Below are 115,343 nucleotides of genomic sequence, written 5' to 3'. Positions count from 1 at the left end.
GACGACGCCCTGCAAATCAGCCTGGGACTGGTCGAATTTTAGAAACGCTCTTTTTAAAGGGCGTTTTTTCATGCTACTGGCTCATTGCCGGCTAATAAGGAGCAGCTTATACTTTTTCGGATTTTTTCAAGCTTCAGGCCGGGTGTTGCAGTTTTTTCATCGAGAATTTTACCCTCTTGGAATTTCACGCCTTTCGTCCGGCCTGAAATTCAAACGTAAAAAATCACATATTTTTTCACGCGTCGGGACTGAAATAATGAAACCTGCTTTCAAAAAATACAGGAAAAGGGGTTTAAATCTGTCTTATAGCGGGTATATGATAACGCTATAAGACGAACGAAAGAAATTTTCCGGAAAAATGCCTTTTGCCCGATTTCTGTGCCATTTACATAAAAAATATTTTCCGGTTGCTGGCAAAAACAGATATAATAACATATAAATCAAATAGATTTCCCTGTTTTTTTCAACAAACCGGTTTAGAAAATCCGCCGGGGCTAAAGGCAGCAGCTCATTTGTCTTTTTGCAAGCCTTCCGGAAAAGCCCGGCATGTCTGCCGCCGGCTGCCAAAGACGGGCGCTTCAAACTGTTCGGAGGAAAGAGGGTTGACCATGCAATCATATTTAGCGGAATTTATACCGGAACATAAAGATGAAATACTGGACAAATGGATGAAAAGCATGAAGGAAAAAGGTGGTGCCCCATTTCATTTCGATGAAGGTGTGGTGTTTGAAAAAACAAGCCGGGATTTTGTCGAAGTGATTCTTGCGCGGCTGACGAAAAGCAATCACGAATATGAGAAACAGCTCGGCGAGTTTTCCGAAAGAATCGTGACGCTGGGCTGGCCGCTCACTTTTGCAACGACCGGCATTCAAATTCTCGGGGATATTGTTTACAACCTGATGATGAACCACAACCCGGATGCGGTGTTTGAAAAGTACCGGGAATTCTGGGAAATCTTTCGGGAATGGACCAATGCCGTCCAAAATGAATTTGTCAATGCCTACACCACCATTTGGGAAAAGACCATTTCGCTTCAGCAAAGTGCGTTAAAGGAATTGTCCGCCCCCTTGATTCCGGTGTTTGACAAAATTGCCGTCCTTCCATTAGTCGGCATCATTGACTCGGAAAGGGCAAGACAGATTATGGAAAACCTGCTGTACGGCATTGTGAAAAACAAGTCGGAGGTGGTGCTGATCGACATTACGGGCGTGCCGGTTGTCGATACGGTTGTTGCCCATCATCTCATTCAGGCGGCAAATGCTGTCCGGCTTGTCGGCTCCCGCTGCATGCTTGTTGGCATCCGCGCTGAAATTGCACATACGTTAACAAATTTGGGGATCAAATTAAACCATATTACAACAACGAGTACACTGCAAAGAGGAATTGAACAGGCTCTTGAAATGACAGGGAGGAAAATTGTGGAATGGGAGGGTTGATTGATGCGCATACCCATTTTAAAGCTGGGAAACTGCCTGCTGGTCTCGATCCAATGGGAGCTTGATGACCAGACAGCTTTGGAGTTTCAGGAAGATTTGCTTCAAAAAATATACGAAACGAATGCAAGCGGTGTTGTCATCGACATCACCTCTATTGATTTTATTGACTCATTCATCGCAAAAGTGCTGGGCGATGTGGTCAATATGTCCAAAATGCTGGGCGCAAAAGTGGTCATCACCGGAATCCAGCCTGCAGTCGCCATTACCCTGATCGAGTTGGGGATTACGATGGAGGGCGTCATGACGGCACTGGATTTGGAAAGCGGCCTTGAGAAATTAAAACAGGAATTGGGGGACTAGCTGTATGGATAACCATTCCTGTGTAAAAATTTTGAATGAGTGGGATATTGTGGCCGCCCGCCAGCTTGGGAGAAACATTGCAAGAGAGCTCCATTTCGGTGCTGTCGACCAGGCAAGAATCACAACGGCCATCAGCGAACTCGCCCGCAATATTTTTATATACGCAGGACAAGGGGAAATCCGGATTGAGAAAGTTCTGCAAAACGGGAAAAAGGGGCTGAAAGTGATCGCTACAGATAAAGGGCCGGGGATTGAAAACATCCGGAAAGTGATGGAAGACGGCTACTCCACATCCGGAGGGCTTGGGGCAGGCCTGCCGGGCGTAAGGCGCCTGATGGATGAATTTGATATCGTTTCGGCGCCGAATGAGGGAACAACCGTTACCGCAATCAAATGGATACGATGATAGGAGGGAAAAAGATGGATTTCCGCGATGCCATGGAGCAGGAGTATAAAGAAATTCTTAGCCATTTTCTACAGCATCCGGATGAACAGGCGCTGTACCAGTGCGAGAAGTTCAGCCGCAAACTGATTGAAAACCGGATCTCTCCTGAAGACATGATTATGTGCCATCGCTCTGTTTTGCAGCAAATCGAACCCGGGCTTTCCAAAACGGTGCAGCAGTCCTTTGATGTCCTGCTGGAAGTCATGCTTGCCTACGGGCTCGTTTACAGGGAACAGCAAAGCCTCCGGACAAAACAAAAAGAACTGAAGAGTGAAATCGAGATTGCTGCGGGCATGCAGCAAACCCTGCTTAAGGCGGATGTCCCGGAGCAGGACGGCATCGATATTGGCGTGATCAGCATGCCGGCCAAACAAATGAGCGGCGATTATTATCATTTTATTGAAGATGAGAACCGCTGCATCGGCATCGCGATCGCGGATGTGATCGGGAAAGGGATCCCGGCGGCGCTCTGCATGTCGATGATCAAATATGCGATGGACAGTTTGCAGGAATACAGCCACCAGCCCCATATTATTTTGGAAAATCTGAACCGCGTCGTTGAACAGAATGTCGACCCGAGTATGTTTATTACGATGTTTTACGGTATGTATGACCCGGTAGTACATAAGTTCTCCTACGCATCCGCCGGGCACGAGCCCGGTTTTTTCTATCATGCGGAAACGGATGAATTTGAGGATTTAATCGCAAAAGGGCTCCTTTTAGGCATAGAAAAAAAATCGAAGTACCATGAATATATAAAAGATGTGCAGCTTGGCGATATGACTGTGCTGTTGTCAGACGGCGTAACGGAATGCCGAACAAAGGAAGGATTTGTCAGCCGGGAAATGATTACCAGCTTGATCCGGAAAAATATCCGCAAGAGCGCACAGGAAATCGTGGAAAATGTGTACAGGGAGCTGGAAAGATGGCAGGAATTTGAACTGCGGGATGATTTTACCTTGCTGATTTTAAAAAGAACTGCCTAAAAGGAGGTTTGTCATCAGCCCGGAAAGGGTAGAAGCACTTAGTGATGAATGTTAAAGAGGTGAAAGAATTGGACTTTGAAGTAGATGTAAAGGAAAAACAGAATGCCTTAAACGTAACCATTTCGGGGGAAATTGACGCATTTACAGCTCCAAAATTAAGAGAAGCATTTGAACCATATGAAGGAAAAGCAGGTTTGGAAGTTTTAATAGATTTAACCAATGTTTCTTACATGGACAGCACCGGGCTGGGCGTACTGGTCGGTTTGTTCAAAAGCTTGCGGGCAAACGGCGGGATGCTCACGTTGACGGGGCTTTCCGACCGTTTGAAACGGCTGTTTGATATTACAGGCCTTTCCGACATCATGAAGATTAATACCGAAATAGAAGGTGGAGTGTGAGACATGGAGGAGTTTGATCATATCAGTATGAAAATCCCTGCCAAAGCGGAATATGTCGGAGTCATCCGCCTCACCATTTCCGGTATTGCAAGCCGCATGGGGTTTGATTACGAACTCATCGAGGATTTGAAGATCGCCGCGAGCGAAGCCATTACCAATGCTGTCCAGCATGCCTATAAGGACAAGGAGGACGGGGAAGTCACCATCGATTTCAGCCTCTATCCGGACCGCCTTGAAGTAATGGTTTCCGATAAAGGAGACAGTTTTGATCTGGAAAAAGTAAGGGAACTCGCAGGGCCTTACACGGAAGATGTGCAGATCGAATTTATGAGAGAAGGAGGATTGGGCCTTTATCTCATTGAAAGTTTAATGGATGAAGTCCGCATACATTATGATGGCGGAATAACAGTCATGATGACCAAGTACCTTCAAGGGGAGCAGGTGGAGACCAATGTCAAAACTGCCTCAACCTGATCAGATTGATGTCAATCAATTGATACAATCTTATCAGCAAAACGGCGACAAAGAGGCGCAGGAAATACTTGTCGCGCACTATCAGAAACTTGTGGAGTCGCTTGCCCGCAAATATTCGAAAGGAAGGGCCTACCAGGAGGACATTTTCCAGGTGGGGATTATCGGCCTGCTCGGCGCCATTCAGCGCTTTGACCCGAATATTGGAAAAAGCTTTGTATCCTTTGCGATTCCGACCATCATCGGAGAAATTAAGCGGTTTTTGAGAGACAAAACATGGAGTGTCCACGTCCCCCGAAGGATTAAAGAACTCGGCCCGCGGATTAAATCCACTGTTGAAAAACTGACGAACGAACTGCAACGCTCGCCAAAAATCGCTGAAATTGCTGCACATCTTGAGATTTCGGAAGAAGAAGTGCTGGAAGCAATGGAAATGAGCAAAAGCTACCACGCACTTTCCGTTGACCATTCAATTGAGTCGGATTCAGACGGCAGTACCGTGACCCTGCTGGATATGGTCGGCAGTGAAGATGACGGATATGAAAAAGTCAACCAGCGGCTTGTGCTGGAAAAAGTGTTGCACGTACTGAGCGAGAGGGAACGCCAGGTCATCCACTACACGTATATTAAAAATTTAAGCCAGAAGGACACAGGCGAGAGATTGGGGATTTCGCAAATGCACGTCTCGCGCCTGCAACGCCGTGCGATCAAAAAACTGCGGGACGCCATAGAAGGTGAACTGCAACATGTGGAGAATTAGCCATTATGAATTATCTTAGTTCAAAGCAAGTGGAAGTATACGGATTTCAGACAACAAAGGCCGGCCGGGACTTGTGCGGAGACGCCTATTTTATGAAGGAGACGGATGACTATTTCCTCTGTGTGCTGGCAGACGGGCTGGGGAGCGGGGAATATGCCTATTACTCTTCCCAGGCTGTTGCAAAAGTTGTGAAAGAACAATCGGATGACGATGTTGACACGCTGATGGATGCGTGCAATCGCGCTTTGTACCGGAAACGGGGCGCAGCGGTTGCCATTTTCAAAGCCTGTTTTAAATCGCGCAAATTTGTTTACAGCTGTGTCGGCAACATCCGCTTTTTTATGGTGGCACCGGGAGGCAAACTGACTTACCCGATTCCGATTACCGGGTACTTGTCCGGCAGGCCGCAGCAATTCAAAACCGAGATTTTTGATTATGAACCGGGTTCCAGGTTTATCATCCATTCAGACGGCGTGAAAGAGCGGAATGTCCAATCCTATTTGAAGAAATGTGAATCCATCGAACGGATTGCCGACCAGTTAAAAGAACAACAGACCATGGATGACGATGCTACATTTATTATTGGGAGCTTGCAGTAAAGGCAAGCTTTTTTATTTTGCGTTTTTTTCAACCCGGAAAGCATGGTAAAATAACAGAAAAGCCTTCTCCTATTACAAATGTCACCACTGGTTACATTTTACTCTGGGGTGGTGAGGGCCTATCTGTATTTCAAAATTACGGTTGTGGGAAGAAACGATGATGGCATAAAGCAATTGTGTGTACAGCTGTTTCACTGGCTCAACTAAGACCTGTTTTCAGGAGCGAATCATTCGGAAATCTGGATAATCTGTATTATTATATAGCTTTATGTAGATTTTCGGAACCAGTAATCAGAAGTGTGGTGTTCAATTTGGAAGAAAAACAGGAAAGGCTGATCAGCCGGCTGGGAAAAGAATTACAGTTCCCGGAAAAGAGCATCCGGAATGTCATCGGTTTGCTGGAAGACGGCAATACCGTTCCTTTTATTGCCCGTTACCGGAAAGAAATGACCGGTGCGCTTGATGAAGTGCAGATCCGGGACATTATGGAGCGGTGGAACTATTTGCAAAATCTTGAGCAGCGGAAAGAGGAAGTCATCCGCCTGATCGATGAGCAGGGGAAATTAACAGAAGAGCTAAAAGGGAAAATTTTACAGGCAGAAAAGCTTCAGCTGGTGGAAGACCTTTACCGCCCGTATAAGCAAAAACGCCGGACAAGGGCCACGATTGCAAAGGAAAAAGGGCTGGAACCGCTGGCCAGCTGGATGCTTTCGTTTCCGGTTGAAGGCGATCTGGATGCTGAACTGGCATCGTATGTATCAGCGGAAAAGCAGGTGGCATCTGCCGAAGAAGCATTGCAGGGCGCAAAAGATATTATCGCCGAAATGGTTTCGGATGAGCCAAAATACCGCGGCTGGATCCGCGGCCAAACGTTTAAAACAGGTGTGATGGCAAGCACTGTCAAAGATGCGGAAAAAGATGAGAAAAAGGTTTACGAAATGTATTACGCCTACGAAGAACCGGTCCGCAAAATCGTTCCACACCGCGTGCTTGCCCTTAACCGCGGCGAAAAAGAAAACATTCTGCGCGTATCCGTTGAGGCGGACACCGAGCGGATTTTGGCGTATTTGAACCGGCAAGTGATCCGGAATGAAGCCTCCATTACAGCTCGAATCGTCAAGGAAGCGGTGGAAGACGGCTACAAACGGCTGATTGAGCCCGCCATTGAAAGGGAAATCCGCAACGAACTGTCCGAAAAAGCGGAAGACCGGGCGATCCATATTTTTGCCGAAAATTTAAGGAACCTGCTTCTCCAGCCGCCTTTAAAAGGAAAAACGGTGCTCGGGGTTGACCCTGCGTACCGGACCGGCTGCAAACTCGCAGTCGTGGATGAAACGGGCAAAGTGCTGAAAATCGGCGTGATTTACCCGCATCCGCCAAAACCGAAAACAGAAGAAGCCAAAGCGATTGTAAAAAGCATCATCCGGGATTTTAAGGTGGAGGTCATCGCGATCGGAAACGGCACAGCCTCACAGGAAACGGAGCAATGGATTGCCGGTATTTTAAAAGAAATAGAAGAAGATGTTTCCTATGTGATCGTCAATGAAGCGGGGGCAAGCGTCTACTCCGCGTCCGACCTTGCACGCAAAGAATTTCCCGATTTGCATGTCGAAGAACGGAGCGCTGTCTCCATCGCCCGCAGGCTCCAGGATCCGCTGGCAGAGCTTGTGAAAATCGATCCGAAATCGGTCGGTGTCGGGCAGTACCAGCATGACGTTTCGCAAAAGAAACTGAATGAATCGCTCACTTTCGTCGTTGAAACGGCCGTCAACCAGGTCGGGGTCGATGTCAATACCGCATCCCCGTCTCTTTTGCAATATGTGTCCGGGCTCAGCAGCACTGTAGCGGGCAATATTGTAAAATTCCGCGACGAGAACGGCAAATTCAAAAACCGGGCCGAACTGAAAAAGATTCCCCGCCTCGGCGCAAAAACATACGAACAAAGTATTGGCTTTCTCCGCATACCGGACGGGGAAGAACCGCTTGACAAAACACCGATCCACCCGGAAAGTTATGATGCGGCAAGAGCTTTGCTGAATGAACTGGGCATGACGACAGCGGATATCGGGACAGAAAAGCTGATCCAATCGCTTGAAGCGCTGTCTGTCCCGGAAATGGCGAAGACACTCGGCATCGGCGAACTGACCTTGCAAGATATTTTTGAAGCCTTGAAAAAACCGGGCCGCGACCCGCGCGACGAACTGCCGAAACCGCTTTTGAAAAAGGATATTATGAAACTGGAAGATCTGAAACCGGGGATGGAGATGCAAGGAACCGTCCGGAATGTCGTCGATTTCGGGGCGTTTGTCGATGTCGGCGTGAAAGAAGACGGGCTTGTCCATATTTCGAAATTAAGTAAAGGTTTTGTTAAACATCCGCTTGATATCGTCTCGGTCGGCGATATTGTCACCGTGTGGGTGGAGAAAGTGGACGTCCAAAAAGGAAGATTATCGCTCACCATGCTTCCGAACGCTTAAAAGCGAAAAGAAGATGCGCCGGTCATGCGCGCATCTTCTTTTCATTGTAAAAAAACCAGCATTCATTTAGCAGTTTAATTTCACTGCGCCTTTTCTCGCAAAAAGCTCTCCGTATTTGGTTTTGAAACCATACCGGCACACAAACGCCCCCTTGTTCCTGAATGCTGAAACAAAACCAATCCCCCGCACTTTTTACTAAAGTATATGCTATAATAACTTGTCATGTGAAAAGAAAAGCGCGGGTGCCCGCGGCATCTATTTTCATTATGAGTAAGGGGGCTTACGGCCATGGATAACAAGGAACTGCAAGGCCTTGTGGAAAAAATATCGATGGAGTATTTTCACAAACCTTTCCGGCATGCAGCCTCATTTAATCCCCGGCTGCGGACCACCGGGGGAAGATATTTGTTAAAAAGCCACAATATCGAAATCAATAAAAAATATTTAGAAGAACTCGGGGAAAAAGAACTGATCGGCATTATCAAACATGAACTTTGCCATTACCATCTTCATCTGGAAGGGAAAGGATACCGGCACCGGGATGCGGATTTCAAACAATTGTTAAAGGAAACGGACGCGCCCCGCTATTGTACCGTCCTGCCGAGTAAAGCAGCTTCCCGCCCGTCCCGCCGCCCGTCCCCGCGTTACGAATATGTCTGCAGGGAATGCGGCATCCTATACAGAAGGCAAAGAAAGGTCAACACCAACCGGTACGTTTGCGGAAGATGCGGCGGCAAACTGGTGCTGCACAAAATGTATGCTGAACCGGGCCGGAAATAATGGGCATGGAGCATCTTCGAAACAAGCTTTAAAAATAAATTTCAAAACAGGGTTGACACCTTCGTGTCCCGTCATTATAATGTTAAGAGTCGACAAGATGTTGCTTGTTATTCCGCAGTAGCTCAGTGGTAGAGCAATCGGCTGTTAACCGATCGGTCGTAGGTTCGAATCCTACCTGCGGAGCCATTTTGGGGAAGTACTCAAGTGGCTGAAGAGGCGCCCCTGCTAAGGGCGTAGGTCGCGTAAGCGGCGCGAGGGTTCAAATCCCTCCTTCTCCGCCATACATACAAAGCAGTAATCGCGGCCCGTTGGTCAAGCGGTTAAGACACCGCCCTTTCACGGCGGTAACACGGGTTCGAATCCCGTACGGGTCATTTAAAACTTATCATATCATCAGTGGTTCCGTAGTGTAGCGGTTATCACGCCTGCCTGTCACGCAGGAGATCGCGGGTTCGATTCCCGTCGGAACCGCCATTGGGCCATAGCCAAGCGGTAAGGCAACGGACTTTGACTCCGTCATGCGCTGGTTCGAATCCAGCTGGCCCAGCCATTTTTGAGCCATTAGCTCAGTTGGTAGAGCATCTGACTTTTAATCAGAGGGTCGCAGGTTCGAATCCTGCATGGCTCACCATTTATCCGCGGGTGTGGCGGAATTGGCAGACGCACCAGACTTAGGATCTGGCGCCGCACGGCGTGGGGGTTCGACTCCCTTCACCCGCACTGTTTAGTATGATATGCGGAAGTAGTTCAGTGGTAGAACATCACCTTGCCAAGGTGGGGGTCGCGGGTTCGAATCCCGTCTTCCGCTCCATAAAAAATGATTGACATCCACAAAACCCTTTGATATAATGTAAAGGTGTCAAGTTAATAACGCGGTCGTGGCGGAATGGCAGACGCGCTAGGTTGAGGGCCTAGTGGGAGTTAAATCCCGTGGAGGTTCAAGTCCTCTCGGCCGCATTTACGCGCCCATAGCTCAATTGGATAGAGCGTTTGACTACGGATCAAAAGGTTAGGGGTTCGACTCCTCTTGGGCGCGCTATTTTTCATGCGAAAAAAGATCGGTTTCCATCTGCATAAAAAGCTTAAAAGCTTATCGAGCAGTTGAAAACTTTATAAAAACAGGCATTGGTTTTATAGTTTTTTGGGCCAGGGAAAAGCGGGAAATAGCTCAGCTTGGTAGAGCACATGGTTTGGGACCATGGGGTCGCAGGTTCGAATCCTGTTTTCCCGATTTGCATGCGGGTGTAGTTTAGTGGTAAAACCACAGCCTTCCAAGCTGTTGTCGTGGGTTCGATTCCCATCACCCGCTCCAAATTTTATGTTGACAGTGACTTGTTATCATGCTATACTTAATAAGTTGCTGCTTGAAATTGTTCCTTGAAAACTGGACCAAACGAAACGTCAAATTCTTTTTGAGCTTTTATCAAACATCTTTACTGAGAGTTTGATCCTGGCTCAGGACGAACGCTGGCGGCGTGCCTAATACATGCAAGTCGTGCGGGCCTTGTTGAAAGCTTGCTTTTAACAAGGCTAGCGGCGGACGGGTGAGTAACACGTGGGCAACCTGCCTGTAAGACCGGGATAACGCCGGGAAACCGGGGCTAATACCGGATAGTTTTTTCCTCCGCATGGAGGAAAAAGGAAAGGCGGCTTCGGCTGCCACTTACAGATGGGCCCGCGGCGCATTAGCTAGTTGGCGGGGTAACGGCCCACCAAGGCAACGATGCGTAGCCGACCTGAGAGGGTGATCGGCCACATTGGGACTGAGACACGGCCCAAACTCCTACGGGAGGCAGCAGTAGGGAATCTTCCGCAATGGACGAAAGTCTGACGGAGCAACGCCGCGTGAGTGAAGAAGGCCTTCGGGTCGTAAAACTCTGTTGCCGGGGAAGAACAAGTGCCGTTCGAACAGGGCGGCGCCTTGACGGTACCCGGCCAGAAAGCCACGGCTAACTACGTGCCAGCAGCCGCGGTAATACGTAGGTGGCAAGCGTTGTCCGGAATTATTGGGCGTAAAGCGCGCGCAGGCGGCTTCTTAAGTCTGATGTGAAATCTTGCGGCTCAACCGCAAGCGGTCATTGGAAACTGGGAGGCTTGAGTGCAGAAGAGGAGAGTGGAATTCCACGTGTAGCGGTGAAATGCGTAGAGATGTGGAGGAACACCAGTGGCGAAGGCGGCTCTCTGGTCTGTAACTGACGCTGAGGCGCGAAAGCGTGGGGAGCAAACAGGATTAGATACCCTGGTAGTCCACGCCGTAAACGATGAGTGCTAAGTGTTAGAGGGTTTCCGCCCTTTAGTGCTGCAGCTAACGCATTAAGCACTCCGCCTGGGGAGTACGGCCGCAAGGCTGAAACTCAAAGGAATTGACGGGGGCCCGCACAAGCGGTGGAGCATGTGGTTTAATTCGAAGCAACGCGAAGAACCTTACCAGGTCTTGACATCCTCTGACCTCCCTGGAGACAGGGCCTTCCCCTTCGGGGGACAGAGTGACAGGTGGTGCATGGTTGTCGTCAGCTCGTGTCGTGAGATGTTGGGTTAAGTCCCGCAACGAGCGCAACCCTTGACCTTAGTTGCCAGCATTGAGTTGGGCACTCTAAGGTGACTGCCGGTGACAAACCGGAGGAAGGTGGGGATGACGTCAAATCATCATGCCCCTTATGACCTGGGCTACACACGTGCTACAATGGATGGTACAAAGGGCTGCGAGACCGCGAGGTTAAGCCAATCCCAGAAAACCATTCCCAGTTCGGATTGCAGGCTGCAACCCGCCTGCATGAAGCCGGAATCGCTAGTAATCGCGGATCAGCATGCCGCGGTGAATACGTTCCCGGGCCTTGTACACACCGCCCGTCACACCACGAGAGTTTGTAACACCCGAAGTCGGTGAGGTAACCTTTACGGAGCCAGCCGCCGAAGGTGGGACAGATGATTGGGGTGAAGTCGTAACAAGGTAGCCGTATCGGAAGGTGCGGCTGGATCACCTCCTTTCTAAGGGGAAAAGCGTAGGGCGCTCGTTCATCGGCGTACGGATTTCGAAGTCTTCGACTGAGATAAAGGAAACACGATGAGCCTTAAAGGCGAATCGATGCCCGCTTATCGTAGGGAGAAGACGTAGAAATACGCTAGCCGATAGCGCCCGGAGCTAGACATAAAAGGAAAACCTTCGGTTTTCCGAAATTAAGTTTGGCGTTTCCGTTTTGTTCAGTTTTGAAGGTCCAATCCTTCAGTATGTGTTCTTTGAAAACCGGATAGGAGAAATAAACCAAGTAAACCGAGAATCGCTTATTTTTGGATTTAAACCTTTTATGGTTAAGTTAGAAAGGGCGCACGGCGGATGCCTTGGCACTAGGAGCCGATGAAGGACGGTACAAACACCGATATGCTCCGGGGAGCTGTACGTAAGCTTTGATCCGGAGATTTCCGAATGGGGAAACCCCCTGTCTTTAATCGGACAGGATTCCTGCCTGAATCCATAGGGCAGGAAGGGCACACCCGGGGAACTGAAACATCTCAGTACCCGGAGGAAGAGAAAGCAATTGCGATTTCCCAAGTAGCGGCGAGCGAACAGGAAACAGCCCAAACCGGAAGGCTTGCCTTCCGGGGTTGTAGGACACTCATATGGGAGTTACAAAAGAACGGGGTAAGTGAAGCGGCCTGGAAAGGCCTGCCGGAGAAGGTAAAAGCCCTGTAACTGAAACTTCGTTCTCTCCCGAGTGGATCCTGAGTACGGCGGGACACGAGGAATCCCGCCGGAATCCGGGAGGACCATCTCCCAAGGCTAAATACTCCCTAGTGACCGATAGTGAACCAGTACCGTGAGGGAAAGGTGAAAAGCACCCCGGGAGGGGAGTGAAAGAGATCCTGAAACCGTGTGCCTACAAGTAGTCAGAGCCCGTTAACGGGTGATGGCGTGCCTTTTGTAGAATGAACCGGCGAGTTACGGTCTCATGCAAGGTTAAGCTGAAGAAGCGGAGCCGCAGCGAAAGCGAGTCTGAACAGGGCGAAAGAGTATGAGGCCGCAGACCCGAAACCAGGTGATCTACCCATGTCCAGGGTGAAGGCAAGGTAACACTTGCTGGAGGCCCGAACCCACGCACGTTGAAAAGTGCGGGGATGAGGTGTGGGTAGCGGAGAAATTCCAATCGAACTTGGAGATAGCTGGTTCTCTCCGAAATAGCTTTAGGGCTAGCCTCAAGCGGAGAGTTTTGGAGGTAGAGCACTGTTTGGACGAGGGGCCCTCATCGGGTTACCGAATTCAGACAAACTCCGAATGCCAAAAACTTATGCTTGGGAGTCAGACTGTGAGTGATAAGATCCATGGTCGAAAGGGAAACAGCCCAGACCGCCAGCTAAGGTCCCAAAGTATACGTTAAGTGGAAAAGGATGTGGCGTTGCTTAGACAACCAGGATGTTGGCTTAGAAGCAGCCATCATTCAAAGAGTGCGTAATAGCTCACTGGTCGAGTGACGCTGCGCCGAAAATGTACCGGGGCTAAACGTATCACCGAAGCTGCGGATGGACACCGTTTGGTGTCCGTGGTAGGAGAGCGTTCTAAGGGCGTTGAAGCCGGACCGGAAGGACCGGTGGAGCGCTTAGAAGTGAGAATGCCGGTATGAGTAGCGAAAGAAGGGTGAGAATCCCTTCCACCGAATGCCTAAGGTTTCCTGAGGAAGGCTCGTCCGCTCAGGGTTAGTCGGGGCCTAAGCCGAGGCCGAAAGGCGTAGGCGATGGACAACAGGTTGATATTCCTGTACCGCCTCTTCACCGTTTGAACGATGGGGGGACGCAGGAGGATAGGGCAAGCGCGACACTGGTTGATCGCGTCCAAGCAGTTAGGCCGGTGCGGAGGCAAATCCTTCGCGCCAAGGCGGAGCTGTGATGGCGAGGGAAATTAAAGTACCGAAGTTCCTGATTCCACACTGCCAAGAAAAGCCTCTAGTGAGGTGAAAGGCGCCCGTACCGCAAACCGACACAGGTAGGCGAGGAGAGAATCCTAAGGTGAGCGAGAGAACTCTCGTTAAGGAACTCGGCAAAATGACCCCGTAACTTCGGGAGAAGGGGTGCTTTTTGGGGTGTATGCCCCGGGAAGCCGCAGTGAATAGGCCCAGGCGACTGTTTAGCAAAAACACAGGTCTCTGCGAAGCCGCAAGGCGAAGTATAGGGGCTGACACCTGCCCGGTGCTGGAAGGTTAAGGAGAGGGGTTAGCCGCAAGGCGAAGCTCTGAACTGAAGCCCCAGTAAACGGCGGCCGTAACTATAACGGTCCTAAGGTAGCGAAATTCCTTGTCAGGTAAGTTCTGACCCGCACGAAAGGTGTAACGATCTGGGCACTGTCTCAACGAGAGACTCGGTGAAATTATAGTACCTGTGAAGATGCAGGTTACCCGCGACAGGACGGAAAGACCCCATGGAGCTTTACTGCAGCCTGATATTGAATTTTGGTACAGCTTGTACAGGATAGGTAGGAGCCTTGGAAACCGGAGCGCCAGCTTCGGCGGAGGCATCGGTGGGATACTACCCTGGCTGTATTGAAATTCTAACCCGCACCCCTTACCGGGGTGGGAGACAGTGTCAGGCAGGCAGTTTGACTGGGGCGGTCGCCTCCTAAAAGGTAACGGAGGCGCCCAAAGGTTCCCTCAGAATGGTTGGAAATCATTCGCAGAGTGTAAAGGCATAAGGGAGCTTGACTGCGAGACTTACAAGTCGGGCAGGGACGAAAGTCGGGCTTAGTGATCCGGTGGTTCCGCATGGAAGGGCCATCGCTCAACGGATAAAAGCTACCCTGGGGATAACAGGCTGATCTCCCCCAAGAGTCCACATCGACGGGGAGGTTTGGCACCTCGATGTCGGCTCATCGCATCCTGGGGCTGTAGTCGGTCCCAAGGGTTGGGCTGTTCGCCCATTAAAGCGGTACGCGAGCTGGGTTCAGAACGTCGTGAGACAGTTCGGTCCCTATCCGTCGCGGGCGCAGGAAATTTGAGAGGAGCTGTCCTTAGTACGAGAGGACCGGGATGGACGCACCGCTGGTGTACCAGTTGTCTTGCCAAAGGCATCGCTGGGTAGCTATGTGCGGAAGGGATAAGTGCTGAAAGCATCTAAGCATGAAGCCCCCCTCAAGATGAGATTTCCCACAGTTTAACTGGTAAGATCCCTGAAAGATGATCAGGTTGATAGGTCCGGGGTGGAAGCGCGGTGACGCGTGCAGCTGACGGATACTAATCGATCGAGGACTTAACCAAATAGAAAAGCGAAGGTGCCTTGTTTAGCCCCGACAAGCGAATGTTCTGACCGGCATGGAGCCGTCTTTTGGCTCCGTGACGGGCAGGTGATTCGACCTCGAGGGGCTAGGCACCGGAGCTAGACAATAGAAAAGCGGAAGCGCCTTGGTCATCGGCGTATGAACTTCAAGGCCCCCGCCTGAGATAAAGGAAACACGACGAGCCCTAAAGGCGAGTCGATGCCCGCTTATCGTAGGAAAGGGGGACGGGAAGTTCACTAGCCGATAGGCGCTGGAGCTGGACAATTCTCAAAGTTAGAAGCAGAAACGCATTCTCCGTTTACAGTTTTTTCTCCCATCCGGTTTTCAGGGAATACAATTATTTCTCTTGATAAATAACAGCAACTGTGTTATACTATTTCTTGTCATTAAGGTCCGGTGGCGATGGCGGAAAGGTCACACCCGAACACATCCCGAACTCGGAAGTTAAGCTTTCCAGCGCCGATGGTAGTTGGGGGTCTCCCCCTGCGAGAGTAGGACGCTGCCGGGCCTGAATATATTATTATCGCGGGGTGGAGCAGTCTGGTAGCTCGTCGGGCTCATAACCCGAAGGTCGCAGGTTCAAATCCTGCCCCCGCAATCGATCCAGAACAAGCAGCGGTTTGCCTGCTTGTTCTTTATATTTTTTTATCGTGTTTTTGCGTAATTGCCCAAAATCGGTTAAACTAGAATTGGATTGAAGCATCCTTAGGAACATTCCTAAGGTTTTTTTTATAAGGGGTGCCGTACTTGGGATTGACGGCAATTTGCGATAAAGTTGTAGAGGAGAGGCGGCAAATGGGAAATTATCGTTTCATTTCCAACAGCCCTGAAGAGACTTTTTCTTTCGCGGAAAAAATGGCTGCCCATCTGAAACCGGGGGATGTCCTTCTGCTGGAGGGTGACCTGGGGGCAGGAAAAACGGTTTTTACAAAAGGGATTGCGAACGGGCTGGGCATTCGCCGTACCGTGAACAGCCCGACTTTTACCATTATAAAGGAGTACCGGGGGAAACTGCCGCTGTATCATATGGACGTATACCGTTTGGAGGATGCACAGGAGGACCTTGGTTTTGACGAATATTTTGAAGGTGATGGCGTGACGGTTGTGGAGTGGGCACATTTTATCAAAGATTTGCTGCCTGAGAGCTATTTGGAAATCCGCATTTTCCGCTTTGAAGGAGACCGCAGGCTTATTGAAGCGGAACCGTTTGGGGTCCGTTATGTATCATTATGTGAGGAGATTTTTGGATGAAAGTTTTGGCAATCGATACTTCAAATGAAGTGCTGGGCGTTTCATTGGCCGATGATCATGTTGTGCTGGCCGAATATATGACAAACTTGAAAAAAAATCACAGTGTCCGCGTGATGCCGGCTGTGCAGGAGGTCATGGTGGCGTGCGGGATAAAGCCGGCTGAGCTGGATAAGATTGTGGTGGCAAAGGGGCCCGGATCTTACACCGGCATACGGATTGGCGTCACGATCGCAAAGACGATGGCCTGGAGCCTTCAAATTCCATTGGCGGGGGTTTCCAGCCTGAAGTTGTTGGCGGCGTCCGGCCGTTATTTTGACGGGTATATTTCCCCGCTTTTTGATGCGCGCAGAGGGCGGATTTATACCGGTTTGTACCGCTATGAAAACGGGATTTTGCAAACGGCAGTGGAAGATTGCAATATATCATCCGCTGAATGGGGCACCCGGTTAAGTGCGCTGGGGGCGCCTGTGTTATTGATCGGCCAGCATGTTGCCCTTCATCAAGCCGTTCTTGCGGAAAAACTGGGAGACAAAATGACGGTAGCGGATTGGACCCTGCATAACCCGAGGCCGGGCGAACTGGCCAGGCTCGGGATGGATGAACCGGGCGCGGAGATACACACTTTCGTTCCAAATTACATACGGTTAGTAGAGGCAGAAGCCAAATGGCTTGAAAAGCATAAACGGGAGAGTCATTAAAAATGGAAAAAACGGGGAAAATAACGCTGCGGAAAGCCACGCTTAAAGATTTGGACGGAATATATAATGTAGAGATGCGATCTTTTACGATGCCGTGGACACGTGAAGCATTTTACAACGAACTGGTTCACAATCACTTTGCCACGTATCTTGTGCTTGTCGAGAATGAAAAGGTCATCGGTTATTGCGGCGTGTGGGTCATTGTCGATGAGGCGCACGTGACCAATCTTGCGGTGCTCCCGGAGTACCGGGGCCGGAAACTGGGAGAGACGCTGTTAAAAAATGTGATGGCTTATGCCGCATTGAACCATGCCGAAACGCTCAGCCTGGAGGTGCGCGTCAGCAATATAGTTGCGCGCTCCTTATACAGGAAGCTCGGATTTCGGGAAGGCGGCATCCGGAAAGGCTATTACACGGATAATTATGAAGACGCAATTGTGATGTGGGTGAATTTATAAATGGAAAAAGATTTGTTGGTATTAGGCATAGAAACGAGCTGCGATGAAACGGCTGCAGCTGTCATTAAAAACGGGACGGAAATTGTTTCCAATGTGGTCGCTTCCCAGATTGAAAGCCACAAACGGTTCGGCGGGGTGGTGCCGGAGCTTGCATCCCGCCACCATGTCGAGCAGATTACCATTGTCATTGAGGAAGCGATGCAGCAGGCAGGCGCGGCTTTTAAAGACCTGGATGCGATTGCCGTGACAGAAGGGCCCGGGCTTGTGGGTGCGCTGCTTGTTGGCGTCAATGCTGCAAAGGCGCTCAGTTTTGCGCATCAGATTCCACTTGTCGGCGTCCACCATATTGCCGGCCATATTTATGCGAACCGGATCGGGCATGAGATGAAATTTCCGCTGCTTGCGCTCGTCGTTTCAGGCGGGCACACGGAGCTTGTGCTGATGAAGGGCCATGCCGAGTTTGAAGTAATCGGCGAAACGAGAGATGACGCGGCAGGGGAAGCTTATGACAAAGTGGCGCGGACGTTGAACCTTCCTTATCCGGGCGGTCCGCAGATTGACCGGCTTGCCCATGAAGGAAAGCCGGATGTTGATTTGCCGCGATCCTGGCTGGAAGGGACTTATGATTTCAGTTTCAGCGGGCTTAAATCAGCCGTCATTAATACCCTCCATAATGCCGCGCAGCGCGGGGAAAGCATTCGGCCTGAAGATATGGCTGCAAGCTTCCAGCAAAGTGTGATTGATGTATTGGTCGGTAAAACTGTGGAGGCGGCAAAAACGTTCGGCGTCAAAGAAGTGCTGGTCGCCGGCGGTGTTGCCGCGAACAAAGGATTGCGCGCTGCCCTTTCAGAAGCATTCCGGGATCTTCCTGAAGTGGACTTGCGCATCCCGCCGGTCCAGTTATGCACAGACAATGCGGCGATGATTGCCGCATGCGGGACGGTGCTTTTTGAAAAGGGAAAAAGAAGCGCCCTTGATTTAAATGCTTATCCCGGGCTGGACATTGAAAACTTTTAAAAAGGGTTGTGAAAAACCGGTGTATGGGAATCGCCCATACACCGGTTTTTTTGGAGATATGCAGGGGAATTGTGCACAATCTGTGGAAAAGTTGTTGATAAATGATTGGGCTTGTGCAAAACTTTTAAATTTTTTTCCGGACAGGTTGTGGGTATTGTGAATAAATCTGTTGATAATTGTGGATTTTGTGGAAAAACGTTTTAAAAAGCAAGAAATCAAAATATCGCCTGTGTATAAATCTGTGCATGGCACGCGATGCCAAAAATAAAAACCTGTGCAGAACATTTCCGCACAGGTCCAACATTACTCCGCCAGTTCGGCCCACTCTTCCATCAGCGCGTCCAGCTCCGTTTTCCGCTGCTCCAGTTCTTCTGTCAGCTCGCGGATTTTAATATGGTCCTGGAAGATTTCCGGGTCGGCCATTTTTTCTTCCCTGTCATGAATTTCTGTTTCCAACGTTTCAATTCTAGTTTCAATTTCTTCAATCCTCCGCTTTTTTTGCCGCTCGCGTTTTTTTGCTTCTTTATCCTGCCGATAGTTGTTTTTCGCCGGCTGTTCCGCTTTTACCTTTTCTTGTTTCGCGTTTTCCAGGCGCGCAATTTCCAGCATTTCTTCTTTTTTTTGCACATAATAATCATAGTCACCGAGAAATTCACGGGTGCCTTCCGGCGAGAGCTCCACCACTTTTGTGGCGATCCGGTTAATGAAATAGCGGTCGTGGGAAATGAACAGAATGGTTCCCGGGTAATCAATTAGCGCATTTTCCAGCACTTCTTTACTGTCCAAATCAAGATGGTTTGTCGGTTCATCTAAAATCAGAAAGTTCGCCTTTTCCAGCATCAATTTGGCGAGGGCAAGCCGGGCTTTTTCGCCGCCGCTTAAGGATGAGACGGTTTTTAAAACGTCATCGCCGGAAAAAAGAAAATTCCCGAGTGCCGTGCGGATTTCTTTTTCTGTTTTCAGCGGGTATGCATCCCATAATTCCCGGAGGACCGTTTTATTGGAAGATAGGTCGGCCAGTTCTTGATCGTAATAGCCGGTCATAACGCCTGAGCCGTATTCGATCGTGCCGGATATCAGCGGGATTCTCCGTATAATCGACTTCAAAAGCGTTGATTTGCCGATGCCGTTCGGGCCGACAAGGGCAACGCTGTCTTGTTTTTTGACTGAAAGATGGATGTTTTTGGCAACCGGCTCCCCACCGTAGCCGATGGCAGCATCCCGGACATGAAGGACTTCGTTCCCGCTTTGTTTGGCAATTTCAAACGAAAACCGGGCGGATTTTTCATCGCCAAGCGGCTTGTCCATCAATTCCATTTTTTCCAGCTGTTTCCGCCGGCTTTGTGCCCGCTTTGTCGTGGTGGCCCGGGCAATGTTTTTCTGGATGAATGCTTGCAATTTCGCAACTTCTTCCTGCTGCTTTTCATATTGCTTGACTTCCCGTTCGTACTGGGCGGCCTTTTGTTCCAGGTACCGGCTGTAGTTGCCGTGGTATTTTTTGATGGAATGCCTTGAGATTTCATAGACCTGGTTGACGACTTTATCCAGAAAATAACGGTCGTGGGACACGATCAGAATGGCGCCTTCATAGCCTTGTAAATACTGCTCCAGCCAGGTGAGCGTTTCTATATCGAGATGGTTTGTCGGTTCATCCAAAATTAAGATATCCGGCTTTGTGAGCAGCAACTTCGCCAATGCAAGGCGTGTTTTTTGCCCGCCGCTTAACGTCCGGATCGGGGTGCTGTAGTCGTACTGGTCAAAACGGAAGCCATGCAGAACGGACCGGATATCCGCTTCGATCTGATATCCGCCTCCATCTTTAAAGCGTGTCTGCAAAGTATCATAAGCGTGCAGCACTTTTTCATACTCCGCCCGGCGGTTATAAATCGCGGGGTCGGCCATTTTTTGTTCATATTCGCGGAGCTGTTTTTCCATATCCAGCAAATCTTTAAAAACCGACATCATTTCGTCCCAAATGGACAAATCTGATTCGAGCCCGGCATTTTGGGCAAGATAACCGATTTCGACACCATTCGGCACAATGATGGAACCTTCGTCATAAGAAAGCTGGCCGGCAATGATTTTCAGCAGGGTCGATTTTCCGGCCCCGTTTCTCCCGACCAAAGCGATCCGGTCTTTTGTTTGGATTTCTAATTTTATATCCGATAAAATAAGTTCAGCGCCATAATATTTTGTGACTTGTTGAACTTGCAGCAACATCATCGTTATGTTCACCTCTATATCATTGTAAGTGTACAGGAAGGCGAACTGCAACTCAACCGGCGTGATCGAAATTTGTCAAAAAACTTTTCACATAAATCCGTAAAAACCCATGAAAAAAATGCTCATTTGTGATATATTTAACATAGTTGGAGAGAGAAAAAGACGCATGCAGGCATTTTTTAAAACATATTTTTTCTTTGTTCAGATAGGAGTAATATTATAATGAGGAATGGCAGCGCTGCCATTCCGGAATGGACGCACGATTGGAACCAGCAGCACGAAAAATTTAAGCTTTCAACTTGGGGGATTTCACATGAAGGATGAATCAGTAAAAATACCGCAAGCCACCGCAAAACGGCTTCCATTATATTACCGGTACCTGAGAAATTTATATACACTCGGCAAGCAAAGGGTATCATCGGCGGAACTGAGTGAAGCGGTGAAAGTCGACTCCGCCACGATACGCAGGGATTTTTCCTACTTCGGGGCACTTGGGAAAAAAGGTTATGGTTATAATGTAAAATATTTATTGTCTTTCTTCGGCAAGACGCTGAACCAGGATGAGATCACAAATGTAGCGCTGATTGGCGTGGGGAACCTCGGTACAGCCCTTTTGAATTACAATTTTTCGAAGAATAACAGCGCGCGGATTGTTATGGCATTTGACAATGACCCCGGGAAGGTGGGGAGCCATGTTGGCAATGTGCCTGTTTACAGCATGGACGAATTAAGAGAACGGCTTTGCGCGGAAGATGTAACGGTCGTGATTCTAACGGTCCCCGCTTCCAGTGCGCAGGCGGTGACAGACGAGCTTGCCAGTACGAATGTAAAAGGCGTTTTAAACTTTACGCCTGCCCGGCTGAACGTGCCGCCGGATATCCGTGTCCATCATATTGACCTGGCCGTGGAACTGCAGGCACTGATCTACTTTTTAAAACATTATTCAAATGATGAAGAAAATTTGAAAGAAACAAAAGAGCCGGTTGCGAAGCCATAGCCAAAAAGCTTTTTTTCCGTTATCATAATGGGTACAGGGGGTGGCCCGTTTGAAAACGGAATGCAGGCGCAAATGGAAATGGCCGGGTTTGGCTCTGGCGTGCAAAGGGAAAAGGGCGGATTCCACGCCGGCACTTAAAGGAGAACGGCGATGAATGCGAAAAAAATGCCGGTTACCGGACATATCCAGGAATTGAGAAAGCGGTTAATCACCGTTCTCATTTTCTTTCTGTTCGCCCTGGTTGTTGGCTTTTTTACCGCAAAGCCTGTTATACGTTATTTGCAGCACGCCGAAAATGCCGGCATGTTCACGATGAATGCCTTCAGGGTAACCGATCCCATTAAGGTTTTTATGGAAGTTTCGGTTGTGATCGCATGCCTGTTGACCCTGCCGGTGATTTTGTACCAGCTTTGGGCGTTTATAAGCCCGGGGCTGTATGAGAAAGAAAAGAAACTGACATTAAGTTACATTCCTGTTTCCATCCTGCTTTTTATAGCCGGCGTTTCTTTTTCCTATTTCGTGCTTTGTCCGCTGATGGTGAAGTTTATGATGGGCTTGTCAAATGAAATGGGCATTCGTGCGGTGATCGGGATCAGGGAATATATTCAGTTTCTGCTGGAAATCACGCTTCCGTTTGGCTTTGTGTTCCAAATGCCGGTCGTGGTCCTGTTTCTGACCCAGCTTGGCATCATTACGCCGAGGCTGTTGAAAAAGGCAAGAAAATATGCGTATCTTGCTCTGATTGCAGCAGCCGGCATCATTACCCCGCCGGACGTGTTTTCGCAGCTGATTACCTTTGTCCCGCTCGTTTTGCTGTATGAAGCGAGCACGCTGATTTCGAAAATGGCGTACCGCAATGCCCAAAAAGCGGCAAAAGAAATGCCAATGGATGAACAGACGATTCCTTCTGAATAAGAAAGCCGTTTTCCGGACGGAACCGGAAAAACGGCTTTTATTTTTTCACTGAGTTTTTCAGCTTGAAATGGAGAAAGATCAGCCTGATTCCGGAACCCAGATCCAATGTTGCAATCAACAGCAGTAAATAAGAAAAAAAGCCCCAGCCGCCCACTTGTACCTGCTGAATGGCAAAATAAGTGAACAAGGCCCCGAGCAGGCAGTTTACAATTCCTGAAAAAAGTGGTCTCATCATAGAAGTCCTCCAATTGAGCTGTAAATTTCATGTACGGATGTCTGCAGAACGGACGGGTGCAAAAGCAGCCTAACGACCACAATTGTGTTCATGGAAACATGCGCAAACATGGAAACGGTGATCCGGTTTGTTTTCTCATATAAATAAGCGAGCGTCAGCCCTAAAAGGGAATATAAAAACAAGTGGCTCGGTTCGGTATGCGCGAGCCCAAAAATAACCGAGCTGACAATACCGGACAAAAGAAAAGAAAAGCGCCTGCGCAGCGTGCCGAAAATGATTTTCCGAAAGACGATTTCCTCGAGAATCGGCCCGGCGATCGAGCTGATGAGGATGACAAGCGGAAATCTTTCAATCAGCGCCATGATTTGCTGCGTATTGTTGGAGGCAGCCGGGGCACCGAACAATGATTCAATGATAGCGGCTGCAGTCTGGGCAAAGAAACAAAGAAAGACGCCGCTTATTGCCCATATGGCGGATGGCGCGGCCGGAAGCGGTTCGGCCCGGTCTGTTTCTTTCTTTGCGGCTTTTCTTAAAAGATACAGGACGATGATCAGCCCGATGATAAAGCTGATGACGGTCCAAAGCGGGGGCGTCAATGTCCGCATGCTGTCTGCCGGTTCGTGGAAAACGTTCACCCCGGCATAGTAGAGCAACGGATACCCGATGGCGCCGGACAGCAGCATAAGGATGTACGTCACGAGAATATACACATACTCTTTTTTCACGCGCTCTTTTCCTTTCTTGCCAGTTCAAAGTTTAAAGGATCGCAAATTCGTCCAATATGTTCATTGTACTATTGAACCGGGCGGGGTTCAAATGCCGTGCGCCGGGCCAGTCTTTTCAGTTGCATATCCGGATGGTGATCGAGCATACTTATAAAGGGGCAAGCGGCTGAAACGGAGGCGCGCAACCGGCATCCTTTGACAGGGCTCTTTAAAGAGTGCAGGACCCGAAAAAAATAAAAAAAGTTGGATGAGAAGACTTGCAAAAAAGCAAGGAATTATTTATTATAATAAATGTGTTAGCACTCAACTTATGTGAGTGCTAATATTGGCCAAAATTTTACATAATACGAATTAAGGAGGTTGTTTCACGTGTTAAAACCACTGGGTGATCGCGTTGTCATTGAATTAGTTGAATCGGAAGAAAAAACAGCAAGCGGTATTGTCCTGCCTGACACGGTAAAAGAAAAGCCGCAGGAAGGCAAAGTAGTGGCTGTCGGTTCCGGGCGTACCCTTGATAACGGTGAACGTGTTGCCATCGATGTAGCAGCAGGCGACCGCATCATCTTCTCGAAATATGCCGGCACTGAAGTGAAATATGACGGAAAAGAATACTTAATCCTTCGTGAAAGCGATATTCTGGCGGTTGTGGAATAAGCCTGGCTTGTTGAAACATAGAAATAACGATATGACATGAGGAGGTTTTATAAATGGCAAAAGAAATTAAATTCGGCGAAGAAGCCCGCCGCGGTATGCTTCGTGGTGTGGATAAACTGGCAGATGCTGTAAAAGTGACATTGGGCCCGAAAGGACGCAACGTCGTTCTGGAAAAGAAATTCGGTTCTCCGCTGATTACAAATGACGGTGTCACGATCGCAAAAGAAATTGAACTCGAAGACGCGTTTGAAAACATGGGCGCCAAACTTGTCTCCGAAGTGGCCAGCAAAACGAACGATGTAGCTGGTGACGGTACAACCACTGCGACCGTTCTGGCCCAGGCAATGATCCGTGAAGGCCTGAAAAACGTAACAGCAGGCGCAAACCCGGTTGGCATCCGCAAAGGGATTGAAAAAGCGGTTGCGGCTGCTGTTGAAGAATTAAAAGCCATTTCGAAACCAATCGAAGGCAAAGCTTCCATCGCCCAAGTTGCTGCAATTTCCTCTGCTGACGAAGAAGTTGGCGAATTGATCGCTGAAGCAATGGAACGCGTGGGCAACGACGGCGTCATTACCATTGAAGAATCAAAAGGCTTCTCAACGGAATTGGACGTTGTGGAAGGGATGCAGTTTGACCGTGGCTATGCATCGCCTTACATGGTAACGGATTCCGACAAAATGGAAGCTGTTCTGGATAACCCTTATATCTTAATTACAGACAAGAAGATTTCCAATATCCAGGAAATCCTCCCTGTTCTCGAACAAGTTGTCCAACAAGGCAAACCGCTGTTGCTGATTGCGGAAGATGTTGAAGGGGAAGCTCTTGCAACACTCGTTGTCAACAAACTGCGTGGCACATTCAATGCAGTTGCGGTGAAAGCGCCTGGCTTCGGTGACCGCCGCAAAGCGATGCTCGAAGATATTGCAACCCTGACAGGCGGCGAAGTGATCACAGAAGAACTCGGTCTTGATTTAAAATCTGCAACAATTGACCAGCTCGGCCGTGCCGGAAAAGTGGTTGTTACAAAAGAAACAACGACAATCGTGGAAGGGGCAGGCGACTCTGCTGCAATTTCTGCACGTGTAAACCAAATCCGCATGCAATTGGAAGAAACAACTTCCGAATTTGACCGCGAAAAATTACAAGAACGCCTTGCAAAACTGGCTGGCGGCGTAGCAGTCATCAAAGTCGGTGCTGCGACAGAAACCGAATTGAAAGAACGCAAACTGCGTATTGAAGATGCTTTGAACTCTACGCGTGCTGCTGTTGAGGAAGGCATTGTAGCAGGTGGTGGCACGGCGCTTATCAATGTCATCAAGAAAGTCGCTTCCATTGAGGCAGAAGGCGACGTTAAAACAGGCATCAATATCGTTGCACGCGCTTTGGAAGAACCTGTACGCCAAATCGCGGAAAATGCCGGCCTTGAAGGTTCGGTCATTGTGGAACGCCTGAAAAAAGAAAAAGTCGGCATTGGTTACAATGCAGCCAATGGCGAATGGGTCAACATGATTGAAGCGGGTATCGTGGACCCGACGAAAGTAACCCGTTCCGCTCTTCAAAATGCTGCATCTGTTGCTGCAATGCTGCTTACAACAGAAGCGGTTGTTGCCGACAAACCTGAACCGCCGGCACCTGCAGGCGGCGCACCTGACATGGGCGGTATGGGCGGCATGATGTAATAAGCGCCTGAAAATGCTGGTATAACAACCTTTACAGACGTTCAATCCTTGTACCATGTCCATGTTTCGGTTCATGTTTTAGACCATCTGTTTTCAAAGAGGCTCCCGTGAAGTGACCGGGCGCCTCTTTTTTTATACCCTTTTTGCGAATGTTTGCATGCGGATAGGATGTTGGCCTATCAAGAGCCGAAAAGAAAGCGGCATAAGATGTAAGCGTGGTGATCGCGGAATGAAGGGAGTGTATAAACCGTGTGTAAAGTGATTGCGAAATGGAGGCATACCCGTAAGCCGTGATGATGGGGGGGAGAGGCAAGCGGCAAACGTGAGCGTGGCGGCCGCGGAATGAAGGGTCTGGGCGGGTTTACAGGAAAACGAAGGCTTAGGCATGCCGGCCCGGTTATTCCGCGTGTTCACGGAATACCCAGAGCCTTGTGCCAAGAAAATTGACGGCCATCCCTGCCAGTGTGGCGATGATCTTCGCATATAAAAGCGGCCAGCCCCACTGCTGGTGAAAGAGGAAAAGCAGAAGGGAAGTCAGCGCATAGACGATTAAATTGACGGCAATAAACCGTGAAGCCTCGCCCCATGTTGCTTTTTTTCTTACTTGAAACGTCCAGAACCGGTTCAGCAAATAACTGTTTGCCATGCCGGCCGTATAAGAGCAGGCCTGTGCAACAAGATAAGGCACATGGAATGATGTGAGCAGAAAAAATACGAGAAAATCAACAAGCGTATTTCCGGCGCCGACAATGCAAAACTTAAGAAAAGCGGCATATTGTTTGAGCATGGGTCCAGCAAACCTTTCGTAAGTTGTGTTTTCAAGTTTTCATTGTATCACTGTTTTGGCTTAAGGCGAAAGAAGATTTCCCGTCTTTATATAAATTCGTTTCAATAGTATAGCGCGGGCGCCTTTTGACTTCTTTAAAAATTTTGCCGATGTATTCCCCGATCAGCCCTACCGCCATCAACTCCAGGCCGCCAAGGAGCCAGATCGAGATGATCAGGGAAGCCCAGCCGGAGACGGTATGGCCGGCAAGTTCCTCTATAAGGGCATAAAGGCCGACAAAAGCACTTAAAATAAACGTGATAAACCCGAGGGCCGTCACAAAACGGACCGGGGTTATGCTGAAAGACGTAATGCCATCCAGGGCAAAAGCGAGCATTTTCTTTAACGGATATTTTGATTCCCCGGCCATCCGCTCTTTCCGGTCGTAATACACTTTTGCGGAAGGAAACCCGAGCAAAGGGATAATCCCGCGCAAAAACAGATTCGCTTCTTTATATTTTAAAAGTTCCTCCAATGCCCTCTTGCTCATCAGCCGGAAATCAGCATGGTTCGGTACCAGCTGAATCCCCATTTTGCCCATCAGCCAGTAGAACCCTTCCGCACTTGTCCGTTTGAACCAAGTGTCCGTTTCCCGGCTGTCGCGGACGCCGTATACAATATCATAGCCTTGCCAGTATTTTTCCATAAATGCCCGGATCGCCCGGATATCATCCTGCAAATCGGCATCAATGGAGATGACGCAGTCGGAATGCTCACTGGCGACCGTTAGCCCTGCAAGCAGCGCATTCTGGTGCCCGGCATTGCGCGACAGTTTGATGCCTTTTACAAACGGATGTCGGGCCGAAGCGGATTCAATGATCTGCCAGGTTTTGTCACGGCTCCCGTCATCGACAAACAAGAGCGTGCTGTCTTTTGCAATCAGTTTGGACTGGATCAGGGATTCGAGCACCCCGGACAGCTGCTTCATCGTTTCATGCAATACGGCTTCTTCATTATAACAAGGAACAACAATCGTTAATTTCGGATATTGACTCATTCTACAGCATCTCCTTTACCAGCATGATGCTTATTTTGCTTCGTATAAATAAATGGTCCACGCCGAGTCGGCATTTCGGAAAGTTTTTAAAAACCGCAAATGCTCTTCTTCTGCGTTTTGGATCGGGACAGCCGAGAAAATATACCGCCCGCCAAGCGCTTTAAATGCTTTTGTGTCGATGTCAAGATGATGGATTTTGATGCCGCTGTTTTTCCGGAACTCATAATGCTTGCCCAGTTCGCTGACAAAAATATAACAGCGGTTTCCCCATTGGTCAAAATACGTTTTTAATTGTGGGCTTTTATCCAGTTCCCCGGCAATGATTTTCCGGAATTTCCTTTTATAAGACAACGGATAATAATTATTGTATGAATCTAAGGTGTAGAAACCGTTGTACTGGGCAATGGCCGGATAGATCCCGATGCTGGCAACACGGTAAGCGCTTTTCGGTTTTCCGATGTAGCGGCCGATTGCGTGAAACTGGCCCGTCGCGTAAAACTGGTTGAACGAAGGTTTCCCGGCAAAACGGTAATAAATTTCAGGGTTAAACGCAAACAGGACAACCACCTGGGCTATGAGGCAAATTTTTACGAATGCCTTCCACTTTCTGCCGCGTTTCCAAAGAAACCATGCCCCCGCCGCAAACATCGTATAAATGATAAGCGGCCGCAAAAAATGAAACCGTGCAAAGTTAAACGTATTCAGCAGGCTGATCTTTTCTTTTAACGGTTCCCATGCCTTGTTGAACCAGAAAGCATACCAGAGCGATAAAACGGCATTCAGAATAAAAAGCTGCACATACCGTTTTTCCTTTCTCCATGCTTTTGTTTTATAAATCAGCCACATGGCGATAAAAGAGAACGGCAGAATGACAAATGTGTGCACGGTCATATCATGTGTATGCCCGAACACATAATTTTTTAACGCAAGCCGGAGCGTGTGCCAAAAGCCGAGTTTTGAGCTGACAAAATCATTCCGGCTTGTCGGCTCATGGGAAAAGACAAGGGAATACACAAGCCGGTATTCAATCCCTAAATACAGCACCAGCATCCAGCCGATTGCAAAAAAGAACTTCCAGTTGCGCTCCCGTTTCACAAACATATCCCGTATCCACAAAAGCCCCATCGCCGCCAGAAAAAAGAAGAACCCGAGCACAAAGCTGGAATAAAAAGGCAAAAGGGTCAGCGCCAGCCACTCTTTCCATGTGGCCTGCCGGTTCCGGATATTTAAAAAAGCCCAAAGCGCAAGCGGCATCCCCAATGTGCTTAACATGCCGGACGGCCAAAACGGGGTTATCGCAAAGGCGAGAGAAACCCATACCCTGATAAAGTACCCGTCCTGCTCTTGAACAAAATGCCGTTTTAGCAACAGGTACATTCCTAAAAAAGCGAAGACCCTTGTAATCGTCTGGCTGAATGTATAAGCCACAACCGAAGGGAACAGGGCGTAAAGCCACTGGATTCCGCTGAATTCTGTCCCGAACGCATTTCGCGGCAGCCCGTTCATCATTTGTGGAATCGTCGCATTCAGAGGGCCGAACAGCTCCCCGCTGCGGTCGAGCACCCGGTACCAGGCGATATTCGAATCCAGGTTGTCGTGGACTCGGATATGCATATTGCCGCCAAGTATAAACATTGGCGCAAGATAGACGGCCAGCATCCATACGGCCAGCCATAAAGCCTTTCTTTCTTTACTGATCTTCATTCCGGTCTGACACCATCCCGTTTCTATTTTTGGATGTATTGTTCCTTCTCTCCATAAACACGTTTAAATAGACGCGGGCAACCAGGGAAAAGTTCACATAAAAAATACAGGCAAAAATGATGCGGGGGTTAAATCATCGGCCCGTTATTAATGATATAATAAAACCAGCATAAAATGGCATTCGATGCCAGGATGAAGGGAAGAAGCTGCCATGATCATAAATGATGTGCAAGTGCATTACCGGAACATTCCGCTGCTCGTTCCGTTTAAAACAGCATTGCGGCAAGCCAATGAAATTGACAGCATTGAAGTGGAAATCACACTGGACAATGGCATAAAGGGCACAGGGGCAGCTGCGCCAACCGTTGTCATTACAGGCGATTCAACCGAAAGCATCATGTCTGTTGCGGCAGGGCCTGTCAAAGAGGCACTGTCCGGGCATGACTTGCGTGATTTCCAGGGCGCCCTGAAAAAAGTGCAGCGGTGCTGTACGGGCAACACAAGCGCAAAAGCTGCTGCCGACATTGCACTTTACGATGCATACAGCAAATGGTTGAACATTCCGCTGTATGCCTATCTTGGCGGGCAGAAAAATCTCCGGACTTCCATGACAATCGGGGTGGATACGCCCGAAAAAATGGCGTGGGATGCGGAAAAAAGCGTGGAAGCCGGGTTTCATCTGTTGAAAATCAAGGTCGGCACATATCCGGAAATCGATCTCGAACGGATTGAAGCGGTCCGGCGTGCTGTTCCGCCTGATGTCAAACTGCGCCTTGATGCCAATCAGGCGTGGGAACCGAAGCAAGCGGTGCAAATTTTACAAGAGTTGGAAAAAAAGGATTTCGGAATTGAGTTTGTCGAACAGCCGGTACGTGCCGATGACTGGGAAGGGTTAAAGTTTGTAACGGAAAGAACAAAGCTGCCGGTCATGGCAGATGAAAGCCTGTTTTCGGCAAAAGACGCGCTGAAATTGATCGCGGGCCGATTTGCCGACCTGATTAATATTAAACTGATGAAATGCGGCGGGATTTCTGAAGCGTGGAAAATCGCGGACATTGCAGAAGCAAACGGCGTGAAATGCATGGTCGGCAGCATGATGGAGCCTTCTCTTTCTGTGGCGGCAGCTGCCCACTTTGCGGCCGCCCATCCGAATGTGGCCTATATGGATCTGGACGCGCCGCTTTGGTTGTCCGAAGAACCGGATCATTTAACCTATGACGGCGAGGACGTCCTGCTCTCTGACCAGCCCGGCATCGGCATCGTCCAGCCTGTGTAATGGTTGTCCATAAACTTCCGGCATGAAACATTTTGCCGGAAGCCATCTTTCGTGTACAATAAGGATAATTTAAAATGAACGGAGGATGCGATGCAATGGGTGCCCGAAAAGCGTTAATCAATATTGATTATACAAATGACTTTGTAGCTGACGGCGGCCGGTTGACATGCGGCAAACCGGGGCAGCAGATTGAAGAAAACATTGTGGCGCTTACGAAGTCATTTCTTGAAAACGGCGATTATGTGGTCTTCGCGATCGACTGCCATGAGCAAGACGATCCTTATCATCCGGAAACGAAATTGTTCCCTCCCCATAATCTCAATGGCACGCCCGGCCGCGAGCTGTACGGGAAACTGCAGCCGCTTTTTACAGCGTGGAAAGGAAAGAAAAATGTGCATGTCATCGATAAAACCCGTTACAGCGCTTTTTGCGGGACGGATCTGGAGCTCAGGCTGCGGGATCGGGGGATAGAAGAAATCCATTTATGCGGGGTGTGCACTGACATTTGCGTCCTGCATACGGCAGTGGATGCTTACAATAAAGGGTTCAAGCTGGTGGTCCACGAAAACGCGGTGGCAAGTTTTAATCCGGACGGGCACAAATGGGCATTAAGCCATTTTAAAGGTTCGCTCGGAGCGGAAGTGCGGTAAACCCATTAGGTAGGAGTGATTCGAAAGCATGCGTTATAAAGATGACAGTTTAGCGCTTCACACAGATTTATACCAAATCAACATGGCGCAGGCCTATTGGAAAGACGGCATCCACAACCGGAAGGCGGTGTTCGAAGCATTTTTCAGAAAAATACCGTTCGGGAACGGCTACGCCATCTTTGCGGGGCTTGAGCGAATTGTGGATTATTTGAACCACTTTCACTTCACTGAAGAAGATATCGCCTATTTGCGCAGCACCGGCCATTACAGCGAGGATTTTTTGCGGTACTTGTCGGAAATGCGCTTCACCGGAACATTGCGCTCCGTCCGCGAAGGGGAGCTCGTTTTTGGCAACGAACCGCTGATCCAGGTAGAAACGTCTCTGGCTGAAGCGCAAATCATCGAAACCGCCATTTTAAATATCATCAATTACCAGACGCTGATTGCGACAAAGGCTGCGAGAATCCGGTCGGTGGCCGGCGATGATGCTGCCTTGTTCGAATTCGGTTCACGGCGCGCCCATGAATTGGATGCTTCCGTGTGGGGAACGCGGGCGGCCTACATTGGCGGATTTGACGGAACAAGTAATGTCCGGGCCGGGAAAGTGTTCGGCATGCCGACGAGCGGCACGCACGCCCATGCGATGGTGCAGGCATACCGGGATGACTACACCGCTTTTAAAAAATACGCGGAAACGTATAAGAACTGCATTTTTCTTGTCGATACATATGATACACTGGGTTCGGGCGTACCGAACGCCATCAAAGTGGCAAAAGAATTTGGCGATAAAATCAATTTTCTCGGTATCCGCCTGGACAGCGGCGACATGGCTTTTTTATCGAAAAAGGCGCGGGAAATGCTCGACGAAGCGGGGTTTACGGATGCGAAAATTTTTGCATCCAGTGATTTGGATGAATATACGATTTTCCATTTAAAAGCCCAGGGCGCGAAGATTGATGCATGGGGCGTCGGGACGAAACTGATTACCGCATTTGACCAGCCGGCGCTCGGTGCGGTATATAAAATGGTATCCATCGAAGACGGGAACGGGGAAATGCAGGATACGATTAAAATTTCAAGCAATGCCGAAAAAGTGACAACACCGGGGCTGAAAAAAGTATTCCGCATTTTAAACAAACGGACAAACAAGCTGGAGGGCGACTATATTGCCATGCAGGACGAAAATCCGGCAGCGGAAAAGCGGCTGAAGATGTTTCATCCTGTCCATACCTTTATCAGCAAATATGTCACAAACTTTGAAGCCATCAATATCCATGAAACCATCTATGAAAAGGGGCGGCTCGTATACGAACTTCCGCCGCTGGATGCGATCAAACAATATGCGAGAGATAATTTGGACCTGTTGTGGGACGAATATAAACGCATTCTCAATCCAGAAGAATACCCGGTCGATTTGAGCCAGAAATGCTGGGACAACAAAATGCGCAATATAGAAGAAGTGCGGCAAAAAGTGATGCGGTTTGAAGAAGATTAAATGATGATGGCGGTTTTTCCCATCTGTTTTGTGGCAATAAGACAGTAGATGCGGATAAGGAGGATAAAAAATGGACGCAATGCAAAAAAGAATTGTGGAAGAAATGAAAGTAAAACCGGTCATTGACCCGAAAGAAGAAATCCGTAAAAGTGTTGATTTTTTGAAAAGCTATTTAAAAAAATACCCGTTCCTGAAAGGATTCGTGCTTGGTTTATCGGGCGGCCAGGATTCCACTTTGACAGGGAAGCTCGCGCAGATCGCCATCAATGAAATGAAAGAAGAAATCGGCAACCAGGAATATAAATTTATTGCGGTGCGGCTGCCATACGGCGAACAGAAAGATGCGGACGATGTTGAATTGGCCGTCCAGTTTATTCAGCCGGACAAGGACATTACCGTTAATATTAAACCGGCTGTCGATGCAAGTGAAGCTTCCCTGGCAAAAGCGGGCATCGTCCTTTCCGACTATGCAAAAGGAAATGAAAAAGCGCGTGAAAGAATGAAAGTCCAGTACAGCATTGCCGCGATGGAAAATTGCGTTGTGCTTGGGACGGACCATTCTGCGGAAAATGTAACCGGATTTTTCACGAAATACGGTGACGGCGGTTCAGATCTTGTGCCGATTTTCAGGCTGAATAAGCGCCAGGGGAAAATGCTGTTAAAAGAACTCGGCTGCCCGGAACGCCTTTATATGAAGACGCCGACTGCCGACCTCGAAGACGAGCGCCCGCAGCTTTCCGATGAGGCTGCACTTGGTGTGTCATACAACGATATCGACGATTATTTGGAAGGAAAAAAAGTTTCGCCGGAAGCAAAAGCGAAGATTGAATCGTGGTATTTAAAAGGGCAGCATAAACGCCATATGCCGATTACGATTTTTGATGATTTCTGGAAATCATGATAAAGCCGGCCTCCAAAAGCGGTTCCAAGTGCAGGAACCCGGCAAAATTTTTGGCCGCGAGTGAAAGCAGCCGGCTTCCAGGCGAAGGAAGCAAAATTTCTGTGAAAAGTGAATATAGAGGGCTTCCAGATGAAGGAAGCGGGAAAATTCCGCCGGGAAGGGAGCACAGGGACCCGGCTGAGGAGTCTCACCTATTTAAAAAAATCAGGCCGGAATCCTGCTTGAAAGATCAGGTTCCGTTTTTTGGATAAAAGTACATGGGGGAAATTCAATGGCAAAAGCATTCGATGTGAAAGATATAGAAAAAATTGTGGTTTTGGATTTTGGCAGCCAATATAACCAGCTGATTACGCGCCGGATCCGCGAATTTGGCGTATTCAGCGAACTCCATCCGCACACTTTGACAGCGGCAGAGATCAAGGCCATGAACCCGAAAGGCATTATTTTCTCGGGCGGCCCGAACAGCGTCTATGATGAAAATGCCTTCCATGTTGACGAAGAAATTTTCAACCTTGGCGTGCCGATTTTGGGCATCTGCTACGGCATGCAGCTTATGGCAAAAAAATATGGCGGCAAAGTTGAACCCGCCAGTCAGCGTGAATACGGAAAAGCAACGATTCATGTCGAAAACGGGGGCCGGTTATTTGACGGGCTTCCGGAAGATCAGGTGGTTTGGATGAGCCACGGGGATCTTGTGACGGAAGTACCGGCCGGATTTACGGTAGATGCAAGCAGTGACCACTGCCCGATTTCTGCAATGAGCAACACGGACAAACATTTGTATGCCGTCCAGTTCCATCCGGAAGTACGCCATTCTGTTTACGGCAATGAACTTTTACGCAATTTTGCTTTTAAAATTTGCGGCTGCAGCGGAACGTGGTCAATGGAAAACTACATCGAAATGGAAATTGAAAAAATCCGGCAAACGGTAGGGAACAAGAAAGTGCTGTGCGCCTTAAGCGGCGGGGTTGACTCTTCCGTTGTCGCGGTATTGATCCATAAAGCGATCGGCGACCAGCTCACGTGTATTTTTGTGGACCACGGTCTTTTGCGTAAAGGCGAAGCAGAGAGTGTGATGAAAACTTTCTCAGAAGGCTTTAATATGAACGTCATTAAAGTCGACGCGAAAGAACGGTTCCTGAAAAAATTGAAAGGTGTTTCCGACCCGGAACAAAAGCGGAAAATCATCGGAAATGAATTTATTTATGTCTTTGATGATGAAGCGGCAAAACTCGAAGGGATTGATTTTCTTGCCCAGGGAACGTTGTATACCGATGTCATCGAAAGCGGGACAACGACTGCCCAGACAATCAAGTCGCACCACAATGTCGGCGGTCTGCCGGAAGACATGCAGTTTACGTTAATTGAACCGCTGAATACATTATTTAAAGACGAAGTGCGCGCAGTCGGCACTGAACTCGGCATTCCGGACGAAATTGTCTGGCGCCAGCCGTTCCCGGGCCCGGGTCTCGGCATCCGCGTGCTGGGCGAGATTACGGAAGAAAAACTCGAGATGGTGCGCGAATCTGACTATATTTTGCGTGAAGAAATCAAAAAGGCCGGTCTGGATCGCGACATTTGGCAATACTTTACGGTGCTGCCGAATATCCGCAGCGTCGGCGTTATGGGTGATGCCCGCACATACGATTATACGATCGGCATCCGCGCCGTCACGTCCATCGACGGCATGACTTCCGACTGGGCGCGCATCCCGTGGGAAGTACTTGAAAAAATTTCAACTCGCATCGTGAACGAAGTCCCGCACGTCAACCGCGTCGTGTACGATATTACAAGCAAACCGCCCGCTACGATTGAGTGGGAGTAGGAACAGGAAAACGGCGATCCTAGGAATATTAAGGGATCGCTGTTTTTTTTCTATGTCAGCTCAATTAAATAGCGATAGCATTCTTTTAACTTGATTTCACCACCAGTTATTTCACTATACTTTTTCAGTTGGGGTTTTCAATATATTTCTCCAAAATTAATTCAAAATGGTCTGCTGCCCCAAACCCGGAAATAGGAGGGGCAAATATTTGAACCAACCTCCAACCTTCCGATGCATTTTCCTCTATAATTTGTCTGTAGTCGACTTCCGGTTGTCCTTTCCACCGATTGATTTTTATCTTAACAAATTTATAACGGTACATTATTCCTCCTAAAATTTATAAAAAATGATTTATTTTGTTTTTCGAAGCAAATATACTTGTACTCCCGCATAAATGGCACAACCAATCATAAGAATTGGAAATTCTATTCCAGTGCTTTTGGTTTTAAACCAATCCACAAGGGACCATATGAGTAAAACCAAAGTATAGTAGCTAAATGCTAGTCTTGCTGCTTTTCCGGAATGATCCTTTTCCATTTCATCCATTTTTCTCATTTTCATCTTTCCTTTTAATAGTTTTATTTATCCAATCAAAAATAAACAATTCATCTATCCTTACTTCTAAAATTTGTGAGATGAGTACCGCTAAACGAAGAGAAGGGTCATATTTGCTATTCTCAATAGCATTTATGGTTTGTCGTGTGACATTACATTTTTTTGCCAACTCTTCCTGTGACATCTGCTTCTTTTTCCTGTATTTTTTAATGTTATTTTGCATATAATCACCAATTAGTGTAAAAAATTTTTTACATCTGTGCTGGCATTATTGTATCCCCTTACAAACAAAATGTCAAATATTTTTTACACAATAATTTCTAAAGCATCTTAATTTACATTTTATTAAATATTATTTATTTTTCGGATATGAAAATATAATATAGAGATTGCTAGGGGGATTGGTGGCCATACAGTAATAAAAATGAAGGGAGGGATACAGATGCAATTATTGTTGAAAGGTCAACTTCTTAAATCATAAAGTTCAAAGGCAGTTATGGTTTTAGTTGCCGCTACAGCTGTTACTTTAGCCATTCTAATTTTTAAAAGATGGATGTAATTGAAATTCTGCATCGTGCAGAGATGATTGCACCGAGATGGGTTGTAAACGTAATTAATGCTACTGGTTCTGTATTAGCCATTGTTACTCTGCTGAGAGGATGGTCTGCCCATTGCAGTTCTTGAACAATTAATAGATTTGAGGTGAAAAAATGCTTGATATTCAAAAATGGAAGGGAAATCCCTGGTTAGTGTTGACGATTCTTTCGTTTGGTTTTTTTATGACTCAATTGGATTTACAAATTGTTAACATTGCGATTCCGAATTTAATGGAAACATTACATGCATCCATTAATGAGGCGCTATGGGTTCTAAATATATACCATATTGGTGCTTGCCGTTTTTTTAATTACGGCCGGCCGTTTTGGCGATCTATTTGGTATACGACAATTGTTTTCAATTGGAATTGTCCTTTTTACCATCTCTAGTTTGTTATGCGGACTTTCCACAAGCCCTTTGGAACTCATTGTATTTAGGGCTATAGAAGGACTTGGTGCAGCTCTGCTTTTACCGCAGACAATGACATTTATTATACGATTATTTCCTTCCGAGCGTCGTGGAACGGCCCTTGGAATATGGGGAATGGTAGGTGGAGTTGCTGCTGTTGCAGGTCCGAGTTTAGGCGGATTCATAGTCAGTGTGTTAGGCTGGCGCTGGATTTTTTATATAAATGTTCCAATCGGAGTATTGATCTTTATATTCACTTATCTATTTGTCCCGGAAATCCGAAATTTAGCAAAACAACAGCTTGACTTGATGGGGGTTCTCTTGGTTTCTTTATCGTGTTTATTTTTAACCTATGGATTAATTGAAGGCCAACACTTTAAATGGTCCATGTACATTGTCGGCATTCTTATTATTTCCGTAGTTATCTTTATCATATTCTATGTTCAACAAAAATTGCGTCATAAGCGGGATCCGTTAATTCCATTTGCTTTGTTTGAAGATCGTAATTACACGTTAATGAATGTGGTAGGAGTCTTTTTTTCTATTGGCGTCCTTGGGTTAATGCTGCTTCTCTCGATATATTTTCAGTCCATTTTGGGATATGATGCATTTAGGGCGGGACTTACGTTAGTTCCTGCATCACTTATTTCCATGTGTGTATCTCCATTTGCCGGAAAATTTTCAAATAAAATAGGTGGGAAATACCTTGTGCTTGCAGGATTAGCGCTGACCCTGATCGGGATGATATGGGTTATTTTTATCATGAATGGCCATAACTATTGGGTGCAATTTATGTTGTCGATGGTGATTACTGGGTTTGGAAACGGGTTATTAATTTCACCGACGGCAGCAGTTGCCGTGAAAGAAGTGAAGGATGAAGTTGCAGGTGCAGCATCCGGGGTGATGAATACTGTCCGCCAATTGGGAACAGTTGGAGGCAGTGCGGCTGTTGGGGCTTTATTACAAAATAGAATTTCTGCCATGAATCATGGTTCGGAATTTGAATCGGTCTTTGATATTTCAACAAAATTTGGCGGCCATTTAAGTGGTTATTCAGCTCTGAGGAGTAAAAATTTTTCGTGATAATTTAACTATTCCCCCCCAAAAATGCGGCTAAATATGTAATAATTTAAATAATTAGAGCTTGCTGGACGAATATTTTGGCATGGCTTAGTGACAAGTCGAATACAAGCTAAAATTTGATTCGTTCAGCAAGCCCTAATTAAACTTGGCTGTTTTGAGGGGGTTTTTATTTTGGTTACTAGAAAAGAAAAAAGAAATCGTGAAAAAGAAGCAAATTATTTTTTCGAGTTCCTTAAAATTCAGAAGCATTTTTTCAAAGACCTGATGAATAACCTAAAAAAGGTAGCAGACCACCGACATCAAAGCTATATCACTTATGGTCCAGAGGTCCTTTTATTTACGATGATGTTGAAAAATATGACCGGCCTAAAATCCATGAGAAACATGAGTGAGAGTTTTAATAAAGAAGAATGTATTAAAAATGTAGGGAAGGTGTTAGGCTTAGATTCTCTTGAAGAACTTCCACATTATGATACAATTAACGACTTTTTATCTGGCTTAGATGTAAATGAATTAGAAAAAATTAGAACGTATATGATTAAAGAATTATTGAAAAAAAGGTCTCTCGAGTCTTATCGAATTGAAGGAAAGTACTGGGGTGTCATCATTGATGGAACTGGATTACACACCTTTCATGAGAAACATTGTAAACACTGCCTGAGACGGGCATATACAAATAAAGAAACAGGAGAAACGAACGTACTTTATATGCACCATGTACTTGAAGCCAAGCTTGTCGTGGGGGATATGGTCTTCAGTATTGCCTCCGAATTTATCGAAAATGAATCAGAAAATGTTTCTAAGCAAGATTGTGAATTAAAAGCCTTCGACAGGCTGGCAAAGAAAATAAAAAAAATATTTAAAAGACTACCGATTTGTATCTTGGGAGATAGTCTCTATGCATGTGAAACGGTATTTAATCTGTGCAGGGCGCACAAATGGAAATATATATGCAGATTTAAGGAAGGGAGAATTAAAAGTATCTCGACGGAGTTTAAGGCAATAAAAGAGCTGGAACAAAGTAAGGATCAGAATTCATTAGTTTGGGTGAATGATATTGCCTACAAAGACAGAACGGTCAATCTGATGGAGGCCACAATGAAAACAGAGGATGGGAAATCGAAAGAGTATGTATTTATAACGGATATTAAAATCACGAAAAAGAACGTGGAACGACTCATCGCTGCAGGAAGAAGCCGCTGGAAGATTGAAAATCAAGGATTTAACGAACAAAAAAATAATCGTTACAATATAGAACATGCCAATAGCCAAAACTACACAGCCATGAAAAATCATTATTTATTAGTTCAAATAACAGATATTATTAGACAGCTGTTTGAAAAAGGTTCGTCAATCTTAAAAGCACTCAAAAAAACGGCAAAAGAAAAATCCTCAAATCTGTTGGAATCGTTTCGGACACGTATTTTAACAGACGAGGATTTCACCCATTTAAGTAAGCCAATACAAGTAAGGTTTACTTAATGGTTATATTATAGCAAAGGATGTGATGTAAAAAAAGGTTTTTTGAAGTTATCCACAATTTTAAAAAAGAAATTTGCAAATTCGGCTCTTTTTGACTTTGAAAGCAGAAAAAATAGATGGAAAAATTTTCTAAATGTGGATAAGTCATTTTATCATAAAACATCTAAAAATTGATGAATTTACTCTTCAGAACTGGTGGTTATTTAACAGCATTGCGTGAAAGTTTATTATTGCCGATGGCTGCTATTGCTTTGGCTTGTATAGCATGCGCTTTTGTACGAAAGAATGCAAAGCGACTTTCAACCAACGAAATAAAATAAATTTTCTTTATATTTAATTATGCTATGTATAGGTGAACCTCCCAGTGTGAGATGTTAATCCTAAAACTATTTTAACCCACTGAGGGTGCGGTTCACCTGTTTTTGTTTCTTTGGGGGGCCAAAGTTGGGGCGTCCATACAAAACGGAAGAAAAAACTTAGAACGTGTTGCAGGACAGGATACCTCTGAACGTAGCGCCGCTGAAGGAAGATTTTTGCGAAGGTAAGCACAGGTGCGGGTTAAGCCTTATTCGAACATGCTTTCAGGAGACCAGTGAAACAGTAGTAGCCCTTCAGTTTCTCAAAATGAATCTGGAGGGAAACCTCAGGGATATTTTTGAAATATTTGCACTTTACTATTTTATATTTTAAAACTGGGCTTGTATCTGATTCGTTCAGCAAGCTCCAATTATTTATTTTTTGATCCGGTCTTAAAAAAAACAACATAGATTAATAACAATAGAAAGAACAAAGCTTGAATGATTTTTGTTACAATATGTATTTCAGGATTGAAATTTAAATCAAAAAGGATATTGGCAATAACATATACTCCTGTTATGATTATCAATGATTTTAAGAACCACTCCATAGAATACCCACTCCTATATCCTTATTCTCTCAAAGTAATAAGGTTACCAATGCTCTTGCAGCTGTTCCAGCTAACCAACTAGGTACACCCATATTTTTTAATTGAGTTGTTAGTGCATTCGTTATTGTGCCCTCAAAGTCTACCACAATATTAAGGGTCTTCATTACAAATTCGTAACTTAAATATTTTTTCAGGGTACTTTTCGAGCCTTTTGAAATAGGCAGTTTATTAACATAATTCCTTACAGTTCTATCCCATGAGATTCTACCAATTTTTTTGAGTTTTTTTATCATGGACTTTGCCGCTACTTTAGCTGCTTTCGATTTCACGCCAAATGTTGTAACAACATGGTTTTCAGTGTCTTCTCCAGATAAACTTGATTGAATCCCATTTACAATGTCTGTCTCAGCAATTCCATGAGCTTGCAATTCATTTTGTAACTTTAATAAGTTTTGAGTTTCAGTATTTGTTAAATGAACATTTTCTTGCTGATTAGATACTTCTGCTGCTTTTATATGAGTTGTAAAAGGAACAGACACACTAAACAAAATAGAACTCGCAACTGTGACATGAATAATTTGCTTTTTCATTATATCCCCTACCTATTTAGTTTTATTGCTTCATAACACAGTTTATTATATCTCAGGTTTACGGGTATTTCATTAAGTATTGCATTTAATGTTGCAATTTAGGCACCTAAAAAGTTTTATGAATACACAAAAATCTGCTTGACGTTTACAAGGAAGCATTTATAATGATAAATGGATGTATAAATGATAATGATTTTCATTATCATTAGAAGCAAAAAGGAGGTGTTTTTTTGAAAGGGACGAGCAACGGTGTAATCGGGAAAATTTATTATCCTGTTATCTTTCTCCTTATCTGTATGATTGCGTTTTCCGCCATTTATTCGGTTTCAATTGGAACGGTCCACATACCAATTGAAAAATCAATGAATGTTTTGCTGCACGTCCTGACAAATGGCAAAATGGGGCACATTAAAGGGATGGAAAACTCCTCCTATTTTAATATCATTTATCAAATCAGAATGCCCAGAGTTATTTTTGCTTTATTGATTGGGATGGGCCTTTCTTTGTGCGGGATTGTGATGCAAGCAGTTGTGCAAAACCCGCTCGCTGATCCATATATTATCGGGATTTCTTCAGGAGGAACGCTTGGTGCGACCATTGTCATTTTGATCGGGTTTGGAAGCAATGCCTTGTTTGGCACATTTAGCATTGCATTTGGCGCTTTTATGGGTGCGATGGCAACATCCGTAGCAGTATTGCTTTTGTCAAGTGTTGGCGGAAAAGCAACATCTGTAAAACTGGTATTGTCAGGCGTCGTTGTCGGAGCATTGTGCAGTTCTTTTTCCAGCCTTGTGATTTACTTTGCCAACAATGCAGAAGGGATTAAAGACGTTACGTTCTGGACAATGGGAAGCCTTGCATCGGCGAGCTGGGAAAAGGTGCCGGTTTTGTCTGTTGTGGTCCTGATCGGCTCTTTGATTTTTCTTTTTCAGCACCGTGTGTTAAATACGATGCTACTCGGTGATGAGTCTGCCGTCACATTGGGCATTCATTTAAGTTTATTCCGCAAGCTCTACATGGTGGTCACAGCATTGATAACGGGTACGATGGTTGCTTATGCCGGCACAATCGGATTTGTTGGTCTGATCATTCCGCATATTTGCCGGGGTATTTTCGGCGCAGATCACAAACAGCTGCTTCCGGCAACAATCCTTTCAGGGGGGCTCTTTTTAATATGGGCGGACATTTTGTCCCGAATTCTAATCCAAAATGTAGAATTGCCCATCGGCATCATTACATCAGTGATCGGCTCCCCACTCTTTATCTATATGATTGTGAAAAAAGGCTATCAATTTGGAGGTTGAGGGAAGTGGAATTAACGGCGGAAAAGCTGCAAGTAAAAAGAGGCAGGAAAGAGATCATCAAAAACATGTCCGTGTTTGTCAAAGATAAACAGTTTGTCGGTTTAGTAGGCCCGAATGGATGCGGGAAGTCAACTTTGCTCAAAAGTATCTATAAAAGTCTTGTGCCGCAAAATGGGAGCGTTTTTTTAGATGACCTTAATGTACTGAAAAGCTCGGCAAAAAAAGTTTCAAGGCATTTAGGCGTAGTAGGGCAGTTCAATGAAATGAATTTTGATTTAACAGTCGAGCAAATGGTGCTGTTGGGGCGGACACCGCACAAGAAGTTACTGGAATCGGACCAGCCGGACGATTACAAAATTGTTGAAGAGGCATTAAGGAAAACGCAATTGCTTGAATATAAAACACGCAGCTATTTGTCATTATCAGGCGGGGAAAAGCAACGGGTGATTCTTGCCCGTGCCATAGCCCAACAGCCGGACTTAATGATTCTCGATGAACCGACCAACCATTTGGATATTCGCCATCAAATCGAAATTCTTTCCTGTGTCAAGCAGTTTGGCATTAGTGTGCTGGCGGCTCTCCATGATTTGGATCTGGCTGTCGCCTATTGCGATTATTTATATGCCGTGAAAGGCGGAGAAGTATATGCACATGGAAAACCGGAAGAAGTGCTGACCTCGGAATTAATTGAGGAATTGTATGAAATCAAATGTCAAACTTATGTGAATCCTGTGACCAAGCGGCTTGGATTTGCATACGAACTTTAAGGAGGATGGACAGACATGAAAAAAGGAATCTTTGCCGGTTGCCTCATCGCACTGCTTGTCCTTGCGGGTTGCGGGAACAGGGAAACGACCGGGTCGGAAAAAAATATGAAAAGCAAGTCGAATTATCCGCTGACGATTCATAACTATACAAAAGCAGAGGGCGGCACTACATATAAGAAAAAGGATCAGGTATTCAAGGAAGCCCCGAAACGGGTGATGGTTACGACAAGAACGGCGGCGGAACTGCTCCTTCATCTTGGCCTGAAAGATAAGATTGTCGGGGTAGGCGGGAATTTTGGCGCCCCGGACAAATCGGTTGAAAAAGACTATGCTTCATTAAAGATACTCAGTAATTCGTATGTCGGAAAAGAAGCGGCGCTTGGGACAAACCCGGACTTAATTGTCAGTCGCGGCGGCTTATTCGATAATGCCGACTGGGGTGTCGGAACGGTTGATTCTCTGAATGATATGGGGATTCATACCTATATTCTTGAATCATCCATTCCGGGCGGGACCTATGACTCAATATATAAAGATATTGACAATCTCGGAAAAATTTTTAATGTCCAGGAAAAAGCAAAACTATTTTCCAACAAATTAAAGGCGCGCCAGAAGAAGATTACATCGGAACTGTCAGGCATTCAAGAAACGAAGACATTCGCCTATTTACACATGTCCGATCCGAAAGAAATCAACATCTACTCTGCTTATAATGAAACTTTTTTCAATAATGCTTTTGGCATGTTAAAACTCAAAAACATATTTCAAAATGTGCGGGGGACTGTTAGTGTAGAGCAATTAGTAAAAGCCAATCCCGATGTATTGATTGTACTGAATTGGGAAAACAATGCCGATAAGGTCAAAAAGGCTCTTTATGAAAATCCCAAATTATCGAGTATGAAAGCAATCAAAAATAAGCAAGTTTACGCGATGGATTATAATGAGCTTTTCGGCTACAGCTACAACACACTCGATGGAATAGAACAACTGGCAAAGGAAATGTACCCTGATCAATTTAAATAGGTTTTTCTCCGTAACCCAAAGTTGGGAAACAAGGGAAGAACATTAGCCCATATGATTACGATGCATGCATTTTGTAATTTCCAGCATCCTATAGGTAAAACCAAAAATGATGGTGGAAAGGAAACGATATAGGATGGGTGCAATCAAGCATAATGGATATACCTTCGAACCGGAGTTCAGTGTGGTCAGCCAAACCGGCGCCATTCACGTTTATCATGGAGAAAAATTCAATGAAGAAATCCGATTCGAATTTAATGGAGACTATCCCCGGCATGATCTAATAGAAGAATTGGTAAATCACTACCTGTATGAAAAACATCTTTAGTTAGCAAAATGAAACCCAATTTGCCTGATTCCATACAGGCAAATTGGGTTTTTCAGGCATCACGCTAATCTTCCAGGATCAGATGCACGTTCAATTCTTGCATTTTTGTGATGATTTCTCTTTGCGTCAATTGTCCGGGGTTAAATTCAATTTTGATCTCTCCGTCATTTGTATCAGACAATACGCGCTCAATCCCGTCCATCTTTTTCAATTCATGTTCGATCAACTGAATTTGGGATGGATCGGTTGCATTTTTGGCGTAAACGGTCATATTTTCCATAATATTCCTCCTTCAATAAGGTGCCATTATGATTGATTATACCCTTTAAAAGAATTTTTTAGCTGCCCATTAAGAAATATAACCGTGCTATATCCCCCACACGGCCATGTTTGCCCAGCTCCCGCATACCGGCGGATCGGGGCCATCCATTCTGCCGTTCCGAGCATAGAGCATTAACGTTATTTTTTCGCCTGAATACATTAAGGAAAATGGATAAAGAGGTGTAATCATGGATTCAAAATCTTCTTATTATGGATCAGAAATCAAGTGTGAAGAAGTCTCGAACACATTTCCGCCCCAGCACCAGACGAGGCATCCGGGATTTGAATATTTGATGATTCCCCGTCCTGTTTATGACAATCCCCATTATATTGGAACAGGAAAACTGAACAACAAGGTTGCGATCATTAGTGGGGGTGACAGCGGAATTGGCAGGGCTGTGGCAGTGGCTTTTGCAAAAGAAGGAGCAGATATTGTTATTGCCTATTTTGATGAACATGAAGACGCCAGGGAAACGAAGCAGGCAATTGAACATTTGGGGCAGCGTTGCCTTTTGATTCCGGGGGATTTGCGCAACAAAAGCCACTGCCGGTATGTCATTGCCTGCACCCTTGAAACGTTCGGGAAAATCGATGTCCTTGTCAATAACTTAGCGGTTCAATTTGTTCAAAACCGGTTTTTGGATATTAGCGACGAACAGTGGCATACGACGTTTGATACAAATTTTCATCCGTTTTTTTACATGACAAAGGCTGCGCTTCCTTATATGGCTGAAGGGAGCAGCATTATTAATACGGCATCGATTAATGCCTATATCGGCCGGAAAGATTTGATTGATTATACAGCTACGAAAGGGGCAATCGTCAGCTTTACGCGCGCGCTTGCCAATAACATCGTTGACCAGGGGATCAGGGTGAATGCTGTTGCCCCGGGCCCAATCTGGACACCGCTGATTCCTGCGAGTTTTCCTCCTGATATGGTCAAAACGTTTGGAAATAACGTACCAATGAAACGCGCAGGCCAGCCTTATGAACTGGCGCCTGTCTATGTGTTGCTTGCTTCAAGCGACGGTTCTTATATCACAGGCCAAACTATTCATGTGAACGGCGGCGGCTTTGTCGCTTCATAGCCGGGGCTTGCTTTTGTCAAAACTGCGGCCAAATGGGTTAACGTCCGTTTTGCCGTGCCGCAGCATTTTTAAATGCAGCACCAGTGCCCAACCTTATTCGGCAGGCCCGGATGGGGAAAAAGATGTTAATGCGATAAGGCAATTCGTTACAGGATGGTAATCTGTTTTGGGCGGCGGGCTTTTTATATTGCTGTAACGGCGGTTGCACGGACTCAGCAGCTGGTACCAGCCGCCTCTTTGCTGGTCGACAAAATAAGTCCAGCAATAGGCAAACAGATCACGATACAGGTGCAAGGGATTGCAGCCAGATGCGGCCAGCAGGGATGATGCGCCGATCGCTTCAGCCATGACCCAATAGTATTTATCACAATCGATTATACGCCCGCTTGGAGCCATGCTGAAAAAAATGCCTCCATTTTTCCAGTCCAAGCCCAGGCCGAGGGCGGACTGGAATAAGGATTGCGCCGCTGGTTTCCGCCAATTGCCGGGAGCAAGCCGTTCCAACAACAGCAGCAGCTTGCTCCATTCAATCGAATGGCCGAAAATAAAGCCATAAGGCCGAAGCTCACTTTTCGTAATGCCGTAATTGTACGTCCAATCGATTGTCCAATCTTCATGATAGTGCTCCCAAATCAGTCCTCCTGATTGGGGAAGTAGACGAAACATGACCGACTCGGCAATGCGTTCTGCTCTTTCAAGATATCGCTTGTTGCCGGTTGCTTCATATGCTGTCATCATCGCTTCGCACAGATGCATATTGGCATTCTGTCCGCGGTAAGGGGATACTTCTGACCAGTCGGCCGAGATTTCATCAACATACAGCCCCTCATTTTCCCTCCAAAAATGGCGTTCCAATACTTCAAATGTATCCGCAATCATGGGAACAGCAGACGATATGCCTGCTTTTGCCGCCATCGCCGCGGCTAACAAAACAAAGGCATGGCCATATGCTCTTTTCACTGAATGGGATACAGACCAGCCTTTCAATTCCCAATAATACCCGCCGTGTTTGTGGTCGCGCTGGCGGTCCTGCAAGAACGAAATACCGTGTTCCGCCAGTTGCCGGTACGCTTGGCCGGGCTCCAGCAACGCCGCCGCACTGAAAATAAACACAAACCTTGCCTGGCCTACAAGTTGTTTCGTTTCATAATCGCATACTGTGCCGTCATCCAGAAAGCAGTTGATATATCCGCCGGACACTTTGTCTATACAGCGCGGTGCATAAAAGTTCACGGTATCCAGAATATGCTATTTCAGAAAACGGGCTGATGTAAAATCCGGCCATGATCGCTCCATCTTCGCATCACTCCTTTAAAAGGTACTTTATGATCCGCTTCCGGCAAATATGAGAGCAGCAAACGGGGATTTGCTTTCGCGTCCAATGCCGGAACCCGCAAAATAGGAGCTGTACTTTGAGGGGGCTTTTTGTAAACGCCGCAAAAGCAAACAGGGGCTGGGAAAATTTGTGCTGCCTTTTTTTGGTGTGTAACACTTGAAAATGGGGCGGAATATTACTATAATTAATCCCATAAATTTAGTGAGGATTAAAGGGGGAGTTTTATGCTTTTAACAGGGTTAATTTGCGGGGCATTGCTCGGCTTTGTGATGCAAAGGGGCAGGTTTTGCCTGACGGGCGGCTTCCGTGATATGTATATTGCAAAAGACAATCGCATGTTTTATGCGCTGTTAATTGCGATCGCCGTTCAAAGCATCGGAGTTTACGCACTTATTCAGCTTGGCATGATCAAATATGCTGCAGGCACATTCCCGTGGGTTGCTGCTATCATTGGTTCATATATTTTCGGGATAGGGATTGTCATGGCCGGCGGCTGCGCAACCGGGACATGGTACCGTGCCGGCGAAGGGCTTTTGGGCAGCTGGATCGCGCTCTTTGGCTACATGGTCATGAGTGCCGTGATGAAATCCGGCGTGCTTTTACCGGTAACCACTTCCCTTCAGTCCGTACAGCTTCCGAAAAACGCGATTGCAGATACACTGGGGATTAACATTTGGATCATTATCGCAGTCTTTTCCCTGATTGTACTGACCATTTTAATCAGGGAAATGCGGAAGCCGAAAGTGGCGGTTCCGGCGATGAAGGCAAAACGCAAAGGGCTTGCGCATCTTTTGTTTGAAAAACGCTGGCACCCGTTTTTTACAGCAGTACTTATCGGACTTATTGCGATTTTAGCGTGGCCTTTAAGTGAAGCAACCGGAAGAATGGATGGCCTCGGGATTACAACGCCGACTGCCAATCTTCTTCAGTTCCTTGTAACGGGTGACCAAACATTTGTAAACTGGGGCGTTTTTCTCGTGCTTGGCATTTTTCTCGGTTCTTTTATCGCCGCAAAAGCGAGCCGCGAATTTCGTTTTAGAATGCCGGATGCAAAAACGGGTATCCGCAGTTTCTTTGGCGGCATTTTGATGGGATTCGGCGCCAGTGTCGCAGGCGGCTGTTCGATCGGCAACGGCCTCGTCAAAACGGCAATGATGACATGGCAGGGCTGGTTTGCACTACTGTTTATGATATTTGGCGCATGGACGGCTTCCTATTTCATGTTTGTCCGCCCGCAAACAAAGCGCCAAAAAACCGCGGCGAAAACGGCCGTCACCACTGCATAAGGAGGAATGTAAGATGGAAAAAGTATTGGAAGTCATGGGCCAGGTTTGCCCATTCCCGTTAATCGAAGCAAAGAAAGCCATTGAAGAAATTCAGCCGGGAGATGACCTTGTCATCCACTTTGACTGCACGCAAGCAACGGAAAGCATCCCGCGCTGGGCAGCTGAAGCAGGCCACACTGTCACAAACTTTGAACAGCTTGATGAAGCAGCATGGACGATTACAGTCCGGAAAAAATAGATCGTGATTTTAAAAACAGGCTGTCCCGCGGGGCAGCCTGTTTTTAATGGGGGATATCCCCCGGTCAGCCAGGATTTTTTCCGTGCTGTTTTGTGCGGATGTAGCAGTTAAGCTTATATTTTGGCTGCACAATCGAGTAAGTGAAAAAAAGAAAGGCACGCCTTCATCTAGATGTACACTACACACTACGAAATGAACATCCGGAGAGAGGCCTTCCCGTGGATGTTATATCCAAAATTGCCGGATTGTGAAAGAATACAATGAATCTTAGTACCTGCATTGACAATATCCCGTCTGCGCCGGATAATAAAACTATATTATTATTATGAATTTGGTGTAAATTGGTATGATTTTTTTGCTGCACAAGGGGATTTGCACCATAGGGGGATTGCGAAATGCATGCTAAAAAAATCGTTTTAATCGGCCTGTTTATCGCATTAGAAGTCATTTCAACAAGATTTTTGTCCATCCAGACGCCAATCATACGAATCGGATTCACTTTTATTCCCACGGCATTGTCTGCTGTCCTATTGGGGCCGGTGTTGGCCGGCGTGACAGCCGGATTGGCGGATATAATGGGGATGATGCTGTTTCCGGCAGGGAGCGCTTATTTCCCTGGTTTCACACTCTCTGCGTTTCTGTCGGGCGCCATTTACGGCGTATTTTTGTACCACAGGCCCGTTGGATTTTGGAGAGTTTGCCTTGCAGTATTGGCCATTACCATCGTGGTTAACCTTGGATTAGATACACTATGGCTGTGGATGCTCACTGGAAAGGGAATACTTGGCTTATTGCCTGTACGGCTTATTAAATCTGCCATGATGTTTCCGATTCAGATCATGATGATCTACGCCGTATGGAAATCGCTTGCGGTCAGTTTGAAACATGCCTTTTCTTTCGGAAGAGCAAATTAGACGTCCATGCCGCTTTTTCGGCACCAGCAGAAGGATGAAAATCAGCCGGCGCATATTTTCACGATAGACGCCCATGCCGCCATGATGTGGCACGAGCGGAAGAATGGACGTTCAACCATTACAAATCACTGTCTTGTAATGTTAATCATTACATGTATGTAATAAAGTTGATTATATCACAGGAGGAATGCCAGATGAAGATTGGAATTGTTGGCGCCAGCGGGAAAGCCGGCAGCCTTATTCTCAAAGAAGCGGTTGGCAGGGGCCATGAAGTGACGGCAATTGTCCGGGATGCAGCGAAAATTCAAGATAAACAGGTTGATGTAGTGGAAAAAAATATTTTCGATATCAAATCCGAAGATCTTCAAAAATATGATGTTGTCGTCAATGCATTTGGTGCTGCCCCAGGAAAGGAACACCAGCATGTGGAAGCTGGCCGGGCTTGCAGCAAGTAAAGCATACATGGCAAGGAACAATAAAACTTCCGATTTTGGCGCAGGGATGATGTTTGTGGCACTGGCAGCCTGGATATTGATCCTTGCCTCGGAATTAACCATTCTCCCGATTCTCGGCAACAAAGGCACAGATGTCAAAGTGTGGGAAGCGGTTTTTTCCTTCGGGCTTTTGTCCGGCTATTTCGGTTTTGCCTGCAGCTGGATCGGCATTTTTTGCTACGGCATGGCGATGAAACAGTCCGGCGGCACTTTTCCGAAATGGTTTTCTGCTTCTGCCCGGTGGTCCGGCCTGCTCGCCTTTTTTGGCATTATCATCACGTGCCTGCATTTTGATTTTGGCTATTTCGTGATTCCGGTTACGGCAGGCCCGTCCTTTTTATGGACGGTTTGGCTGGCCATTTTACTGCTGTCGGGCCGCATGCATTGAGTAACGGGACCTGCATGATGATCCATTGTGCGGCCAGAAGCTAGAGGGGCTTAAAACTGGAGATTGACAAAAACCGTTTCAAAAGTCCTCCCCCGCATGCCATCCATCTTCTATTTTAACGGCTTTCCGAAAGAAGTCTCCCATCCTCAAGGAATGTAAAGGTGCGAATCGCACCAATGAGTAGGTGGGAGATGAATTTCGGTTGGCTTTAGCCAAAGTTATTTTTCCAATCCTTTTCTCAACAATTCTAAGATTGCGGCTGTTCTAGTTGGAATCCCATTTTCTTTTTGATATTGCTCCAATTTTTCTAATATCGTCTTAGGCATACGAATTTCTACACGTTCTTTCTCTTCTCTCATGATTATCACCTCATATTGATTGTACGGATTTTTTACGATATAATCAATATATACGAAATTTTTCCGCACAAAGTGAGGTGAATGGATATGGCCAAGCAAAACAAAGCTTTCAAGTTTCGTTTGTTACCAAACAAAGAACAATCCGCATTATTAGCTAAGACATTTGGTTGTGTTCGCTTTGTCTACAATAAGATGTTAGCTGAACGCAAAGAAACGTATGAAAAGTTCAAGGATGATAAAGAATTGCTTAAAAAGCAAAAGTTTCCGACTCCTGCAAAATATAAAAGTGAATTTCCATTCCTAAAAGAAGTGGATTCTTTAGCTTTGGCAAATGCACAAATGAACTTACAGACTGCTTATAAGAATTTCTTTGAAGGAAATGCGGATTTTCCAAAGTTCAAAAATCGTAAAGCAAAACAATCCTATACAACTAATATGGTCAACGGAAATATTAAGCTAGAAAATGGTCATATCAAACTGCCAAAAATCAAAAAGCCAATAAAAATGAAACAGCATAGAGAGATACCTGCTGATTATAAAATCAAATCTTGCACTATTTCTAAAACAAAGACAGGCAAATACTACATTTCAATTTTGACAGAATATGAGAAAGATATTCGTCCAGTTAACATACAGAAAGTTGTTGGTTTGGATTTTGCTATGGATGGTCTATATGTCGAGAGTGAACAGGGTAAGAAAGCCAATTACCCACGTTACTATCGGCAAGCCTTAGATAAATTAGCAAAAGCACAACGAATTCTTTCTCGAAGAAAGAAAGGTTCTGCACGTTGGAACAAGCAACGACTAGTAGTGGCTAAGTTACATGAGAAAGTGGCGAACCAACGCATGAATTTTCTTCATCATAAGTCAAAAGAATTAGCTTCTAACTTTGATGCTGTCGTGATTGAGGACTTGAACATGAAAGGGATGTCTCAAGCCCTTCACTTTGGGAAAAGCGTTCACGACAACGGTTGGGGGATGTTCACTACTTTCTTAGCGTATAAGCTAAAAGAACAGGGGAAACAACTTGTGAAAATTGATAAGTGGTTTCCCTCCACTAAGAAGTGTTCATGTTGCGGCAAGGAAAAAGAAATGCCATTATCTGAACGTGTATATAAATGTTCTTGCGGCTTTGTATTAGATCGCGATCACAATTCAGCAATCAATATCAAAAATGAGGGATTACGCTTATTAGCGTTATCATAAGTAACAAAACTCTTGGAACAAGAGGGTTAGCTCGGTCAGTTTTCGTTGGCTAGTAAAAGCAACGATAAGTCGAGAAGCCCCCACTTCAATCAAACCGTAAGGTTGATAAGTGGTGGGTAGTTCACTGAAACTTCTTTTCCAGTTTTTCGTATAGATGATCAGAAAGGGTGGTTGATGTGGGGTTACTCATCATTTTTACGGCCATTTTTGCGATGGTTGCCGCGGTGCTGGTATTTCCTTTTTCAGATAAAAAATTGAAACACGCCGGCGAGCCGCAAAATGGAGAAAAACTGAAGACATTTTTATCTTTATTCCTGTTAGTGTGGGTGCTTTCTGCTGTTTTTTTCTACGTGACGAAAAGGGATATGAACCCATCGGTTTTCTGGCCGGCACTGTTTTTTGCTTCTCTTGCCGGTGCTTTTCTCGCCAGTGGAAAAGAACAGTTCGCAAAGGGGCTCGTTTTGCTCGTTTCCTTGGGCATCGCCGGGTATATGCTGACAGCGCCGCTTTGGAATGCCGGGGAAAAATATCACACAGCGAAAATGGCGCAAAAAACGGAAATTGAGCCGTTTGATGAGCGGGAAACACCGGCGAGCGTGCCGCCGAAGTTTGCGCGCAATAAAATGAAAAAATCTTTCGGCCAGGTTCCGAATGCAAGTTATTACCAGTTGGGAAACCTGCAAATCCAGAAAGTGAACGGCAAGTACGTTTATATTGCGCCGGTGGAGTTTTCCGGATTTTTTAAATGGCTGAAAGGAGGGGAAACACCCGGGTATTTTGTGATGAGTGCAACAGATGCGGCTGACAATCCAAAATTTGTGAAGCAAAATATGCGCTATACGCCTTCTTCTTTCTTCCAGAAGAATCTGTCCCGACACATTCGCCTCCATTATCCGAAAAAAATTTTTTACGGCGAGCCGCAAGTGGAAGTGGATGATCACGGCAAAGCGTATTACATTCGGACTTACGGCCATTTTATATCGGCAAGGAACGGGTTTAAGGCGGAAGGCATTGTACTTGTTGATCCGGAGTCAGGGGACATGAAGTCCTATTCTTTAAAACAGGCGCCTGCTTTTATTGACGGTGCTGTTTCTCCGGAAGCCGTCAGCCTGCAGAACAGTTATTTCGGCAAATTTGTCCACGGTTACTGGAACACGCTGTTCGGCAAGCGGGATGTGAAGCTCCCGACGGATGAAGGAACGGAAGCAAATGTCAGCCCGATTTTTAATGATAAGGGGACGATGTATTATTTTACCGATTTTACGAGCCCGAAAAAAGATGTGGACTCGATGCTCGGCTATTCGCTCACAAATGCGCGGACCGGGAAGGCCACATATTATACAGGCAATTTGCAGGAATCGTATATGGATTCGCAAGGCAATTTGCAAATTGTCGAGAAAAAATTTATCGAGAAGAAATGGAAAGGCTCGATGCCGATTTTGTACAATTTTTACGGCGAAGCCAGCTGGCTGACGCCTGTGCTCGATTCCAACGGTTTTCTGCAGACGTATTTTATCGTTTCCGCGGCCAATCCGGAAATCTCGGTGAATGCTTCGACACCCGATGCTGCGCTTAAGTTGTATAAAATTGCCCTCCGGCACGGCGGCAGCAGTGTTGACGGCTCATCGGGTTCGGAAACGAAAACCGTTTCCGGCAAGGTGCTCCGTGTTTATAAAGAGAAAACGGGCGATTATACCAATGTCTCCTTCCTGCTTGCTAGCGGACAAAACTTTACCGTCAGCTCGGATACCGTCCCAATGGCCATTTATTTGAAAGAAGGAGACCAGGTGAAGGTGACTTACCTCAGTACCGGCGAAACCTTTTTACCGGTGAAGGCAATGGAGATAAAGGGGATTGGAAAGTAAAAGCAGAACAGGGGCCGGGAAACCCCTGTTCTTTTTAGGCGTAAATGAGCCGCGCGGCCGTTCATGGCCCGGATGAAGGTTCTGATGAAAGGAAAAACGAGTCGCGCAGCCGTTCAAATGAAATACGGGCAGAGTAAAACAAGCCGCGTCCGCTTATAATCCGAATGGGCCGCGCCCGTTGCACCCGGCGTGCTCAGATCTTAACCAGGCAGCCCTCCAGCTGCTTCATCAACCCGGCGTCGTCAATAAAGGGATTGCGGTTGCCCTGAATGCGGCAGATGGCCTGGTTGCGGTGGCGCTCATATAGGCCGGCCGGGAAAACTTCGTGCCACTGCACCAAAAGCGAAAGATTAACCCGGTTTAGCTTGCTCTTTGTGACTGCTTTCGGATAGTGCAGCAAAAAATACGCAAAAGCCCGGGCGATGGTTCCCTTCCCGGATTCCGGCTCAAACTTATCCTCAGCGGCTATCCCGCAATGGTTTCGCACCGGCTCATCGGCGGATTCCGGATGGTAAAAATCAAAATCGCCGTAGGGCAGATTGGAACGCTTTGCATTACAAGACGGATAGCAGACAAACAGATGGTGCAGATCGCCCTTCATCGGATCAGCGGCATGGAACCAGGACTGGGGTACAATATGTTCGGTATTGTACTTGAAAAAAGTATCCACTGCCCTGATCTGGTGCGCTGAAATCTCGCTCTCCTGTAAAAGGGAATGGTAATGGTCGCCGCGTTTTTTCCCGATTTGGTGGTCTTCCTGGATAATGGCAAGCGGATCGCGGGCCTCCCCGGAGTAAATATTCCGCACGGAGCCATCCGGATGCAAATCCACCCACGTGTACAAATATTGGTTTTTGCTGACATGGTACGGCAGCCGGTTTTTGTGCGTTTTTTGCACGAGATCATGGTAAAGTGCAAATAACGCCGGGCCGGATGCAGGGTGCTTTCGGGCTTTCCGGTAATAACGCTGTTGCTCAAGCCGGTCTGTTTTTTCATCATAATAATGTGTGCCATCCGCCTGCATCTTTCCTTTATTCTCCGACAAAATCTTTCTGAACCGGGCAGTGCCGTATTCATACCATGCCTGGTTATTCCTGATTTTTTCCAAAATGATATCCCGGTTGCTGTCCATTAAACCATCCCCATTTGCCTTTATATCAAAGAGCCTGTTTACAGCAATCCGACCCATTTCCAGTATGTCATGCTGAACAATAAGACTAATAGATAACCGATAATAGTCAACGGCAGGCCTGATTTCAGAAAATCTTTTGCCGTAAAAGCGCCTGTCCCGTATGCAAGCATGGCTTGCGGCGAGTTGACCGGGAGCAGGAAACCGATGCTGATGACAAATTGCTGGATCAGGACAAATCCGATCCGGTTGTCACCCAGATGGATCGTGGAGGTGAGTGCAATAAAGATCGGAATCAGTGCTGAAGACAGGCTGGTCGCACTTGCAAAGCCGAGATGAATCAGGATAGTGAACAAAGCTACAAGGGCAATCGTAGCGATGAGCGGCATCGCTTCCAGACCGAGCGAGCCGAATATTTTGTTAGACAGCCACTGTGCCCCGCGGGTATCCAACAAAACCGTACCGAGCGAAATGCCGACTGCAAACACGATCACGGTTCCCCACGGAATGAGATGCTCAACTGTTTTCCAATCAAAAACCCCGATCTTTGGTGCCAGTAAAATCCCAATCGCAACAATTGTTACAGTGGTCGTATCAAAAGGATGAAGTTTTCCTTCCGTCGTCCAGAAAAGCAATAAAAGCAGGGAAATCACGATTAAACGGATCTCAGAAGCTTTTAAATGGCCGAGTTCTTTTAATTGGTTTTCGATTAAATCTTTTCCTGCCTCAAGGGCTTTTGTTTCCGGCTTGATTAAGTGGGTCATCACGAAAAACAAAAGGATGGACATGATGATTGCCCACGGAGCGGCATATAAAAACCAGGAACTCCATGTAATGTCTGTTTCAAATTCTTTTTGAATAAACCCGAGTGCGACCATATTTTGGGCGGCCGCCGTTTTGATGCCGATGTTCCAAATGGAAACTGCCTGTACGGAAGTAATCACCAGCAATGCGCCGAGTTTGCTGTTGTTCGGCAGCCCGAATGCAGCCACCATTCCGAGTAAAATCGGGACCACGGCACCGGCACGGGCAGTGGCGCTCGGGACAAAAAATGCCAATACGATGGAAACAAGGATCGCGCCAAAGACGAGGTTGCTCGTTTTCGTGCCGACACGGGACAAGATCCAGAGGGCAAGCCGTTTATGAAGATTGGTTACCTGCATGGCAGCAGCCAGAAATAAGGCAGCGGCCACAAGAGCAACGGCAGAGCTGCTGAATCCGCTGAGAGCCATGGCCAGGGCATTGCCTGTTCCCGTCATTTGTGCAGGATCCTGGATACTTGGCGCAAGCCCGATCAAGAGTGCAATTAACCCGACAATCATGGCGGCGCTGACCTGATAGGAAACGGCTTCCGTCACCCATAAAATCAGGGCGAAGGCAAGGATGGCGAGTGCACGTTGGCCGGCTACCGGCAGGCCTTTCGTATGCGGGAGAAGCGTAATCGCAATCAGAGCGGCAAAAGCAGTAGCGATCCAAACCCATTGCCATTTGGTTTTCTTCATTTGCTGGTTGGCGCCATTCATTTTGATCACTCCCTTGTGAATTCTTCCAAATATTTACCCTATATGAATTATAGCAAAGTGGCAGGAGAGAAAATGTTAAAAATTGGTGTATTTTTGCAAGCGGTTCCGTAGATTTCAGCAGGATCCATAAAATAGGAAATTTCTAAGCACTCAGGTGGATATAAAAGGAGACGGATATTTATGGGACCATTTACAGGGAGAAGATTAAAAGAAACAGGGAAGAAAACCAGCCCGGCCCGGTATGTGTAAAATTTTACTCGCAGGGGCAGATGAGTGGAAAAAATAGGAAGACACTCTATCATCTAAATGTACACCATGAAATGAACATCTAGAGAGAGGTCTTCCCATGGATATTATATCAATAATTGCTGGATTATTAAAGGATACAAAGAGTCTTATTGAATTTGAAGAACAGGTTAAAATTCTGATGCAAAAAGTTTTTACACAATGGGTTGGGGACGTATTTGAGAAGAATGAAGAAAAGGGGGATGCATTGGAGTAAAGCTGGCGCCGAAGCCATGGTAAAGGTGAAACAGGGCATGCTTAACGGGACATTGCAGGAAACCTATCTGAAACACCGTTCAAGAAGCGCGAGAAAGCAACGGAGCTTGCAACAATCCATCAGGATGTCTCAACGATTCAAGCAGCCTGTACGCCCGTCAATCGGCGTAAAGCACGGATCAGTTTCCCTGTATTCAAGCCGTTCATCGGCAATGGGGCATTTAAGCAAAATAGTAGAGCTTTCGTTTTAAGCCTGGTATGTGGGGGACTGATCGTTGATGCGCGCGAAATTTACGAGACTCCTGCGGGAAAAGCGAGCCAGGAGAGACCCCGCAGCGAGGTACGAGCGAGGAGGCTCGCCGGCCGCCCGCGGAAAGCGAGTGAATTTCGCGTGCATCAACACCCCCGTTATCAATCTATACGAAAGTGTACAAAAAGAGTGTCTTGGAATCCCGATATTTAAACCTTATCGAGAAAAACTTGACACATACCTCTTCGTATGACGATAAAATGATTTTTAACCCTTCGCGTATAAAGGAATTGTCATCGGCAATCACAATTTTAATTTTATCCATCCTTTTCCCTCCGGCCCCGCCTTTTCTTCTTTCCATTATAGCTGAATTGCACCCGGCATACATTCTGTTTTTTATCTTTCCACTTTGTTCTTTCTATTTTGCGGGTGGATTTAAGTCAATATTTTGGACACCAATAAGTGAAATTTAATTTTGATCTCATGCCATATTTTTCATGACTGCTGGTCGCTTGACATGGAGCCTCTGCGGGCGTGGTGTTATGCGAAGGGCGAAAGGGGCAATGATTTCTTTCGCATGGCAAACAAGCCTACCACGCCCCGCCACTCCATGTAAAGCGGATGCTTGTAAAATTGTGAAGAGCACTACGCTGCCCCTTTGATACTGTCTTCTGTTTCTTGTGGCGTCATATAGCCCAGGCAGCTATGAATCCGTTTCCGATTGTACCAGCCTTCTATAAATTCGAATAAGGCTCTTCTGGCAGCTTGAAAGTTCAAATAGTTGATTCTATAGATCTCTTCCTTTTTCAGAATTGCATGGAAAGACTCAATGCAGGCGTTATCGTATGGGCAACCTTTTTTACTGAAGGAGTGTTTGAACTGCTTCTTTTCCATGTATTCTGCAAATTTCTCGCTTGTATACTGGGATCCCAAATCAGAATGCAAGATCAATCCCGGACCTGGACGTTGTGCCTGATAAGCGTTTTCTACTGCCTTTAAAGCCAGTTCAGTCGTCATGTGGCGGTCAAAAGCGTAACCGACAATCTTTCTGGAATGTAAATCCATTACGGAAGCCAGGTAGCACCAACCGTCTCTCAAAGTATGAATGTACGTAATATCCGTAACCCATTTCTCGTTGATGGTTGTCGTTGAGAAGTCCTGGTTCAGCAGGTTATCGTGTTCTTCCATCTTGCCCTTATTGGAATGGGGACGGTACTTTTTTCTGATAATGGAATAAATGCCTGCAGCCTTCATCAAACGCTGAACCCGTTTCAGGCTGACTTTGAGCCCTTCTTTTTCAAGCATATGGCGGATCTTCGGCGCTCCGTACCTCTGCTTGCTTTCCGTATGGATTTTTCGTATTCTGTCTGTCAACTCCCGGTTTTCCCGTTTTGTTTTTGACTCTTTTTTTTGTTTGGATTGATAGTAGGTACTTCTCGGCACGCCAAGGACCGTACACATGGTTTTAAGGTCATAATGGTGTTTGGCTCTTATCTCGTCAATCATGGATATAACAGTGGTTTGATCTACTTCTTTGCGAATATGGCCATAGCTTTTTTTAAGATTTCGTTTTCCTCTTTCAGCCGGTGCAATTCTTTTTGCAGGTTCAGAAATTCTTCCGGGGTAAAAGAGCTCCCGTCATCCAGCTTAACCGGTTTTTGTTTTCTGATCCATTTGTAGATTGTCGTTTCAGACAGGCCATATTCGCTGCAGATCTGTTTTACTGGTGTTCCAGTTTGATAAAGCTCAACCACCATTTCCTTAAATTCAGCATGATAACTTTTACGTTTTTCGCTTGTGTTACCCATATCAGGACACATCCCTTCGTTAATATTATATTTCACTAAAGGGTGTCCATGAAACTATACTAGCATCAGGGCGCATTCTTTGCGGCATGGGCGTGTGGGATTGAATGATTGGAACAGAAAGAAAAAAAGGTTATGATAGATAGTATGGTACGGAATTTTTGGAATTTGCAGCAAAGGGGTTTGTGCAGACATGAAATACATCGAGCAAGGGACAAGAAAATTCCGCCTGGCAAATCTTGCGCTATTTGCCGGGGGATTCAATACGTTTGCGATTCTCTGGGGGATGCAGCCGCTTTTGCCGGATATTGCAAAGCAGTTTCACTTATCGCCGACAATGTCGAGTTTGAGCCTGTCTTCTACCACCGTGACGCTCTCGGTGAGCATGCTGATTGCCGGATCGTTGTCGGAAGTGTTCGGGCGAAAATCCGTGATGTCTTTTTCACTGATTGCTTCGTCTGCCCTCTGCATCCTGACCGCTTTTGCCCCGACTTATCATTTGCTGATTGTCTGCCGGGTGCTACAGGGCCTTGTGCTTGCCGGGCTGCCGGCTGTTGCCATGGCATACCTGGGGGAAGAGATTTTGCCGTCAAGCCTCGGACTTGCGATGGGGTTATATATCAGCGGGAATTCGATCGGGGGCATGGCAGGGCGGATCATCTGCGGAACTTTGACCGACTTTTTCAATTGGCATGTGGCGCTGGCGTCGATCGGGGTGATCAGCCTGCTCGCAAGCATCCTGTTCTGGGCCGTGCTGCCGCCGTCTTCCCACTTTACTGCCCGGAAGTTTGAAATCGGGAAACTGGCGGGAAGCCTTGTCCGCCAGCTTGCGGAACCGGGCCTGATTTATTTGTTTTTGATTGGATTTTTATTAATGGGGAGCTTTGTTTCGCTGTATAATTACATCGGATTCCAGCTAATTGCGCCGCCGTATTCGCTGAGCCAGACGGTCGTCGGCTTCATTTTTATCGTCTACCTTGTCGGTACATTCAGCTCGGCATGGATGGGGATGCTTGCGGACCGGCACGGCAGGCGGAAAATTTTGCAGCTTTCGCTCCTTATTGTGCTCCTGGGGGCCTCGATTACGCTTGTTCCATCTTTATGGCTGAAAATTTTTGGCATTGCCGTGTTCACATTCGGCTTTTTTGCCGGCCATTCGATCGCAAGCGGCTGGGTTGGGCGCCTTTCCTCCCATGATAAAGCGCAGGCTTCCGGATTGTACTTATTCTTTTATTATATCGGCTCGAGCATCGGCGGGACAGTCGGGGGCGTGTTCTACAGCCGGCTCGGATGGAACGGGGTTGTGCTGATGATCGCTGCGCTGACGGTGCTGGCCATTGTGTTTTCAGTCCGGCTGGCCGTGATTGCAAAGAGAAAATGGCTTGTTTCTACACGGCATGCTTCCAACTAATTTTTTGACAGGAGGGGACATATGTTACGCCGCTTTTTTTCCTATTATTTGCCGCATAAAAAGCTGTTTATTCTGGATTTTACGAGCGCGGTGATTGTCGCTGTTTTTGAACTGGCCTTTCCGCTTTGTGTCCAGTGGTTTATTGACAGCCTGCTGCCGAGCGGAAAATGGGCAACGATTACGAGCGTCAGCATCGCGCTGCTTTGCCTCTATTTGATCAGCACATATTTGCAGTACGTCGTCACCTACTGGGGGCATCAGCTCGGCATCAATATTGAAACGGATATGCGCAAAGAATTGTTTGTACACGTGCAGCGGCAGTCTTTTTCATTTTTTGATAATGTGAAAACCGGCCACGTCATGAGCAGGATCACAAACGATCTTTTTGACATCGGCGAACTTGCCCACCACGGTCCGGAAGATGCTTTTATTGCCGTCATGACGTTTCTCGGCGCGTTTTGCATTATGTTTACGGTCAATGCCAAACTGGCTTTTGTCACCCTTATTATTGTGCCGTTTTTGGTCTGGATCATCACGTATTGCAATATGAAAATGAACGAGGCATGGGGCAAAATGTACGGCGAGATTGCCGAAGTGAATGCGCGTGTCGAGGACAGTGTGGCAGGGGTCCGCGTCGTCCAGTCATTTACGAATGAAAATTATGAAATCACGCAGTTCCAGAAAAATAACAAACGGTTCCGGAAAGCGAAATTGCTTGCGTATAAAACGATGGCGCTGACCAATTCCAGCACGTATATGATGAGCCGGCTGATCGTCCTTGCCGTCCTTGTATACGGGGCATGGCTGGTATACAGCGGGGAATTGAAATACGGCGAGCTGGTCGGTTTTGTGTTGTATGTGAATGTGCTGTTCAAGCCGATTGATAAAATCAGTGCGATCATGGAGCTGTATCCGAAAGGGATGGCCGGGTTTAAACGGTTTACGGAATTACTGGACCGCACGCCGGACGTCCGGGACAGGGAAAATGCGGTCGAAGTTCCGGCGTTAAACGGCAACATCGCGTTCAACAATGTCAGCTTCGCTTATCCGGGCGGCCAGCCTGTGTTAAAGGGGCTGAATCTCAAAATTCGTGCCGGGGAGACGGTTGCATTTGTTGGGCCTTCTGGTGCAGGGAAAACGACCATTTGCTCCCTGATCCCGCGCTTTTACGATGTGGACAGCGGCAGCATTGCCATTGACGGCATGGATATCCGCAATATGACGAAAAAATCGCTCCGCTCGCAGATTGGCATTGTCCAGCAGGATGTCTTCCTTTTTGCCGGCACCATCCGCGAAAACATTGCGTATGGAAAATTGGATGCTACAGATGAAGAAATTGAAGAAGCAGCCCGGCGCGCCCATTTGGAAGAGGTCATCCGTGCGCTTCCTGGCGGGTTTGATACGCAAATCGGCGAACGCGGCCTTAAGCTTTCCGGCGGGCAAAAGCAGCGGCTGGCGATTGCGCGCATGTTTTTGAAAAACCCGCCCATCTTAATCCTGGATGAGGCTACATCTGCCCTTGATACGGAAACCGAAAGGCAAATCCAGGCGGCATTGGATGAACTGGCAAAAGACCGGACAACGCTTGTCATTGCGCACCGGCTGGCGACCATTCGCAATGCTGACCGGATTGTTGTTGTCACCAGGGACGGGATTGCCGAACAAGGGCGCCATGATGAGCTCCTTACCCGCGGGGGGATTTTTGCAAAACTGCACGAGGCCCAGTACCAGCAGTAGATCCGGCCCGACTTTGGGCACGGGGTTTTTGAAGGGAAAAGGAGGTGTCCTGCCTGCCGGCATGGTTCCTTCTGTGTGAAATGGCGGGGTTTTTGAAAAAAGAAAAAACGCAGGCGATCCGCTGCGCAAAAATGGAGCTTCTTATCAGGCTTTTTTCAAGCGGCGGATATCCGCTTTGACATTAAAGATATCTTCGAATAAGACATCCATTTTATCATCCAGCCTGCCATAATTGCTGTCAAGGCTGCTTATATCTTTTTTCATGTCTGCGATATCCTGTTTTACTTCCGCCATCTCGCTTTTCAGGGAAGCGACATCCTGTTTCAGCCCTGCAACATCCTGTTTCAGCCCTGCAACATCTTCTTTTAGCCCTGCAACATCCTGTTTCAGCCCGGCGATGTCCGTTTTCATTTCTTTCATCTCTGCCTTCATTGAAAGGACTTCGCCGGACAGTTCTTTGATGGCCGTAAGCAGCATTTCGTTTGTGACTTCCGCCATTTTTCCGCCTCCTTTGTCGAATATATGCTTATTCTAAGGGATGATGCCCTGTCCTGCAACTGGCGAAAAGCAAAAAATAGGGCCCGCTATTGCGTGAATCGGAGGCGGACTGAAAAACCGGTTCCCTGCCAGCCCGAAAATTTTATTTTCAACAAAAAAGCGGCCCGCAAATGAACGAATGTTAACCCGAAACAAGAAGAAATTGTTCGTGTTTTCTATTGACTTCTTTTCATTTTCCCGTTACAATCAATCTTGTCAATTTACTATGCAATACCATCGTATATATTCAGGGATATGGCCTGAACGTTTCTACCAAGCTGCCGTAAATAGCTTGACTACGAGGTAATGAGATAGAGTCAGAGGGCAATCGTATAAAAATAGCAACCTTTGCCCCTCCTCATTCCTTAAGTCTGGCGTTTCGGGCGTTTACGTTCGGAACGTTTTTCTGTTATGGCGATTTTGGAAATTCCACAGGAGGGATAAGGCAAAATGAAGAACTATTTTGAGTTTGAAAAACTGGGGACAAGCTACCGCCAGGAATTTATCGGGGGACTGACAACCTTTTTGGCAATGGCCTATATTTTAGCCGTAAACCCGCTGACATTATCGCTTGCCAGCGTAAAGGGGCTTCCGGATTCTATGCATATGGACCAGGGGGCTGTATTTGTGGCCACCGCAATTGCTTCCGCGATCGGTTCGATTGTGATGGGGCTTTTCGGGAAATATCCGCTCGCGCTTGCTCCCGGCATGGGACTGAATGCCTTTTTTGCTTATACGGTTGTCCTGAGCTACAAAATTCCCTGGCAGCACGCACTCGCCGCTGTCTTTATTTCCGGCGTTTTCTTCTTTCTGCTCACACTGACGGGCATTCGCGAAAAATTGATTAACGCCATTCCGGTTCAGTTAAAACACGCGATCGGCGCAGGCATCGGCCTGTTCATTACGTTTATCGGGCTGAAAGATGCCGGTATTATTGTCGGTGATAATGCAACGTTTGTCACTTTGGGGGATTTGTCAAAAGGCCCTGTTCTGCTCTCCATTTTCGGGATTGTTGTGACTGTTATCCTGATGACAAGAGGGATAAAAGGTTCCGTTTTTTACGGCATTATCCTTACAAGTATTGTTGGCATGATTTTTGGATTGCTGAAGGTGCCACATCAAGTCGTCAGTCCGGTTCCGAGTTTAAGCCCGACGTTCGGCGCGTTGTTCAGTTCATTCGGCGATTCATCATTCTGGACAGCGCAAATGATTGGCGCCATTTTAACATTCTTCTTTGTTGACTTTTTTGATAATGCCGGAACGCTTGTGGCGGTTGCAAACCAGGCAGGGCTCATGAAAGACAACAAACTGCCGAATGCAGGCCGGGCGCTTTTGTCAGATTCCATTGCGACCATCATCGGGTCTGTGCTCGGGACTTCGACGGTAACATCCTTTGTTGAATCTTCGTCAGGGGTTGCCGCAGGGGCAAGAACCGGATTTGCTTCTCTTGTCACGGCCTGTTTCTTTATTCTATCAATCTTTTTCTTCCCGCTTTTGTCGGTCATTACTTCAAACGTCACAGCACCGGCGCTGATCATTGTCGGTGTGCTGATGGTATCGAACTTGCGGCATATTGAATGGGATAAATTCGAAATTGCCGTCCCGGCTTTCCTTACATTGATCACCATGCCGCTCACTTACAGCATCGCAACCGGGATTGCCATTGGTTTCATCTTTTATCCGATTACGATGATTGTAAAAGGAAGAATCAAAGAAATCCATCCGGTCATGTATTTCTTCTTTGTCGTCTTCTTATTGTATTTTATTTTCTTAAAATAGTGCCGAAAAAAACTTGCAGAGCGCGCTCTGCAAGTTTTTTTTCGGCAGCAGAAATTGAAAAACCGGTGCATTTCATTTAAACTAATCGTATTGCACTATAGCCGAGGGGGATTGAAATGGAAGCTTTTATCGTCAAAAAGGTTTTAAACAATAATGTACTTGTTGCCTCCCACCCCCGCTATGAAGAAACGGTGTTGATCGGAAAGGGGATTGGTTTTAACCGGAAAAAAGGGGAGGCCATCCCGCAGGCATCGGCTGAAAAAATGTTTGTGCTGAAGAACGAAACAGAACAGGAACAGTATATGAAGCTGATTCCTTCTATTGATAATCAAACCCTTGAAGTGGTCATTTCGGCCATTGAGATGATCCGCAGCCGGGCTGATTCTCCTTTAAATGAACATATCCATGTTGCCTTGACAGACCATATTGCTTTTGCGATCAACCGGATCCGGAAAGGGCTGGCTGTCAAAAATCCATTCGTTGCCGAAACGAAAATTCTCTATCCGCGCGAATACGAAATTGCCTGCGAAGTGGTGGACTATATCAATGAAGCAACGGATGTCTATTTGCCGGAAGGGGAAGCCGGATTTATTGCGTTGCACATCCACAGTGCTGTTACGGATAAGCAGCTTTCTGAATTAAGCCGGCATTCCCATCTGATCGGGCAGCTCATTTCCACCGTTGAGCATGAATTTAAAATGACTTTTGACAAAGACAGCATTCATTATATGCGCCTTGTCCGCCATTTGCGCTATACAATTGACCGTGTGCTGACGGGGGAAAAAGTGGAGGAGCCCGAGAAATTGAATCATTTCCTGCAACAGGAATACCCGCGGTGTTATAACCTGTCGTGGAAATTGATCAAAATCATGCAGCAAGCATTACAGAAACCGGTGTACGATGCAGAAGCCGTTTACCTGACGATGCACCTGCAGCGGATCCAATCCAAAATAGAATCATAAAAGGCCTCCTGATTATACATGGCATGCGTGATGAAAGGCTGAATAATGCCAAAACGCCGTCATTGTTCATGTCGGGATGCCAAATGCTTTTTTAATTTTTTTCTTGCAACTGGGATGCCTGCGGTGCTATAATTTGTCATGGAAATTGTGAATGATGCAGCAAACAGGAAAAACCGGTGTACGATGCAGCAGCCTTTATCCGGTAGCATGCGTCTGAAACGGGTTCCACATTAAAAATTAATCAAATGTTATCATAACGTGTTACTGATTCGATCAGGCATGAGTGAAAAAGATGCCGGGAGTGGCAGACGCCATGGCCTTCCCGCTTTTTCCTCATGCCTTTTTATTTTCCCGGGGAATTGCTGCACGTCTGTTTCCGGAAACCATCATGATTTGAGGAGGATTTTGCATGGCAAAGAAAGATTACGCGCAGCTTGCTCGCGATATTGTGGCAAATGTCGGAGGGCCTGATAATGTAAAGTCGCTTGTGCACTGTGCCACCCGTTTGCGCTTCCGGTTAAAAGATACAGGCAAGGCAAACAAAGAAACGCTGGAAAGCTTGCCAAATGTCCTTACGGCGGTGAATGCAGGCGGACAGTACCAGGTCGTGATCGGGGATGAGGTCGTTCCAGTTTATAACGCCATTATGGATGAGTATCATTTTACGGCTTCCGATGCGGGGGTTGAAAACGATGCGGCGGCGGAAGAAAGCGAAGAAAAAGGCAATGTTTTCGACCGCTTTGTGGCAGTGCTTTCCGGTATTTTCACACCGTTTATCTCCGTCCTGGCCGGTGCCGGTGTTTTAAAAGGCGTTGCCATCCTTTTGGCAAATACCCATATCGTGTCTGAATCATCCGCTTGGTACAGCATCTTGGACGCGCTCGCAACCGGCGTGTTTACATTGCTGCCGATTTTTATTGCAATTACGGCGGCGGATAAGTTTAATACAAACCGGTTTATCTCTGTTGCGCTTGCTGCCGCGATGATTTACCCGCTGACAGACAGCAGCATTCCGAAAATCGGCCACATTGCTGGGTACGCCATCAATTTTAAACAGTACGGCGGTGCGGTAATCCCGACCATTTTGGCCATTTGGATGATGAGTTATATTGAAAGATGGTTTAAGAAACATTTACCGGCTGTTGCCCAGCTTGTATTTGTGCCGTTTTTCACATTGCTTGTTGCCGGCGCCCTCACTTTTATCGTGATCGGCCCATTAGGCAATGCGATCGGCATGGGCCTTGCTTACGGCTATCAATACTTGTACAGCTTGAGCCCTGCTGTTGCCGGATTTATTCTGGCCGGGCTGTTCCAGGTGTTTGTCGTCTTCGGGCTGCACTGGGGAATTTTGCCGATCTCACTGATTAACATTCAAAACTACGGTTATGATACGCTGCTGGCGATGATGTTTGTTGCCGTCTTCGGACAGTTCGGTGCGGTGACAGGCGCGATTTTTAAAGCAAAAAAATCGAAAAACAGGGAAATCGCCGTTTCCGCTGCAATCAGTAACTTCTTTGGCATTACGGAGCCGGCGATATACGGCATCAATTTGAAATACAAAAAAGGTTTTATTTTCGGTTTGGCCGGCAGTGCGATCGGCGGCGCCATTGCCGGTTTTGCCGGTGTAAAAGCTTTCCAGTACACGCCGATTATGAATTTCTTTGAACTTCCGCTGTTTATCGGCAAAGGTTCAAGCGTTGCCATGGAAGCCGTTGCGGGTATTGCCGCATGGGCGATTGCATTCGTACTTGTATTGATTTTCGGTTTTAATGAAGAAAACAATGAAAAAATGCTCGCAAATGTCCAAATGGGCAAGAAAAGCCTGACGGAAAAGAAAACGGCAGCTGTGGAAAGCAAGATGGAATCGGGACAAAAAGAACTGCCGAAAGTGGATACGGCCGGCATGGAACTGAACGAAATTGTCTATAATCCGGTAAAGGGCCGCGTTGTTCCGTTAACCTCTGTGAATGACCCTGTTTTCAGCTCGGAAGCGATGGGGAAAGGGGTTGGCGTTGTGCCGGAAGAAGGAAAAGTGGCAGCCCCGTTTGACGGGCAAGTATCCGTTGCTTTTCCGACCGGCCACGCATACGGCCTGCAATCCGACCGCGGAGCGGAAGTATTGATCCACGTCGGCATCGATACCGTCAACTTAAACGGGGAACACTTCCATTCCAATGTAAAAACCGGGGACCGCATCAGGAAGGGTGACGTACTCGGCACCTTTGACCCGGAAAAAATCAAAGAAGCCGGCTATGACACGACAACGATGGTGATCGTAACCAACACGATGGCATATGATGCAGTTGAACAAGCCGCAGTTGACGAAACATATGCGGGCGAAGCTTTGCTGAATCTGTACAAAAAACAGGAAACAGCTGTGAAAAACTAATTTTGCGGGCAACCCTGAACAAAAAACCGCCGGGAAAATCATTTTCCCTGGCGGTTTTTCCATTTCCATAATGTTTTTTCTGAAACAGCGGTTCTTTTAAGAAACCGGCGGAAATCCGGCTCCTTCTCCGGCACTCCACGGCTTCCGCCTGAGAAACGGGCTGCCTGGTTCTTTCTTTTACTGCGTGCGGCTGAGCCAATGTTTTCCTTCAACAAGCCGGGAAACGAGCATGGCGCTTACCGTGTTTCCGGTCGAATTTAAAAGCGTGGCCGGAACATCAATAATCGTACTAATTACTGCAATAATCGGAAGCGACTCCGGCGGGAATCCAAAAACGCTTAAAATCAGCATCTCCCCGATCATGCCGCCGCTTGGGATCGCCCCCATTACCGCGCCGACAAGAAATGCAACGGCAATGACAGCCAGCATATGGGGCAGGCTTGTCAAATCTTTCCCGAACAAGGTGAACAAAAAAACGATTTTCAGCACGCCACCAAACACCGAGCCGTCCTTATGCGTGTTCGCGCCTAAAGGAATCACCGTTTCCGCGATGTCGGAAGGCACATGCATTTTTTGAACAGTTTCCAAATTAACCGGAATGCAGGCAGCACTTGAACAGGTAGCAATAGCCGTAACAGAAGGGGGGACCGCATTTTTCCAAAAAACTTTGATCCCCTCTGCCCCCCCGGCCATAAAGGCATATAAGGTAAAAAAGCCGAAAAAGTAAATGACCGTTAAGATCAGGTATAAACCAAACGAACGCGCATATCCTTCCAAAATTTGCGGGCCGAGTGTGCCGATGATGGAAGCGAAGTAACACCCGAGCCCGATTGGCGCATAATACATGATGATTTTAACAAATTTCATCATGACGGCTGTTCCCGATGCCAAAAAAGCAGCAACCGGCTTTCCTTTCTCCCCGGCCAATGTGGTAGCCAGGCCGAACAGAACGGAAAAAACAATCAGCTGAAGCATATTCGTTTTGGTAAATAAATTTGGAAAATCAGGCACTGTGAATGTTTGAACAAGCTGTTCGAGAAAAGACGGATTGGTGCCGCTTTGCCGGCTTCCGTCTGCTTTTGCCATCATCTGTTCTATGGCGGTTGTATCTGTATGCGCAAGCGGCTTGATGATGAAAGTGCCGCCAAAACCAATGATGGCTGCCAAGAGGGAAGTGCCAAGGAACACAAGAATGATGCTCCCTAAAATTTTGCCCAAACGGCCAAGGCCGGCCATATTTGCGATGGCAGAAGAAATGCTGAAAAACACAAGCGGAATAATAACCGTAAACATTAAATTTAAAAATAAATCCCCGAATGGTTTTACAACCTCTGCTTTTGAGCCTGCAACCACGCCTGCAATGCCGCCAATGATGATGGCAGCCAGCAATATGGCAGTGGATTTGTAATTGCGAAAAAATATTTTCAAATTCAACCTCTCCTTAAACGGAAAATGCATTGTTCCCACATGTTTTATTTTCCGATGATCATAAAAAGAAGTCAATTTGATTTTTGCCCAAAAGATCCCTGCGTGTCGGTCTGTTTGTTGGTAATTTGATAGATTGCGTTTGAAAAAAATTTCATGTCATTATATATTGACTTAGGATAACACGGATGGTATGATAATAAAGCTGACTCGATAGCAACTGAAAAAATATTGAGTTTGGTGGAAAAAGATGTTGACAGCGAATTGATATTTTGATATAATAATTAAGTCGTTGTTAAAGGACAGCAAAGATTGTTCCTTGAAAACTGGACAAAACGAAACGTCAAATTCTTTTTGAGCTTTTATCAAACATCTTTACTGAGAGTTTGATCCTGGCTCAGGACGAACGCTGGCGGCGTGCCTAATACATGCAAGTCGTGCGGACCTTTTAAAAGCTTGCTTTTAAAAGGTTAGCGGCGGACGGGTGAGTAACACGTGGGCAACCTGCCTGTAAGACTGGGATAACGCCGGGAAACCGGGGCTAATACCAGATAGTTTTTTTCTCCGCATGGAGGAAAAAGGAAAGGCGGCTTCGGCTGCCACTTACAGATGGGCCCGCGGCGCATTAGCTAGTTGGCGGGGTAATGGCCCACCAAGGCAACGATGCGTAGCCGACCTGAGAGGGTGATCGGCCACATTGGGACTGAGACACGGCCCAAACTCCTACGGGAGGCAGCAGTAGGGAATCTTCCGCAATGGACGAAAGTCTGACGGAGCAACGCCGCGTGAGTGAAGAAGGCCTTCGGGTCGTAAAACTCTGTTGCCGGGGAAGAACAAGTGCCGTTCGAACAGGGCGGCGCCTTGACGGTACCCGGCCAGAAAGCCACGGCTAACTACGTGCCAGCAGCCGCGGTAATACGTAGGTGGCAAGCGTTGTCCGGAATTATTGGGCGTAAAGCGCGCGCAGGCGGCTTCTTAAGTCTGATGTGAAATCTTGCGGCTCAACCGCAAGCGGTCATTGGAAACTGGGAGGCTTGAGTGCAGAAGAGGAGAGTGGAATTCCACGTGTAGCGGTGAAATGCGTAGAGATGTGGAGGAACACCAGTGGCGAAGGCGGCTCTCTGGTCTGTAACTGACGCTGAGGCGCGAAAGCGTGGGGAGCAAACAGGATTAGATACCCTGGTAGTCCACGCCGTAAACGATGAGTGCTAAGTGTTAGAGGGTTTCCGCCCTTTAGTGCTGCAGCTAACGCATTAAGCACTCCGCCTGGGGAGTACGGCCGCAAGGCTGAAACTCAAAGGAATTGACGGGGGCCCGCACAAGCGGTGGAGCATGTGGTTTAATTCGAAGCAACGCGAAGAACCTTACCAGGTCTTGACATCCTCTGACCTCCCTGGAGACAGGGCCTTCCCCTTCGGGGGACAGAGTGACAGGTGGTGCATGGTTGTCGTCAGCTCGTGTCGTGAGATGTTGGGTTAAGTCCCGCAACGAGCGCAACCCTTGACCTTAGTTGCCAGCATTGAGTTGGGCACTCTAAGGTGACTGCCGGTGACAAACCGGAGGAAGGTGGGGATGACGTCAAATCATCATGCCCCTTATGACCTGGGCTACACACGTGCTACAATGGATGGTACAAAGGGCTGCGAGACCGCGAGGTTAAGCCAATCCCAGAAAACCATTCCCAGTTCGGATTGCAGGCTGCAACCCGCCTGCATGAAGCCGGAATCGCTAGTAATCGCGGATCAGCATGCCGCGGTGAATACGTTCCCGGGCCTTGTACACACCGCCCGTCACACCACGAGAGTTTGTAACACCCGAAGTCGGTGAGGTAACCTTTACGGAGCCAGCCGCCGAAGGTGGGACAGATGATTGGGGTGAAGTCGTAACAAGGTAGCCGTATCGGAAGGTGCGGCTGGATCACCTCCTTTCTAAGGGGAAAAGCGTAGGGCGCTCGTTCATCGGCGTACGGATTTCGAAGTCTTCGACTGAGATAAAGGAAACACGATGAGCCTTAAAGGCGAATCGATGCCCGCTTATCGTAGGGAGAAGACGTAGAAATACGCTAGCCGATAGCGCCCGGAGCTAGACATAAAAGGAAAACCTTCGGTTTTCCGAAATTAAGTTTGGCGTTTTCGTTTTGTTCAGTTTTGAAGGTCCAATCCTTCAGTATGTGTTCTTTGAAAACCGGATAGGAGAAATAAACCAAGTAAACCGAGAATCGCTTATTTTTGGATTTAAACCTTTTATGGTTAAGTTAGAAAGGGCGCACGGCGGATGCCTTGGCACTAGGAGCCGATGAAGGACGGTACAAACACCGATATGCTCCGGGGAGCTGTACGTAAGCTTTGATCCGGAGATTTCCGAATGGGGAAACCCCCTGTCTTTAATCGGACAGGATTCCTGCCTGAATCCATAGGGCAGGAAGGGCACACCCGGGGAACTGAAACATCTCAGTACCCGGAGGAAGAGAAAGCAATTGCGATTTCCCAAGTAGCGGCGAGCGAACAGGAAACAGCCCAAACCGGAAGGCTTGCCTTCCGGGGTTGTAGGACACTCATATGGGAGTTACAAAAGAACGGGGTAAGTGAAGCGGCCTGGAAAGGCCTGCCGGAGAAGGTAAAAGCCCTGTAACTGAAACTTCGTTCTCTCCCGAGTGGATCCTGAGTACGGCGGGACACGAGGAATCCCGCCGGAATCCGGGAGGACCATCTCCCAAGGCTAAATACTCCCTAGTGACCGATAGTGAACCAGTACCGTGAGGGAAAGGTGAAAAGCACCCCGGGAGGGGAGTGAAAGAGATCCTGAAACCGTGTGCCTACAAGTAGTCAGAGCCCGTTAACGGGTGATGGCGTGCCTTTTGTAGAATGAACCGGCGAGTTACGGTCTCATGCAAGGTTAAGCTGAAGAAGCGGAGCCGCAGCGAAAGCGAGTCTGAACAGGGCGAAAGAGTATGAGGCCGCAGACCCGAAACCAGGTGATCTACCCATGTCCAGGGTGAAGGCAAGGTAACACTTGCTGGAGGCCCGAACCCACGCACGTTGAAAAGTGCGGGGATGAGGTGTGGGTAGCGGAGAAATTCCAATCGAACTTGGAGATAGCTGGTTCTCTCCGAAATAGCTTTAGGGCTAGCCTCAAGCGGAGAGTTTTGGAGGTAGAGCACTGTTTGGACGAGGGGCCCTCATCGGGTTACCGAATTCAGACAAACTCCGAATGCCAAAAACTTATGCTTGGGAGTCAGACTGTGAGTGATAAGATCCATGGTCGAAAGGGAAACAGCCCAGACCGCCAGCTAAGGTCCCAAAGTATACGTTAAGTGGAAAAGGATGTGGCGTTGCTTAGACAACCAGGATGTTGGCTTAGAAGCAGCCATCATTCAAAGAGTGCGTAATAGCTCACTGGTCGAGTGACGCTGCGCCGAAAATGTACCGGGGCTAAACGTATCACCGAAGCTGCGGATGGACACCGTTTGGTGTCCGTGGTAGGAGAGCGTTCTAAGGGCGTTGAAGCCGGACCGGAAGGACCGGTGGAGCGCTTAGAAGTGAGAATGCCGGTATGAGTAGCGAAAGAAGGGTGAGAATCCCTTCCACCGAATGCCTAAGGTTTCCTGAGGAAGGCTCGTCCGCTCAGGGTTAGTCGGGGCCTAAGCCGAGGCCGAAAGGCGTAGGCGATGGACAACAGGTTGATATTCCTGTACCGCCTCTTCACCGTTTGAACGATGGGGGGACGCAGGAGGATAGGGCAAGCGCGACACTGGTTGATCGCGTCCAAGCAGTTAGGCCGGTGCGGAGGCAAATCCTTCGCGCCAAGGCGGAGCTGTGATGGCGAGGGAAATTAAAGTACCGAAGTTCCTGATTCCACACTGCCAAGAAAAGCCTCTAGTGAGGTGAAAGGCGCCCGTACCGCAAACCGACACAGGTAGGCGAGGAGAGAATCCTAAGGTGAGCGAGAGAACTCTCGTTAAGGAACTCGGCAAAATGACCCCGTAACTTCGGGAGAAGGGGTGCTTTTTGGGGTGTATGCCCCGGGAAGCCGCAGTGAATAGGCCCAGGCGACTGTTTAGCAAAAACACAGGTCTCTGCGAAGCCGCAAGGCGAAGTATAGGGGCTGACACCTGCCCGGTGCTGGAAGGTTAAGGAGAGGGGTTAGCCGCAAGGCGAAGCTCTGAACTGAAGCCCCAGTAAACGGCGGCCGTAACTATAACGGTCCTAAGGTAGCGAAATTCCTTGTCAGGTAAGTTCTGACCCGCACGAAAGGTGTAACGATCTGGGCACTGTCTCAACGAGAGACTCGGTGAAATTATAGTACCTGTGAAGATGCAGGTTACCCGCGACAGGACGGAAAGACCCCATGGAGCTTTACTGCAGCCTGATATTGAATTTTGGTACAGCTTGTACAGGATAGGTAGGAGCCTTGGAAACCGGAGCGCCAGCTTCGGCGGAGGCATCGGTGGGATACTACCCTGGCTGTATTGAAATTCTAACCCGCACCCCTTACCGGGGTGGGAGACAGTGTCAGGCAGGCAGTTTGACTGGGGCGGTCGCCTCCTAAAAGGTAACGGAGGCGCCCAAAGGTTCCCTCAGAATGGTTGGAAATCATTCGCAGAGTGTAAAGGCATAAGGGAGCTTGACTGCGAGACTTACAAGTCGGGCAGGGACGAAAGTCGGGCTTAGTGATCCGGTGGTTCCGCATGGAAGGGCCATCGCTCAACGGATAAAAGCTACCCTGGGGATAACAGGCTGATCTCCCCCAAGAGTCCACATCGACGGGGAGGTTTGGCACCTCGATGTCGGCTCATCGCATCCTGGGGCTGTAGTCGGTCCCAAGGGTTGGGCTGTTCGCCCATTAAAGCGGTACGCGAGCTGGGTTCAGAACGTCGTGAGACAGTTCGGTCCCTATCCGTCGCGGGCGCAGGAAATTTGAGAGGAGCTGTCCTTAGTACGAGAGGACCGGGATGGACGCACCGCTGGTGTACCAGTTGTCTTGCCAAAGGCATCGCTGGGTAGCTATGTGCGGAAGGGATAAGTGCTGAAAGCATCTAAGCATGAAGCCCCCCTCAAGATGAGATTTCCCACAGTTTAACTGGTAAGATCCCTGAAAGATGATCAGGTTGATAGGTCCGGGGTGGAAGCGCGGCGACGCGTGCAGCTGACGGATACTAATCGATCGAGGACTTAACCAAATAGAAAAGTGAAGGGCGCTCGCTCATCGGCGTATGAACTTCAAGGCCCCCGCCTGAGATAAAGGAAACACGACGAGCCCTAAAGGCGAGTCGATGCCCGCTTATCGTAGGAAAGGGGGACGGGAAGTTCACTAGCCGATAGCGCCCGGAACTGGACAATAGAAAAGCGAAGGTGCCTTGTTTAGCCCCGACAAGCGAATGTTCTGACCGGCACGGAGCCGTCTTTTGGCTCCGTGGCGGGCAGGTTATTCGACCTCGAGGGGCTAGGCACCGGAGCTAGACAATAGAAAAGCGGAAGCGCCTTGGTCATCGGCGTACGGATTTCGGAGCTTTCGACTGAGATAAAGGAAACACGGCGAGCCCCTAAAGGCGAGCCGATGCCCGCTTATCGTAGGGAGAAAGCGCAGAAATACGCTAGCCGATAGGCGCTGGAGCTAGACAATTTTCAAAGTTAGAAACCAAAGCTATTCTCCGTTTACAGTTTTTTCTCCCATCCGGTTTTCAGGGAATCACATAATTCCTGTTGATAAGCAATGGAAACTTTGTTATAATGATTTTTGTCATTAAGGTCCGGTGGCGATGGCGGAAAGGTCACACCCGTTCCCATCCCGAACACGGAAGTTAAGCTTTCCAGCGCCGATGGTAGTTGGGGGTTTCCCCCTGCGAGAGTAGGACGTTGCCGGGCCAAAAGAGAACCGCAGACAAATCGTCTGCGGTTTTTTCGTACCTGTATATAAAAAACACTGTTTACTGCTTTCACCGGAATGCAGCCCGTTTTACTCAAAATCACTGCTGGATGAAGGATATGGAAGGCGGTATACCTCAATGAAATATTTTCCACAAAATGAAATTCTTTTTTGTTTGCAAATTTATTTTTTAAACAGTTTCATCTTATTGAATAATTTTTTCTTCGTGAGATAATGATCATGTAATAAAGATAACGTTTTCTTTAAGGAGAGATTTACTATGCCAGATAAAAAGTTTTCAGTAGTGATCGCCGGCGGGGGCAGCACTTATACCCCGGGAATTGTTTTAACGTTGCTTGATAATTTAGACAAATTTCCAATTAGAAGTTTAAAGTTTTATGATAATGACGGAGAGCGGCAGCAAAAAATTGCGGATGCTTGCGCCATCATGATTAAAGAAAGGGCCCCAGAAATAGAATTTTTGGCAACAACCGATCCTGCAGAAGGGTTTACAGATGTCGATTTTGTAATGGCACAAATCAGGGTTGGAAAATATGAAATGCGCGAAAAAGATGAAAAAATTCCATTGAAACACGGGGTTGTGGGTCAAGAAACAACAGGGCCTGGAGGAATTGCTTACGGTTTAAGGTCCATCGGAGGCGTTTTAGAGCTTATTGACTATATGGAAAAATATTCTCCAAATGCCTGGATGTTGAATTACTCAAACCCGGCTGCAATCGTGGCTGTAGCTACAAATCGCTTAAGACCGAAATCTAAAATTATCAATATCTGTGATATGCCGATTGGAATTATGGATCGGATGGCAAAAATATTAAAATTAGATTCTTATAAAGAACTGGATTTCGACTATTATGGATTGAATCACTTTGGTTGGTGGACAGCGGTAAGAGATAAGAAAGGCAATAATTTAATGCCGCAACTTCAAGCCTATGTCAGGGAACACGGATATATTTTGCCTGATGAAAGCGGGACAGAAAAAAGCTGGAGAGAGACTTTTGAAATGGCTAAAAATGTCTATGCACTCGATCCAGAAACATTGCCGAACACTTATCTGAAATACTATCTATATCCGCAGGAAGTTGTGAAACATTCTGATCCGAATCATACAAGGACGGATGAAATCAGATTGGGCCGCGAAAAATTTGTTTTTGAAGAATGTGCCAAAATTACGGAATCCGGAACAGCACAAAACAGCGCCTTTAAATCAGATGAACATGCTTCTTACATTATTGATTTATGCCGTGCGATTGCTTATAACACAAAAGAACGCATGCTTGTCATTACACCAAATAAAGGGGCAGTAGAAAATCTGGATTCTGATACAATGGTTGAAATTCCTTGCTTAATTGGTGCAAATGGGCCTGAACCACTCGCGCAGGGTAAAATCCCGCGCTTCCAAAAAGGGCTGATTGAGGAACAAAACAGTGTTGAAAACCTGGTTGTCGATGCCTGGACAGAGGGTTCATATACGAAATTATGGCAAGCATTAAGCTTAAGTAAGATTGTACCAGATGCAGGATTGGCCAAAGTTATTTTGGATGAACTGGTTGAAGCAAATAAGGATTACTGGCCGGAATTAAAAATCGGGCGTCCTGAACCGGTTTTAAGCTGATCAAACAAGGTAATCAACTAAAGGGATAATAAATTTAAACATGCTCCTTTATATCATTACTAAGTGAAACCAAAAATGAGGAGCGGTAAATCTTTTTAAAAAGAAAAAAGATCTTATCGCTTCTCTTCATATTCCTAAAAAGGAAAGCGGTTTCCGGTCTGGAGGATAAACAATGAAAAGTATACAAAGATTTGGCGGTGCAATGAAAAGTATACAAAGATTTGGCGGTGCAATGTTTACACCTGTTTTACTTTTCTCATTTGCTGGCATTATGCTGGCCATCAGCATATTATTTTGCAATCCGTCTGTTTTTGGAAGCCTTGCAAGTGAAGGAACCTTATGGTACGGCATATGGGATACTGTACAACAAGGTGCATGGACAGTATTTAATCAAATAGAATTATTATTTGTCGTCGGCCTGCCTATCGGGCTGGCAAAAAAAGCTTCCGGAAGGGCTGCAATGGAAGCTTTGGTTACGTATCTTACATGGAATTATTTTATAGCGGCCATTCTTACCCACTGGGGAAAATTCTTTGGCATTATGCATTATGGAAGGGCTTTAGCTGAAAATAGCACAAACGAAGGCTTAAAAATGATTGCCGGCATTAAAACTTTTAATACAAGCATCATTGGTGCCTTAATTATAGCGGGAATCGTTGTCTATTTGCATAACAGATTTTTTGACTATAAATTACCTGACTTTTTGGGCACCTTCCAGGGCTCTGCTTTCGTCGTCATTCTTGGCTTTTTTGCCGCTTTACCCTTGGCATTCATTACCTGTTTAATTTGGCCGAAAATTTCATTCGGCATCGGATCATTACAATCGTTCATGGTTCATGCAGGTCCTGTTGGGGTTTGGATTTACTGTTTCCTTGAACGTGTTTTAATTCCAACAGGTCTTCACCATTTTATTTATATCCCTTTCCAATTTGGGCCAGCCGCAGTTCCGGAAGGCCTAACGAAATGGTGGCTTATGCACTTGGAGACATTTGCTAATAGTAAGGAATCACTGAAATCAATGGCACCACAAATGGGATTCTCGATGCATGGCAATGAAAAGGTTTTTGGTATACCAGGAATTGCTTTGGCATTTTACTTTACGGCAAAGAAAGAAAACAGGAAAAAAGTATTGGCCCTGCTGGTACCGGCAGTCATTACATCTGTACTTGCCGGTATTACCGAACCAATTGAATTTACATTCTTATTCGTAGCGCCGCTTTTATGGGTGATTCATTCCCTTTTGGCAGCAACATTAGATACGACATTGTATTTATTTGGTGTAGTAGGTGATTTTGGCGGAGGCATTATTGATTTTGCCGGGAAAAACTGGATTCCGCTTTTTCAAAATCACTGGGCAACATATTTAACGCAAATTGTAGTTGGGCTGATATTCACGGCTATTTACTTCTTTGTCTTTAGGTTTTTCATTTTAAAATTCAACTTTGCAACGCCAGGCAGGGAAGCAGATGAGGAAGAAGAAATTACATTAAAGACAAAACAGGATTATAAAAATAAAAAATTAGCACAAGGGGTGCAAGAAACAGCTGCAGCATCCTACACAGATCCTTATTCGGAAAGAGCGGCAATTTACCTGGATGCGTTGGGCGGAAAAGAAAATATCAGTGATGTGACCAATTGTGCTACCAGGTTAAGAGTGACAGTAGTAGATCCAAAGAAAGTGAAACCGGATAGCGCATTTAAAGCGGGAAAAGCTGCGGGTGTTGTGAGAGCAGGAAGAGCATTCCAAGTCATCGTAGGGTTGGATGTCCCCCAAGTCAGGGAAAAATTTGAAGAACTGTTGAAACAATAAAACTTTTTGGATAGAGTCAACATCTTATTTAGTGATAAAATTGGATGTAAGGACACAAGAAAGGGTGTTGACTCTCTATGGATTTGGAACAAAAAGTAAACCAAAGCTTCCAACAATTAAATTCAGATGAAATACAATGCTTGAATTTTATTATTGAACATAAAGATATTGTTAGCAATTCAACTTTAAATGAAATTAGCAAGCTTTGCCATGTTTCCGCTTCTTTCTTGTTTAGAACCATCAAGAAGGTCGGGTACTCGGGTTTTTCTGAATTAAAATATGAAATCAAAAAGGAAGAAAACACGTTGAAAGAAATGACCGGCCAGCCAGAAAATATTAATTGCCAATTGCATGAAGACATTGATAAAACCATCAAATATTTTAATACTGTCAATCACACGGAAATGTTTCGTTCTATTATGGAAGCCAGCCGTATCTTTTCTTATGGCACAGGTTGGGAGCAAAAAATGGCTGCGGAAAAGATTACAAGAAATTTTATATACTCAGGAAAATTTGTGACGAACTTCCCGGCGCTGGAAGAATTATCGGTAGCAGAAAAAGCGTTAAATGAAAAAGACATCGTATTTTTAATTTCATTGAGCGGCAATAATGAACGGATTGTCAATATAGCAAAAGATTTTAGAAGAAGAAATATAAAAATGGTCAGCATCACACAATTTGGGACAAACAAATTGGCCGGCATTTCAACATACAATCTTTATTACTATGCATCCGAGTTTCATAAACCATGGCATAGAAGCATTGTCAGCTTATACATTCTGGTTGAACTTTTTTCCTTGCATTACAAGCTGTTTACTGAGCAATTGGAAAACGGGGGCTTACAAAATGGATAAAATAAGAAGGCTTGTTGGAAATGAAACAAAAATATTTAATATGATGATTGCCCTGTTTTTTCTCGTCCCTGTTTTTTATATGATTTATTTATGTGTGATTGTTGCTATATATCCAACATCTTTTAAAGAACTGTTTTCAAGCAGCCCTTTTTCTGCTGTCATGCTGATCGCTTCCTGCCTTGATCTGCTGATGGGATATTATCTGTATCATCTTAAAGTTCATTTAAATAATCATGATCTTTTTATGCTGGCCATTTACTTATCGGCGTTGATCCAGCTTTTGTTGGGGAATCTTTTAATTGCCTTTTTTATTGTACTATTGATTTTATCTTCTCCAAATAAAAAAATTAAGTTATCTAATTTAAGAAATGATGCCAGCTATTTATCAATGCTTGGAGCTTTTCTTGTAATGTATATGTTTTGTGATTTTGTTTTGCTTAAATTAATGATTTAGAAAGTAGGGAACCGATATGCTCAACTTTTTAAAAAAGAAAAAGAGCCAAACAGTCGGCTTGGTTGCGCCTGCAAGCGGCCATTTAGTTCCAATAACGGAAGTAAATGATCCCGTTTTTTCCACCAAAATGATGGGAGATGGATTTGCCGTAATACCAGCGGCCGGAGAAGTCAGAAGCCCGGTATCCGGAAAAATTTTGAGCGTTTTTGACACAAAACATGCTATTAGTATTCAGACAGATAATGGGCTTGAAGTATTGGTGCATCTGGGGATTGATACGGTAGAACTTAAGGGGGCGCCTTTTCAGGTATATGTAAATGAAAATGATACGGTCCAGGCTGGTGATAAAATTGCCGATATGGACTTAACCGCACTGAAAGCAGCTGGAAAGGATAACAGTGTAATGGTGATCTTTACAAATTCCAACAGTATTTTGGATTTTACGATTTCAGCAAATGGCAAAGTGAGTGCGGGGCATGGGATCGGAAAAGTTGAATTAAAATAGAGGGCCAGGATCAGCCTGCCCAGGAATGTAGCAATGGAAACGATAACTTAAATTCGTGAACAAATTCTTCTACCCCTTAAAAGCGGGCACAGAAAGAGTGCCAATGCATATTTTAAAAAGGCAGGGAATATCCCTGCCTGCCATAATATGGTTACTTTTCTTCCTTCCCCGGTACAATGCAGCTTCCATCTGCACAGGCAACGTCTTCTTCGGTGGACAGGTCTTGCAGCACCGGCGCTGCGGCTTCTTCCTGCCATACTTTCTGAAGGGCGCTTGTAAAGGTTTCGAGCGGCTGGGCGCCGGAGATGGCGTATTTTTGGTTAAGAATAAAAAACGGGACGCCGGTGATGCCGTATTGTTGTGCGATGGCTTCATCTACGCGTACGTCATTTAGATAGGCATTCGGGTCACGAAGCACTTCCAAAGCTTTTTCCCGGCTGAGGCCTGCAGATTCGACGATTGCGGCAAGTGTTTCGTGGTCACCGATATACGCTCCTTCTGTAAAATAGGCGTGGAACAGTTTTTCGGCGAGTTCCGCCCCTTTGCCTTCAGTCGCGGCAAATTTTTCAAGGCGGTGTGCATCCAGCGTGTTTGTCGGCTTCATGTTGTCAAAATCATAATGAAGCCCCACGCTTGCCGCCTGTTCACCGATCCCGCGGTTTGCCTTTTTTGCTTCTTCCATGCTGATGCCGTATTTCTCAGCAATCGCTTCGTGGATATTTTTGCCGATGCCTTTTTCGGCAGCAGGGTCAAGTTCAAACGCTTTAAATTCAACTTCCACCTGGTTCCGGTGCGGAAATTGTGCCAGCGCCATTTCCAAACGCCGTTTTCCAATATAGCAAAATGGGCAGACAAAGTCAGACCACACTTCAATTTTCATATGAACACCCCATTTCTTCGATTACCCCCTATCGTATCATAAAAAAGTTTTATCATAAAAAATCATGCTTATGGACACGTTTACTTTGCTCCGGCCGTGATATGATGGAAAAGAAGCAAAATGAATGTGTGATGAGGAGGGGGAACATCATTGCTCCACAATAGTATTGTCATGGTACTGATTATTTTTGTTGTTAATATTATCTATGTATCCTTTTCGACAACGAGGATGATTCTAACGTTAAAAGGATACCGGTATATTGCCGCTTTTGTCAGCATGGTTGAAATTATCATTTATATCATCGGTCTCGGGCTTGTTCTTGATAATCTGAATAAGATCCAAAACATTATTGCGTATGCGGCCGGTTACGGAATCGGCGTCATAGTGGGGATGAAAATTGAAGAAAAACTGGCGCTCGGCTATATTACGGTCAATGTCATTACAACAGGGGCAAATCTGGATTTGGCAAAAAAATTGCGGGAAAGTGGCTACGGCGTTACTACATGGGATGCGCACGGGCTTGAAGGCGACCGGATTGCCCTCCAGGTTTTGACGCCGAGGAAATATGAGCTGAAATTATACCAAGCGATTCAGACGATTGATCCAAAGGCCTTTATCATTGCATACGAGCCGAAAACCATTTACGGCGGTTTTTGGGTAAAAGCGGTGAAGAAAGGGAAATTGAGCAAATGAAAAAACAGTTTGAAGTGCTTGAAAATGAGACCATTGCAGACTGTCTGGCAAGAATGGAAAAAGAAGGCTTCCAACCGGTCAGAAGAATCGAAAAGCCGGTGTTCCGGGAAGTCAAGAAAAACGGCAGGAAAGAATATGAGCCGGTCACCAGAAAAATTGTTTTTGAAGGAAGAAAATCAAGTTCAGACCCGAACATTCCCGGCCTGTAAAACATGAATTATTCGTTGACAGCAACAAGCTTCCCTGTTAAGATAAAAATACAAAGTGAATAGGACCCTCATATATAATGGGAATACGGCCCATACGTCTCTACCCGGTTACCGTAAATAACCGGACTATGAGGGAAAGCGGAAGTTGGGAATCACAAGGTTTTCCATGCTTATTTGTGCTGCACCCGGATGGACTGCTTTCTCTCTAAAATAGAGCGGGCAGATCCGTCCGGGTTTTTTTGTACATAAACAGGGGAGGGATGCAGGTGGCAGTTGAAGTTGGCGTCATTATGGGCAGCATTTCGGACTGGGAAACGATGAAACATGCATGCGGCGTGCTGGATGAATTGAACGTGCCTTACGAGAAAAAAGTCGTCTCTGCACACCGGACGCCGGATCTGATGTTTCAATATGCAGAACAGGCAAGAAGCAGGGGCGTAAAAGTCATCATTGCGGGAGCAGGCGGCGCGGCTCATTTGCCGGGGATGGTCGCAGCAAAAACGACGTTGCCAGTCATCGGCGTGCCGGTCCGGTCAAAAGCGCTGAACGGCCTTGACTCTTTGCTTTCAATCGTGCAGATGCCGGGCGGTGTCCCGGTTGCAACGGTCGCGATCGGAAAAGCGGGCGCAACAAATGCCGGACTGCTTGCCGCCCAAATTTTATCCACAACAAACGAACATATTGCCAAAAGGCTTGAACAAAGACGGGAAAGACTTTCGAAAACCGTATATGAAAGCAGTGATCAACTTGAACAGGAAAATAATTAAACCGGGGAGTACAATCGGCATCATCGGCGGCGGCCAGCTCGGGAGAATGATGGCCCTTGCCGCAAAAGAGGCGGGTTTTAAGATCATTGTCCTTGATCCTGTGCCGGATTGCCCGTGTGCGCAGGTGGCGGACGGGCAGATCACGGCGCCATATAATGATGAAGCGGCATTGCGGGAGCTCGGGGAACGATGCGATGTGCTCACCTATGAATTTGAAAATATCGATTATGAAACATTGAAAAAGGCCACCGGATTTGCCCATGTGCCACAAGGAGCGGAACTGATCCGGATCACGCAGAACCGTATTTTTGAAAAAGAAGCAGTTGCAAAAGCAGGTGTCCGGGTTGCGCCGTACCGCATCGTTGAAAACGCGGCGGATTTGAAAGAAGCTGTTGGGGAAATTGGCTATCCATGTATTTTAAAAACGGCGCGCGGCGGTTATGATGGAAAAGGGCAGATCACGCTCCGGCATGAAGGGGATTTTAAGGAAACGGATCCGCTTCTTGCCCACGGCGCATGTGTCCTTGAAAAAATGATTCCATTTACAAAAGAACTTTCTGTCATCATCACCCGGAATGAAACAGGGGAAACGAGCCTTTTTCCGGTAGTTGAAAATATTCATCACAACCATATTTTGCATCAAACAATCGCGCCGGCACGGGTGGAAAATACGGTGAAAAAAGAGGCGGAGCAACTCGCCCTAAAGGTGGCAGAGCAGCTTCATTTAACCGGCACGCTTGCAGTCGAAATGTTTTTAGAAGCGGACGGCACGCTTTATGTCAATGAACTGGCGCCGCGCCCGCATAATTCCGGGCATTACTCGATTGAAGCCTGTTCGATTTCGCAATTTGGCCAGCATATCCGCGCGATCTGCAACTGGCCGCTCCGCAAAGTGGAACTTTTGAAGCCGGCTGTTATGAATAATCTGCTTGGCCAGCACGTCGAAAGGGCGCTTACGCAAATTCCTTACCAGCCGGAATGGTCGGTCCATCTTTACGGCAAAAAAGAAGCGAAATTCCAGCGAAAGATGGGCCATATTACAGTGCTGACAGAGGAAATCGAAGAGACTTTGCTTTCCCTTGAACAGTCCGGTGTATGGCAGGATGTACAGAAACGATCGGAGGCAGCAGTGAATGATTGAACGCTATACAAGGCCTGAAATGGGCGCCATCTGGACAGACGAAAATAAATACAAAGCATGGCTTGAAGTGGAAATCCTTGCCTGTGAAGCATGGGCGGAGCTTGGGGAAATCCCGAAAGCAGATGTGCAAAAAATCCGTGAAAATGCCAGATTTGATGTTGAAAGAATTTTAGAAATTGAGCAGGAAACGCGCCACGATGTTGTCGCTTTTACAAGGGCCGTTTCGGAGTCGCTCGGCGAAGAAAGAAAATGGGTGCATTACGGGCTGACGTCCACGGATGTGGTCGATACGGCGCTTTCTTATTTGATCAAACAGGCAAATGAAATCATTGAAAAAGACCTTGAACGTTTTATTGAAATTTTAAAGCAAAAAGCAATTGAACATAAATACACCGTCATGATGGGCCGTACCCACGGCGTCCATGCCGAACCGACCACTTTTGGCCTGAAAATGGCGCTCTGGCACGAAGAAATGAAACGGAATCTCGAACGCTTCAGGCAAGCGGCGGACGGCATCCGTTACGGGAAATTAAGCGGTGCTGTCGGGACCTATGCCAACATCGACCCGTTCGTTGAGCAGTATGTCTGCGGGAAACTCGGCTTAAAGCCGGCGCCCATCTCCACGCAAACGCTGCAGCGCGACCGCCACGCTTATTACATCGCGACCTTGTCTTTGATCGCGACATCGATTGAAAAATTTGCTACGGAAATCAGGGGGCTGCAAAAAAGCGAAACCCGTGAAGTGGAAGAGTTTTTCAGCAAAGGGCAAAAAGGATCGTCCGCGATGCCGCATAAACGCAATCCGATCGGTTCGGAAAATATGACCGGGATGGCGCGGGTGCTGCGCGGCTATATGGTAACGGCGTATGAAAATGTCTCCCTTTGGCATGAGCGCGACATCTCGCATTCTTCCGCGGAACGGATTATTTTGCCGGATGCAACGATTGCTATTAATTATATGCTGAACCGGTTCGGCAATATTGTGAAAAACCTGACCGTCTTCCCGGAAAATATGAAACGGAACATGGACAAAACGCTCGGTCTCATTTATTCACAGCGGGTTTTGCTTGCCCTGATTGATAAAGGCATGTCCCGTGAAGCTGCATACGATACGGTGCAGCCGAAAGCAATGGAGTCGTGGGAAAAACAAGTGCCGTTTAAGGAACTGTTGAAAAAAGACCCGGCCATCCAAAGCAGGCTCACGGAAGCAGAACTCGAGGAATGCTTTGACTACCATTATCATTTGAAACATGTCGATACGATTTTTGACCGTCTCGGGCTGAACTGAACCGGGGCGGCCGGGTGAATTCAGCCCGGCTGTCCCGGAAAATAAAAAGCGGCTGCGAAATTTGCGCAGCAGGCTAAGGAGGCAGGCGCATGCTTGTATACGAGGGGAAAGCAAAACGGTTGTATGAAACAGAGGATCCGGATGTATTGCGCGTCGAGTACAAAGACTCGGCCACCGCGTTTAATGGCGTGAAAAAAGCGGAGATTGAAGGAAAAGGGAAGCTGAACAATGAGATTTCAAGCCTGATCTTTAAGCGGCTTGCGGACAAAGGGGTCAAGAGCCATTTTATCCGTAAAATATCGGAACGCGAACAGCTTGTGCGCCGGGTGGAGATCATCCCGCTTGAAGTAGTCGTCCGCAATGTCGTGGCGGGCAGCCTTGCAAAGCGCCTCGGGCTTGAAGAAGGAACGCCGGCCGGGCAGCCGGTTGTCGAATTTTATTATAAAAAGGACGAACTCGGCGACCCGCTCATTACAGAAGACCATGTACGGCTTTTAGGGATTGCAAGTTCGGAAGATTTGCAGTTTTTAAGAAAACAGGCGCTCGTTGTCAATGAGAGCCTAACGGCGCTGTTTGCGGAAATCGGCGTCCGCCTTGTGGATTTCAAACTCGAGTTCGGACGCGGACGTGACGGGGCGATCCTTTTGGCCGATGAAATTTCCCCGGATACGTGCAGGCTCTGGGACCGGGCAACGAATGAAAAGCTGGATAAAGATGTGTTCCGCCGGGATTTGGGCAGTTTAACGGAAGTTTACCAGGAAATCTTAAATCGCTTGAGAGGAGATATTTCGCATGTATAAAGTGAAAGTCTATGTCACCTTGCGCGAGGGCATCCTTGATCCGCAGGGGGCTGCCATCAACCAGTCGCTTGTCCAGCTCGGCTACAGTGAAGTGCAGGATGTGCGGGCCGGAAAATATTTGGAGCTGCTTGTAGAAAAGGCGGACCGGGACCTGGATGCCGTCATCCGGGAAGTGTGCGGGCGGGTGCTCTCAAATCCTGTCATCGAAGACTACCGCTATGAAATTGAGGAGTGTGTTGCGCCGTGAAGTTTGCATGTCTTGTTTTTCCGGGATCGAACTGTGACACCGATATGTTTCATGCGATTCAAGATGCACTTGGTGAAGAAGCGGCATACGTCCGCCATGATGCGGATAGCTTAGATGGTTTTGACGGGATCCTCCTGCCGGGCGGGTTTTCGTACGGCGACTATTTGCGGACAGGCGCGATCGCACGCTTTTCGCCGGTCATGCAGGCTGTTGCAAGAGCTGCTGAAGAGGGCAAACCGGTGCTTGGCGTCTGCAACGGATTTCAAATTTTGCTTGAAGCCGGCCTTTTGCCGGGGGCCATGCTCCGGAACGCAGGCTTGAAATTCGTCTGCAAAACGGTGCCGCTTGTAGTCGAAAATGCCGCAACGATGTTTACTTCCCTGTATGAGCAGGGGGAAACGATCCGGATTCCGGTTGCCCACGGGGAGGGGAACTATACTTGCGATGCGGAAACGCTCGAAATGCTGAAAGAAAACAGGCAAATTGTGTTCACGTACGGGGAAAATCCTAACGGGAGTATTGCCAATATTGCGGGAATTATGAACGAACAAGGCAATGTGCTCGGGATGATGCCCCATCCGGAACGGGCCGTTGAAGCATTACTCGGAAGCACGGACGGTTTGAAGCTGTTCAAATCCATTGTAAAAAACTGGAGGGAATCCCATGCCGTTATTGCTTGAACCAGGACCGGCCGAAATCAAAAGCCAAAAGATTTACCGTGAAATCGGGCTGACAGACGAAGAATTCGCACGGGTCGAAACGATTCTCGGCCGGACGCCGAACTATACCGAAACAGGGCTGTTTGCCGTCATGTGGTCGGAACATTGCAGTTACAAAAACTCTAAGCCGGTCTTAAAAAAGTTTCCGGTAAAAGGCGAACGCGTTCTCCAGGGGCCCGGGGAAGGCGCCGGCATCATTGATATCGGCGACGGGCTGGCGGTTGTTTTTAAAATTGAAAGCCATAACCACCCGTCCGCGATTGAACCGTACCAGGGCGCGGCAACGGGCGTCGGCGGGATTATCCGCGATGTGTTTTCGATGGGGGCAAGGCCGGTTGCGCTTCTCAATTCGCTCCGTTTCGGCGAACTCGATTCCCCGCGGGTGAAACGTCTTTTCAAAGAAGTCGTTGCCGGAATTGCGGGCTACGGCAATTGCATCGGGATTCCGACAGTCGGCGGGGAAGTGGCATTTGATCCGTGTTATGACGGCAATCCGCTCGTTAACGCGATGTGCGTCGGCCTGATCGAACATAAAGACATTCAAAAAGGGCAGGCGCGCGGCATCGGGAACACGGTCATGTATGTCGGCGCAAAAACAGGAAGGGACGGCATCCACGGCGCCACCTTTGCCTCCGGGCAGCTCAGCGAAGATTCGGAGGAAAAGCGCCCGGCAGTCCAAGTTGGCGATCCGTTTATGGAAAAACTGCTCCTTGAAGCCTGCCTCGAACTTGTCCGCCATGATGCGCTCGTCGGCATCCAGGATATGGGGGCGGCCGGGCTCATCAGCTCCTCTTCCGAAATGGCCAGCAAGGCGGGCGTCGGGCTTGTAATGAATCTTGACCGCATTCCGCAGCGCGAAACTGGGATGACGCCATATGAAATGATGCTCTCCGAATCGCAGGAACGGATGCTGATTGTCGTAAAAAAAGGCCGGGAACCGGAAATCATCCGCCTTTTTCAAAAATACGGGCTTGATGCGGTTGCTATCGGAACGGTAACCGGCGATAAAATGCTCAAATTGTACCACAACGGCGAACTTGTCGCAGATGTGCCGGCCGATGCGCTTGCAGAGGATGCGCCCGTCTACCATAAACCATCCAAAGAGCCGGCTTACTTTGCGGCCTATCAGGCGATGAAACCGCAAATCCCGGCGGTGGAAAATCTTCAGGAAACTTTTTTCCAATTGCTCAAACAGCCAACCATTGCCAGCAAAGAATGGGTGTATGAACAGTACGACTACCAGGTGCGGACGAACACGGTGGTCATGCCGGGATCGGATGCAGCCGTCATCCGGATCCGCGGGACAAAAAAAGCGCTCGCGATGACAACGGATTGCAACGCCCGCTACGTCTATTTGGATCCGGAAACGGGCGGGAAAATCGCAGTGGCGGAAGCGGCGCGCAACATTGTCTGTTCCGGGGCCCAGCCGCTTGGCGTGACAGACTGCCTGAACTTCGGCGCACCGGAAAAGCCGGAAATTTTCTGGCAGCTCGAAAAAGCGGCAGATGGCATGAGCGAAGCATGCCGCGAGCTTGAAACCCCGGTCATTGGCGGCAATGTCTCACTGTATAATGAAACATTGCAAAAAACAGAAAACGGGGAAGTGTCCGTACAGGCTGTATATCCGACACCGGTTGTTGGCATGGTCGGACTTCTCGAAGACATCAAATATGTGACCACGCAGACATTTAAACAGGCTGGTGACCTCATTTATCTGATCGGGGAAGCAAAACCGGAATTCGGTGGCAGCGAACTGCAAAAGCTTACAGACGGCCAAATTTCCGGAAAACCGCCGGCACTCGATTTGGAAACTGAAGCCCGGCGCCAGCACCAACTGCTTGCTGCGATCCAGTCCGGCCTTGTGCAAAGCGCCCATGACGTCTCGGAAGGCGGTTTTGCACCGGCACTCGCTGAATGCCTGTTTGGGACGGAAAATTTGGGGGCCAATGTGGTTTTAAAAGGCAACCCGGTTACGGCGTTATTCAGCGAAACCCAGTCACGATTTATTGTGTCAGTGAAGAAAGAGCACCAGCAGGCGTTTCAAAAATTGGTGGATGAGGCTGTTTGGATTGGCAACGTCACGGATGATAAGCAAATGGCTGTCAAAGGGGAAAACGGGGAGACGTGGATTCAGGCGGATACAGAGGAATGCGAAACGGCCTGGAAAGGAGCCTTAAAATGCTTGCTGAAATAAAGGGATTAAATGAGGAATGCGGGATTTTCGCGGTATGGGGCCATAAAGAAGCGGCACAGCTTGCCTATTACGGGCTCCACAGCCTGCAGCACAGGGGGCAGGAAGGTGCGGGTATTGTTGTCAAACAAAACGGGCGCCTCATTGGCAAAAAAGGGGAAGGGCTTGTGACGGAAGTATTTTCAGCCCAGTCTTTTGCCGGGCTTGACGGGGATGCGGCCCTCGGGCATGTCCGCTACGCAACAGCGGGCGGTGGCGGGATTGAAAACGTCCAGCCGCTTCTGTTCCATTCGCAAAACGGCAGCCTTGCGCTTGCGCATAATGGCAATCTCGTCAACGCGCATACATTGAAGCACCAGCTTGAAATGCAGGGCAGCATTTTCCAGACGACATCCGATACAGAGGTGCTCGCCCATTTAATGAAAAGAAGCGGCTACCGTACCATGAAAGAACAGATGAAAAGCGCGCTTACGATGCTAAAGGGGGCGTATGCATTTGCTGTTATGACTGAAGATGAGCTGCTCGTCGCCCTTGACCCAAACGGTTTGCGCCCACTTTCACTCGGACAAATCGGCGACGCTTATTGCGTTGCGTCGGAAACATGCGCGCTTGATATTGTCGGGGCTGAGTTTATCCGCGATATCCGTCCTGGTGAACTCGTATCGATCAGCAGCCGCGGCATTGAGTCGGAGCAGTATGCGTATGCTGCGAATCCGGCCATTTGTACAATGGAATATGTCTATTTTTCCCGGCCGGACAGCAATATCCACGGCATCAACGTTCATGCCGCACGCAAAAATATGGGGAGAAGGCTTGCGATCCAGGCGGGCATTGACGCGGATGTCGTAACCGGCGTGCCCGATTCAAGCATTTCGGCGGCGATCGGTTACGCGGAACAATCCGGCATCCCCTATGAAATGGGCCTGATCAAAAACCGCTATGTCGGGCGCACGTTCATCCAGCCGTCGCAGTCGCTGCGCGAACAGGGTGTGAAAATGAAACTGTCGCCGGTGCGCGCCATCGTCGAAGGAAAGCGGGTGGTCATGGTTGATGATTCGATCGTGCGCGGAACGACAAGCAAACGGATCGTCACCATGCTCCGCGATGCCGGGGCAACGGAAGTGCATGTATGCATCAGCTCGCCGCCGATGAAACATCCGTGTTTTTACGGCATTGACACATCGACGCATGAAGAACTGATCGCAGCCCGCCACAGCGTGGAGGAAATCCGCCAGATCATCGGCGCAGACACCCTCACTTTTTTGACGGTTGACAATATGCTCGAGGCAATCGGCAGGCCGGCGATCAATGAAACATGCGGCCAGTGCCTTGCCTGTTTTACCGGCAAGTATCCGACGGAAATTTATCCGGATACGGTGCTGCCGCATGAAAAAGAACTGATTCAAAAATAGCAATTAACGGAGGATTCCTATGGCAAACACATACCGGGATGCAGGCGTCGACATCGAAGCAGGCTATGAAGCGGTCAAACGGATGGGAAAGCATGTGGCGCGGACAAACCGGGCGGGGGCAATCGGTGCACTCGGCGGATTTGGCGGCATGTTTGACTTATCTGCGCTCCATTACCGCAAGCCCGTGCTTGTTTCCGGAACGGACGGCGTCGGCACAAAACTGAAACTTGCCTTTTTAACAAACAAGCATGATACAATCGGCATCGACTGTGTCGCCATGTGCGTCAATGATATTATTGTCCAGGGGGCGGAACCGCTTTTTTTCCTCGATTATATTGGTTGCGGCAACCAGAACCCGGAAACGATTGAGCAAATTGTAAAAGGCGTGGCGGAAGGATGCGTGCAGGCAGGGTGCGCGCTTGTCGGCGGAGAAACGGCAGAAATGCCGGATATGTATGAAGAAGGCGAATACGATCTGGCGGGATTTGCGGTTGGCGCATGTGAAAAAGAGGCGCTTGTCACGGGGAAAAACACCGCGCCCGGAGATGTTTTAATCGGCCTTGCGTCAAGTGGCATCCACAGTAACGGCTATTCGCTGATCCGGAAAATTTTTCTAAAAGACCATGCGATGACCGTTGATACGATTTTGCCGGAACTGGGCCGGCCGCTTGGGGAAGTGCTGTTAACCCCGACAAAAATTTACGTCAAACCGGTGCTTTCCGCGTTAAAAAAATTTGAGGTCAAAGGAATGGCACATGTAACAGGCGGCGGGTTTTATGAAAATATGCCGCGCATGCTCAGAGCCGGGCTCGGTGTTGAGATCAGCCTTGGTTCATGGCCGGTCCCGCCCGTTTTTTCCGCTGTGGAATCTTACGGAAACGTCAGCCGCGATGAGATGTTTCACGTTTTTAACATGGGAATCGGGTTTGTCCTCGCGGTGAATGCGGAAGATGCACAGGCTGCTGTTTCCTTTTTCAACCAGTCCGGGGAACAAGCTTTTATCATCGGCCATGTTACAAATACGGCGGGTGTCCGTTTTGCAGCAGGGAGCAGAGGCGATGCATAAAATAGCTGTTTTCGCATCGGGCAGCGGCACAAATTTCCAGGCGATTTGTGATGCAGCTAAAAAAGGGGAACTGGATGCCGCGATTGAACTGCTAGTATGCGACCGTGAAGATGCGTATGCCATCCGCCGGGCAGCAGAAGAAAACATCCCGGCGTTTGTATTCAATCCGAAAACGTACCCGGATAAGCGGGCGTATGAGCAGGAAATTTTGGCGCAATTACAGAAAAAACAAATTGAATGGATTGCCTTGGCCGGCTATATGCGGCTGATCGGGCAGGTGCTACTGGATGCGTATCCGCGGAAGATTATTAATATCCATCCGTCGCTGCTGCCGGCTTTTCCGGGCAAAGACGCGATCGGGCAGGCGCTTGCGGCAGGCGTGAAAATAACGGGCGTGACCATTCATTATGTCGATGAAGGCATGGATACCGGGCCGATTATTGCGCAGGCGGCTGTCCCTGTGCTTGACGGGGACACATATGAAACATTAGCGGCAAGAATGCATCAGACAGAGCATGTGCTGTATCCGGATGTGCTCAAGAAGCTGGTGGAAAATCAAACCAACATGGAGGTTTTACCGGAATGAAAAGAGCTTTAATCAGTGTATCGGACAAGACAGGGGTAACGGCATTTGCACAAAGTTTAAGCGGGCTCGGCTTTGAAATTCTCTCAACCGGCGGCACGAAAAAAGCGCTGGAAGAAGCCGGCGTGCCTGTTACGGGGGTGGAAGAGGTAACAGGTTTTCCGGAAATTTTGGAAGGCAGGGTAAAAACGCTCCATCCCAACATCCACGGCGGGCTTTTGGCAAAACGGATCCCGGAGCATGAACAGCAAATTGCAGCGCAAGGGATCAAACCGATTGACCTCGTCTGTGTCAACCTTTATCCGTTCCGGCAGACGATTGCAAAGGCGGATGCCACGGAAGAAGAGGCCATCGAAAATATTGATATCGGCGGGCCGTCCATGCTGCGTGCAGCCGCGAAAAATTTTGAATATGTCACCGTTGTTACGGACGCGGGGGACTACGGCAAAGTGATTGACGAAATTAAAACGCACGGCGATGTGACGAAAGATACGAAAAAAGCGCTGGCTGCAAAAGTTTTCCGCCATACAGCCGCGTATGACGCCATGATTGCCGATTATATGACAACGCTTGTTGGCGAAGAGGCCCCGGAAAAGGCCACGTTTACATATGAGCTCAAGCAAACGCTCCGTTACGGGGAAAACCCGCACCAAAAAGCAAGCTTTTATATCAACCCGCTTGGTTCGCCATTTTCGATTGCACACGCAAGGCAGCTGCACGGCAAAGCATTATCGTACAATAATATCCGCGATGCAGATGCCGCCCTGCAGATCGCAAAGGATTTCAAGGAACCGGCAGCGGTTGCCGTAAAGCATATGAACCCATGCGGCATCGGGGTAGGGAACTCGGCGCTTGAAGCGTATAAAAAAGCGTACGAGGCAGACCCAAAGTCGATTTTCGGCGGCATCGTCGCATTCAACCGGCCTGTTGACCCGGAAACGGCCAGGCTGCTGCATGAAATTTTCCTCGAAATTGTGATTGCCCCGTCGTTTGCGGATGAAGCGTTTGACATTTTGGCGAGCAAGAAAAATATCCGCCTTTTGACTGTGCCTTTTTCGGATGCGCACAAGCCGGAAAAAATCATTACTTCCGTAGAAGGCGGGCTGCTGATCCAGGATCAGGACACCTATACTTTGGATGAGGCCCAAGTGAAAACTGTCACAAAACGTAAGCCGACAGAACAGGAATGGCAGGCTTTAAAACTGGCCTGGAAAGTGGTAAAACATGTGAAATCGAATGCGATTGTGGTGACGGATGCTGAAAAAACGCTCGGGATCGGCGCCGGGCAGATGAACCGCGTCGGCTCGGCGGAAATTGCGTTGGCCCAGGCCGGTGAAAAAGCAAAAGGAGCCGCGATGGCATCCGATGCATTCTTCCCGATGGACGACACCGTCGAAGCAGCTGCCAAAGCCGGCATTACTGCCATCATCCAGCCGGGTGGGTCCATCCGCGACGAAGACTCCATCAAAAAAGCCGATGAATACGGCATCACGATGGTCTTCACCGGCATCCGCCACTTTAAGCACTAACAGAAAAGCGCGGCATACGGGCTTCTTATTCGTTGGAGGACCGATGCTGCTTACCGCAGGGAAAAGGTGCAGAAGTATGCAAGCCCGGGAAGCAGAGCCGGACAAACAGAAAAGCGGAGGCGACTGTCCTGCCCGACAGTCCCCGGGTTCTATTGTATACGATCATAAAATTAGTCAGAAGACCTTACAAAATGATGGACAAAGAGAGGAGGCCACGTTAAAATGAAAGTACTTGTAATTGGGAGCGGTGGCCGCGAGCATGCCATCTGCAAAAAATTATCGGAAAGCCCCCGCGTTGGCAAAATTTATTGCGCACCGGGAAACGGTGGCATCGCCCAAATCGCTGAAACCGTTCCGATCCGCGAAACGGACACGGCTTCTCTGCTCGCTTTTGCAAAAGACAAAGGCATTGAACTGACGGTTGTCGGCCCGGAAGCCCCTTTAAGCGCAGGGATTGTCGACGAATTTCAGAATGCCGGCCTGAAAATATTCGGGCCGTCAAAGCAGGCGGCGCGGATTGAAAGCAGCAAAGCATTCGCAAAAGAACTGATGCAAAAATACGGCATTCCGACTGCGGATTACCGCGTTTTTTCCGACTATGCGGAGGCGGAAAAATATATCGTGGAAAAAGGCGCCCCGATCGTCATTAAAGCAGACGGCCTCGCAGCCGGAAAAGGCGTGACTGTTGCGATGACACCGGGAGAAGCAAAGGAAGCGCTCCGTGCCGCTCTGATCGGGAAGAAGTTCGGGGAAGCCTCAAACCAGGTGGTTGTAGAAGAATTTTTGGAAGGGGAAGAATTTTCCCTGATGGCGTTTGTCCGGGGAGAGGAAGTGTATCCCATGGTGATTGCGCGCGACCATAAGCGTGCATATGATGGCGACAGCGGGCCGAATACAGGCGGAATGGGCGCCTACTCCCCGGTTCCGCAAATCCCGGATGAAGAAGTGAAAAAGGCAGTAGAACATATTTTGCGCCCGGCAGCCAGAGCGTTGAAAGAGGAAGGCTGCCCGTTTACCGGGGTCTTGTATGCCGGCTTGATGCTGACGGAAAACGGTGTGAAAGTGATTGAATTCAACGCCCGTTTCGGCGACCCGGAAACGGAGGTTGTGCTCGAAAGGCTTGAATCGGACCTTGCGGAAATTTTTCTGGATCTGTTGGACGGAAAAAGCCCTTGCATCAAGTGGCGCAAGGAAGCTGTATTGGGAGTTGTGATTGCGGCAAACGGCTATCCGGGTGCGTACGAAAAAGGGATTCCAATTCCGCCGCTTTCAAAATTGCAGTCTTTTGTTTTCCATGCCGGCACACGCGTGGAGGGGGAAAGGCTTGTATCAAACGGCGGCAGGGTACTTTTTGTCGGAAGGAAAGCCCGTACGCTGGAAGAAGCGGGAAAAGCACTGTATCACGAATTGGAAAGGCTCCGTTTGGATGGTTTTTTCTACCGGAAGGATATCGGCAAAAGAAACCAGGCTTAGTCCCTGAGGCAAAAGGCCGGAAAATCTCCGGCCTTTTGCCCGGTAGCTTTTTGCACAGGTGGTAATGTTTCCCACATGCATGTTGCCTTCTGGTCTACACTTCTTCCTGGCCGCCATTCATTTGCCTGTTTTGAATGAGATCCGTCACAGGGCAGTAGCGGACAATCCCTTCTCCCACTTTCATGGCACCCATGAGCGCCACACATAAATAGCTGCTGCGCCACGGTTTTTTCGATAATTTGGCTGTGGCCCATGCAAGCGAAGTAAGCCCGCACGTAATCCGGAGCAAGGCATTCAAAATGCCAATATTCGGTGTGATTTTCATGATGAACATCTCCTTTCCCATGTTTTCAAACTTCTTTACTGCTTTAATGGATAAAATATGGTAATATATGAATATATTAGGGTCTCCCTAGGGAGGAATGAGACAATGCTTGACCAACGTTACCGATGGAAAAACAAACAAATCAGGGAACATGTCGCCGTGCTGGACGGCAAGCTTTCGCCAGACATGGTTTTAACAAATGCCCGGTTTCTTCATTCGACGTTAAGAAAATGGGTGACGGGCAATATTTGGATTTATCAGGACCGGGTTGTATACACCGGGGAAAAACTGCCTGAAAAGACATCCGGATGCGAATTCACCGATTGCTCGGGGCAGTGGCTTGTGCCCGGGTATATTGAACCGCATGTCCATCCGTTTCAACTTTATAATCCCCAAACCTTTGCCCATTATGCAGCGCAAAAAGGGACAACAACATTGATCAACGATAACCTCATACTCGTTTTATTAACAGACAAAAAGAAAGCGTTTTCCCTTATGCAAAAGCTCCGCCATTCACCGGTTACGATGTATTGGTGGGCCCGGTTCGACGGGCAAACGGAGCTTGTGGACGAAGAAATGGTTTTTTCTCACGAGTGTGTAAAATCGTGGCTCGAGCATGATGCTGTCCTGCAGGGAGGGGAGCTGACCGGCTGGCCGAAACTGGCGGACGGCGACGACTTAATGCTCCATTGGATTCAGGAAGCCAAGCGGATGCGAAAAAAAATTGAAGGTCATTTCCCGGGGGCATCCGAGAAAACATTGGCAAAAATGATGCTGTTTGGGGCAGACTGTGACCATGAAGCGATGACGGGCAAGGAAGTGCTGACCCGGCTGATGCAGGGATACACGGTGTCTTTGCGCCATTCATCCATCCGCCCAGACCTGCCTGTGTTGCTGGATGAAATGAAAGCGCTCGGCATTGACCAGTATGATCAAATGTTTTTTACAACCGACGGCAGCTCGCCTGCTTTTTACGAAGAAGGCGTGATCGACAGGATGATTCAAATCGCGATGGAACACGGGGTGCCGCCGGTGGACGCATACTTAATGGCAAGCTACAATGTGGCGCGTTACTACAATATCCAGCATTTGCACGGCATCATTGCAACAGGCCGGGTGGCAAGCATCAATTTTTTGGAAAGCGAAACAAACCCGGTGCCTGTTTCGGTCCTGTCAAAAGGGGTATGGCTGAAAAAAGACGGCAAAGGAACCGAACCGGAAGAACCGGTTGATTGGGCATTATACGGCCAAGGCCCGCTTGAACTTGATTGGGATCTCGGGTACGACGACCTGCAATTTTCCATGCCGTTCGGGCTGGAGATGTCCAACAGCGTCATTACAAAACCGTACTCCATTTCGTATGACGTATCGTATGAGGTGCTGCCAGATGCCTATGAGGACAATTTTCTTATGTTAATTGATAAAAAAGGAAAATGGCGGATCAACACACTGGTGAAAGGATTTGCCAAAAATCTGATGGGCCTTGCCTCTTCTTATTCATCGACAGGGGACATTCTTTGCATTGGAAAATCAAAAAGCGATATGCTGCTTGCGTTTAAACGGATGAAAGAAATGGGCGGCGGCATCGTGATTGCGGAAAGTGGGAAAATCATCCAGGAAATTCCGCTCCCGGTCGGCGGGATCATGTCGGATAAAAGCATGGATGAACTGATCGGGGATATGAAAAAATTTGCCGGCATTTTAAGGGACCGCGGCTATGCATATGATGACCCGATGTATTCTTTGCTCTTTTTATGCGCGACCCATTTGCCCTATATCCGGATTACTTCCAAAGGAATGTACGATGTCATGAAGAAAACGATTCTCTTTCCAACAATAATGCGTTAAAATAATAAAGTACCGGAAATTTTAAAGCGGGTCGTAAAAAGGGAGATCGTTCGTTTCCGAAAAACCTCTTTCTGTACGGCAGGCTGTGATTTGCTGTTCGGTGCATTTAAGAAAGCGTGATTGGAGTTGCAAAAATGGGAAAGAAACGACTGATTGGCCTGATGTTCCTTCTGCTGGTGCTATCGGCATGCGGCCGCCAGCATGGTACAGGCAGTCAGCAGCAGGGAACCGGAAAATCTGCGGCACACCAGTGGACAGCACCGCTGACAGGGATCCGGACAACAAACAGGCCGGCAAAACGGGCGGTTGCCGTCATGATCAACAATCACCCGCTTGCACGCCCGCAATCGGGGCTTAGTTCAGCCGATGTTGTTTATGAAGCCCTGGCGGAAGGGGAAATCACCCGGTTTGTCGCAATTTTTGAAAGCCATATGCCGGCCAAATTCGGGCCGGTCCGGAGCGCCAGGCCGTATTTCATCAAGCTGGCAAAAGGATACGATGCTTTATACATTGCCCATGGCTACAGCCCGGGCGCGAAAAAGCTGCTTGATTCGGGCTATGTCGATGAACTGAACGGCATGCAGTATGACGGCACTTTGTTCAAACGGTCGGCAGCCAGAAAAGCGCCCCATAATTCCTATATCACTTATCAGAACATTTTAAAAGGTGCACGGAAAAAAGGCTATGTGATGAACCAGCCCCCGTCTCCCCTTTCTTTTGCCTCTGCAAAAGAAGTGAAAAACATTTCGGGCATTTCCGCGGGGAAAGTCAGTATCCGTTATTCAAGCCGGGACAATTTAAATGCCGTGTACCGGTATAACGCAGAAAAAGGAAAGTATGCCCGTTACGCTGGCGGGGCGGAGACGGTGGATGCAAACAACGGCCAGCCGGTTCTCATCGACAATTTGTTCATTGTTGCTGCCAAACATAAGCTGATTGACAGCCACGGGCGCAAGGATATTGATTTAACATCCGGAGGCAAAGCGTATCTTATCCAAAAGGGAAAGCTCCGGGAAGTCGAATGGGAAAATGACAGCGGCAGGATTCTTCCGTATCAAAACGGGGAACCGGTCAAATTGGTGCCGGGCAAAACGTGGGTCAATATTGTACCCACTTTAAGCAGTGTTACCGTTACAGACTAGGAAGGGGTTCGGGCAGTCCGGCAGAGCCGTGCCGGAAAGCAATAGAGCAAAGGAGAAGAAAAACGTTTATGCAAATAGATAAATTACGCGGAAAAGCGCTGGATCAGCTGTTTGAAGCGATCCTGTCGCTTGAAACGATTGAAGAGTGCTACCGTTTTTTTGACGATTTATGCACTGTCAACGAAATCCAGGCGATGACGCAGCGCCTGGAAGTGGCGAGAATGTTGCGCAATGATAAGACGTACCATGCGATTGAGACGGAAACCGGCGCGAGCACGGCCACTATCTCCCGCGTCAAACGCTGCCTGAATTACGGCAACGATTCTTACCAGATGGTCCTCGACCGGATCGAAAAAAAACACAGGCAGGAAAACCGTGCAGAAGAAGCCCCATCAGAATAAAAAGAAAAAAGCTCTTCTTTTAAAAGAGGGGCTTTTTTGCGCAGAACAACCGCTTCCCGTGATAGAATCACGCTTGCTGGAAGGTTGCGCTTTCACTTTTCTTTTTGCCGGTGCGGCTTTTCAGGAAAGATTTTCCGGCTTTGCCGGCGGGAAAGCGCGGTGTTTCCGGGCATGGCTGTTATATTTTCCCGTTCTGATGAAAAGCTTTTTTGCCTGTACCTTCAAATGCTATAATGGGCTATGATGGATGAAGAATGGAGGATTTCCGGTTGATGTATGATGTGCGTGAATGGCGGCATGCCTTCAAATTGGATCCGAATAAAGATATTTCGGAAAAAGATTTGGAAAAAATTTGCGAGTCCGGCACAGATGCAGTGATGATTGGCGGAACGGACGGTGTCACCCTTGATAACACGTTGCAGTTAATGTCAAGGGTAAGAAGATACGCCGTGCCGTGCTGCCTCGAAGTATCGGATGCGGACGCAATCGCACCCGCTTATGACCTTTACTTGATTCCGGCGGTTTTAAACAGCAAAAATACAACTTGGATCACCGGTGCCCACCATAAGGCAGTGAAAGCATATGGGGAATGGATGAATTGGAATGAGATCGTCATGGAAGGCTACTGTATTTTAAATCCGGACTGTAAAGCCGCACAGCTTGCAGAAGCGGAAACCGGCCTCGATGACGACGACGTTCTCGCTTATGCACGCATGGCGGAGCATATGTTCAAGTTTCCGGTTTTTTATTTGGAATACAGCGGCACTTACGGAGATCCGAAGCTTGTCGAAAAAGTGAAAACAGTACTGGAAGATACCGTTTTGTTTTACGGCGGCGGCATCCGCACTGCGGCACAGGCTGCGGAGATGGCACGGGCTGCAGATGTAGTGGTCGTCGGCAATGTGGTTTATGAAGATATACACGAGGCCGTGAAAACGGTCCGGGTTGTAAAGCAAACAGGTTTGTGATAAAATAGAACAAACATTCTCATGTGGTGGTGAAATCATGCAATTTTTAACCGACCGTATTCTGAGCGGGCTAAATCCCGAACAGAAAGAAGCGGTCAAAACAACGGAAGGGCCGCTTTTGATTCTTGCCGGGGCGGGAAGCGGCAAAACGCGGGTGCTGACCCGCCGCGTTGCCTATTTAATGGTGGAAAAAGGCGTGAATCCGTATAATATTTTAGCGATTACGTTTACCAATAAGGCCGCCCGCGAAATGAAGGACAGGATTGCCGGGATCATGGGCGGTGCCGCTGAGGAAGTGTGGATATCCACTTTCCATTCGATGTGCGTGCGCATTTTGCGGAGGGATATCGACAGGATCGGCTTTAACCGCAATTTTTCCATCCTTGACGCGACCGACCAGCTATCGGTCATTAAAAACCTTTTAAAAGAAAAAAATCTGGATCCGAAAAAATTTGACCCGCGGGCGATTTTAGGGAAAATCAGCAGCGCGAAAAATGAACTGATTGATTTTGAACAGTACGCCAAACAAGCGGGCGATTTTTTTGACCAAATTGTCAGTGATGTATACGAAGCTTACCAGCAACGCCTGAGGAAAAACCAGTCGCTTGACTTTGACGATCTGATCATGATGACAATCCAATTGTTCAAGCGCGTCCCGGAAGTCCTCGAATATTACCAAAGAAAATTCCAATACATTCACGTTGATGAATATCAGGATAGTGCGACACGTTGCTAATTGAAAAGATTAGCCACCAGCGAAAGCTGGGAGAACTGATGATTCGAAGAGTCGAATGAAGGAGTAACGCCCGGAAAGGCTCTCCCTGATCCTCCGAATAGCGTCAAGATAGGTAAGGATCTTGAGGTTATAAGCTCGGTGAAGTCGGCTGAATGCTGCCGTAACAAGTCAAGTTGACGAAAGCTTTCCAGAGGTGGAAGGTGCAGCAAATAAGCCGGGGGTCTATAAAACACTCATGGTGAGAATGTTAGTGAACAACAACTAACTGACGAAAATCCGAATGTACGGTTCTAGAGGTATAGATGCTAGAAATGGCATTGTCACGGTACGTGGCGCTAGTGAGGTGGAGTAAGAATTGTCTTTATGAAACACCTTGACGTGTTACAGGCACGTCCAAGCTAGCAGGACTAGAGGATTCACCTAAAAGTGTATGTACAGATAGAATCATCGGAACGTGGGAAGCTGACAACGCGGAGGACTTACCGGCCAATGAAGCGGTGATAAGGAAAAGCGAAGGCTATAACTTATCTTTATGTCAGTGAAAGTGGTGGCACAGTACCGTTGAGGTGATGGAAACATCATGGAGGGATAGCCACTAGTCAATTTGTTAAAGCAACTACATTTATCGTCTATCAGGTTCGAGTATGACTAAGAGAAACGAAAGCTGCCAGTAACCGGGTGGTGATTAGTTGACTGATAACAACCAAAAGCTAAAGAAGAAACAAAAATTGCGTAATAATGAATACTACAATATGCAAGCAGCGTTAGATACACTTTACGCTCAAAGTAAAAATGGCTACAAATTCCGAGAGCTGTATGATCTTATCATTGATGAAAGAAATATTAAGTTGGCCTTCCGAAATATCAAAAAGAATCGCGGAAGCAAAACGAGTGGGACGAATGGTAAAACCATTCTTGATATTGGGGAAAAGGATCCTTCGTCTCTTATAAAGTATGTAAGAGCAAGGATGTCTAATTTTAAACCACATCCTGTCCGAAGGATAGAGATCCCTAAACTGGATGGGACCATGAGGCCTTTAGGTATACCAACTATTGAAGACCGCTTGATTCAACAATGTGTGAAACAAGTTCTTGAACCTATCTGTGAAGCAAAGTTTCATCCACACAGTTATGGTTTTCGTCCAAACCGGAGTGCACATCATGCATTATCAAGGGCAGTAACCTTGGTAAACAAAAACAAACTCCATTATGCCGTGGACATTGATATTAAGGGATTCTTTGACAATGTTAACCATGGCAAGCTACTGAAGCAGATATGGTCACTGGGCATTCAGGATAAGAAGGTCATTAGTATTTTATCCAAAATGCTTAAAGCGGAAATCAAGGGTGTTGGTATACCAGGAAAAGGAACGCCACAAGGCGGAATTCTTTCACCACTACTATCCAACATCGTTTTAAACGAGCTGGACTGGTGGATCAGCAGCCAATGGGAAACTTTCAAAACGAAAAAGAATTACAATCGGGAACGAATGATTGGCAAAAGGCTGGTATTAGATAAAAGTGCAAAATATCGAGCATTGAGAAAAACTGGACTGAAGGAAATGTTTATTGTCCGATATGCCGATGATTTTAAAATCTTTTGCCGTAATCATAAAGATGCATTCGCTATTTTTGAAGCCGTGAAGAAATGGCTGAAAGAAAGGTTGGGACTAGAAACCAGTCCTGAAAAATCTGGGGTAATTAATTTGCGGAAAAAGCATTCTACGTTCCTTGGGTTTAAAATGAAAGCTATCCCGAAAAAAGACAAATTTGTAGCTAAAACAAATATGAGTGATAAAGCGAAAAAGAAGGCCATTGCAAAATTACGTGGCCAAATCAAAAAGGTTGAGAACAGCCCGCGAGAGGTATCTAAGCTAAATGCAACGATTGTAGGAATCCAAAATTATTACCGGTATGCGACTCATATCACTGTTGATTTAAGTAAAATTGGTTTCTCGGTCAGAAAGATCCTGTACAACCGAACGAAAGCTATTCTAAGTCAGAAAGGTACAAAGTCAAACACATTTAAAAAATTGTATCCGAAATTTAATGGGAAAGTGATTTTTATCCATGGAGTAAATGTTTTTCCAATTGATCATATAAGAACTAAATATCCAACTAATTTTAGTCAGGATATTTGCCCTTATACAGATTTGGGAAGACAGAAGATACATGATCAACTTAAGGGATGTAATCAGGCAATCATTCATCATCTTATGTATAATCCTTTACCTGATCAAAGCATGGAATATAATGATAATCGCATATCCCTTTACGTAGGACAACTTGGACAATGTGCAGTAACAAATGTACCATTAGAACTTGGAGATATGGAAGTTCATCACAAGATACCAAGAAATCAAGGTGGAAGTGATGAGTATAGAAACCTTATATTCATAAGGAAGGATGTTCACAAGTTGATTCACTCAACAGAAAAAGTGACCATCCAGAAATATCTCCAAAAGCTGAACTTAGACGAGAATGCCCTAGATAAAATCAACAAACTTCGTGTTTTGGTTGGAAACGATAAAATAGTAGGTATTATAACGCGATAACAAATTGATGGAACGCCGTATGAGGGGAAACTCTCACGTACGGTGTGAATGGGGGGGAAAGCTGGAGATGACTTCAAAGGCTTACCTATCCATATCCAATAAATCTCAGTATACACTTGTGAAATTGTTGGCTTCAAGATTTCAGAATTTGTGTGTTGTCGGGGATAATGACCAGTCGATTTACCGTTGGCGCGGTGCGGATATTGCCAATATCCTGTCGTTCGAAAAAGATTATCCGAACGCGAAAGTCATTTTGCTTGAGCAAAACTACCGCTCGACGAAGAAAATTTTACAGGCGGCCAATAAAGTCATCGAAAACAACGCAAACCGGAAAAAGAAAAATTTATGGACGGAAAACGATGAGGGGCAAAATCTCGTCTATTACCGGGCGGATAGCGAACAGGGGGAAGCGCAGTTTGTTGCCGGAAAAATTAAGGAACTCACTGCATCGGGCAAACGCCGGCACTCCGATATTGCGATTCTATACCGCACGAACGCCCAGTCCCGTGTCATTGAAGAAGTATTAATGAAATCGAACATTGCCTACAATATCGTTGGCGGCACCCGTTTCTACGACCGGAAAGAAATTAAAGATATTCTTGCGTATTTGCGGGTCATCGCCAATCCGGATGACGACCTCAGCCTGGCCCGGATTATCAATGTGCCGAAACGCGGTATCGGCCAGACTTCATTGGATAAAATCGTGCGATATGCGGCGGACCAGGAGGTTTCCTTATTTACTGTCCTTCAGGAAATTGATTTTATCGGCCTCAGCCCGAAAATTGCCAAAGCCTGCCGGGAATTTTATGAGCTTATCAGCAATTTTACCCGGATGCAGGAATATTTATCCGTTACCGAACTGGTGGAAGAATTGCTGGACAAGTCCGGCTACAGGGATGCGCTGAAACTGGAAAAATCGCTTGAAGCCGAAAGCCGGCTCGAAAATATCGATGAATTTCTTTCGGTTGCCCAGGAATTTGAGAAAGAGAACGATGACAAAAGCCTTGTCGCCTTTTTGACGGATTTGGCGCTTGTCGCCGATATTGACCGGCTTGAAGAAGATAATGCACAAAAAGATGCTGTTGTATTAATGACATTGCACGCTGCCAAAGGGCTTGAATTTCCGGTTGTCTTCCTGATCGGCATGGAAGAGGGCATTTTCCCGCACAGCCGTTCCCTTATGGACGAAGCGGAAATGGAAGAGGAAAGGCGGCTCATGTATGTCGGCGTCACGCGGGCACAGGAGGAGCTGTACCTGACCAATGCCGAAGTGCGGACGCTTTACGGGCGCATGAATATCAATCCGGTTTCACGGTTTATCAATGAAATTCCGGAAGAATTGATCGAGGATATTCGCAAGGAGGAAAAAGACCGGCTCGATTTCCGCCAGGTTTCGCGCGGCAAAACGGAAAGAAAAGAGAAACGGCCGCCTGTTGTTCCTGCCTGGCAACAAAACGGGGCCGGCAATCTTTCCTGGCAAGTGGGCGATAAAGCTGAACATAAAAAATGGGGGATCGGCACGGTTGTCAGTGTCAAGGGAGAAGGCAAATCAGCCGAACTTGACATTGCATTCCCGAGCCCTGTCGGCATCAAACGGCTTTTAGCCGAGTTTGCGCCGATTACAAAAGTAGAATAGAATAAGTCTGGACAACGAAAGGGACACAGGCGGCAAATGCCTCTTTTGCCCTGATGGAAAGGATTGTTGCACATGGATAATCACGCGGCAGCCGCCCGGGCAGCCGAACTGCGCAAACTGCTGAACCAGTACAGTTATGAATATTATGTGCTCGACCGCCCGAGCGTCCCGGATGCGGAATACGACAGGCTTTTGCGTGAACTGCAGGAGATCGAAAATGCGCATCCGGAGTTGATCACGCCGGATTCACCAACGCAAAGAGTCGGAGGAGAACCTTTATCCGGATTTGCCAAAGTGGTCCATGATACACCGATGCTCAGTCTGGCAAATGCCTTTAACGAAGCCGACCTTCGCGATTTCGACCGCAGAGTCCGGGAGACGGCCGGCGATCCATATGAATACGTGTGCGAACTGAAAATCGACGGGCTGGCGATTTCGCTTAAATATGAGAATGGTTTATTCGTCCAAGGGTCCACAAGAGGGGACGGGACGATCGGTGAAGACATTACGGCCAACCTCAGAACCGTCCGCTCGATACCGCTCAGGCTGAATGAACCGGTCACCATCGAGGCGCGCGGGGAATGTTTTATGCCGAAAAAGTCTTTTGAGGCATTGAACCGTATCAAAGAAGAAAACGGGGAAGAACCGTTTGCCAATCCGCGCAATGCGGCAGCCGGCTCGCTCCGCCAGCTCGATCCGAAAATTGCGGCATCCCGGAACCTTGATACATTTATGTATGCGATCGGTGATACAACCGGGCTCGATATTGCCACCCATAGCGAAGGGCTTGCGTATTTGGAAAAGCTCGGCCTTAAGGTCAATAAAGAAACAAGGATATGCCGGGATATCGGGGAAGTGCTCGAATTTATCGCGGAATGGACGGAAAAACGGCCGGCCCTCCCGTATGAAATTGACGGCATTGTTATTAAGGTAAATGACTATGCCCAGCAAGCCGCCCTTGGCACAACGGTGAAAAGCCCGCGCTGGGCCATTGCTTACAAATTTCCTGCCGAAGAAGTAGTCACAAAACTGACCGGCATTGAAGTAAAAGTCGGCCGCACCGGGGTCGTCACGCCGACTGCGATACTGGATCCGGTAAGAGTGGCCGGAACAACCGTCCAGCGGGCCACGCTCCACAATGAAGATCTGATCCGCGAAAAAGATATCCGGATTGGGGACTATGTCATAGTAAAAAAAGCGGGCGACATCATTCCCGAAGTGGTCCGCCCGATTCCCGAACGGAGAACCGGCGAGGAGCGGGCATTTTCCATGCCGTCCCACTGCCCGGACTGCGGCAGCGAGCTTGTCCGGCTCGAAGATGAAGTGGCGCTCCGCTGCATTAACCCGAACTGCCCGGCGCAGATCCGCGAAGGGCTGATCCATTTCGTATCAAGGAATGCGATGAATATTGAAGGGCTGGGGGAAAAGGTCATCAGCCAGCTGTTCGCGCATGAATTGATCCACAATGTCGCGGATATTTACCGGCTGAAAAAAGAAGAACTGCTGCAATTGGAAAGAATGGGGGAAAAATCGGTTTCCAATTTGCTTGCCGCAATTGAAGCCTCAAAAAAGAATTCGCTGGAAAAATTGCTATTCGGCCTCGGCATCCGCCATGTCGGCGCCAAAGCTGCGAAAATTTTAGCAGAGCATTTCGAAACAATGGAACGGCTGTCTGAAGCAACGCGTGAAGAACTGGAAGCCATACCCGATATTGGCGAAAAGATGGCGGATTCCATTGTTGCGTATTTTGAAAATGAAGAAGCGCTCGGCCTGGTCCGGGAATTGGCTGTGCTCGGGGTCAACATGGTTTATAAAGGCCCCAAACGTGCGGAAAAGCGCAATGCAGATTCGCCTTTTGCCGGAAAGACGGTCGTTTTAACCGGGAAACTGGTGAACTTGACCCGCAACGAAGCAAAAGAAAAACTGGAGGCGCTCGGGGCAAATGTGACCGGCAGCGTAAGCAAAAATACCGACCTTGTCATCGCTGGGGAAGATGCGGGCACAAAGCTGGCCAAAGCGGAACAGCTCGGCATTGAAGTATGGGATGAAGCAGCGTTTTTGGAACGGCTCAATTCATAAATGCAAGGGAAAGCGAGAAATCAAAAAGGTGGAAAGGCAGTATGAAAAAATGGTACCCCCTCATCATATCGATGGTTTTACTGGCTGGCTGTACACCGGGTTTCGGCTCGGATAACAAAGTGGTCCAGAAAAGCAACAATAAAAAAGAAACGTCCGTTGTTTCGAGTTACCAGATTTCCGACCAGTATTATAAAAATATTTACCCGTATAAAACGAGCAAATCGCGGGGGCTTGTTGTCAGCAACTTAAACACTTCGTATGATATCGAGGAATTTGAAACCGGCTTGATGCGGGTTGCGCAGAGAAATTACCCGCCGGATGACTATCTTTTTCAGGAAGGCCAGTATTTGACTTCCGACACCATTACAAAATGGCTGAACCGGAAATATACGGCAAACCAGTTGAAAAAGAAAGGCCTGAAAGAACAGGACAATGTCGGCTTGAATCCGGTGAATGATGGAAAAGGATCGGCAAAGCAGCAAAACGAGAAAAACCCGATTTATTTGGCGCAAATTCTCGAACAGGATTATTTAACAAAAGACAGCAAAGGGAACGTCAAACTGTCCGGCGTTGCCATCGGGCTTGCCCTGAACTCAGTTTATTACTATCAGACGGAAAAGTACGGTTCCACGTATGACGTCAATATTCCCCAAAAAACGTTAGACGAAAAAGGGAAGCAGATTGCATCGGAAGTCGTCCGGCGCCTGCGCAATATAAATGCATTGAAAAATGTCCCGATTACGGTCGGGCTGTACAAACAGCAGAGCAAGGATTCCGTGATTCCCGGAAACTATTTTGCTTACGCTACCGTTCCGGCAAACAGCACCTCTGCAGACGATTGGAAAAACATCAATGAAAAATATTATTTGTTCCCGTCCGACGATGCGGAAAAAGCTCATCGTGACGATGAGAAAACATTTGAGAATTTTAAAACGGACATTGAAGACTTTTTCCCGAATTATACCGGATGCATTGGCAGGGCAAGATACAGTGACGGGCAGCTTGCTGATTTAAGCATCGACATTCCGATCCAGTTTTACGGGCAGGCGGAAGTCATTGCTTTTACGCAATATGTCGCCGGCCTGGTGGTCAAAACATTCCCAGATTACGTCAATCTACAGGTGAGCATCACGGCCAACAATGAAGCAAAAGCGCTCATTGTAAGGAATTCAAAAGCAAAAGACCCAACCGTCCATATTTATAACTGAAAAAAGAGCAGATACATGAAAAATGTATCTGCTCTTTTTAGTATGTCACATTTCAAAAAAGGAAAACATTTTTTAAATTTTTTTCAAAAAAGGCTACCATTTTTGAAAGTTCTGTTATATAATAAAAACATGCAAAACACACTGTATTATAACAAGAAAGGGAGTGCAGATATGGAGACCAAAGCACCAGGCATTACCGTAACGGGATCCATCCAGGACGGGTATGACGAAATATTGACCCCGGAAGCGCTGCAGTTTTTGGAACAGCTGGAGCGGCATTTCGGCGAAAGGCGGCGCGAACTGCTGGCCTACAGAAAAAAACGCGATGAAGAAATCAAGTCGGGCAAGCTTCCGCATTTTCTCGAAGAAACGGCCTCCATCCGCGAATCCGACTGGACCATTGCCCCGCTTCCCGAAGATTTGCAGGACAGGCGTGTGGAGATTACCGGGCCGGTTGACCGGAAAATGGTGATCAATGCTTTGAATTCAGGCGCAAAAATATTTATGGCCTGCTTTGAAGATGCCACTTCCCCGACGTGGGAGAATATCATTGAAGGCCAGATCCATCTCCGTGATGCGGTCAACCGGACGATTACGTTTACCGGCCCGAACGGAAAAGAATACAAGCTGGCCGATCATCCCGCTGTCTTAATTGTCAGGCCGCGCGGATGGCATTTGGAAGAGAAACATATTTTAGTAGACGGCAAACCCGTATCCGGCAGTTTAACAGATTTTGGGCTCTATTTCTTCCATAATGCCCGCAGGCTCCTTGAAAACGGCACAGGCCCGTACTTTTACCTGCCAAAAATGGAAAGCCATCTGGAGGCGCGCCTTTGGAATGATGTTTTTATCTTTGCGCAAAAGTATATCGGCATCCCGAAAGGCACCATTAAAGCAACTGTCCTGATTGAAACGATCATGGCTGCATTTGAAATGGACGAAATCCTGTATGAACTGAAAGAGCATTCGGCAGGCCTCAACTGCGGGCGCTGGGATTATATTTTCAGCTATATTAAAAAACTGCGCACCAATCCGCAGTTTATTACGCCGGACAGGTCTCTCGTCACCATGACGGTACCGTTTATGCGCGCTTATTCGCTTTTGACCATTAAGACGTGCCACCGCCGGAATGCGCCGGCAATCGGGGGAATGGCTGCGCAGATCCCAGTAAAAGACGACCCGGCAAAAAATGAAGAAGCCTTCCAAAAGGTGCGCGCCGATAAAGAGCGGGAAGCAAGAGACGGGCATGACGGCACCTGGGTCGCGCATCCGGGGCTTGTGCCGGTTGCCATGGAAGCATTTAACAAAGAAATGCCCGAGCCGAACCAAATCCATTCCGGCAAGCAGATGGATTTTACGGCAACGGCAGATGATCTGCTCGCTGTGCCGCAAGGGGAAATTACGGAAAAAGGCATCCGCGAAAACATTTATGCCGGCATCCAGTACATCGAATCCTGGCTCCGGGGGAGGGGCGCTGTGCCGATCTCGAACTTAATGGAAGATGCGGCGACGGCTGAAATTTCACGCACCCAGCTTTGGCACTGGATTCGCCATCCGAAAGGCGTGCTTGCAGACGGCAGAAAAGTGACGATTGAGCTATATGAACAAATCAAAGCGGAAGAACTGGAACGCATCCGCCGGGAAATCGGGGAGGAATATTACCGGGCCGGCCGTTTTGAAGAAGCAGTGGCCTTGTTTGACCGGCTTGTCAAAGAAGATGAATTTATTGAATTTTTAACCTTGCCGGCGTATGAACTGCTGGGCTGATAGAATGGCAATTTGACAATGAATGAACGCAACAAGGGGAGACGTGCAATGAAAGGCTCTTGAGCCATATAGAGAGGAATCGTGTGAATATCACAAATCGCTCTATATGTTAGCTGCTTTCGCCGCAGCTGTAACAAAGGGGAATCGTTTGAACCCCGAGGAAGCCTTATTTTGCCTGCGGCTTTACATTATATTGAAAAAATGGGAGGAATTTTTGATGGTAAACGAAAAAGCGCTTGAACTGAAACGAAGCTGGGAGAAAGATGAAAGGTGGCAGGGGATTGTCCGCCCGTATTCTCCGGAAGACGTGCTCAAACTGAGGGGTTCTGTTCAAATTGAATATACTTTGGCGCGCAGGGGGGCGGAAAAATTCTGGAACCTGCTGCATACGGAAGAGTATATCCATGCATTGGGCGCACTCACGGGAAATCAGGCTGTCCAGCAGGTAAAGGCCGGATTGAAAGCCATTTATTTAAGCGGCTGGCAGGTTGCAGCTGATGCGAACCTGGCCGGGCAAATGTATCCGGACCAAAGCCTGTATCCGGCGAACAGCGTGCCGAATGTCGTCAAACGGATCAACCAGGCCTTGCAGCGCGCCGACCAGATCCACCATGCAGAAGGGGACGAACGGATTGATTGGTTTGCACCGATCGTTGCCGATGCAGAAGCCGGATTTGGCGGCCCGTTAAACGTATTCGAACTGACAAAAGCGATGATCGAAGCGGGCGCCGCGTCTGTCCATCTTGAAGATCAGCTTTCTTCCGAGAAGAAATGCGGCCATTTGGGCGGCAAAGTGTTGCAGCCGACACAAACAGCCATCCGCCACTTGATTGCAGCCCGCCTTGCTGCTGATGTCATGGGCGTGCCGACCGTTATTATTGCCCGTACGGATGCAAATGCGGCAAATCTGATCACAAGCGATGTTGACCCGTATGATGCGCCATTTATCACCGGGGAACGGACAGCGGAAGGCTTTTACCGCACGCAGGCAGGCATAGACCAGGCGATTGCCCGCGGACTTGCTTATGCGCCATATGCCGATATGATCTGGTGCGAAACGAGCGAGCCGAATCTGGATGAAGCACGCCGGTTTGCAGAAGCGATCCATGAAAAATTCCCGGGCAAACTTTTGGCTTACAACTGCTCGCCGTCTTTCAACTGGAAGAAGAAACTTGATGACAAAACGATCGCGAACTTCCAGAAAGAAATTGCGCGCATGGGCTATAAATTCCAGTTCGTCACGCTTGCCGGCTTCCATGCCTTGAACCACAGCATGTTTGAACTGGCCCGCAACTACCGCGACCGCGGCATGGCGGCCTATTCCGAACTGCAGCAGGCAGAATTTGCGAACGAACAATATGGTTACACGGCAACACGCCATCAGCGCGAAGTCGGCACCGGCTATTTCGATGAAGTATCGATGGTCATCTCAGGCGGCACTTCTTCTACTACCGCACTTACAGGATCGACCGAGCAAGAACAATTCACCCATTAATGGGGACCCGTAAAACGGAGAGGCTGAAGCAGCTTCTCCGTTTTCTTTTTTGCAACCCCCGGCGCCCCCCTTGCTTAAGGGCGGGCTTTTCTGCTATGATCAATAGTATTGCAGGGTTCGATTCGCCCCATATGAACGGACAGTCAGGCCCCGCTTTCCGGGCCGTGCTGCGGGGCAATGAACTGCACGCCCGATTGGGTTCCACGTACAATTGATGCGACTTTTATAACGGAGGTGAAAGGCTATGCCTGATATTTCAAAAGAACAAGTCCAACACGTTGCCGACCTAGCACGCCTTGAAATGAATGAGACGGAAACGGAGAAATTTGCGAAACAGCTGGGGGATATTATCCATTTTGCGGAATCATTAAATGAACTTGACACAACAGGGGTTCTGCCGACCACGCACGTGCTTGAAATCCGCAATGTCATGCGCGAAGATACGGTGGAAAAAGGACTGCCGCGCGAGCTTGTGTTGAAAAATGCGCCGGATACCCAGGACGGAATGATCCGTGTGCCGACAATCGTAGAATAAGGAGGGGAAAGCATGTCTTTATTTGACCATAAAATCTCGGAACTTCACGAGTTTTTACATAATAAGGAAGTTAAAGTTTCAGAACTTGTTGATGAAGCGTATCAAAAGATTTCAGAAACAGACGGCAAAGTGAAAGCTTTTTTAACATTGGATGAAGAACGGGCCCGCAAAACCGCAGCGGAACTGGACGGCAAAATCGGCTCGCCGGAAGCTGAAAATATGCTGTTCGGCATGCCGATCGGAATCAAGGATAATATTGTCACGAAAGATTTGCGGACAACCTGTGCTAGCAAAATCCTTGAAAACTTCGATCCCATTTATGATGCCACGGTCATGGAGAAATTACATAAGGAAAATACGATCACAATCGGCAAATTGAATATGGATGAGTTTGCGATGGGTTCGTCGACGGAAAATTCCGCATTCCAAATCACCCGCAACCCTTGGAACCTGGATACGGTGCCGGGCGGTTCTTCCGGCGGTTCGGCTGCAGCGGTGGCAGCGGGGGAAGTGCCGTTTGCGCTTGGATCTGATACAGGCGGTTCGATCCGCCAGCCGGCCGCATTTTGCGGGGTTGTCGGAATGAAGCCAACTTACGGGCGTGTTTCCCGTTTTGGCCTTGTCGCATTCGCCTCTTCTCTTGACCAGATCGGGCCGATTACCCGGACCGTGGAAGACAATGCCTATCTGTTACAGGCAATTTCCGGGCTTGACCGGCATGACTCCACTTCCGCCGATGTGGAAGTGCCGGATTATGTGGAGGCGCTCAAAGGCGATGTAAAAGGCTTGAAAATTGCCGTGCCGAAAGAATACTTAGGCGAAGGCGTCAGCGAAGAAGCGCGCCAGGCTGTTCTCGATGCCTTGAAAGTGCTGGAAAAGCTCGGCGCCACATGGGAAGAAGTGTCGCTGCCGCATTCGAAATACGGCGTGGCCGCCTATTATCTGCTTGCTTCATCCGAAGCGTCTTCCAACCTGGCCCGTTTTGACGGCGTCCGCTACGGCTACCGTTCGAAAAATGCAACCAGCCTCGAAGAATTATATAAAAAGACCCGTTCGGAAGGTTTCGGGGACGAAGTAAAACGCCGCATTATGCTCGGGACTTTTGCGCTAAGCGCGGGTTATTACGATGCGTACTACAAAAAAGCACAACAGGTCCGCACCCTGATCAAAAAAGACTTTGATGATGTGTTCGAAAAATATGATGTCATCATCGGGCCGACCACGCCGACTGCGGCCTTTAAAATCGGGGAAAAAATTGAAGACCCGTTAACAATGTATGCGAATGATATTTTAACCATTCCGGTCAACCTGGCAGGCGTCCCGGGGATCTCTCTTCCATGCGGGTTTGCAGGCGGTCTGCCATTAGGGCTGCAAATCATCGGGAAGCATTTTGACGAAAGCACTGTGTACCGCGTTGCCCATGCATTTGAACAGGCAACGGACTTCCATAACCAAAAACCGCAATTGTAAGGGGTGAAAAAGATGAATTTTGAAACAGTGATCGGGCTTGAAGTGCACGTTGAATTAAAAACCAATACAAAAATTTTCTCGCCGGCGCCTGCGCATTTCGGGGCAGAACCGAATACGAACACCAATGTCATCGATCTCGGCTATCCGGGCGTGCTTCCGGTACTGAATAAAAAAGTGGTTGACTACGCAATGAAGGCCGCAATGGCGCTGAACTGCGAAATTGCAACCGAAACGAAATTCGACCGGAAAAACTATTTTTACCCGGACAACCCGAAAGCTTATCAGATTTCCCAATTTGATAAACCGATCGGGAAAAACGGCTGGATTGAAATCGAAGTGGACGGCGTAAAGAAAAAGATCGGCATTACCCGCATTCATATGGAAGAAGACGCCGGGAAACTGTTCCACGCGGCAAATGAAGGGTATTCTCTCGTCGATTTGAACCGCCAGGGCACGCCACTTATTGAAATTGTCTCGGAACCGGATATCCGTACGCCGGAAGAAGCGTATGCGTATCTTGAAAAATTAAAATCCATCATTCAATATACCGGCGTTTCCGACTGCAAAATGGAAGAAGGGTCACTCCGCTGCGATGCCAATATTTCCATCCGTCCAATCGGGCAGGAAACATTCGGCACGAAAACCGAACTGAAAAACCTGAACTCGTTCAACTATGTGCGCAAAGGCCTGCAGTATGAGCAGGAACGCCAGAAACAAGTGCTGCTTGCAGGCGGTGTGATCCAACAGGAAACACGCCGTTTTGACGAAGCAACCGGCAAAACGATTCTGATGCGGGTGAAAGAAGGCTCGGACGATTACCGTTATTTCCCGGAACCGGACCTTGTGGATCTGTATATTGATGACGCCTGGAAAGAACGGGTGCGCGCCGAAATCCCGGAACTGCCGGACGAACGGAAAAAGCGTTACACGGAAGAACTCGGGCTCCCGGCTTATGATGCCATGGTGCTCACACTGACGAAAGAAATGTCCGATTTTTTTGAAGCGACGATCGCAGCCGGCGCCGATGCAAAACAGGCATCGAACTGGCTGATGGGCGAAGTGTCCGCTTACTTGAATTCAGCCCAGAAAGAACTGCATGATATTGCGCTTACACCGGAAAGCCTTGCCGGCATGATCAAATTGATCGAAAACGGCACGCTCTCTTCAAAATTGGCGAAGAAGGTTTTCCGCGAACTGGTCGAAAAAGGCGGCGACCCGGAAAAAATCGTCAAGGAAAAAGGGCTTGTGCAAATTTCTGATGAAGGCGAGCTTTTAAAGATTGTGACAGAAGTACTGGATAAAAATGAACAATCCATTATTGACTATAAAAACGGTAAAGACCGGGCGCTCGGCTTTTTGGTCGGGCAGGTCATGAAAGCGACAAAAGGGCAGGCCAACCCGCCGATTGTCAATAAACTGCTGATCCAGGAAATGAATAAACGGTAATTTTTCAAAAAAGCGGTGCGCCCCACCGCTTTTTTGTTTTAAAATGCGGAGATCGGGTATATAACGAAAGGGTGAAATTGACGATAGGAGGCTGCAAACAATGTGTGATCGCCTATTTGAACTGACAACCAC

At 47.5% G+C, this 115,343-nt stretch carries 96 protein-coding genes, 13 tRNA genes, 6 rRNA genes, 6 pseudogenes and 2 riboswitches (2 of these 123 running past the window's edge); of the genes and pseudogenes, 99 read left to right on the top strand and 22 right to left on the bottom strand.

Going from position 1 to position 115,343, the window contains the following annotated elements:
• The 10 genes from NSQ19_RS14335 to NSQ19_RS14290 all read left to right on the top strand — a co-directional run.
• Positions 1 to 42: the 3' portion of a type II toxin-antitoxin system PemK/MazF family toxin gene (locus tag NSQ19_RS14335; RefSeq protein WP_013860680.1), read on the top strand. Its footprint begins 309 nt before the window's first position; 42 of the gene's 351 nt are visible here — the last part of the coding sequence; its start codon lies off the left edge, out of view; the stop codon is at positions 40 to 42.
• A gap of 566 nt (positions 43 to 608) precedes the next feature.
• A complete protein-coding gene (locus tag NSQ19_RS14330) occupies positions 609 to 1,436 on the top strand; it encodes an RsbT co-antagonist protein RsbRA (protein ID WP_041819511.1) in 828 nt (275 codons plus the stop codon).
• Positions 1,437 to 1,439: 3 nt separating this feature from the next.
• Positions 1,440 to 1,796: an STAS domain-containing protein gene (locus NSQ19_RS14325; protein WP_017553290.1), complete on the top strand. Its 357-nt coding sequence runs from the start codon at positions 1,440 to 1,442 to the stop codon at positions 1,794 to 1,796.
• Positions 1,797 to 1,800: 4 nt separating this feature from the next.
• Positions 1,801 to 2,202 carry an anti-sigma regulatory factor gene (locus NSQ19_RS14320; protein WP_013860676.1) on the top strand — a complete coding sequence of 134 codons (402 nt, stop codon included), beginning with the start codon at positions 1,801 to 1,803 and terminating at the stop codon, positions 2,200 to 2,202.
• Positions 2,203 to 2,216: 14 nt separating this feature from the next.
• Positions 2,217 to 3,227 (top strand): PP2C family protein-serine/threonine phosphatase, encoded by a 1,011-nt coding sequence (locus NSQ19_RS14315; RefSeq protein WP_328013435.1) that lies wholly within the window; start codon positions 2,217 to 2,219, stop codon positions 3,225 to 3,227.
• Between the two features lie 68 nt (positions 3,228 to 3,295).
• Positions 3,296 to 3,625 (top strand): anti-sigma factor antagonist, encoded by a 330-nt coding sequence (locus NSQ19_RS14310; RefSeq protein WP_013860674.1) that lies wholly within the window; start codon positions 3,296 to 3,298, stop codon positions 3,623 to 3,625.
• Between the two features lie 3 nt (positions 3,626 to 3,628).
• A complete protein-coding gene (rsbW, locus tag NSQ19_RS14305; RefSeq protein WP_017553287.1) occupies positions 3,629 to 4,099 on the top strand; it encodes an anti-sigma B factor RsbW in 471 nt (156 codons plus the stop codon).
• Complete coding sequence (gene sigB, locus NSQ19_RS14300) at positions 4,077 to 4,856, top strand: RNA polymerase sigma factor SigB (RefSeq protein ID WP_328004997.1); 780 nt, start codon at positions 4,077 to 4,079, stop codon at positions 4,854 to 4,856. Before rsbW ends, sigB begins: the two co-directional genes overlap by 23 nt.
• Before the next feature lie 5 nt (positions 4,857 to 4,861).
• Positions 4,862 to 5,455: a PP2C family serine/threonine-protein phosphatase gene (locus tag NSQ19_RS14295; protein WP_328004998.1), complete on the top strand. Its 594-nt coding sequence runs from the start codon at positions 4,862 to 4,864 to the stop codon at positions 5,453 to 5,455.
• Positions 5,456 to 5,754: 299 nt separating this feature from the next.
• Positions 5,755 to 7,932 carry a Tex family protein gene (locus NSQ19_RS14290; protein ID WP_017553284.1) on the top strand — a complete coding sequence of 726 codons (2,178 nt, stop codon included), beginning with the start codon at positions 5,755 to 5,757 and terminating at the stop codon, positions 7,930 to 7,932.
• Between the two features lie 22 nt (positions 7,933 to 7,954).
• Here NSQ19_RS14290 and cmpA read toward each other — a convergent pair whose 3' ends face one another.
• A complete protein-coding gene (gene cmpA, locus NSQ19_RS14285; protein WP_100181618.1) occupies positions 7,955 to 8,071 on the bottom strand; it encodes a cortex morphogenetic protein CmpA in 117 nt (38 codons plus the stop codon).
• A 149-nt stretch (positions 8,072 to 8,220) separates the two neighbouring features.
• Between cmpA and NSQ19_RS14280 the strand changes: the two genes are divergently transcribed.
• From NSQ19_RS14280 to tsaD, 21 genes are all read left to right on the top strand, one after another.
• Positions 8,221 to 8,712, top strand: a complete 492-nt coding sequence (locus NSQ19_RS14280) for a SprT family protein (protein WP_017553282.1) — start codon at positions 8,221 to 8,223, stop codon at positions 8,710 to 8,712.
• A gap of 111 nt (positions 8,713 to 8,823) precedes the next feature.
• A tRNA-Asn gene (locus tag NSQ19_RS14275) sits at positions 8,824 to 8,898 on the top strand.
• A gap of 4 nt (positions 8,899 to 8,902) precedes the next feature.
• A tRNA-Ser gene (locus NSQ19_RS14270) sits at positions 8,903 to 8,993 on the top strand.
• A 21-nt stretch (positions 8,994 to 9,014) separates the two neighbouring features.
• Positions 9,015 to 9,086: transfer RNA gene (locus NSQ19_RS14265), tRNA-Glu, on the top strand.
• 24 nt (positions 9,087 to 9,110) lie between these two features.
• Positions 9,111 to 9,186: transfer RNA gene (locus NSQ19_RS14260), tRNA-Asp, on the top strand.
• A gap of 1 nt (position 9,187) precedes the next feature.
• Positions 9,188 to 9,262: transfer RNA gene (locus tag NSQ19_RS14255), tRNA-Gln, on the top strand.
• A 5-nt stretch (positions 9,263 to 9,267) separates the two neighbouring features.
• Positions 9,268 to 9,343, top strand: a tRNA-Lys gene (locus NSQ19_RS14250).
• A 7-nt stretch (positions 9,344 to 9,350) separates the two neighbouring features.
• Positions 9,351 to 9,432: transfer RNA gene (locus NSQ19_RS14245), tRNA-Leu, on the top strand.
• A gap of 16 nt (positions 9,433 to 9,448) precedes the next feature.
• Positions 9,449 to 9,523: transfer RNA gene (locus NSQ19_RS14240), tRNA-Gly, on the top strand.
• Positions 9,524 to 9,584: 61 nt separating this feature from the next.
• Positions 9,585 to 9,669: transfer RNA gene (locus NSQ19_RS14235), tRNA-Leu, on the top strand.
• Positions 9,670 to 9,674: 5 nt separating this feature from the next.
• Positions 9,675 to 9,748, top strand: a tRNA-Arg gene (locus tag NSQ19_RS14230).
• A gap of 121 nt (positions 9,749 to 9,869) precedes the next feature.
• A tRNA-Pro gene (locus NSQ19_RS14225) sits at positions 9,870 to 9,943 on the top strand.
• 7 nt (positions 9,944 to 9,950) lie between these two features.
• Positions 9,951 to 10,024: transfer RNA gene (locus NSQ19_RS14220), tRNA-Gly, on the top strand.
• 120 nt (positions 10,025 to 10,144) lie between these two features.
• Positions 10,145 to 11,700 (top strand): 16S ribosomal RNA (locus NSQ19_RS14215).
• 319 nt (positions 11,701 to 12,019) lie between these two features.
• A 23S ribosomal RNA gene (locus NSQ19_RS14210) occupies positions 12,020 to 14,951 on the top strand.
• A 412-nt stretch (positions 14,952 to 15,363) separates the two neighbouring features.
• Positions 15,364 to 15,479: ribosomal RNA gene (gene rrf, locus NSQ19_RS14205) — 5S ribosomal RNA — on the top strand.
• Together the 16S, 23S and 5S rRNA genes with 13 tRNA genes alongside form the textbook arrangement of a ribosomal RNA operon.
• Positions 15,480 to 15,495: 16 nt before the next feature.
• Positions 15,496 to 15,569: transfer RNA gene (locus NSQ19_RS14200), tRNA-Met, on the top strand.
• A gap of 197 nt (positions 15,570 to 15,766) precedes the next feature.
• Complete coding sequence (gene tsaE / locus NSQ19_RS14195) at positions 15,767 to 16,222, top strand: tRNA (adenosine(37)-N6)-threonylcarbamoyltransferase complex ATPase subunit type 1 TsaE (RefSeq protein ID WP_013860668.1); 456 nt, start codon at positions 15,767 to 15,769, stop codon at positions 16,220 to 16,222.
• Complete coding sequence (gene tsaB, locus NSQ19_RS14190) at positions 16,219 to 16,920, top strand: tRNA (adenosine(37)-N6)-threonylcarbamoyltransferase complex dimerization subunit type 1 TsaB (protein ID WP_019720798.1); 702 nt, start codon at positions 16,219 to 16,221, stop codon at positions 16,918 to 16,920. Before tsaE ends, tsaB begins: the two co-directional genes overlap by 4 nt.
• A 2-nt stretch (positions 16,921 to 16,922) precedes the next feature.
• Positions 16,923 to 17,378, top strand: coding sequence for a ribosomal protein S18-alanine N-acetyltransferase (rimI, locus tag NSQ19_RS14185; RefSeq protein ID WP_029142997.1), 456 nt, complete (start codon positions 16,923 to 16,925; stop codon positions 17,376 to 17,378).
• Positions 17,379 to 18,395, top strand: coding sequence for a tRNA (adenosine(37)-N6)-threonylcarbamoyltransferase complex transferase subunit TsaD (gene tsaD / locus NSQ19_RS14180; RefSeq protein ID WP_013860665.1), 1,017 nt, complete (start codon positions 17,379 to 17,381; stop codon positions 18,393 to 18,395). It begins immediately after the preceding gene.
• A 303-nt stretch (positions 18,396 to 18,698) separates the two neighbouring features.
• On the opposite strand, the gene NSQ19_RS14175 is transcribed toward tsaD, so the two are convergent.
• Entirely contained in the window at positions 18,699 to 20,618 is a 1,920-nt protein-coding gene (locus NSQ19_RS14175; RefSeq protein WP_029142999.1) for an ABC-F family ATP-binding cassette domain-containing protein, read from the bottom strand.
• A gap of 313 nt (positions 20,619 to 20,931) precedes the next feature.
• On the opposite strand from NSQ19_RS14175, the gene NSQ19_RS14170 reads away from it, so the two are divergent.
• A complete protein-coding gene (locus tag NSQ19_RS14170) occupies positions 20,932 to 21,615 on the top strand; it encodes a redox-sensing transcriptional repressor Rex (protein WP_019720794.1) in 684 nt (227 codons plus the stop codon).
• A 150-nt stretch (positions 21,616 to 21,765) separates the two neighbouring features.
• Entirely contained in the window at positions 21,766 to 22,530 is a 765-nt protein-coding gene (gene tatC, locus NSQ19_RS14165) for a twin-arginine translocase subunit TatC (protein ID WP_061567072.1), read from the top strand.
• Between the two features lie 37 nt (positions 22,531 to 22,567).
• On the opposite strand, the gene NSQ19_RS14160 is transcribed toward tatC, so the two are convergent.
• Together NSQ19_RS14160 and NSQ19_RS14155 are read right to left on the bottom strand one after the other, a co-directional pair.
• Complete coding sequence (locus tag NSQ19_RS14160) at positions 22,568 to 22,765, bottom strand: YdiK family protein (RefSeq protein WP_013860661.1); 198 nt, start codon at positions 22,763 to 22,765, stop codon at positions 22,568 to 22,570.
• Positions 22,762 to 23,490 (bottom strand): CPBP family intramembrane glutamic endopeptidase, encoded by a 729-nt coding sequence (locus tag NSQ19_RS14155; protein ID WP_029142761.1) that lies wholly within the window; start codon positions 23,488 to 23,490, stop codon positions 22,762 to 22,764. Before NSQ19_RS14155 ends, NSQ19_RS14160 begins: the two co-directional genes overlap by 4 nt.
• Before the next feature lie 369 nt (positions 23,491 to 23,859).
• Between NSQ19_RS14155 and groES the strand changes: the two genes are divergently transcribed.
• Both groES and groL read left to right on the top strand, forming a co-directional pair.
• Positions 23,860 to 24,144 carry a co-chaperone GroES gene (groES, locus tag NSQ19_RS14150; RefSeq protein ID WP_340703074.1) on the top strand — a complete coding sequence of 95 codons (285 nt, stop codon included), beginning with the start codon at positions 23,860 to 23,862 and terminating at the stop codon, positions 24,142 to 24,144.
• A gap of 53 nt (positions 24,145 to 24,197) precedes the next feature.
• Entirely contained in the window at positions 24,198 to 25,823 is a 1,626-nt protein-coding gene (gene groL / locus NSQ19_RS14145) for a chaperonin GroEL (protein WP_118498513.1), read from the top strand.
• 397 nt (positions 25,824 to 26,220) lie between these two features.
• Here the strand turns inward: groL and NSQ19_RS14140 are convergent, their stop codons facing one another.
• The 3 genes from NSQ19_RS14140 to NSQ19_RS14130 are packed head-to-tail and all read right to left on the bottom strand — an operon-like array spanning position 26,221 to position 29,350.
• Complete coding sequence (locus NSQ19_RS14140) at positions 26,221 to 26,610, bottom strand: GtrA family protein (RefSeq protein ID WP_013860657.1); 390 nt, start codon at positions 26,608 to 26,610, stop codon at positions 26,221 to 26,223.
• Between the two features lie 31 nt (positions 26,611 to 26,641).
• Positions 26,642 to 27,646 (bottom strand): glycosyltransferase family 2 protein, encoded by a 1,005-nt coding sequence (locus NSQ19_RS14135; protein ID WP_013860656.1) that lies wholly within the window; start codon positions 27,644 to 27,646, stop codon positions 26,642 to 26,644.
• A gap of 30 nt (positions 27,647 to 27,676) precedes the next feature.
• Positions 27,677 to 29,350 carry a DUF6044 family protein gene (locus NSQ19_RS14130; RefSeq protein WP_340703073.1) on the bottom strand — a complete coding sequence of 558 codons (1,674 nt, stop codon included), beginning with the start codon at positions 29,348 to 29,350 and terminating at the stop codon, positions 27,677 to 27,679.
• Between the two features lie 211 nt (positions 29,351 to 29,561).
• On the opposite strand from NSQ19_RS14130, the gene NSQ19_RS14125 reads away from it, so the two are divergent.
• The 5 genes from NSQ19_RS14125 (at position 29,562) to guaA (ending at position 35,497) form a co-directional block, all read left to right on the top strand.
• Entirely contained in the window at positions 29,562 to 30,626 is a 1,065-nt protein-coding gene (locus NSQ19_RS14125; protein WP_340703072.1) for a dipeptide epimerase, read from the top strand.
• 95 nt (positions 30,627 to 30,721) lie between these two features.
• A complete protein-coding gene (locus NSQ19_RS14120) occupies positions 30,722 to 31,276 on the top strand; it encodes a cysteine hydrolase family protein (RefSeq protein WP_340703071.1) in 555 nt (184 codons plus the stop codon).
• A 28-nt stretch (positions 31,277 to 31,304) separates the two neighbouring features.
• Positions 31,305 to 32,771, top strand: a complete 1,467-nt coding sequence (locus NSQ19_RS14115) for a nicotinate phosphoribosyltransferase (RefSeq protein ID WP_340703070.1) — start codon at positions 31,305 to 31,307, stop codon at positions 32,769 to 32,771.
• 70 nt (positions 32,772 to 32,841) lie between these two features.
• On the top strand, positions 32,842 to 33,672 hold the full coding sequence (gene nadE, locus NSQ19_RS14110; protein WP_340703069.1) for an ammonia-dependent NAD(+) synthetase: 831 nt from the start codon (positions 32,842 to 32,844) through the stop codon (positions 33,670 to 33,672).
• 271 nt (positions 33,673 to 33,943) lie between these two features.
• Positions 33,944 to 35,497: a glutamine-hydrolyzing GMP synthase gene (gene guaA / locus NSQ19_RS14105; protein WP_340703068.1), complete on the top strand. Its 1,554-nt coding sequence runs from the start codon at positions 33,944 to 33,946 to the stop codon at positions 35,495 to 35,497.
• Between the two features lie 124 nt (positions 35,498 to 35,621).
• On the opposite strand, the gene NSQ19_RS14100 is transcribed toward guaA, so the two are convergent.
• Genes NSQ19_RS14100 through NSQ19_RS14090 form a run of 3 tightly spaced genes read right to left on the bottom strand, consistent with a single transcriptional unit; the run spans position 35,622 to position 36,275 of the window.
• Positions 35,622 to 35,819, bottom strand: a complete 198-nt coding sequence (locus tag NSQ19_RS14100) for a DUF4177 domain-containing protein (RefSeq protein WP_019720784.1) — start codon at positions 35,817 to 35,819, stop codon at positions 35,622 to 35,624.
• A 29-nt stretch (positions 35,820 to 35,848) separates the two neighbouring features.
• A complete protein-coding gene (locus tag NSQ19_RS14095) occupies positions 35,849 to 36,052 on the bottom strand; it encodes a hypothetical protein (protein WP_014096839.1) in 204 nt (67 codons plus the stop codon).
• Complete coding sequence (locus NSQ19_RS14090; RefSeq protein ID WP_017550688.1) at positions 36,036 to 36,275, bottom strand: helix-turn-helix transcriptional regulator; 240 nt, start codon at positions 36,273 to 36,275, stop codon at positions 36,036 to 36,038. The genes NSQ19_RS14095 and NSQ19_RS14090 overlap by 17 nt, the downstream gene beginning before the upstream one ends.
• A 665-nt stretch (positions 36,276 to 36,940) precedes the next feature.
• Here NSQ19_RS14090 and NSQ19_RS14085 point away from each other — a divergent pair.
• The 3 genes and pseudogenes from NSQ19_RS14085 to NSQ19_RS14075 form a co-directional block, all read left to right on the top strand.
• On the top strand, positions 36,941 to 38,140 hold the full coding sequence (locus NSQ19_RS14085; protein WP_340703192.1) for a DHA2 family efflux MFS transporter permease subunit: 1,200 nt from the start codon (positions 36,941 to 36,943) through the stop codon (positions 38,138 to 38,140).
• A gap of 171 nt (positions 38,141 to 38,311) precedes the next feature.
• Positions 38,312 to 39,622, top strand: a complete 1,311-nt coding sequence (locus tag NSQ19_RS14080; protein ID WP_013858128.1) for a transposase family protein — start codon at positions 38,312 to 38,314, stop codon at positions 39,620 to 39,622.
• Positions 39,623 to 40,057: 435 nt separating this feature from the next.
• Positions 40,058 to 40,364 (top strand): annotated as a pseudogene (locus NSQ19_RS14075) (transposase); the annotation flags it as partial.
• Between the two features lie 194 nt (positions 40,365 to 40,558).
• Here the strand turns inward: NSQ19_RS14075 and NSQ19_RS14070 are convergent.
• Positions 40,559 to 41,119, bottom strand: coding sequence for a hypothetical protein (locus NSQ19_RS14070; protein WP_013860643.1), 561 nt, complete (start codon positions 41,117 to 41,119; stop codon positions 40,559 to 40,561).
• A 230-nt stretch (positions 41,120 to 41,349) separates the two neighbouring features.
• Between NSQ19_RS14070 and NSQ19_RS14065 the strand changes: the two genes are divergently transcribed.
• The 4 genes from NSQ19_RS14065 (at position 41,350) to NSQ19_RS14050 (ending at position 44,538) form a co-directional block, all read left to right on the top strand.
• On the top strand, positions 41,350 to 42,423 hold the full coding sequence (locus NSQ19_RS14065; RefSeq protein ID WP_014096843.1) for a FecCD family ABC transporter permease: 1,074 nt from the start codon (positions 41,350 to 41,352) through the stop codon (positions 42,421 to 42,423).
• Between the two features lie 65 nt (positions 42,424 to 42,488).
• Positions 42,489 to 43,190 (top strand): ABC transporter ATP-binding protein, encoded by a 702-nt coding sequence (locus NSQ19_RS14060; RefSeq protein WP_445684505.1) that lies wholly within the window; start codon positions 42,489 to 42,491, stop codon positions 43,188 to 43,190.
• Positions 43,191 to 43,205: 15 nt separating this feature from the next.
• Positions 43,206 to 44,213, top strand: coding sequence for an ABC transporter substrate-binding protein (locus tag NSQ19_RS14055; protein WP_014096845.1), 1,008 nt, complete (start codon positions 43,206 to 43,208; stop codon positions 44,211 to 44,213).
• Between the two features lie 133 nt (positions 44,214 to 44,346).
• Positions 44,347 to 44,538: a YbxH family protein gene (locus NSQ19_RS14050; protein ID WP_340703066.1), complete on the top strand. Its 192-nt coding sequence runs from the start codon at positions 44,347 to 44,349 to the stop codon at positions 44,536 to 44,538.
• Positions 44,539 to 44,602: 64 nt separating this feature from the next.
• Here the strand turns inward: NSQ19_RS14050 and NSQ19_RS14045 are convergent, their stop codons facing one another.
• Positions 44,603 to 44,818: a DNA-binding protein gene (locus NSQ19_RS14045; RefSeq protein ID WP_013860637.1), complete on the bottom strand. Its 216-nt coding sequence runs from the start codon at positions 44,816 to 44,818 to the stop codon at positions 44,603 to 44,605.
• A 229-nt stretch (positions 44,819 to 45,047) separates the two neighbouring features.
• Between NSQ19_RS14045 and NSQ19_RS14040 the strand changes: the two genes are divergently transcribed.
• Entirely contained in the window at positions 45,048 to 45,947 is a 900-nt protein-coding gene (locus NSQ19_RS14040) for an SDR family oxidoreductase (protein WP_013860636.1), read from the top strand.
• 93 nt (positions 45,948 to 46,040) lie between these two features.
• Here NSQ19_RS14040 and NSQ19_RS14035 read toward each other — a convergent pair whose 3' ends face one another.
• Positions 46,041 to 47,192 (bottom strand): AGE family epimerase/isomerase, encoded by a 1,152-nt coding sequence (locus tag NSQ19_RS14035; RefSeq protein ID WP_234969540.1) that lies wholly within the window; start codon positions 47,190 to 47,192, stop codon positions 46,041 to 46,043.
• Positions 47,193 to 47,507: 315 nt separating this feature from the next.
• On the opposite strand from NSQ19_RS14035, the gene NSQ19_RS14030 reads away from it, so the two are divergent.
• The 5 genes and pseudogenes from NSQ19_RS14030 to NSQ19_RS14010 all read left to right on the top strand — a co-directional run bounded on the left by NSQ19_RS14030 (position 47,508) and on the right by NSQ19_RS14010 (position 50,603).
• Positions 47,508 to 48,569, top strand: a complete 1,062-nt coding sequence (locus NSQ19_RS14030; protein WP_046721781.1) for a YeeE/YedE family protein — start codon at positions 47,508 to 47,510, stop codon at positions 48,567 to 48,569.
• A 13-nt stretch (positions 48,570 to 48,582) separates the two neighbouring features.
• Positions 48,583 to 48,807: a sulfurtransferase TusA family protein gene (locus tag NSQ19_RS14025; protein ID WP_014096852.1), complete on the top strand. Its 225-nt coding sequence runs from the start codon at positions 48,583 to 48,585 to the stop codon at positions 48,805 to 48,807.
• Between the two features lie 395 nt (positions 48,808 to 49,202).
• Complete coding sequence (locus NSQ19_RS14020; RefSeq protein WP_013860631.1) at positions 49,203 to 49,721, top strand: folate family ECF transporter S component; 519 nt, start codon at positions 49,203 to 49,205, stop codon at positions 49,719 to 49,721.
• Between the two features lie 194 nt (positions 49,722 to 49,915).
• Positions 49,916 to 50,164 (top strand): annotated as a pseudogene (locus NSQ19_RS14015) (NAD(P)-dependent oxidoreductase); the annotation flags it as partial.
• Positions 50,145 to 50,603 (top strand): hypothetical protein, encoded by a 459-nt coding sequence (locus NSQ19_RS14010; RefSeq protein WP_340703065.1) that lies wholly within the window; start codon positions 50,145 to 50,147, stop codon positions 50,601 to 50,603. The pseudogene NSQ19_RS14015 and the gene NSQ19_RS14010, both read left to right, overlap by 20 nt.
• Positions 50,604 to 50,821: 218 nt before the next feature.
• On the opposite strand, the gene NSQ19_RS14005 is transcribed toward NSQ19_RS14010, so the two are convergent.
• A complete protein-coding gene (locus NSQ19_RS14005; RefSeq protein WP_003352379.1) occupies positions 50,822 to 50,962 on the bottom strand; it encodes a ribbon-helix-helix protein, CopG family in 141 nt (46 codons plus the stop codon).
• A gap of 87 nt (positions 50,963 to 51,049) precedes the next feature.
• Here NSQ19_RS14005 and NSQ19_RS14000 point away from each other — a divergent pair, with 87 nt between their 5' ends.
• A complete protein-coding gene (locus NSQ19_RS14000; protein ID WP_014096213.1) occupies positions 51,050 to 52,168 on the top strand; it encodes an RNA-guided endonuclease InsQ/TnpB family protein in 1,119 nt (372 codons plus the stop codon).
• 176 nt (positions 52,169 to 52,344) lie between these two features.
• Positions 52,345 to 54,033: a hypothetical protein gene (locus NSQ19_RS13995; protein WP_340703064.1), complete on the top strand. Its 1,689-nt coding sequence runs from the start codon at positions 52,345 to 52,347 to the stop codon at positions 54,031 to 54,033.
• 193 nt (positions 54,034 to 54,226) lie between these two features.
• Here NSQ19_RS13995 and NSQ19_RS13990 read toward each other — a convergent pair whose 3' ends face one another.
• Together NSQ19_RS13990 and NSQ19_RS13985 are read right to left on the bottom strand one after the other, a co-directional pair.
• Positions 54,227 to 55,165, bottom strand: coding sequence for an endonuclease I family protein (locus NSQ19_RS13990; protein WP_340703063.1), 939 nt, complete (start codon positions 55,163 to 55,165; stop codon positions 54,227 to 54,229).
• 38 nt (positions 55,166 to 55,203) lie between these two features.
• Complete coding sequence (locus tag NSQ19_RS13985) at positions 55,204 to 56,685, bottom strand: DASS family sodium-coupled anion symporter (protein ID WP_340703062.1); 1,482 nt, start codon at positions 56,683 to 56,685, stop codon at positions 55,204 to 55,206.
• A 346-nt stretch (positions 56,686 to 57,031) separates the two neighbouring features.
• On the opposite strand from NSQ19_RS13985, the gene NSQ19_RS13980 reads away from it, so the two are divergent.
• Together NSQ19_RS13980 and NSQ19_RS13975 are read left to right on the top strand one after the other, a co-directional pair.
• Positions 57,032 to 57,187, top strand: coding sequence for a hypothetical protein (locus NSQ19_RS13980; RefSeq protein WP_013860619.1), 156 nt, complete (start codon positions 57,032 to 57,034; stop codon positions 57,185 to 57,187).
• A pseudogene (locus NSQ19_RS13975) lies at positions 57,156 to 57,437 on the top strand (ISLre2 family transposase); the annotation flags it as partial. The gene NSQ19_RS13980 and the pseudogene NSQ19_RS13975, both read left to right, overlap by 32 nt.
• A 240-nt stretch (positions 57,438 to 57,677) precedes the next feature.
• Here NSQ19_RS13975 and NSQ19_RS13970 read toward each other — a convergent pair.
• Positions 57,678 to 57,761: pseudogene (locus tag NSQ19_RS13970) on the bottom strand (DNA-binding response regulator); the annotation flags it as partial.
• Between the two features lie 320 nt (positions 57,762 to 58,081).
• A protein-coding gene (locus tag NSQ19_RS13965) for an IS3 family transposase (protein WP_445684486.1) occupies positions 58,082 to 59,244 on the bottom strand; the annotation gives its coding sequence in 2 pieces (ribosomal slippage) (positions 58,082 to 59,001 and positions 59,001 to 59,244; 1,164 coding nt in all).
• Positions 59,245 to 59,434: 190 nt separating this feature from the next.
• On the opposite strand from NSQ19_RS13965, the gene NSQ19_RS13960 reads away from it, so the two are divergent.
• A complete protein-coding gene (locus tag NSQ19_RS13960; protein ID WP_328014135.1) occupies positions 59,435 to 60,652 on the top strand; it encodes an MFS transporter in 1,218 nt (405 codons plus the stop codon).
• 21 nt (positions 60,653 to 60,673) lie between these two features.
• Positions 60,674 to 62,389, top strand: coding sequence for an ABC transporter ATP-binding protein (locus NSQ19_RS13955; protein ID WP_328014136.1), 1,716 nt, complete (start codon positions 60,674 to 60,676; stop codon positions 62,387 to 62,389).
• Positions 62,390 to 62,533: 144 nt separating this feature from the next.
• Here NSQ19_RS13955 and NSQ19_RS13950 read toward each other — a convergent pair whose 3' ends face one another.
• Entirely contained in the window at positions 62,534 to 62,887 is a 354-nt protein-coding gene (locus NSQ19_RS13950) for a hypothetical protein (protein WP_017551445.1), read from the bottom strand.
• Positions 62,888 to 63,143: 256 nt separating this feature from the next.
• Positions 63,144 to 63,245: riboswitch (purine riboswitch) on the top strand.
• Between the two features lie 131 nt (positions 63,246 to 63,376).
• On the opposite strand from NSQ19_RS13950, the gene NSQ19_RS13945 reads away from it, so the two are divergent.
• The 3 genes from NSQ19_RS13945 (at position 63,377) to NSQ19_RS13935 (ending at position 68,056) form a co-directional block, all read left to right on the top strand.
• Positions 63,377 to 64,705, top strand: coding sequence for an NCS2 family permease (locus NSQ19_RS13945; protein ID WP_029143008.1), 1,329 nt, complete (start codon positions 63,377 to 63,379; stop codon positions 64,703 to 64,705).
• Positions 64,706 to 64,821: 116 nt separating this feature from the next.
• Positions 64,822 to 65,667 (top strand): glucose PTS transporter transcription antiterminator GlcT, encoded by an 846-nt coding sequence (glcT, locus tag NSQ19_RS13940; RefSeq protein WP_019720457.1) that lies wholly within the window; start codon positions 64,822 to 64,824, stop codon positions 65,665 to 65,667.
• Between the two features lie 409 nt (positions 65,668 to 66,076).
• On the top strand, positions 66,077 to 68,056 hold the full coding sequence (locus tag NSQ19_RS13935) for a beta-glucoside-specific PTS transporter subunit IIABC (protein ID WP_340703061.1): 1,980 nt from the start codon (positions 66,077 to 66,079) through the stop codon (positions 68,054 to 68,056).
• A 177-nt stretch (positions 68,057 to 68,233) separates the two neighbouring features.
• On the opposite strand, the gene NSQ19_RS13930 is transcribed toward NSQ19_RS13935, so the two are convergent.
• Positions 68,234 to 69,484, bottom strand: coding sequence for a dicarboxylate/amino acid:cation symporter (locus tag NSQ19_RS13930; RefSeq protein ID WP_340703060.1), 1,251 nt, complete (start codon positions 69,482 to 69,484; stop codon positions 68,234 to 68,236).
• A gap of 371 nt (positions 69,485 to 69,855) precedes the next feature.
• Here NSQ19_RS13930 and NSQ19_RS13925 point away from each other — a divergent pair.
• From NSQ19_RS13925 to NSQ19_RS13890, 8 genes are all read left to right on the top strand, one after another.
• Positions 69,856 to 71,409 (top strand): 16S ribosomal RNA (locus NSQ19_RS13925).
• Between the two features lie 319 nt (positions 71,410 to 71,728).
• A 23S ribosomal RNA gene (locus NSQ19_RS13920) occupies positions 71,729 to 74,660 on the top strand.
• A gap of 569 nt (positions 74,661 to 75,229) precedes the next feature.
• A 5S ribosomal RNA gene (gene rrf, locus NSQ19_RS13915) occupies positions 75,230 to 75,345 on the top strand.
• 281 nt (positions 75,346 to 75,626) lie between these two features.
• Positions 75,627 to 76,979 carry a 6-phospho-alpha-glucosidase gene (locus NSQ19_RS13910; RefSeq protein WP_019721637.1) on the top strand — a complete coding sequence of 451 codons (1,353 nt, stop codon included), beginning with the start codon at positions 75,627 to 75,629 and terminating at the stop codon, positions 76,977 to 76,979.
• A 202-nt stretch (positions 76,980 to 77,181) separates the two neighbouring features.
• Positions 77,182 to 78,789 carry an alpha-glucoside-specific PTS transporter subunit IIBC gene (locus NSQ19_RS13905; protein ID WP_340703191.1) on the top strand — a complete coding sequence of 536 codons (1,608 nt, stop codon included), beginning with the start codon at positions 77,182 to 77,184 and terminating at the stop codon, positions 78,787 to 78,789.
• 77 nt (positions 78,790 to 78,866) lie between these two features.
• Complete coding sequence (locus NSQ19_RS13900; RefSeq protein ID WP_340703059.1) at positions 78,867 to 79,643, top strand: MurR/RpiR family transcriptional regulator; 777 nt, start codon at positions 78,867 to 78,869, stop codon at positions 79,641 to 79,643.
• Positions 79,636 to 80,097, top strand: a complete 462-nt coding sequence (locus NSQ19_RS13895; protein ID WP_035183327.1) for a hypothetical protein — start codon at positions 79,636 to 79,638, stop codon at positions 80,095 to 80,097. The genes NSQ19_RS13900 and NSQ19_RS13895 overlap by 8 nt, the downstream gene beginning before the upstream one ends.
• 16 nt (positions 80,098 to 80,113) lie before the next feature.
• Positions 80,114 to 80,602 (top strand): PTS sugar transporter subunit IIA, encoded by a 489-nt coding sequence (locus tag NSQ19_RS13890; RefSeq protein WP_340703058.1) that lies wholly within the window; start codon positions 80,114 to 80,116, stop codon positions 80,600 to 80,602.
• 151 nt (positions 80,603 to 80,753) lie between these two features.
• Here NSQ19_RS13890 and NSQ19_RS13885 read toward each other — a convergent pair whose 3' ends face one another.
• Entirely contained in the window at positions 80,754 to 81,482 is a 729-nt protein-coding gene (locus NSQ19_RS13885; RefSeq protein ID WP_061566985.1) for a DsbA family oxidoreductase, read from the bottom strand.
• 150 nt (positions 81,483 to 81,632) lie between these two features.
• On the opposite strand from NSQ19_RS13885, the gene NSQ19_RS13880 reads away from it, so the two are divergent.
• The 14 genes from NSQ19_RS13880 to purD all read left to right on the top strand — a co-directional run bounded on the left by NSQ19_RS13880 (position 81,633) and on the right by purD (position 95,600).
• Complete coding sequence (locus NSQ19_RS13880; protein WP_340703057.1) at positions 81,633 to 82,175, top strand: DUF2179 domain-containing protein; 543 nt, start codon at positions 81,633 to 81,635, stop codon at positions 82,173 to 82,175.
• Complete coding sequence (locus NSQ19_RS13875; protein WP_061577495.1) at positions 82,172 to 82,384, top strand: NETI motif-containing protein; 213 nt, start codon at positions 82,172 to 82,174, stop codon at positions 82,382 to 82,384. Before NSQ19_RS13880 ends, NSQ19_RS13875 begins: the two co-directional genes overlap by 4 nt.
• Before the next feature lie 48 nt (positions 82,385 to 82,432).
• Positions 82,433 to 82,533: riboswitch (purine riboswitch) on the top strand.
• A gap of 141 nt (positions 82,534 to 82,674) precedes the next feature.
• Positions 82,675 to 83,151 carry a 5-(carboxyamino)imidazole ribonucleotide mutase gene (purE, locus tag NSQ19_RS13870; protein ID WP_429906564.1) on the top strand — a complete coding sequence of 159 codons (477 nt, stop codon included), beginning with the start codon at positions 82,675 to 82,677 and terminating at the stop codon, positions 83,149 to 83,151.
• Entirely contained in the window at positions 83,132 to 84,292 is a 1,161-nt protein-coding gene (gene purK / locus NSQ19_RS13865) for a 5-(carboxyamino)imidazole ribonucleotide synthase (RefSeq protein ID WP_328005183.1), read from the top strand. The genes purE and purK overlap by 20 nt, the downstream gene beginning before the upstream one ends.
• Positions 84,285 to 85,580 carry an adenylosuccinate lyase gene (gene purB / locus NSQ19_RS13860; RefSeq protein ID WP_017552970.1) on the top strand — a complete coding sequence of 432 codons (1,296 nt, stop codon included), beginning with the start codon at positions 84,285 to 84,287 and terminating at the stop codon, positions 85,578 to 85,580. Before purK ends, purB begins: the two co-directional genes overlap by 8 nt.
• 89 nt (positions 85,581 to 85,669) lie before the next feature.
• The gene (gene purC, locus NSQ19_RS13855) at positions 85,670 to 86,380 is read left to right on the top strand and encodes a phosphoribosylaminoimidazolesuccinocarboxamide synthase (protein ID WP_029142044.1); all 711 of its coding nucleotides are present in this window, start codon (positions 85,670 to 85,672) and stop codon (positions 86,378 to 86,380) included.
• Positions 86,373 to 86,627, top strand: a complete 255-nt coding sequence (gene purS, locus NSQ19_RS13850) for a phosphoribosylformylglycinamidine synthase subunit PurS (protein WP_017552972.1) — start codon at positions 86,373 to 86,375, stop codon at positions 86,625 to 86,627. Before purC ends, purS begins: the two co-directional genes overlap by 8 nt.
• Positions 86,624 to 87,307 carry a phosphoribosylformylglycinamidine synthase subunit PurQ gene (purQ, locus tag NSQ19_RS13845; RefSeq protein ID WP_340703056.1) on the top strand — a complete coding sequence of 228 codons (684 nt, stop codon included), beginning with the start codon at positions 86,624 to 86,626 and terminating at the stop codon, positions 87,305 to 87,307. Before purS ends, purQ begins: the two co-directional genes overlap by 4 nt.
• Complete coding sequence (gene purL / locus NSQ19_RS13840) at positions 87,291 to 89,540, top strand: phosphoribosylformylglycinamidine synthase subunit PurL (RefSeq protein ID WP_340703055.1); 2,250 nt, start codon at positions 87,291 to 87,293, stop codon at positions 89,538 to 89,540. Before purQ ends, purL begins: the two co-directional genes overlap by 17 nt.
• Entirely contained in the window at positions 89,525 to 90,949 is a 1,425-nt protein-coding gene (gene purF / locus NSQ19_RS13835; protein WP_340703054.1) for an amidophosphoribosyltransferase, read from the top strand. The genes purL and purF overlap by 16 nt, the downstream gene beginning before the upstream one ends.
• Positions 90,950 to 90,968: 19 nt before the next feature.
• Entirely contained in the window at positions 90,969 to 92,015 is a 1,047-nt protein-coding gene (purM, locus tag NSQ19_RS13830) for a phosphoribosylformylglycinamidine cyclo-ligase (protein WP_013860597.1), read from the top strand.
• Positions 92,008 to 92,601 (top strand): phosphoribosylglycinamide formyltransferase, encoded by a 594-nt coding sequence (gene purN, locus NSQ19_RS13825; RefSeq protein WP_207369109.1) that lies wholly within the window; start codon positions 92,008 to 92,010, stop codon positions 92,599 to 92,601. Before purM ends, purN begins: the two co-directional genes overlap by 8 nt.
• Positions 92,598 to 94,127: a bifunctional phosphoribosylaminoimidazolecarboxamide formyltransferase/IMP cyclohydrolase gene (gene purH, locus NSQ19_RS13820; protein WP_013860595.1), complete on the top strand. Its 1,530-nt coding sequence runs from the start codon at positions 92,598 to 92,600 to the stop codon at positions 94,125 to 94,127. The genes purN and purH overlap by 4 nt, the downstream gene beginning before the upstream one ends.
• A 222-nt stretch (positions 94,128 to 94,349) precedes the next feature.
• Complete coding sequence (gene purD / locus NSQ19_RS13815; protein WP_061575013.1) at positions 94,350 to 95,600, top strand: phosphoribosylamine--glycine ligase; 1,251 nt, start codon at positions 94,350 to 94,352, stop codon at positions 95,598 to 95,600.
• Positions 95,601 to 95,694: 94 nt separating this feature from the next.
• Here purD and NSQ19_RS13810 read toward each other — a convergent pair whose 3' ends face one another.
• The gene (locus NSQ19_RS13810) at positions 95,695 to 95,925 is read right to left on the bottom strand and encodes a YgaP family membrane protein (RefSeq protein WP_013860593.1); all 231 of its coding nucleotides are present in this window, start codon (positions 95,923 to 95,925) and stop codon (positions 95,695 to 95,697) included.
• Between the two features lie 105 nt (positions 95,926 to 96,030).
• Here NSQ19_RS13810 and NSQ19_RS13805 point away from each other — a divergent pair, with 105 nt between their 5' ends.
• The 15 genes and pseudogenes from NSQ19_RS13805 to NSQ19_RS13735 all read left to right on the top strand — a co-directional run.
• The gene (locus NSQ19_RS13805; protein ID WP_340703053.1) at positions 96,031 to 97,773 is read left to right on the top strand and encodes an adenine deaminase C-terminal domain-containing protein; all 1,743 of its coding nucleotides are present in this window, start codon (positions 96,031 to 96,033) and stop codon (positions 97,771 to 97,773) included.
• A gap of 134 nt (positions 97,774 to 97,907) precedes the next feature.
• Complete coding sequence (locus tag NSQ19_RS13800; RefSeq protein ID WP_133537172.1) at positions 97,908 to 98,915, top strand: DUF3048 domain-containing protein; 1,008 nt, start codon at positions 97,908 to 97,910, stop codon at positions 98,913 to 98,915.
• Positions 98,916 to 98,983: 68 nt separating this feature from the next.
• Positions 98,984 to 99,316: a YerC/YecD family TrpR-related protein gene (locus NSQ19_RS13795; RefSeq protein WP_265114704.1), complete on the top strand. Its 333-nt coding sequence runs from the start codon at positions 98,984 to 98,986 to the stop codon at positions 99,314 to 99,316.
• A gap of 272 nt (positions 99,317 to 99,588) precedes the next feature.
• Positions 99,589 to 100,284, top strand: a complete 696-nt coding sequence (locus NSQ19_RS13790; protein WP_026104730.1) for a heptaprenylglyceryl phosphate synthase — start codon at positions 99,589 to 99,591, stop codon at positions 100,282 to 100,284.
• A 37-nt stretch (positions 100,285 to 100,321) separates the two neighbouring features.
• Positions 100,322 to 101,005: pseudogene (locus NSQ19_RS13785) on the top strand (UvrD-helicase domain-containing protein); the annotation flags it as partial.
• A gap of 704 nt (positions 101,006 to 101,709) precedes the next feature.
• Positions 101,710 to 103,575: a group II intron reverse transcriptase/maturase gene (ltrA, locus tag NSQ19_RS13780; RefSeq protein ID WP_340703052.1), complete on the top strand. Its 1,866-nt coding sequence runs from the start codon at positions 101,710 to 101,712 to the stop codon at positions 103,573 to 103,575.
• Positions 103,576 to 103,669: 94 nt separating this feature from the next.
• A pseudogene (locus NSQ19_RS13775) lies at positions 103,670 to 105,211 on the top strand (3'-5' exonuclease); the annotation flags it as partial.
• Positions 105,212 to 105,283: 72 nt separating this feature from the next.
• Positions 105,284 to 107,290, top strand: a complete 2,007-nt coding sequence (gene ligA / locus NSQ19_RS13770) for an NAD-dependent DNA ligase LigA (RefSeq protein ID WP_019721617.1) — start codon at positions 105,284 to 105,286, stop codon at positions 107,288 to 107,290.
• Positions 107,291 to 107,331: 41 nt separating this feature from the next.
• Positions 107,332 to 108,498 (top strand): CamS family sex pheromone protein, encoded by a 1,167-nt coding sequence (locus tag NSQ19_RS13765; RefSeq protein ID WP_029142034.1) that lies wholly within the window; start codon positions 107,332 to 107,334, stop codon positions 108,496 to 108,498.
• Between the two features lie 171 nt (positions 108,499 to 108,669).
• Complete coding sequence (aceB, locus tag NSQ19_RS13760; protein WP_029142033.1) at positions 108,670 to 110,265, top strand: malate synthase A; 1,596 nt, start codon at positions 108,670 to 108,672, stop codon at positions 110,263 to 110,265.
• A gap of 217 nt (positions 110,266 to 110,482) precedes the next feature.
• Positions 110,483 to 111,760 carry an isocitrate lyase gene (aceA, locus tag NSQ19_RS13755; RefSeq protein WP_237348622.1) on the top strand — a complete coding sequence of 426 codons (1,278 nt, stop codon included), beginning with the start codon at positions 110,483 to 110,485 and terminating at the stop codon, positions 111,758 to 111,760.
• 244 nt (positions 111,761 to 112,004) lie between these two features.
• Positions 112,005 to 112,295, top strand: a complete 291-nt coding sequence (gene gatC / locus NSQ19_RS13750) for an Asp-tRNA(Asn)/Glu-tRNA(Gln) amidotransferase subunit GatC (RefSeq protein ID WP_013860580.1) — start codon at positions 112,005 to 112,007, stop codon at positions 112,293 to 112,295.
• Between the two features lie 12 nt (positions 112,296 to 112,307).
• Positions 112,308 to 113,765, top strand: coding sequence for an Asp-tRNA(Asn)/Glu-tRNA(Gln) amidotransferase subunit GatA (gatA, locus tag NSQ19_RS13745; RefSeq protein ID WP_327076338.1), 1,458 nt, complete (start codon positions 112,308 to 112,310; stop codon positions 113,763 to 113,765).
• Between the two features lie 12 nt (positions 113,766 to 113,777).
• Positions 113,778 to 115,211 (top strand): Asp-tRNA(Asn)/Glu-tRNA(Gln) amidotransferase subunit GatB, encoded by a 1,434-nt coding sequence (gatB, locus tag NSQ19_RS13740; RefSeq protein ID WP_013860578.1) that lies wholly within the window; start codon positions 113,778 to 113,780, stop codon positions 115,209 to 115,211.
• Between the two features lie 100 nt (positions 115,212 to 115,311).
• A protein-coding gene (locus NSQ19_RS13735; RefSeq protein ID WP_061575007.1) for a hypothetical protein crosses the window boundary here: on the top strand, positions 115,312 to 115,343 show its start. The gene runs 175 nt beyond the window's last position; the window shows 32 of its 207 coding nt (coding positions 1–32); the start codon lies at positions 115,312 to 115,314; its stop codon lies off the right edge, out of view.

It is taken from the genome of Weizmannia sp. FSL W8-1119, from assembly GCF_038008605.1.
Lineage (GTDB): Bacteria > Bacillota > Bacilli > Bacillales > Bacillaceae_C > Weizmannia > Weizmannia coagulans.
This window is presented reverse-complemented; position numbering and strand designations above follow the sequence as displayed.

Excerpts from the sequence above, each read along its gene's own strand:
- NSQ19_RS14330 (WP_041819511.1), top strand. The coding sequence starts at position 609 with ATGCAATCATATTTAGCGGAATTTATACCGGAACATAAAGATGAAATA.
- NSQ19_RS14325 (WP_017553290.1), top strand. The coding sequence starts at position 1,440 with ATGCGCATACCCATTTTAAAGCTGGGAAACTGCCTGCTGGTCTCGATC.
- NSQ19_RS14320 (WP_013860676.1), top strand. The coding sequence starts at position 1,801 with ATGGATAACCATTCCTGTGTAAAAATTTTGAATGAGTGGGATATTGTG.
- NSQ19_RS14315 (WP_328013435.1), top strand. The coding sequence starts at position 2,217 with ATGGATTTCCGCGATGCCATGGAGCAGGAGTATAAAGAAATTCTTAGC.
- rsbW (WP_017553287.1), top strand. The coding sequence starts at position 3,629 with ATGGAGGAGTTTGATCATATCAGTATGAAAATCCCTGCCAAAGCGGAA.
- sigB (WP_328004997.1), top strand. The coding sequence starts at position 4,077 with ATGTCAAAACTGCCTCAACCTGATCAGATTGATGTCAATCAATTGATA.
- NSQ19_RS14295 (WP_328004998.1), top strand. The coding sequence starts at position 4,862 with ATGAATTATCTTAGTTCAAAGCAAGTGGAAGTATACGGATTTCAGACA.
- NSQ19_RS14280 (WP_017553282.1), top strand. The coding sequence starts at position 8,221 with ATGGATAACAAGGAACTGCAAGGCCTTGTGGAAAAAATATCGATGGAG.
- tsaE (WP_013860668.1), top strand. The coding sequence starts at position 15,767 with ATGGGAAATTATCGTTTCATTTCCAACAGCCCTGAAGAGACTTTTTCT.
- tsaB (WP_019720798.1), top strand. The coding sequence starts at position 16,219 with ATGAAAGTTTTGGCAATCGATACTTCAAATGAAGTGCTGGGCGTTTCA.
- rimI (WP_029142997.1), top strand. The coding sequence starts at position 16,923 with ATGGAAAAAACGGGGAAAATAACGCTGCGGAAAGCCACGCTTAAAGAT.
- tsaD (WP_013860665.1), top strand. The coding sequence starts at position 17,379 with ATGGAAAAAGATTTGTTGGTATTAGGCATAGAAACGAGCTGCGATGAA.
- NSQ19_RS14175 (WP_029142999.1), bottom strand. The coding sequence starts at position 20,618 with ATGATGTTGCTGCAAGTTCAACAAGTCACAAAATATTATGGCGCTGAA.
- NSQ19_RS14170 (WP_019720794.1), top strand. The coding sequence starts at position 20,932 with ATGAAGGATGAATCAGTAAAAATACCGCAAGCCACCGCAAAACGGCTT.
- tatC (WP_061567072.1), top strand. The coding sequence starts at position 21,766 with ATGAATGCGAAAAAAATGCCGGTTACCGGACATATCCAGGAATTGAGA.
- NSQ19_RS14160 (WP_013860661.1), bottom strand. The coding sequence starts at position 22,765 with ATGATGAGACCACTTTTTTCAGGAATTGTAAACTGCCTGCTCGGGGCC.
- groL (WP_118498513.1), top strand. The coding sequence starts at position 24,198 with ATGGCAAAAGAAATTAAATTCGGCGAAGAAGCCCGCCGCGGTATGCTT.
- NSQ19_RS14140 (WP_013860657.1), bottom strand. The coding sequence starts at position 26,610 with ATGCTCAAACAATATGCCGCTTTTCTTAAGTTTTGCATTGTCGGCGCC.
- NSQ19_RS14135 (WP_013860656.1), bottom strand. The coding sequence starts at position 27,646 with ATGAGTCAATATCCGAAATTAACGATTGTTGTTCCTTGTTATAATGAA.
- NSQ19_RS14130 (WP_340703073.1), bottom strand. The coding sequence starts at position 29,350 with ATGAAGATCAGTAAAGAAAGAAAGGCTTTATGGCTGGCCGTATGGATG.
- NSQ19_RS14125 (WP_340703072.1), top strand. The coding sequence starts at position 29,562 with ATGATCATAAATGATGTGCAAGTGCATTACCGGAACATTCCGCTGCTC.
- NSQ19_RS14120 (WP_340703071.1), top strand. The coding sequence starts at position 30,722 with ATGGGTGCCCGAAAAGCGTTAATCAATATTGATTATACAAATGACTTT.
- NSQ19_RS14115 (WP_340703070.1), top strand. The coding sequence starts at position 31,305 with ATGCGTTATAAAGATGACAGTTTAGCGCTTCACACAGATTTATACCAA.
- nadE (WP_340703069.1), top strand. The coding sequence starts at position 32,842 with ATGGACGCAATGCAAAAAAGAATTGTGGAAGAAATGAAAGTAAAACCG.
- guaA (WP_340703068.1), top strand. The coding sequence starts at position 33,944 with ATGGCAAAAGCATTCGATGTGAAAGATATAGAAAAAATTGTGGTTTTG.
- NSQ19_RS14100 (WP_019720784.1), bottom strand. The coding sequence starts at position 35,819 with ATGTACCGTTATAAATTTGTTAAGATAAAAATCAATCGGTGGAAAGGA.
- NSQ19_RS14095 (WP_014096839.1), bottom strand. The coding sequence starts at position 36,052 with ATGAGAAAAATGGATGAAATGGAAAAGGATCATTCCGGAAAAGCAGCA.
- NSQ19_RS14090 (WP_017550688.1), bottom strand. The coding sequence starts at position 36,275 with ATGCAAAATAACATTAAAAAATACAGGAAAAAGAAGCAGATGTCACAG.
- NSQ19_RS14070 (WP_013860643.1), bottom strand. The coding sequence starts at position 41,119 with ATGAAAAAGCAAATTATTCATGTCACAGTTGCGAGTTCTATTTTGTTT.
- NSQ19_RS14060 (WP_445684505.1), top strand. The coding sequence starts at position 42,489 with ATGTCCGTGTTTGTCAAAGATAAACAGTTTGTCGGTTTAGTAGGCCCG.
- NSQ19_RS14055 (WP_014096845.1), top strand. The coding sequence starts at position 43,206 with ATGAAAAAAGGAATCTTTGCCGGTTGCCTCATCGCACTGCTTGTCCTT.
- NSQ19_RS14050 (WP_340703066.1), top strand. The coding sequence starts at position 44,347 with ATGGGTGCAATCAAGCATAATGGATATACCTTCGAACCGGAGTTCAGT.
- NSQ19_RS14045 (WP_013860637.1), bottom strand. The coding sequence starts at position 44,818 with ATGGAAAATATGACCGTTTACGCCAAAAATGCAACCGATCCATCCCAA.
- NSQ19_RS14040 (WP_013860636.1), top strand. The coding sequence starts at position 45,048 with ATGGATTCAAAATCTTCTTATTATGGATCAGAAATCAAGTGTGAAGAA.
- NSQ19_RS14030 (WP_046721781.1), top strand. The coding sequence starts at position 47,508 with ATGCTTTTAACAGGGTTAATTTGCGGGGCATTGCTCGGCTTTGTGATG.
- NSQ19_RS14025 (WP_014096852.1), top strand. The coding sequence starts at position 48,583 with ATGGAAAAAGTATTGGAAGTCATGGGCCAGGTTTGCCCATTCCCGTTA.
- NSQ19_RS14020 (WP_013860631.1), top strand. The coding sequence starts at position 49,203 with ATGCATGCTAAAAAAATCGTTTTAATCGGCCTGTTTATCGCATTAGAA.
- NSQ19_RS14010 (WP_340703065.1), top strand. The coding sequence starts at position 50,145 with ATGTGGAAGCTGGCCGGGCTTGCAGCAAGTAAAGCATACATGGCAAGG.
- NSQ19_RS14005 (WP_003352379.1), bottom strand. The coding sequence starts at position 50,962 with ATGAGAGAAGAGAAAGAACGTGTAGAAATTCGTATGCCTAAGACGATA.
- NSQ19_RS14000 (WP_014096213.1), top strand. The coding sequence starts at position 51,050 with ATGGCCAAGCAAAACAAAGCTTTCAAGTTTCGTTTGTTACCAAACAAA.
- NSQ19_RS13990 (WP_340703063.1), bottom strand. The coding sequence starts at position 55,165 with ATGGACAGCAACCGGGATATCATTTTGGAAAAAATCAGGAATAACCAG.
- NSQ19_RS13985 (WP_340703062.1), bottom strand. The coding sequence starts at position 56,685 with ATGAATGGCGCCAACCAGCAAATGAAGAAAACCAAATGGCAATGGGTT.
- NSQ19_RS13980 (WP_013860619.1), top strand. The coding sequence starts at position 57,032 with ATGGATATTATATCAATAATTGCTGGATTATTAAAGGATACAAAGAGT.
- NSQ19_RS13960 (WP_328014135.1), top strand. The coding sequence starts at position 59,435 with ATGAAATACATCGAGCAAGGGACAAGAAAATTCCGCCTGGCAAATCTT.
- NSQ19_RS13955 (WP_328014136.1), top strand. The coding sequence starts at position 60,674 with ATGTTACGCCGCTTTTTTTCCTATTATTTGCCGCATAAAAAGCTGTTT.
- NSQ19_RS13950 (WP_017551445.1), bottom strand. The coding sequence starts at position 62,887 with ATGGCGGAAGTCACAAACGAAATGCTGCTTACGGCCATCAAAGAACTG.
- NSQ19_RS13945 (WP_029143008.1), top strand. The coding sequence starts at position 63,377 with ATGAAGAACTATTTTGAGTTTGAAAAACTGGGGACAAGCTACCGCCAG.
- glcT (WP_019720457.1), top strand. The coding sequence starts at position 64,822 with ATGGAAGCTTTTATCGTCAAAAAGGTTTTAAACAATAATGTACTTGTT.
- NSQ19_RS13935 (WP_340703061.1), top strand. The coding sequence starts at position 66,077 with ATGGCAAAGAAAGATTACGCGCAGCTTGCTCGCGATATTGTGGCAAAT.
- NSQ19_RS13910 (WP_019721637.1), top strand. The coding sequence starts at position 75,627 with ATGCCAGATAAAAAGTTTTCAGTAGTGATCGCCGGCGGGGGCAGCACT.
- NSQ19_RS13905 (WP_340703191.1), top strand. The coding sequence starts at position 77,182 with ATGAAAAGTATACAAAGATTTGGCGGTGCAATGTTTACACCTGTTTTA.
- NSQ19_RS13900 (WP_340703059.1), top strand. The coding sequence starts at position 78,867 with ATGGATTTGGAACAAAAAGTAAACCAAAGCTTCCAACAATTAAATTCA.
- NSQ19_RS13895 (WP_035183327.1), top strand. The coding sequence starts at position 79,636 with ATGGATAAAATAAGAAGGCTTGTTGGAAATGAAACAAAAATATTTAAT.
- NSQ19_RS13890 (WP_340703058.1), top strand. The coding sequence starts at position 80,114 with ATGCTCAACTTTTTAAAAAAGAAAAAGAGCCAAACAGTCGGCTTGGTT.
- NSQ19_RS13885 (WP_061566985.1), bottom strand. The coding sequence starts at position 81,482 with ATGAAAATTGAAGTGTGGTCTGACTTTGTCTGCCCATTTTGCTATATT.
- NSQ19_RS13875 (WP_061577495.1), top strand. The coding sequence starts at position 82,172 with ATGAAAAAACAGTTTGAAGTGCTTGAAAATGAGACCATTGCAGACTGT.
- purE (WP_429906564.1), top strand. The coding sequence starts at position 82,675 with ATGGGCAGCATTTCGGACTGGGAAACGATGAAACATGCATGCGGCGTG.
- purB (WP_017552970.1), top strand. The coding sequence starts at position 84,285 with ATGATTGAACGCTATACAAGGCCTGAAATGGGCGCCATCTGGACAGAC.
- purC (WP_029142044.1), top strand. The coding sequence starts at position 85,670 with ATGCTTGTATACGAGGGGAAAGCAAAACGGTTGTATGAAACAGAGGAT.
- purS (WP_017552972.1), top strand. The coding sequence starts at position 86,373 with ATGTATAAAGTGAAAGTCTATGTCACCTTGCGCGAGGGCATCCTTGAT.
- purL (WP_340703055.1), top strand. The coding sequence starts at position 87,291 with ATGCCGTTATTGCTTGAACCAGGACCGGCCGAAATCAAAAGCCAAAAG.
- purF (WP_340703054.1), top strand. The coding sequence starts at position 89,525 with ATGCTTGCTGAAATAAAGGGATTAAATGAGGAATGCGGGATTTTCGCG.
- purM (WP_013860597.1), top strand. The coding sequence starts at position 90,969 with ATGGCAAACACATACCGGGATGCAGGCGTCGACATCGAAGCAGGCTAT.
- purN (WP_207369109.1), top strand. The coding sequence starts at position 92,008 with ATGCATAAAATAGCTGTTTTCGCATCGGGCAGCGGCACAAATTTCCAG.
- purH (WP_013860595.1), top strand. The coding sequence starts at position 92,598 with ATGAAAAGAGCTTTAATCAGTGTATCGGACAAGACAGGGGTAACGGCA.
- purD (WP_061575013.1), top strand. The coding sequence starts at position 94,350 with ATGAAAGTACTTGTAATTGGGAGCGGTGGCCGCGAGCATGCCATCTGC.
- NSQ19_RS13810 (WP_013860593.1), bottom strand. The coding sequence starts at position 95,925 with ATGAAAATCACACCGAATATTGGCATTTTGAATGCCTTGCTCCGGATT.
- NSQ19_RS13805 (WP_340703053.1), top strand. The coding sequence starts at position 96,031 with ATGCTTGACCAACGTTACCGATGGAAAAACAAACAAATCAGGGAACAT.
- NSQ19_RS13800 (WP_133537172.1), top strand. The coding sequence starts at position 97,908 with ATGGGAAAGAAACGACTGATTGGCCTGATGTTCCTTCTGCTGGTGCTA.
- NSQ19_RS13795 (WP_265114704.1), top strand. The coding sequence starts at position 98,984 with ATGCAAATAGATAAATTACGCGGAAAAGCGCTGGATCAGCTGTTTGAA.
- NSQ19_RS13790 (WP_026104730.1), top strand. The coding sequence starts at position 99,589 with ATGTATGATGTGCGTGAATGGCGGCATGCCTTCAAATTGGATCCGAAT.
- ligA (WP_019721617.1), top strand. The coding sequence starts at position 105,284 with ATGGATAATCACGCGGCAGCCGCCCGGGCAGCCGAACTGCGCAAACTG.
- NSQ19_RS13765 (WP_029142034.1), top strand. The coding sequence starts at position 107,332 with ATGAAAAAATGGTACCCCCTCATCATATCGATGGTTTTACTGGCTGGC.
- aceB (WP_029142033.1), top strand. The coding sequence starts at position 108,670 with ATGGAGACCAAAGCACCAGGCATTACCGTAACGGGATCCATCCAGGAC.
- aceA (WP_237348622.1), top strand. The coding sequence starts at position 110,483 with ATGGTAAACGAAAAAGCGCTTGAACTGAAACGAAGCTGGGAGAAAGAT.
- gatC (WP_013860580.1), top strand. The coding sequence starts at position 112,005 with ATGCCTGATATTTCAAAAGAACAAGTCCAACACGTTGCCGACCTAGCA.
- gatA (WP_327076338.1), top strand. The coding sequence starts at position 112,308 with ATGTCTTTATTTGACCATAAAATCTCGGAACTTCACGAGTTTTTACAT.
- gatB (WP_013860578.1), top strand. The coding sequence starts at position 113,778 with ATGAATTTTGAAACAGTGATCGGGCTTGAAGTGCACGTTGAATTAAAA.